The organism is Shouchella oshimensis, from assembly GCF_004375095.1.
Lineage (GTDB): Bacteria > Bacillota > Bacilli > Bacillales > Bacillaceae_D > Shouchella > Shouchella oshimensis.
The window spans coordinates 517,483-629,518 of record NZ_SNUX01000003.1 but is presented as its reverse complement, the minus strand read 5'-3'; the positions used below and the strand labels follow the sequence as shown (position 1 = coordinate 629,518).

Sequence of the window (112,036 nt, the reverse complement as noted above, 5' to 3'; positions counted from 1 at the left end):
TGTTGCGCGTATGCCTTGATCAATCAATTCCTCTGTCCATAGATTTCCCATTCCTACACCGATTGGGTAATAGGTTCCACCTGTGGATGCTGTTGCAATGGAATAATAATGATTGTCTTCGTTTCCGCAAGCTGATAATACGACCGCAGTCGTTGCAAGTGCCAACCCAAAAAGACTTTTTTTGCCCATTATACATCTCCCCTTTTATGAAAGCGCTTTAAAAAAGTTGTAAGGCAAGTATACAACTTATAAAAATACAAAATCAAGCCCTTTTTTTATTACAAAAAAAAACAGTGACCATTTATTGATTATGGTCACTGTCTACTATTTAATAAATAATCATTCTCAATTGAATAAAAATGAAAAACCGCTTATATTGCGGTTAGATATTCCCTGCTAAAGATGGATCTGCTTCTTCTTTAACAGCAGATTGTCCATGACATCGATGGCATATTCCATGAAAAGTAAGACGATGATCTTTTACTTTAAAGTGAAAATCTTTTTCTACAATCTTTTCTACTTCACTTAACAAATCTTCTTGTATTTCATCAACAGCACCACATTCAATACAAACAAGGTGATGGTGTGAGTGGTTAACGCCTTCTTTTCGTAAATCAAACCGTGAAACACCGTCTCCAAAGTTGATTTTATCGACTACTTTTAATTCAGTTAATAATTCTAAGGTACGATAAACAGTAGCTAACCCAATTTCGGGAGCTTTTTCTTTTACAAGTAAATAAACATCCTCAGCACTCAAATGATCCTCTTCATGCTCCAGTAAAACCATCACAGTCGCTTCCCGCTGGGGCGTTAATTTATAGCTTTGAGCATGTAGTTGCTTCTTAATGCGCTCTAATCGATTTTCCATAACAGCCTCCTCCGTCCAAGCGATCTAGTTTCTTTATTATAAAATGGAAGAAAACCGTTGTCAATTGATAATTATTATAAATTGAAAATGAATATTAATTACTATTTTAGAATTGATCTAAAATAGTGATAGTGTCCATTTCAACAATGATGGCGCCACATATGATTCAAAAAGTGCTGCAATAAAGGTTACGGCTAATAAGCACACAATCGTTACGGTGTAACTGAGAAAATGAGGGAAAATAGGTTCATGAATTCCTTTCATAAACGTATGTTTAAACAATCGAATACAAAAACGAACGCTTAAACAACCAACAGCTATGAAAACAGGAATTAAAATGATGTTTTGCGGAAAGACCGTAACAAACGCAATAACAAATCCTTGAGCGCCCATTTGATTAACGAGGAACCCAACGGTAAATCCAATGACAATTCCTTTCATAAACAACAAGATGAAAATAATAGGTAAACCAATCATAGAAATTCCTAATATCCAAAGAAGACCAATGTATTTACTATAATGCACAATGCTATTAACAAACAATTCATTTGCAGTTGCTTCAATGTGTCCGTTATTCATCTCATGAAAGAACTGGCTTAAATGCAAAAATAAATCGTGCCGCTGAGTTAGACTAATGCTATTAACAAGAAATGCTCCAAAGATAATCCCCATTAAAAACAAAATACTAACAAACAAGTAAACCGATTTCCTTTGTTTCATATGATTCATTAATTGTTGAAGCAATTCTATACGTTTCATAGCCTGTCCCTCCTTTTTCCACTATATGTTGAAGGAAGGATGGCTATGTCTATTGTTTAGTTTTCTTTTAACTTTAAATATTGAATAGCATACATCGTTTTCGCATCGTGTATGCGCTGCTCTTTTATTAATTCTTCACACTCAGCTAATGATTTCGTCACCACATGAACATACTCTCCGTCATCAAGCTGCTGTTCGCCTTCCTCTAAGCTCGACGCTTCATAAAGATAGACAATTTCGTCCGCAAACCCTGGCGACGTATAAAATGAAGCAATTTCCGTTAATCTCGTTGTACTATAACCCGTCTCCTCTTTCAGTTCACGATAAGCTGTTTTTATCGGCTCTTCTCCTACTTCAATTTTCCCAGCAGGAATTTCAATAATCGGTTTCTCAAGTGCCTTTCGATACTGTTCGACGAGGACAAGTTTATTCTCGTCTGTAACTGCTATAATCGCTACAGCTCCTGGATGTTTAACGAGCTCTCTTTTCGCTCGTTCCCCATCTTCTCTTTCTATCGTCGCTATCGAAACATCAATAATTTTTCCTTTATAAATTGATTCACTCTTAATTGTTCTTTCAGAAAAAGTTGTCATGAAATGCATTCTCCTAACATGTCCTATGTATAAGCAGATTATTGTTTTCCTAAAATGATATGGAGGTGATTAGTCTTGAAAAAACACATTCAATCTAAGCAAGTTTATCTATCCGGCTCGAAAAACGATGTATTATTAGAACTTAAAAAAGCAGCATTGCATTATACGTTTGTACATGAATGGATTCGACTTGAACATGGATACCGTCACATAAAAAAAGGAGTCAAGCGAATTAAATAACATTAGCTTGCAAACGCAGTAGAAATGCGCTCCATTAATAAATCTTGTGTGATCTCTCCAATTATAACATCTTGAATATGATAATTTGAATCTAAAAGGTAGGTCATCGGTAAACGAGATGGCTCTACTTCTCGTATAAAAGCACCATCTTCATCAAACAGAACTGGTAGTGTCAACCCTATTTCTTCTATAAATTCCACTGGATCCGATGCTCGATACTCTTTCGTGAGCATATTAACCGTTACAACGTCAACTGTATCGTTTGTATCATTAAACGCCATTAATTCTGGCATTTCTCTTACACAAGGCTCACACCATGACGCCCATACATTGAGGACAATGACATCATTTTGAAAATCTGCTAACGAAACAACGTCTCCACCGTCATTTTTCATACTTATATTAGGCATTCGATCACCAGTTTGTAATGGCCCAGATGTTGATTGACGATCAATGAGCACATACGCCGTTGCGGCTATAGCAAGCAATACCACAATAAGCGTTATAATTCGTTTATATTTCATACGGACACCTCTTTTCGAGTTCTAGAAAGTCTGCTAAAATAAGCAAGTGTTGCACAAGCTTACTTTATTTAGAAGGGAATTGTGAAATGACTTTACTAGAGGCAATCATATTAGGTCTAGTACAAGGAATAACGGAATTTTTACCGATTTCAAGTTCTGCTCACCTTATTCTTGTTCAATCCATGTTTAACATGACATTTGAAGGGCTCAGCTTTGAAATTTTACTGCATTTGGCTTCTGTATTAGCTGTTATTCTTTATTACCGTAAAGATATTTATGAGATTATTAGAGGATTCTTTGCATTTTTCACTAACCGGACGCCCCAAAATCGCTCCATGTTTATGTTTGCGGTTTACCTGATCGTCGCGACAGGTATTACTGGTATTGCCGGTATTTTGTTTGAAGACTACATAGGCGAAACCTTTCGAGCACCGATTTTTATTGCCCTTGCGTTAGCGATTACGGGTCTATTTCTTATCATTATAGAGCGTTTTGTCAAACTAGGGAACCGGACAGAGAAAGAAATGACCATTTGGGATTCGATCTTTGTTGGTCTTGGTCAATGTCTTGCCTTAATTCCAGGCTTATCGCGTTCAGGTACAACGCTCATTGTTGGAATGTTTGCCGGGCTTTCAAAAGAAACAGCAGTTCGATTTTCATTCCTTTTATCCATTCCTGTTATTTTAGGTTCGTCAGTTCTAGCCATTCGTGATTTAACATCTGGAGAATTATTGGAACAAACAACTGTTACAGCTTTAGGACTCTCTTTTCTTGTTACATTTGTTGCTTCTTGGATTGGGATCGTCTTTTTCATTAATTTAGTCCGAAAAAGCAAGCTTGTCTATTTCGCTGTTTACTGTTTTGTCGTTGCAATCCTCGTATTTATCTTCCGTGATTCATTAGGCACAACAGACATATAAAAAAGCGGCTTACGCCGCTTTTTTTAATTTGAATTAATGGCACGAATAAACGCTTTTCCACCTTCCTCTATACCGCCTGTATACCGATGAACGCTACCACCTAAATTAACAATAACTTCTTTTCCAAAATCATTCTTAACATTTTCAATTGTATTGAAGTCAATTCCCGCTGACGGAATCGGAAACGTTGCTTTCATTGTTAAGTCTTGTGTTAGTTGTTCTTTTACGTGCTGTGCTTCTTCATGATTAATACCCATGCGTCCATACGGGGAAGGAAATAGGACGGCATCAGCTCCAGCCATACGCATTAATTTGCCCAACAAAAGTCGTGAAGAAATTCCGTGTTGTTTAGAGCGAATCATCATTCCTGCCAAAGAGGAATGAGCGAAGATCGGTACGTCTATTTCTTCATCCTCCCGTAATCCTTGAAGGACATCGATACCATAGGCAAACACATTTAGCAAAATGGCAGGAGCACCAAGTCCAATGGCTTCTTTTACTCTCTCTTTAAGCTCAAACGTCTTACCTGTCACATTTACCACATAAAGAGGTGTTCTCCCTGTTTTTTCTGCTGCTTCAGCAATCGCCGCTAAACCAACCGGCACCCGTTGTTCAAGTGGCGTCCAATCATGTTCAAACAAACGCTCATCATCTTGAATGATATCAATTCCACCGTAACAATGACTAAGTACTTGTTCGTGAAATGAATCAACGGAACGACCAATGGCGCCTTTCGCTACACTCATGGCTAATGGCCGATTATGTACATCAACTAGGTCCCTTATGCCCTCTATTCCAAGTCGAGGTCCTGGGAACAAACGCACAAGATCGTTTGAAAATTGAAGATCTATTAACTTGACATTTGGTTCATATGAAAGCCTTCCGTACGTTGTCGTCAAAATAGAAGGAAAATCGGGAACTTCATACGCGACTGGGAATGATATAGTAACGATAAAACCTGGTCCATACGCCTCATCTTCTTTTATCGATACCACTTTTCCCTTATACGCTAAACTCTGTTCTTTCTCCGATTCGGGCATTTCCTGCCAAGGCTTTGCCGTCAAACCTGTTGCCATTCTTTCAGCTTTTAATTCAATATGCTCTTTCTCTTCCGTAACGTAATAAACTGCCTCTATATGCGCCAATTTCCTTATCCTCCCTCTAACCAAAAGATTAGCCTAATCATCTAGAAAATCAGGCAAACTGTCAAGATTAAACGCCTACATCGCTTAATTAACTGAATTCTCAGCCTTTTGTTTCCGCTTTAAATAACGCTCTCTTCTTCGTTTCATCGCTTTTGTAATATAACCACCTTTAAAATTACGCGGTTCAAATGAAACAATAAACGCAGCAGGCTCATAAGATGACACAACTTCGATAAATTCTTTTTCACGGTCTCTTCTTGCTGTGCAATCAAGTTGACAACGATTTGAATTCATTCCCTCTACATACGAACTCGATACACTGAATCCAAGTTCTCGTAAACGATCAATTAGAGGTTGATTTTTTTCTGGAATATTAACTTCTATACTCACATAGCCAATTGCTAATTTTTCTTCTATTAAAGCACCTAAGAATAGTCCAATACCAAAGCCTAATGCATATGCCGCCATATTCCAATAATTTGATAAATCATTAAAGATAATAGCGATCGCAACGACATATATAGCACCTTCCAAAATGCCCATTCCAGCAGCACGGTGTTTCAATCCTTTTACCATCATAATTGTTCGTAATGTCAAAATCGGAACATAGATCAATTGCGCAAAAAAGATTATTAAAGCCGTTACTAGCAAAGCACTTCACTCCAATACAACAGTATCTATTGGACTCGATATGAACCCAATCTTTCCGTAGTTTAACAGGTTCATTCTCATTACGCTAGAAAAAGTTTAGTGAACAACTTTTTTTGCTTTAACACGATAGAAAAACAATCCGTTGGACAGGTGAAGAATCCACTCCACTTGAAAAAAACTGTAAGAGACGGCAACACCATCTCTTACAGTTTTACTTCTTTGTTAGTTTTAAAAATGGGCTTTCATTTGCCACAACAGTGCCTTCTGCAATTTTTTCAATCGTAAACTGATCATGGTTTGTTACAACAATTGGTGTAATGGTGTTTGAAGCTTTTTCTTTAACAAGTTCAAGATCAAATTCAATTAGCATGTCGCCAGCTTTTACTTTGTCACCTTCTTGAACATGAGCTGTAAAACCCTCTCCATTCATTGCGACTGTTTCAAGACCGATATGGACGAGTAGTTCTGCTCCATTCTCTGTTTCGATTCCAAATGCGTGCTTTGTAGGAAAGACTTGTACCACTTTACCCCCTATTGGCGCGACGACTTTGCCTTCTGTCGGCTGTATCGCTAAACCATCACCAATCATTTTTTCACCAAAAGTTGGATCTGGGACCTCCTCTATCGCAACAGCAGTTCCATTCATTGGTGCTACTAGTGTTTCCGGCTCAACCTGTTTCTTTCCAAAAAGTTTCTTTAACATTCATTCCACTCCCTTTATCAATGGGGCCTTCACCCTCATAAAATCGTATTTTACGTTGATTTAAGCAGTTATGTCAATCTATACTATTCCCGGTTTTTGCTACATTAAACAACCGGTTCAAGAAGGCGACATTGCTTAACGTTTGTAATTCTAGTGGTACGGGAATACACTAAGGTAAACCAATTATATCGTTGGAGGTTGATTTTTATTGTAGATCGTATTCTGTTTCGTTTTTTTATTCTTTGGTATAGTTGTGGTGTTCTTTTAGTTGGATTTAATTTGTTGCCTTCATGGCTAGAATGGGCAAATGCTGTCTTTTTGATTGCAGCTGGCGTTTTGGGTGGTTTTTATTTCTACCATGAGTATAAGATTTTCGGACTTTTGTTTAGCTTTTTTGTATTCTTTTCTACCATTCTAGTTGAATATTTAGGTGTCCAATACGGGCTTTTCTTTGGTCATTATTTTTATAACCCAGATTTCGGTCTATACATAGCAGACATACCATTAACTATAGGCACCGCCTGGCTAATGGTCATTGCAACCACACACGCATTAGTAAAGCCAATGGCTCTTGTAGTGAAGCAGCCTTTTTTCCAATGGATAATCTACGCCATTGTTGGCGCACTCGCCGCGGTGATCATGGACTTAATACTTGATCCTGTTGCCGCGAACGTTAAGCAGTATTGGGTGTGGCACGGAGATGGTTTGTACTACGGTATTCCTTTCTCAAATTTCGTCGGATGGTTTTTTATTGCCCTCACATTACATGCATTGCTATGGCTTGGTGTACGGTATTTAAAACGCACCAAGAGCTATCATCCTTATTGGCACTCTCGGATGGTGCTGCTCTACATCTTAATGATCGCTATGTTTAGCATCATTGCCTTTATCAACAACATCTTTTTTGCACCTCTCCTTACGATCGTGTTAATGAGTGCGTTAGTATGGGTGTATAAACGCACTAGGAGGAGTCAATGATTAGAGCAAAGCGAAACACAGTTGCCCTTACCCTTTTTCGTTTTTATGTACGCGTGTTTTTAGCAAAACGGTCTTTTGCAAACATCTATGTTCGAGTGGATCAGGAGATCTCTCCCAATCAGCCTAGTTTAATTATTGCTAATCACTCTAGTTGGTGGGACGGAATGCTTGCACTTCTTCTTACAAAGAAACAGATCACGCAACCCCTTTTTATGATGATGTCAGAAAAAGGTCTAAAGGCATACTCATTTTTCCGTTACTTTGGAGCTTTTTCAATCAACCCTTCAAAACCTAAAGAAATGATGACTTCACTACACTATGCAAAGGAGCAATTACAGAATTGTCATGCCGTTTGGCTCTTTCCTCAAGGAGAAGAGCAAGCATTAGAAAAACGGCCGCTAGACTTTTTAAATGGCATTGGCTGGCTTGGCGAACATGCACCTTCACAAACAGCCATAATACCTGTCACCCTATCGTATTTTTTTGCAAACAAGCGTAAACCTAATGTGTTCATTCATATCGGCTCTAGTCAGCCAGTAACAAGCTTTCAAGGCTCAAAACAGGAGAAAACGATACAAGTGGAAAAACTACTTACTTCTCAACTCGACAAACAGCGGGAGGCAATTATTCAAAACGATTACTCCCGTTATACAGTACTTCATTAAATTTGTTTAAACAAAGAGGCGACAAATATGATCAATATTCTTAACGTTGGCTTAGGTTTCATCCTTGTTTGGGTGCTTGTTAACTCTTTTTTTATGCCTCGATTACGACAGAGACCTGTGGAGGAGAACGCACAAGAACAAGACCTTGTCTCCATTCTTATCCCGATGCGGAATGAAGAAAAGAATGTGGCACCGCTTATCCATAGCCTATCTCAGCTGACTTACCAACACGTGGAGTTTCTCTTCCTAAATGACCAATCTACGGATGACACACGCTTGCGTTTAGAGGAAAAGATTCATCTCTTACCGAATGCTTCCATAATAGAAGGCAAAGAACTACCTGCTAAGTGGGTTGGAAAAGTACATGCTTGCCACCAATTGAGTTGTCATGCAAACGGGCATTATTTTTTCTTTTTAGATGCAGATATTATGATTCAACCACATACAATTGAAGCTTTACTTCAGCAAGCTCGTCCAAAACAGCTTGGCCTTGTTTCAGGATTCCCTAAATTCCCTGTTAAAGGAACGGCTTGGTTATGTCAGCTTCTTGTACCAATGCAGCATGTCATTATTTATTTGCATCTCCCTCTTTTTTTAGCAAATTATACTCGTATGCCTATGGCGTCGGCTGCACATGGATCTTTCTTGTTTTTTTCACGTGCTTGTTATGAAGCGATAGGTGGACACAAAGAAATTTATCATTCTTTGATAGAAGATATTCAGCTCATGCGCAACTGTAAGGAAGCAGGTTTCCCTACGCGGCTCGTCAACAATACAGGAGTGGCATCATGTGTAATGTATGAAACGAATAGCGAGGTGTGGGAAGGGTTTTCGAAGAATAGCTTCCCTGGTATTGGTCGTTCTTACATCTTGGGTTATTGTTTACTACTATTTTATCTCATTGCTTTTGTCACACCGTTCTTTTTAGCACTATACGGTCTGTTAACCTTGCAATTCCAGTTTATTTTTCCGTACGTGCTTACGGTCTTAATAATGATTTGGATAAACGCTCAAGCCAAACAACGACTCGTCATAAGCTTGCTCGTACCATTCTCTGCTTTAAGTCTTATGAGTCTATTGTTTTATTCAATGATACGTTCAAAACGAGCTGGCTATACATGGAAAGGGAGAGTGTATAAATGAAGTCAATTGCTATTATCGGCTCTGGATTAGGGGGGCTTGCTGCTGCTGTTCTACTTGCCTCCTCTGGTTATAAAGTGGATGTGTTTGAAAAACACTCTTACCCTGGAGGAAAGATGAAACGATATCACGTTGGAGGCGCTCGGTTTGATTTCGGACCAAACACGCTAACAATGCCAGATGTGTTCAAAGAAATCTTTACCGTAAGCGGAGCAAATCCAGACGATTATGTTCAATTTAAGAAATTAGAAAGCCATACGATGAATTATTTTGCTGATGGTTCCACTTTCCTCTCTTCAAGTGATCGCGAAAGTATGGTTGCACAGCTTGCTACATTTGGCATTCGTGCGAACCACTATGATACCTACGTGAAGAGTATCACGAAGTTATATACACATGCTGTGAATGAATTTTTTCCGCGAACGTTCTCTAGCCTGCAGGAGTACGCTTCACTTCGACTGCTTCGCTCAATCTCAGCTGTAAAGCCACTAACAACGATGCACGACTTTCATCAATCCTTTTTTACAGATAAACGGATCGTCCAAATGCTTGATCGCTATGCTACATACATTGGTTCTTCGCCGTATTTAACGCCGGCTACATTCGCGATGATTGGGTATTTGGAATATGTGGACGGTGTGTACTACGTTCCAGGCGGCAATCCGACAATAGCCGAAGCATTTCACAAACGAGCGCAGGAATTAGGCGTAACTTTTCATTTTAACGAAGAAGTAACACAGCTACATGTTAATGAAAAGCAAACGATCACGTCTTTATCGACTAAAAGCTACGAGAAGCTACACTATGATAGCTATTTGTTAAATGGTGATTACTTAACGGTTTATCCTAGGCTTGTCGCCAAAGCTTATCGCCCTTCGTTTACAGAGGACCGACACGTAAAAGAACCTACTAGTTCTGCATTTGTCATTTTAGCTGCTACGAACCGGAAAACCGCCGCAAATCATTACCATCAAGTTTACTTTAGCAATGATTACGAAAAGGAATTCGAAGATCTCTTTTCCAACAAGTCATATCCAAAGGACCCAACCGTATACATAAGTAACTCTTCTACAGTAGATACGACTGCAGTCGCCAATACTGGAGGGGATAATCTATTTATTCTTGTCAACGCCCCGTCGTTAACAAACGAGAACCGATACGTTGATAAAGAAGACTTAAAAAATTGGGTGTATAAGCAGTTAGAGAAAAAAGGTGTTTTTATTAAAGAGTTTGTTATTGACGACCTTGTTATTACACCTCTACAACTTTCCGAAGAATTCCACTCTTATTTTGGTGGACTGTACGGTTACACCTCTCATTCTCTTTCGCAAGCGTTTAACCGTCCTGCTACGAAAGGAAAAGATATAAAAAATTTATACTTTGCTGGTGGTTCTACTCACCCAGGCGGAGGGTCACCAATGGTCGTACAAAGTGGACGAAATGCAGCTAACCTCATGAAAAAAAACCTAAAATAACGATTTAGGCTCATGTAGCCGGCCAACGTATTAAGACAGTTGGCTGGCTCTTTCATTGCGTCGTTACACAACCTTTTCATGTACTACGCCTTATAGAAACATCGATCAAACCGAACCAGGTCTTATTTCAGCACCTGACAGCCACCAAGAATTTCAGGCTTATACATCATACTATCTGCATCCGTTATCGTACGAATCACTTTGCATGGAACACCAGCAGCAAGTGAGTGAGCAGGAATATCCCTCGTCACGACACTACCAGCTCCAATCACAGAACCTTCTCCAATAGTGACGCCACCGCAGACAGTCACATTTGCCCCTAACCAAACATCATTCTCAATCGAAACAGGCTTTGCATAGCACAAAGCTTTTGACTCTCCATTAGCGTGAATCATTTGCCTACGCTCTGAAGCAATTAGTGGATGAATAGGCGTAACAATTGTTACGTTTGGTCCAAAACTGACGTAATCACCAATTGTTACAAGCGCATCATCTTGTATCGTCAAATTATAGTTACCAAAAAAATGCTTCCCAATAGTGGTGTGGATACCATAATGAAAAAATACAGGACCTAAAATGAAGCTATTCTCTCCTATACTCCCTACTAGTTCATTTAAAATCTTATTTCGTTCTTCTCGATTTTCTTCTGGCAATTGAGTATACCTATTACTGAGCTTGTGAGAACGTAATTTAATTGCTTGTAACTCTTCGTTTGCTGGAGAAAATAATTGACCCTTTAATATTCGTTCTTCTTCTTTCATCTACATCCACTTTCCTTCCTCATTATTCAAACTTTTAAAACTTCTTTTCACAAACTGGAACTAACCTTTTACAGAACAAATGTTTCGAAACATAAAGTCCCTCCAAAGTGGTTGCGTGTTGTGTTAACAAAGTGCCCACTTTGAAGGGAGAATACCGCGGTTTGTCTTTCCTCTATAGTCTTACAGAATCACTTACGCTTTTAGCTCATTTAAAATCATTTCTTTTTCACCTTTTGTGACAAATGATTTTTGAGAGAACACATTGTACTGATTTAACCGTACCGCTTTTAAAATTGCACGATACATCATCCCTGCTCCCTGAACAGGAAGTCTTGCGTCAACTGGATAGAGATGCATATCGATAAATGCCTCTTGATAAAAATTTTCTGCCCGCGCAGCAATGTGCTCCCACATGTTAATAAACGCTGTTCCTTGCTCTCCAATCAGTAGATCTTTTTCTGCTACACCGTATGCATCCATTACAGCTTTCGGTAAATATACACGATCCCGGTTTAAATCTTCGCCAATATCTCGAAGTATATTCGTAAGCTGCATCGCTTTCCCTAACGCAATCGCACTATTATGCAATTGCTGATGGTTGCTAGGAGCTAGAACAGGTAAAAGCATCAACCCAACTGTACTCGCAACGTGATACGAATATTGTTCTACTTCCTCTAACGTTTCGTACCGTTTTACATATAAATCCATTCGCTGTCCCTTGATCATATCAAAGAAAGGGGTTGCATCCATGTCAAACCGTTGAAAAACGTCGTCTAATGCAATCCATTTAGGGTCTGTTAAAGGTAGTTCCTTTCGTATAAACCGGTTGAATTGATCTTCGAATTGCTCCAGCTCACTTGAAGGGGATTGCCCTTCATCAACTATATCATCAACTGTCCGACAGAAAGCGTAAATCGCCCACACAGCTTGCCTTTTTTTCTGAGGTAACGTACTAAAGGCTTTAGCAAATGTTTTAGAATGCTGTTTAATAATGGTATGGCATATTTCATAAGCATCCTTTGTATTCATAGCATCTCCTCCATGTTTCATCTACTCGTCATAGCCTTTATTGGCGTTTGAAGAAGTTCATTCGCTAACAATTTTGCGCCTTGCATAACAATGGGTATGCCACCCCCTGGATGGGTAGAAGCACCAACAGCGTAGATGTTTTTTGCTTTAAATGGTTGGTATTGCGGCCTAAATACAGCTGATTGTGTAACAGTTGGTGCAAGTCCAAAGCTTCCTCCTTCAAATAGACCAGCTTTTTTTGCATCATGAGGAGTACGAATATCAAGCCATTCCATTTGGCTTCTCAGCTCTGGAAACGCACGCTGCTCTAGTTCATTTAGCACAATGTCTACCAATTCGTTGCACTGGTCATCTGTCATTTTTGCTGGTACAGGTACTAACGCATAAAGGACGCCTTTTCCTGCTGGAGCTAATGATTCATCGAGAACCGATGGGTGAAAAGCATAAATCGACGGTAGTGTCGACAATTCCCGTGAATAAAAAACATCGTTCATATGCTGATCAAAATCGTCAGACATTAAAAATTGATGCATAGGGTTTTCTTTATATATTTTCTTTAAGCCGACATAGAGAAGCAAACAACCTGAAGAGGGAACATACTTCTTCTTAACCGGTTTTCGTTCAACGAGAGCTTCTGCTATAGGGAAATCCATGTTCATAATAAAACGATCACCTTGATAAACCGTCTCGTCAACTTTAACTCCTTTAACAACACTACCTTCGTAAAGCACTTCATTTACCTCGGCATTTAATACGAATTCAACTCCTCGGTTGTTAAGCTCTTCCACTATTTCCTCTATTAAAGAAGCATAACCACCTCGTAAATACCAAATCCCGTGGGCGTGCTCACTATAAGATACAAGTGAATATAGGGCAGACGAATTAGTAGGGTTCCCACCTATATAAAGAGATTGAAGCTTGTATGCATTTTGTAGCCGTTTATGTGTAAAAAACTGACGAATCATTTTGTCTACAGATTGATAGGCTTTTAACTCATATAGCGTTTTTAAGTTCGTCACCGTGTAGAAATCTTTTTTTCGATTAAAGCTCTTATCTAAGAATGCAGCTTTTCCTTTTGTAAAGTGATGTTCCATCGACTTCATAAACTGAGGAAATTGCCCCTCTTCACCAGGAAATACTTGTTTTATTTCTTCTTCTTGCTTTTTAAGGTCACGGTATTTCCAGAAATCTGTCCCGTCAGGAAAACTCATCTTATAAAGGGGGTCGATGTCAATAAAATCTAGCCCTTGGGTATCCATACCTGCCTCTTCTAAAATAGACGTAATCATCTCCGGTAAAAGAACAATGGTTGGACCTTGATCTACTTTAAATGATCCATGAGTATGAAACGTTAATCGCCCCCCAATATAATCATTCTTCTCAAGAACAATCACGTCATCTCCATCCTGACTTAAATATAAAGCCGATACTAAACCACCTATTCCACTGCCAACAACGATTGATTTCATTGTATAAGAATTCCTTTCTTATCCTTTTTGAAAATACCATCTGCTGTAATGGTTGCTGACGCTAAAATCGTAGGTAGTCCACTTCCTGGGTGAGTGCCACCGCCTGTTAACCAACAATTCTCTATTTCTTCAAATTGATTGTGTGGTCTAAAATACATCATTTGCCCTAAGTTATGAGAAAGGTTAAACGTTGCGCCTTTGTACACATTAAAACGTTGCTCCCAATCATTCGGTGTTAGTATTGAGTAGGACGAAATATGACGTCTTAAATCTTTGAAACCAGATTTTTTCTCAATTTGATCAAACACCAGCTCCGCAAACGTATCCTTTTTCTCTTCCCAATCAAGCTTACTAAAGTTATTTGGAACTGGCGCTAACAAGTAAAGGGGTGATTTCCCTTCCGGTGCAAGTGTTGGATCTGTCACAATCGGGTTATGGATATAAATAGATGGATCAGCTGATAATGTTTTTGACCCCGTTATTTCTTCAACATTTTTCCGATAGTCACTCGCAAACAAAACCGTATGATGATGCTCCTGATACACTTTTTCCACATTGGCATAAATCATAAACGTAGAGCAAGAGTAGTTTTTCTTTTCAAGCTTTTTTCGCGTATATTTTTTTAAATGCTTTTCTTCCACCAGCTCACTCATAGCGTAAGCAAAATCAGCGTTAATCACAAGTTCATCTGTCTGTTCCTTCTCACCATCTTCATAGATTATGCCGTGAATGCGCCCCTCTTTGACGATAATAGTTTTGACTGGGCGATTTAATTCAATTGTCCCACCTAGTTCCGTAAAAGCTCTTGCGAGAGCTTTTGTAATTTGGTTGACTCCACCTATTGGATGGTAAATTCCATACTCATGTTCCATAAACGACAATATACTAAATGCTCCAGGGCATTCCCATGGAGACATCCCTAAATACTTGGACTGAAACGTAAACGATAGCTTTAAGCGTTCATCTGTAAAATACTTACTTAATTCATCGTAAAGCGTTTTTCCTAACGACAAGCTAGGCAAAGCTTTTAATGCTCGTAATCTTGTATAGTCAAAGAGAGAATTGTGCTTATTTTGTAAGAGTGGCATGAGTGCATTCATTTTCTTTCGCGTTTCTTTCATAAAGCGACTATACCCAGCTCCATTTGATGGAAACAACTGTTCAATGTCACGATACGTTTGTTCCTCGTCCCGATGCGGAACAAACGCTACATCATCAAATTGTAACTTGTATAAAGGATCTACTTCTTTGAGCGTTAAATAATCAGATAGTTTTCGACCTACTTGTGCAAACAAGTCTTCTAAAAGGTGCGGCATACTAAAAAATGTTGGCCCACGATCAAACGTAAAGCCATTCTGCTCAAAGCTTGATGTACGTCCCCCAACATATGCTTCTTTTTCGACAACTTTTACTTCATACCCTTTACCTGCTAGTAATAATGCTGTTGCTAAACCACCAGGTCCAGCACCTATGATTGTAATTTTTTTCATTCATCCACCCTAATTCAATTTACGTTTTCTTGTTCTACATACCCAAATTTATAAATTTCAAAACACCTAGTTATTTCCAACTATGTGATACCATCACAACTCTACCGTCTTTATAAAAACGGACTCCTTCTCTTTCTAAAAGCTCTCTTTGGGTAAAAGAGCCTTGAAATAAAATACCTTCGTTTACACTGCCATCTTTTTTCACAACACGGTGTGCCGGTACTCCTTTTGGTGCCTTTTGCATCGCCCAACCAACAACCCGGGCGCTTCGGGGAGCATCAATTAATCGGGCAATTTGACCGTATGAAGCAACTTCTCCAGCGGGAATCTGTTTAACAGTTTCATAGATAGTGTCAAAAATTAAACGCATCTCTATCTCCTTTTATAGCTTATCTTTTGTTACACTAGGAACGAATCAATCTATGAGGTGAAGCATGAAAAAGAAAATCATCGTATCCATCTTCTTAGTGGGATTAGGTACACTTGTTTTTATGTATCAAAATCACTTTCTCAGTGCCATTGAGACGCTAGGTGATCAATCCATTATTTTAACTACATTAATTGCCACTTTACTCTCTTTATTTCCTGTTATTCCGTACCCACTCATTGGTGGACTAATTGGAGCTGCATACGGACCATATCTTGGTAGTCTGGTTACTTGGTTAGGCTCTTCCATTGCCTCTATACTCTTTTTTACCTTTATTCGGTACGGTTATCAAGACATAGGGCTTAAGATGATGCATCGTTACCAACTTACATCGAAAATAACTAGTTTATTTGAGAAAAACGCGTTTATGACTATATTTATTACGAGATTAATTCCCATAATTCCTTCCATTCTTGTTAATACCTATTCTGCTCTAAGCAGAGTTCCACCAATGCATTATATTGTGGCTTCTTCGTTAGGTAAGGTTCCTTCGATGATTTTATTTGCCACAGTTGGGTACACACTATTTAATGATCCTCAACAATTAGTGATTGTCATTTTTTATTACTTAGCCTTTCTTTTATTCGTCTATGGCGGTTATCGACTCTGGCTACGGGCAAATCGATTGAAAAAAGAACTATAACAAGACCAGGGGTTTTTAAACACTCCTGGTCCTCTCTATTACGCATCCTCAATTTTAATTTGGTAGTGTTTAAGCCAGAAATCCATTTGGATGAAATGTGCTAATAACTGTGGACCTGCCATCAATTGACCGAAATATGGCTTTCCTGTATCAAAACCACCCGAATCGGCAATATTTTTTAATTCCTTACGTTCAATAAAATCAAATAAAGGCGAGTCAGATTGAGCTGCAATCGCTTGAATTTCCTTCGTTACAGCATTTGTATAATCTGGATGATGTGTTTTAGGATACGGGCTTTTCTTACGGTAAAGCACGTCATCAGGCAACAATCCTTCTAATGCTTTTCGTAAAATGCCTTTTTCCCTACCTCCATGTATTTTCATCTCCCATGGAATATTCCAGACATATTCAATTAAGCGGTGATCAGAAAAGGGAACTCGCACTTCTAACGATGCCCCCATACTCATACGATCTTTTCGATCGAGTAAGTTTGTCATAAACCAAATCATATTTAAATACGAAATTTCACGTCTTCTTGCTTCTTCCTTTGTATCGTTTGAAAACCTCGGCGTCTCGTTAATCGTCTCTTTATACCGTTCATAGACGTAGTTCTTTAAATCAAGCTTCTTCTTCCAATCATCTTTTAACAACAAATTACGCTCGTCTATGGATCTCATCCACGGGAACCCATCTATATTCATTACCTCTGGTTTATGAAACCATGGATACCCACCAAAAATCTCATCGGCGCATTCACCTGATAAGCCTACCGTTACATCTTTTTTAATTTCTTTACAAAACCATAGCAAAGAAGAATCAACATCTGCCATTCCTGGGGTATCGCGAACGAGTACGGCTTCTTTTAATAACTCAGCAAGCTGGATGTTCTGAATGACACAGTTTCGATGATTCGTTTGGCAGTGACTCGATACTTTCTTAATCCATTCTCCATCTGCGTTAGGCTGAAAGGCACTTGCTTTAAAATATTTATCGTTTTCTTCATAATCAACAGAATAGGAGGCAATCGCCCCTTTTCCTTCCTGTTTATAATGATTTGCAGCAATCGCTGTTAACGCACTCGAATCAATCCCACCTGACAGAAACATCCCAACCGGAACATCAGCAAAAAGCTGTCTAGAAACACTATCTTCCAACAGCTGTCGGATATGTGCGGCGGTTTCTTTGACATTATGGGTATGTTGTTCACTTTTGAGTTGCCAATAACGACGCAAGCGTAGCTCATCTTTTGTATAAACTAAAAAATGAGCTGGTTTTAACTCATGAACATGTTTAAAAATACCATTTCCTGGCGATCGCGATGGCGCTAACCCCATTATATCTGCCAAGCCCGTACGATCTACAATCGGCTTAATGTCTCGATGAGCCAATATACTTTTTAATTCTGAGCCAAACACTAAAAAACCGTCTTTTACCGTATAAAATAGCGGCTTAACACCCACTCGATCTCGTGCCATAAATAAGGTTTGTGTATCATGTTCCCAAATGGCAAAGGCAAAAATACCGTTAAATTTTTGTAAGCATGCTTCTTTCCATTGTATATATGATTTCAATAACACTTCTGTATCTGAATGCCCTAAAAACGTATGATTGTATTGTTGTAACTCTGTTCGGATATCTTCTGTATTGTACAGTTCGCCGTTATAGACAATCGTATACGTTTTCCCTGCAACTGTCCGCGTCATTGGCTGTATGCCACCTGCAGGATCAACAACAATTAAGCGCGCATGACCAAATGCTACTTGTTTTTCCGTCCATGACTCTAATGCATCAGGCCCTCTTCGGTTTAACGTCGCTGCCATTTGCTCTATTTCTTTTTTCTCGCGTCTTAAATCTCGCCGCCAATCAATCCACCCTGTAATCCCGCACATCTGAATACCAGCTCCTTCTGGAATGTAACGGCCCTATACAACCTTACATTTCCTCACTCCTAACCTATGCTATTCATTGAAAAAGCCAAAAGTGCCTCTTTTTGAAGGAACTGGACGTTTTAAAAGATGTTCTCATTTTTCTTACTTAAACAGTAATTTATTATTTTTTATAAAAAAAACGTTTGCCTAATTTTTCTACTATAGCCGGTGCGAGTTGATACACTTTCGCTATTACTGTCATATACTTTGGCAAATCGATTTCCCTTTCTTTTGTATTCAGCGTTTTCACGATTCGTTTTGCTACTTCCTCTGGTTGCAATAAATGAGCGCTCATCTTTTCACCATACGTACCGCTTTTATCAGCACTTTGCAAAAAAGGTGTTTGAATAGGTCCTGGGTTTATAACAGATAGATCAATTCCATACGACTTTAATTCAAGTCTTAGCCCATTGGAGTAGCCAATTAACGCATGTTTTGTCGCTGCATATACACTCGCTTTCGCAGTTGCCACTTTCCCTGCTTGAGAAGCAACTTGAACGATGTGACCGTTCCCATTTGCGATCATTAAAGGAATGACTCGATTCGTAAACTGTATTAGACCAACGATATTGACTTGGAAAACCCGCTGTACGTCTTCTTCGGCAATCTTCCACGATTCAGCAAACTGTCCAATACCAGCATTATTTATGACGGTATCTGGAATGAGATTTGCCTCTTCAAGTTGAGTAACAGCATGATGAATAGACGAAATGTCGCTTAAATCAAGTTTGCATTCAAACACGTTCGGTTCCGTTTCTGTTAAGTTCTGATAACGACTTGCCAATTTAACAACCTGAACATGATTTTTCTTTAATTCATTGACCACTGCTTCACCTAATCCACTTGAAGCACCTGTAATCCATATTGTTTTCATTTGCTACCACAATTCCTTTTCTTCTTTTGTCGCTTTAGCTTACAATGGATTCTTCTTTTCCTTCAACTTTTTTCTTGCTATGATAGTTGAAGGAAATGGAGAGGGGCATTTCGTTTGAGAAAGAGATTACATACCATCGTAAACCATAAAGCATTTCAAGCAACTGTTATTATTTTAATTATTGCAAATGCCATATTAGTTGGAATCGAAACATACGACTCCATCTACGAAAACTATTCATTCTTTTTTTATCTTGCCGATCGTTTTTTATTGTGGCTCTTTACAATTGAAATTGTGCTGCGTTTTTTTTCAACTTCTGTCCGTTCGTTCTTTAAGAATGGATGGAATTGGTTTGACACCATCATTATTTTAGCTGGACATTTGTTTACTGGTGGCCATTTCGTTACCGTTCTTCGAGTCCTTCGAGTGTTACGGGTGTTACGCGCCATCTCCGTCATTCCTTCTCTTCGTCGATTAGTGGATGCTCTTGTTATGACCATTCCGTCACTTGGAAATATCCTGTTTTTAATGGGGATCTTTCTATACATCTTTGCGGTCATCGGAACGATGTTGTTCAGTGGAATTGCACCTGAATACTTCGGAAATTTACAAAGGACCATTCTCACCTTGTTCCAAATCGTCACGTTGGATTCTTGGTCAAGTGGTATTATGCGTCCCTTAATGGCGTACAATCAATGGATTTGGATTTATTTTGTTTCCTTTGTACTTGTAGGTACGTTTATTATTTTCAACCTTTTTATTGGCGTTATCGTTAATAATGTTGAAAAGGCGAATGACTCAGAGGAAGATGAGGGTAAAGAAACGAATCAAGCACCAGCTACAGTAGAAGACATGAAACGATTAGAACAACAACTTGAAATCATTCAGACAGAACTCAAAAAGCTTCATCAACCTTCGAAAGAATAACACAAAAGCGCTCTAAACGAATGTCTCCGTTTAGAGCGCTTTTCTATTAGGCAAGAACGCGTGTGCTAAAAAATTCTTGATACAGCTCTTGAACAGCCGTTTTCGCATCTTCTTGATGAATGCCAAATACTAGACTTGTTTCTGAAGAACCTTGGTTGATCATTTCTATGTTCACATTTCTTCTCGATAATGCGCCTGATGCTCTTGAAATAACACCAATTGAATTGTGCATGCCCTCTCCAACAAGCATCACCATTGCAAAGCCGCGTTCGATATGGACATCATCCACCTGTAATTCTATTTTAATACGGTCAATTATTTGTTTTTCCACATCTTCTGTCAGTTGACTTTCACGAATAATAACACTCGTATCATCAATGCCAGTCGGAATATGTTCAAACGAAATCGAGCTATCCTCTAAAATTTCTAATAATCGTCTTCCAAATCCTACTTCGCGGTTCATTAAATACTTACGCACATAAATGGTCGCAAACCCTTCATCTGCAGCAATACCGATAACAGGGTTATCAAACACTTCTCGTTCTGCCACAATCAATGTGCCTTCACTTTTAGGATTGTTTGTATTCTTAACACAAACAGGAATGCCATTCCTAAACGCTGGAATAAGAGCCTCGTCATGAAAGACACTAAAACCAGCATAAGACAGTTCACGCATTTCTCGGTAGGTCATCTTCTTAATCTCAAACGGATCTTCCACAATCGTTGGATTAGCTGCGTATACAGAATCAACATCTGTAAAATTTTCATAAAGATCAGCATTCACAGCAGCCGCTAAGATAGCACCGGTAATATCGGAACCGCCTCGTGGAAAGGTCACGAGTGTACCATTCTCAGAAAAGCCAAAAAATCCAGGAAAAACAATAATACCTTCTTGCTCTTTTAACTGATGTAAGCGTTCATAGGCAATGGGTAGTACTTGAGCATTCCCTGGCTCATCACTGACAAGTAATCCAGCATCTTTTGGATTTACATAAGACGCATTCATGCCAATGGAATGAAAATAAGCAGCAATTAATTTTGCGTTATTGTCTTCCCCACTTGCTTTTAGTGAGTCTACTAATTGATGAGAATTTTTATATGGTGCTTGGATACGATTGACTAAATCAGTGCGAATCTCAATTGTGGTGGCTTCATCAAGACCTAAATCAGAAACCATCTGCGCATAGCGATCAACAACTTTTTCGAGCCATTGTTCCTGTTTAGCTTCATTTCCATCCATGCAATATTGCGCCAATTCAATCAATAAATCTGTTGTTTTTACATCTTCTTTATTACGTTTTCCTGGTGCAGAAACAACAACAATCTTTCTGTCTTCATCCGCTTGAATAATCGCGGCCACTTTTCGAATTTGTTCAGCGTTGGCAACTGAAGAGCCACCAAATTTTGCTACTTTCACGTTACGTTCCTCACTCTCCACTTTTCTCTCTGTTTTAATTACTCATATTATCATAATCCTTTTTGTTAAGCCACAGCTAACCAAATGAAAAAGCGACCTTCTTCTCCTATTTGAAGAGAAAAGTCGCTTTAACCGTTGTGTTTATGTACTGTTTTGACACACACAATACTAGCTCATAAACCAAGCGAACCATAATGGACCGCGTGACGTTTGGAATGCAACAGCAGTGCATGAAGATTCAGGTAAAAATTCGCCACTTTCTTCAACTTCTCCGTACGTTGCTTCACTTATATCATTTGTAAAACCAGCCTCATTATAACATTCTGGCGCGCTGTATAAATTCAGCGTATAGTCCACGATGACACGTTCAGACTCATCCGCTCCGTATTCAACTTGAATAACAAAACCAAGAATAATAATTAAGATGCTTGCTATGACGCCAATGAACCATCTATGTTTCCTCACCATACTTCCCCCTATATCTGTATATAGTTAAGTCTACACACTTTCCCTGAAATCAGCAATTATTAATTCATCGATGGACTATGTAAGAAAATCTTACAATTTTATTCACACCATTCCCTTAGCTATGATATATTATTACACAACAATCGTGGGTAAACTCAACTGTGAGGTGGAGAGGGTTGTCATACAAAGATAAAAAGGTCATTACCATAGGGATGGTTAGTGAACTAACTGGTTTAACAGAGAGAAAAATTCGTTATTATGAGGAAAGAAAACTGCTTTTCCCGGAACGATCCAAAGGTGGCACACGAAAATATTCTTTTTTAGACGTTGAACGATTAGTTGATATTGCAAACAAAATGGAAGATGGTATGCAAACATTCGAGATCCGACGTATGGAACAAAAAGCAATCCGCAAACAAGAAGTTAGAGAAAAGATGCTACGAGGACAGCTTAACGCTGCCTTTAATATTCGAAAATAACAAAAACAACTACGGGTTTTTAACCCTAGTTGTTTTTTTTGTGAATTTCCTATTACTTCCTAACATGAAAGCACCTGCTTTTGCGCCAAACTATTAGCAAAAAGGAGTAGTGAAATGGTCAAATCTTTTTTTTCAACTTGTTTCATGCTTACTATGGCGTTTCTTATCAGCGCAACTCCTGTATTAGCGTCTGACAAGCAAGTCGCCATCATCATTGATGATTTCGGAGGAGAAGTAAAAGGAGTAGAACATTTTTTAACTGGTGAGATCCCTATTACTGCCGCTATTATGCCTTTTTTAGATCAGGCTCAAAAACAAGATAAAGTAGCATTTGAACATGGGTTAGAAGTTATCATTCATTTACCTCTAGAGCCAAAAGTAGGTAAAAAATCGTGGTTAGGACCAAATGCCATCACGTCTGATTTAAGTGATGACGACATTAACCATCGATTGAAACAAGCATTGGAACGTGTTCCTCATGCAAAGGGAATAAATAATCACATGGGTTCAAAAGGTATGGAAGACAAAAGAATTGTGACACTAATCGTTCAGTTTGCACAACGAAATGGACTTTATTTGCTTGATAGTGGAACAACACCAAAGTCACTGATGCCAGAAATTGCAGCTCAACATCATGTGCCTTGCTTTAAACGCACCCTTTTCATTGATGACTCTATGTCCTCTTACTTTTATGTAAAAAAACAGCTTCTCACCTTTATTAAGACCGCAGATCGTCATGAATACCCCATTGCAATTGGACATGTTGGGGTTAAAGGGAATGAAACATATAGAGCACTAGAGGAGTCTAAGAACCTATTTACAGCAGCAAACATTGCCCTTGTTTATCCATCTCAATGGATAACACCGCAAGTCGAAAAAGAATTTAAGCAACTACACGAAAAGAAGGAGAATCATTATGTTACGACGTTCTGAAAAATGGGCCATTGCGCTAGTAAGTGCGCTTATTATTAGCATGTTAATCATTAAACCAGCACCAAACATGCACCGAGCATCCATCCATCAACAATCCACTGACCGTTCAAATGCTTCTGTTTCACAAGAAGCAATTGACCACCTACAAGCAGAAGATCTTGCCCTTACCACCAATATGATGTTTCACTCGTTTACAACAAGCTTAGAAGAATGGACAACGAGAGAACAGCTTGACAGAAAGTTAGAAGAAGAAGTTGAACAGCATCCTTTTATTGAAGGAATTGCACTTGTTGATGGGACGAGTCAAGTTATTGAAAAAGCAGGCTCTCCTTTACATCTTGACGAGCTACCTGTTTTTACTACCACCTATAATGCCATTCAGTATTCTCTGCCCTATCAAAAAGAAGATCAATCCTACATTATGGTAAAGAAGGCATTAACATCTGGCAACACCGTTATTAGCGAAATCAACCTTGCATTTATTCAATCTTTTTTATCAAAGCATGCTATGATCGCTGATAGTGAAGGAACACTCTTTATGTCTGGTGAAAACGCTCAAGTCGATTTCAATCAACAAACAAGCTTACCAGACGGCCAACAAGCAACAACCGTTCCAGGCTTAAATTGGAATATTTACGTTAATTCACACACCAAGAGTCAAGATAACCCTATTGTCGCTGAAGAAGTCATTGTCAAACTAGCACCTCATACAAATGTTGAACAATGGGCCAGTAAAAACGATCATACTGTTCTAAAAGAAAACCATCCTTACGTTGTATTACAATCAACCATTGAAGAAGATGCCTATATTCAAAAGCTAAGGAACGACGAAGCCGTGATCTTTGCTGAGCACAATTTTTCTTTTGTAAATAAAGCCGTTATTCAAGAAACGAAAGTAGAACCAAATGATGAATTTTTTAAACCCTATCAGTGGAATTTAGAACAAATTGACATTGAAGAGGGTTGGAATTATGCCAATGGTTCTGATACGACAATTGCAATAATCGATTCAGGTGTCGATCCAGAGCACCCAGACCTTCAAGGAAAATTAGTGGAGGGCTACAATGCAATTGATGATACATCCAACGCTATTGATGATAATGGACATGGCACGCATGTTGCTGGTATCGCTGCTGCATTAACAAACAATGTTGAAGGAATTGCCGGTGTCTCTTGGCAGAGTAAAATTATGCCTATTAAAGTATTGAATACGGATGGAGAAGGTTCTTCTTTTTCTGTCGCTAGAGGTATCTATTGGGCGGTCGATCATGGAGCTGATGTGATTAATATGAGTTTAGGTGATTATTATCACTCTGATGTCTTGTATGATGCCATTGAATATGCCTATGATCAAGGCGTTACACTGATTAGCGCTTCCGGTAATGAAAATACAGATGATCAAATGTACCCTGCTGCCTATCCACAGGTCATCACGGTTGCTTCTGTTAATCAAGATAAAAACCGCTCTTTTTTCTCGAATTACGGGGATTATGTAGATGTTTCGGCACCTGGTGAGCATATTCCAAGTACGTATCTTGAAAACCAATATATTTTACTGTCTGGTACTTCTATGGCCGCTCCACATGTTGCTGGTCTAGCGGCACTCGTGCATTCCACTAATCCCTCATTAACAAATGAGGAAATTGGGAACCTTATTTTAGGTCATGCCAATCAGTTAGGAGACGGAGATTTTAATGTTTATTATGGTTATGGAGAAATTGATGTTAACGATACACTCACATCGATTGACTAAAAGTCGCCTCTAAAGGATAAGTAAAAAGCGCTATTCATGAAGCCTCGTACCGTTTCACGGCATCGTAACGTCTTCATTGAATGCGCTTTTTCTTTTCCACTCTATTTACGTTAAACGAATTTCTTTTCATCTTTTCTGAAAAGGAACCACTTTCGCTGATGATCGCTGATAAATTTCGCACAAGTACCCTTGTCTTTTTCTTTTTAGAAATGTTTCCCGCCGAATAGGTCTTGGGGCAGACCATTCAATAGAATGAAGATTACTCCACTTGTCATGGGTAATGTATTCCATTTTAAAATAATAAACCGATCCAGACGTGTATTGCTCACAAATATACTTTACTGTTTGTTTTGAGTGCATATCGCAAGGTCGCGCTCCTTTTTCTTTTTATTGTACCCAAGGATTTTTACACTCATTCAGAGGATACTAATCTTGACGGACTCGAAAAGAGCGTTTACGATTATAAGGAGCACATGAAAATCTAACACAAAGAAGTGATACATGTATGCAAACATTACGAGATCGTTTATTAACAGACAATGAAATTGCTCCATTAATTATATCTGCCGACAAGGTAGCACATGTCCAATTAAACAACCCTTTGCAACACGCATTACTTGTTCTGATCAAATCTGGCTACACAGCGATTCCCGTTTTAGATTCTTCTTTTCACTTAAGAGGCATGATTAGCAAATCATTAATATTGGATTCTTTATTAGGCGAACATGACTTTGAACTTGATCGGTTATCAACGTTAACCGTTGGCGATTGTATGAATCAAGATGTTCCGTGCATCCGTCCTGAAGCAACATTCTCTAAAGCGCTCTCGCTATCGATTAATCATCCTTTTTTATGCGTAGTCGATGATCAAAAAGCATTTACAGGAATATTAACAAGACGTTCCATTTTAAAATTAATTAGCAAATACATGCACCAACATTAAGACTTAAATAAGTTCGTTAGTTGCTTCTCTCGGCTTTTAAACATCCATTTTAGCCCTTTTACCGCTAAACTAGCTGGTACTACCGACGAAAACCAAATGTGATCCATCATAATTGTTCCGTCTTTTCCTTTACTAAATTGATGAGTATGCTCCCAATACGAAAAAGGAAACGGCGGATTTTCCATTTTATCTTTAAACTCATGTGGCGCATCCTCTGAAAGAATAGTCGTTTTAAACTGAATACGTCCTCCTGTGTAAGGAACTCGAACCAGAATGGAACCTCCTTCTTGTGATACATGTACAGGCGGGAAAGTTTGTATACGCGCTAAATTGTCTGGCTCCGAAAAAAACGCCCATGCCTCTTCTAAGGAAACAGGAAGGTAGGTTTTATACGTGAAAAGATAACGCTCCATTTCATCCTCCTCATCGTTATACATAAATTTCGAGCAAGATGCCCTCTAACTTTCCTACCCTTTTTAATAAATCCATACTCGTTTTTTGCTCATCAAATAATTCTTTTGTCAAAAGATCCATTTCTTGATTTACCACGTGTACGAGTTGATGCTGTTTAAACTGACCAAATTGATGACTTGTTCTTACCGACACATGGTAACTATCATTTAATACATGCTTTAAACAGTCTTCTAATGATCGTCGAAAAGATGCCAAAGCTCCATAAGAACGCTGATTAACTAAATCCATTCCTTGTGTCTTTAAATGGTCAATTTTTTCAAATAAGTTACTAAGACTTTGTTGCTTTAATTGTTCTTGGAAGCGTTCCTTCTGACTCACTGATCCGTTGCTTTTTGTTTGTCCATGCCTAGCAGGTAAAGAGCTTGTACTTTTATTAATATGCTTAAGTTCGAACATGAATTTCTCCCCAATCGTTCTCAAATCTATCCTTTTGGGACAATCTATATACTTTTCTTTAAAAGAATGGTAAAATGGAGTATTCATTCGCAAGACCTCCTACCAACTGGAGGTGTCAGAATGCTTTTTTACACACACTTAACATCTAAATACTATTATGAAGAAAACATGAGCAAAATCAATCACTATTTACACGATTATCGGGTAAAGCATGATTGTGCACCTACGATAAACGATTTGTCTCTCGCAACTGGAATACCGGAAGAAGAGATATTAGAGTGCATGGAGTTTGCGAATGAAGCCCATTACTTGATTTAAGCCGTCCACATATGTGAACGGCTTGTTTTCATTAGTGTTTTGCGGTTGTTTTCACAATCTCTATAATAACTTGAGCGATTTTCGCTAGGGAATGAACAGCAATTCGTTCGTTTGTCGTGTGGATTTTTTCGTAACCAACGGATAAATTAATGGTCGGAATTCCGAAACCAGAAATAACATTTGCATCACTTCCGCCTCCACTGGCCCGCATGGACGGTGTTAAGCCAAGGGCTTGAATCGCTTCATGTGCAATACGAACAACTTCAGCATCCTTTGTCTCTTTATACCCTGGGTAGGAATAATTAATGTGAACCTCACATGATGTGCCCATTTCTTTTGCGGCATTTTCAAATGCGTGCTTCATTGCCTCCACTTGCTTTTCAAGTTTGGCTTTCTCTAACGAACGGGCTTCAGCAGTAATTTCAACATAGTCACACACAATATTCGTTTGCGAACCACCTTCAAATCGACCAATGTTTGCAGTTGTTTCATTATCAATTCGACCAAGTGGCATCTGCGCGACAGCTTTTGATGCTACTGAAATGGCTGAAATGCCTTTTTCCGGCTCAACACCTGCGTGGGCCGTCTTTCCAAACACTTTCGTTACAAGTTTCGCTTGAGAAGGCGCTGCCGTTATCATGCCACCCACTTCCCCATCGCTATCTAGTGCATAACCATAAACCGCACGCACCAAATTCTGGTCAAGCGCTTTTGCCCCAACCAAACCTGATTCTTCCCCCACAGTAATAATAAATTGGATGTCACCATGCTCAACTTCATGCTCTTTTAAGACTCGAATGGCTTCTAGCATTGCGGCAATACCAGCCTTATCGTCTGCACCAAGAATGGTTGTTCCATCTGTTCGTATGTATCCGTCTTCAACGATTGGTTGAATGTTCTTCCCCGGAACCACCGTATCCATATGCGATGTGAAATAAATGGTTTTAATCGCTTTCGTGCTTGTCCCAGGTAATGTACAAACTAAATTGTTTGCACCATGACCCGTTTTTTCTTGTGCTTGATCTTCTTCCACCTTCAAACCTAATTCGGAAAATTTCTTTTTTAATAAAACTGCTATTTCTGCTTCATGTTTCGTTTCAGAACTAACCTTAACCAATTCAATAAATTCATTGACGATTCTCTCTGTCATTGTTTTTCTTCACTCCATTTAACTATAATCCCTTTTATCATAACGAATATTGCTGCACTTTTCATGTTTGGTGCTCACATAATTCAATTAACACATCGTTTGTACACGCCGGCTTTATAAAATTAATTCGTTTCCCCTTACTTCCTATCTTCGCCTTTTCATAAATAAATTCATAACCATTCTGTTCTAACACGTCTTGTAGCATTTGTAAATCAGAGCTTAGCAGTGCTAAATGGTGAAAGCACGGAGAAGGATGTCTCGCTACGTATCGTTGCAAGGAATGATTCTCTGGAAATGGTAAAAGCAACTCAATGGAAAAGGATCCGACTTGCACATGATAAACCGTTACTTGCTGTTCTTGTATCCTTTCATGCTTTCCTTCTGTTGCAGCAAAAAGAGAAAAAAAACGCGCGATCTCTTCTTCGGATTTTACAACATATGCAATATGATCTAATTTAATATCAAGCATAAAACACCTCTTGTTGCTTTCTAGGCAATCAGTTACACTAACAGTAGAATAGTGTGAGTGGGGTGAAGACTATGCCACGAAAATTTCAACGATTAATTATTTATATTATGATTGCAACACTCGTATTAGGGGGCGTGTTTACCGCAGCTGCCGGTTTAGGCATGTTTTAATTCTACCTTTAAAGTAGACAAGCCAGGCGGGGTCATATGCGATTTCCGCCTGTAGCCTGTTAATCCATACCTGATTACTTTAACAGCTTATATTGCTTTCCTAACGCCGCAAAGCTTTTGGTTTCTTTCACTACAATTACTTTACTTCCAATTTCTACTCTTTCATATACATACTCTACAGAGGTATTTTCTAAACGAACACAGCCTAAAGAAGCGTGATAACCTATGGAATGAGGTTGATTTGTGCCGTGTAATCCATATGTACGCCCATTCGTTCCATTCGCATCAAATCCAATCCACCTGCTGCCAAGCGGATTTCGTTTATCCCCTCCAGCTATATTCTTCTTGCGGTAGTAAGGTTGCTTTGCTTTCACAAGCACAGTGAATTCACCAAGAGGTGTTTCTTCTCCCTTTTTCCCACTTGCAACTGGAAACACATCGCTTATACGATTCGCTTCAATTATTGCCATTTCATTTGTTTGGACATTTACAATAACCGCTGCTTTCTCCACTGGAAACGGATCAGGAAGTAACGTTGATAGCAGAACGAAAGTAAATAGAAAAAAAGACCATTTCACATTTGTCACCCCTATGAAGTTGAACTCCATTTAGGGTTTGCTCAATGACCTCTTTTTATCCGATTTTTGCACCCAAAGCGCATCTTTCGTTTTTAAATATTGTTCAAATTCAAACACAATTAAAAGAAGGGAAGACCGACTTTCAAACTCTTCTCTCGTTTTGGGAAGCGGCATGTTTCGAAATTCTGTGCGCATTTCTTCAAGCTGTAAAAGAAAATACGCGACTGAATTTGTAGGACTAACTGCGCGTGACAGCTCTTCTAAGAAATTAGCGACTTTTTCTTGCTGAGGTACTGATCCATTAATTCTTGTTAAATGTGGCATTAACCGTTCAATAATTTCAAGTTGCTTCTCACGCATTGAAAAATAATGATAGTAGTGATTTTCTTCTGTCAAGAGATGATTTTGCATCGTAACAAAGGCGACTTTTTTACTTTCCTTTAACACTTTATCTAACTGAGGAAGTTCATTTCCATCCCAACTGCTTTCTCCTGCACGGATATAAATGGAAAGATGCTTCAACGTTGATTTAAGCAACTCCTCTACTTCCATACGCCGCTGTCTTAATAGTTTATCTTTGGAAGGCATATATAAATTCATTACAAGCGCTGTTCCAATTCCAATAAAAATAAGCTGTAGCTCGTTCCAATAAAAGCCAATAGATGTTTCACCAACAACATATAAATGCATAACAATAACGGAACTCGTTACAATTCCATCGCTTGCTTTTACGAGTAAGACAACTGGGATAAAAAGTAAAATAAAGAGCGCAGCGGCAACAGGGGTGTACCCAAGTAATTCAAACAGAACTGAACTCATAATTAATCCGATGATACAAGCAATAAAGCGCGCCCATGACACTAGAAGGGAGTTTCTACGGGTAACCGAAATACAAAGAATGGTAATGATTGCCGCAGAAGAAGCAAAGTTTAATTCAAGTAACTGCGCTATGGAAAGTGAAATCAATACACCGATTGCCGTTTTTAAAGTTCGATAGCCAATTCTAAATTTCATGATACCCCTATTTCTATAAGTAGTACGCTTAGTTTATCACGTTAGAAGATTAAAAATCTATTTTGAATCAATCATTTTTTGCATGAAACGGGCAGGCGCCTGTAATCGGTACGCAATCATCTCCAATAAAAAACTGCTTCCATTCCCGATGTTCAACATCACCATAATGGCTTATATCCGGATGTTTTGGTATTTGATCCCACGCCTCTACCCTTTTCCGAACAGCTTCTCGAGAATTATGCCCTTTAGGCTCAGTCCCTTCTAAACCTTGAAAAATTTCTCGAGGTTGAAAACCGATAACCATACTTTGCCCTAAATCTCGTGTAATACGCTGCTTGTATGCAGGTGTATTGGCAAAAGCAAACATGGATTGACCATTAAAACAAAAGGACCATAAATGATGATTCGGATCACTCGGTGTATGAGTTGGCCATACACTTTCATCTTTATCGTTTAAGTATTGCAAGATATCCCAAAAATAGCGCCGGTAATAATCCAACGTTTGCTCCTGTTCTTCAGGCTCAATAAACACAAAAAGTCCACGCCGAATAAGCGGGCGTTTCGCCATTAATGATTGAAACGCTCGTAATGTACTCGGAAGTGACGTCCAATCAGCATGGGACAAAAAGGAATAGCGTAACTCTCCCTTACGTTCTCCTTTTTGTCCAAAAAAACATGGAAACGTTTGATCCGTCACAACATGACTATATTGTTCGTAACTTTTGTTTACCCAGGTAGGTACAGCATCCGAACGCATTTCTTCAGTCGTCAATAAGCGTGGTGCTTTCATTTAGAACCCCTCCTTTACCATTCCTTTTCATCTTATGAAGCCCTAACAGAATCTAGACATTTTCTTACAAATAAAGCATGTCTAAAAACGTCTATAGTCACATTACTATAAGATAGAGCTTGTCTTTGAGTAAGGAGAGTGTTATTGGATGCCCGCTTTTCTCTCGGCGTTTATTCTAGGATTATCGTTGGCTGTTCCTGTTGGCCCGATCTGTTTAGCTATTCTCAAAAAAGGCGTTTCTCATGGTTTTCTTCCTGCCTTATTTATCGGTATTGGCGCCATTCTTGCTGATCTTCTTTTTATGATCCTGATTTATTTTGGTATGGCGCAGTTTATTTTTATACCTTCTGTACAAGTCATTCTTTATGTATTTGGATCTGGTCTTTTAATGTACCTTGGAATTGAATCAATTAATAAGCGAAAGACTGCTCTTCAACGTTCAAGCAGCCTTTCTTCATCTATTTTGGCTTCCTTTTGGACAGGGTTATCCATTGCTTTATTCAACCCTATTAACTTAATGTTTTGGTTTGGCATTTTTGGTTCCACTCTAGTCGAGTTTATGACTGAGCAATCAGGGTCAGTTGTGGTTTACATCGTTTTTTTATTTACTGGCATACTTGTATGGAACATTAGCCTCTCGTTTCTCGCTTCTTTTTTTGGACAGTTCCTTAGTCAGTCGCTTTTACCAATCTTAAATGTTATTGCTGGCTTATGCTTGTTACTTTTTGGCTTTCACTTCGCTTTAAAGCTTGCAGAGGTTCTATTCTAGTCACTTTTTCTTCAACAACTGGTGAAATTTTGAGAGGAAGATAAATATGAACAATTGTTCCTGCGCCAGCTTTTGTTTTTATTTCCATGCGCCCCCCGTGAAGTTCAGCAATTTTGTGGCAAATCATTAAACCTAAACCAGTCCCTTTTTCTTTCGATGAAAAAAACGGCTGTCCTAATAAATAAAGACGATTTGGTGAAATACCTACGCCTTTATCAATAATTTGAACACAAAGTTGACTTTGCTCCGACGTCACTCGTATTTCAATAGTTGATGTTTTTTCACTAGCATCAACAGCATTTTCAACTAAATTTAAAAACAGTAGATCTAATTCTTCCTTATAGCCGTTAAAGTAAAAATTTTCTGAGCATGAAAAAGCGACTGGGTTATCTTGGGTTAACGCTTTTATCTCGTCTTTTTTCATAAACGCTTGTACATAATCATTGATTTCAATGGTTTCGCTTTGTTTCATTCCTTTTTGCTGTGCAAGAAAAACATAATCATTAATAATCTTCTCCATTTGCTCAAGCTCTTTATTAATAACGGTCAGCTGACTTTCAGGTACTATTTTCATTTCCTTATATAGTTGCATAAATCCTTTGATTGTCGTCAATGGATTTCTAATTTCATGTGCCATACTCGCCGATAAACGAGACGCCACTTTCATTGCTTCTTCTCGTTTCTTTGATAAACGATGTGATTGTTTTAACACTGAAATGTATAGCTTTTTTCCCTCGATATGAACAGGGAGAATCGCACACATTGTATAAAGTAGATTGCCTTTCCCGTTTATCAATTTAACAGGACGAAATAAAATTTCCTCTTGTTGATTACGAATGGATTCCTTAATAAGTTTTAGTTCCCTAGTTTGGATATGATGGCGTAAAGGTCTACCAGTTAGAATATGCTCTTCTCCCTCTACTCCTAAATAAAGGTGAGCTGCTTTGTTTGCATAATGAATGGTCATCTCATCATGCAATAGATAGCATTCATTTGATAGCTCTAGTATATTAATCAGTTCATTGCGCGCAATTAATTGCTCTACACGTTGTTTTGCTTGAATAACATCAAATAAAATATAGCCATAATACGTAATAATTCGAACTTCATATTCTGTATACTGGTAATAAAATGTAATCACTTGCTTTTTCACATGTTTATTCATTAACTCTTGCGGAACAAAACTCCAGATCGAATCTTGTATATCTAAAAATTCACGACCAACAGCGCTTCCATCGATGATTTTCCCATTCTCGTCTGTAAGCCATCTTAATTTCTTCTTATAGTCCGTTGTCACTAAACTTAGTCGGATGTCTTCAGTCTTGTTACCCGCCTCAAATGTATAGAGCATATAATCTTGGTCTAGTACCGCGTGCTTAATCGTTAAATGGATAGGAGAATGAGTTGTTTCTAGAACCCATTGTTCCATTGATTGATAACTTAAAATGGTTGACAACGGGATATTACCATTGTGATTATGAAGTTGAGCTAATGAATTAAAAGCTCCATTTCGCATAATGATTGTATCTTCATAAATAACACATTGCGGAGCGTTCGATTGATTCAGTAATTCTTTAATCATCGCTTTCATAGTACCGTCGATGCGTGTTTTTACCTCATCGACATAAAACCCCCTCTTCCTTCTTGACATATTCCAACAATTGATTCTTTTTTTCTTTTTAAAATCCTCCTAAATAACAAATTTTACAAACAGAACTTGTTGACAAAAAGAGAAAAAGAACGACAAAAGACCGTTCTTTTCGCTACAGTTCTTTATTATTTTTGTTTTCACCTTCTTTTTTGGTCTTATTCTGTGGAAGGTAAAGACTTATTGTTTAAGCCGTTTGTTTATTGAACTAAGAGTAGGTATGGTACACTAACACTATCTAAAGAAATGGGAGTGAGGACATGAGTCAGTTAGAGAAAGCAACGTTTGCTGGCGGCTGTTTTTGGTGTATGGTCAAACCATTTGATCAATATGAAGGTGTGGAGTCTGTTATTTCTGGTTATACTGGCGGTCATACAGAAAATCCCACTTACAAAGAAGTTTGTAGCGAAACGACTGGACATTTTGAAGCTGTTCAAATAACCTTTGATCCTGCTCTAATTTCGTACGAGACCATTCTTTCTTTGTTTTGGCAACAAATTGATCCAACAGATCCAGGTGGACAATTCCACGATCGTGGCGACTCGTATCGAACAGCGATTTTTTATCATAGCGAAGAGCAAAAAATGATGGCTGAACAATCAAAGCAAGACTTAAGTACCAGTGGAAAATTTTCAAAACCCATTGCAACACTCATACTACCAGCCAAACCATTCTACCCTGCTGAAGAGTATCACCAAGATTACTATCAGAAGAATGCATTTCATTACCAACTTTATCGAAAAGGTTCTGGAAGAGCAGACTTTATTGACCGACATTGGAAAGGAGAATCATCATGACAAACCATTCAAACGAAGAGTTAAAAAAGAAGCTAACGCCTATGCAATATCACGTTACACAAGAGAATGGAACAGAGCCACCGTTTAAAAATGACTTTTATGATCACGAAGAAGATGGCATTTATGTTGATATTGTCTCTGGAAAGCCATTATTTTCTTCAAATGATAAATACGACGCAGGATGCGGGTGGCCAAGCTTTACAAAACCAATTGAAGAAGAAGAGATTCTGGAAAAAGAAGACCGAAGCCATTTTATGGTACGGACTGAGGTTCGTAGTAAAGAGGCTGATTCTCACCTTGGTCATGTTTTTCCAGATGGCCCTGGTCCTAATGGGCTTCGTTATTGTATCAATTCAGCGGCACTTCGGTTTATTCCGAAGGATCGACTAGATGATGAAGGCTACAGTCTTTACAAAAAATTATTTTCATAAAACGAGATACTTCTCTTACTACACGTATTGAGAACGTGGACGCGTACATGTCCTGAGATAACATTGGACATGTATGGTTGTTCACGTTTTTTTGGTCGTTCGTTCCTTTTTTTTCAATTAGACTTCCTTCCCCACAGTTTCAAAACAGTGGTATTTTCAATCAGCCCTACCAATCTTTTTAGATGTTTTCGTTAAGTTTCTTGTCGTTTTTTGGTATGATGGATATGGGTTATGAATTTTGGATAAAGGAATGGTGAAAATGAAAACGCGTACAGAAAGAGATACAATTGGAGAAATTCAAGTTCCTGCTGATAAATACTGGGGTGCACAAACACAAAGAAGTTTGGAAAACTTTAAAATTGGTACGGAAAAAATCCCGTTTGAAGTTGTCCGTGCTTTCGCAGAATTAAAAAAAGCAGCGGCAATTGTAAACGGTAAGTTAAAAGGACTACACCCGCAAAAGGTTGAAGCCATTACATATGCTGCTGATCAAATTATCGCTGGTGGGTTAGAGGATCATTTCCCCCTTGTTGTTTGGCAAACAGGAAGCGGTACGCAGTCAAACATGAATATGAATGAAGTCATTGCTTATTTAGCAAACACGTATTTAACTGAGCAAGGCTACAACGATGTGACCGTTCACCCAAATGATGATGTGAACCATTCTCAAAGTTCTAACGATACATTTCCGACTGCGATGCATGTCGCAACAGTTATTTTCGCAGAAACTGAATTAATTCCAGCATTAAAACAATTTAAACAAACCCTTGAAGCAAAAGAAAACGAATTCTCCGATATCGTTAAGATTGGCCGTACCCACTTACAAGATGCGACACCTTTAACGTTTGGTCAAGAAATTAGCGGGTGGAAACATATGCTGACGACTTGCTCAACGATGATTGAACAGTCTCTTGATCATGTTCGCGCACTCACAATCGGTGGAACAGCAGTTGGTACGGGCTTAAACGCACCAATAGGCTTTAGTGAAGAGGTTTCCGCACAGCTAAGCGAACAGATAGGCTACGCTTTTAAAGCGTCTGAAAACCATTTCCACGGACTAACAAGCCATGATGAACTTGTCTATTTCCATGGAGCACTTAAAGCACTCGCAGCTGACGCTTTTAAAATTGCAAATGATATCCGTCTTTTAGCAAGCGGCCCACGTTGCGGTATTGGTGAAGTCATTATTCCTGCAAATGAGCCAGGTAGTTCCATTATGCCAGGTAAAGTCAATCCAACTCAAAGTGAAGCATTAACAATGGTTGCAGCACAAGTACTTGGAAACGATGCCGCTATTGGTTTTGCAGCAAGCCAAGGACATTTTCAATTAAATGTCTTTAAACCCGTTATTATTTACAATGTTCTCCAATCCATGCGACTGTTATCAGACGGCTTAACTAATTTCCATGATAAGTGTCTTATTGGACTAGAAGCAGATAAAGCAAAAATGGATCAACTGCTAAATGAATCCCTTATGCTCGTTACTGCATTAAATCCCCATATTGGTTATGAAAATGCTGCGAAAATCGCGAAGAAAGCTCATGCTGAGAATACGACATTAAAAGAAGCGGCTATAAGTAGCGGCTTATTAACTGAAGAGCAGTTTAACGAATATGTGGTACCAGGAAATATGATTTCTCCTAAATAATGAGTAGACGCTCCCTCTTAATAGGGGGCGTTTTTCCTATTAATGATCCCATACGGCTTTATATCGAGTAGCTTCGAATAAATCGTCTAACGACACATTGAAAAATTGCGCAATTTTTTCCGAGATTAATGCATTGACTTGTCTTTTGCCTGATTCTATTTGCGATAAGTATCCGGCAGAGATTCCTACTTGTTTTGATACTTCTTCTAAGCTAAAGCCTTTTTGAATGCGCAACATTCTTAGTCGACTCTCACCCATTCTCTTTCCCTCGCTTTCTATAGTCACATCACTTCATCGTACGTATAACGCACAATATATTTATTCGTTTTCAAACGCTTCACTTCTACAAGAGGCCCTATTTCATAGCCATTCTCCCAATTGTCTTCTAATTTCGCTTGTATGCACTTTGCTTGAAATTTTGATCGGAATACCTCTCGATAATAAATCCAATGAGGTCTTTTAGATTTCATACGGACTCCTCCATTAACCACTCATGATGGATATTGGTAAAAATAGTTTATCCTTAATCATTCATTTTATCATAGAACTGCCAAAAAAACGGAGACTCCCTCACTTTCACAAAAATATGGTAAACTAATGTATGAGAAGACCTTAGAAAGGAAGTTATTCATGGCGAACATCGAAGGCAGTATAACAGAAGCAACCATTGAAAGTGAACAATTACAATGCACCATTTCATTATCTGTTTATCTACCAGCAAATTATACACCATTAAAATCTTATCGGTTAATGATTTGTCAAGACGGACAAGATTTCTTTCGCTTTGGACGTGTGCATCGACAGGTGGATTCATTAATAGACGAGTTAGACATTGAAGAGCTTATCGTTGTTGGTGTTCCATATCCAAGTGTAGAAACAAGACGTACTTGGTATCACCCGAATAACGAGACCCATGTAGCCTATACACGATTTCTAGCATGCGAACTACTTCCTTATATAGAAAAAAACTACAGTGTTGAACCATTGGCAGAAGCTCGAATGTTAGCGGGTGATTCATTGGCAGCAACGATTTCCTTGCTAACGGCATTGGAATATCCTACATTATTTAAGAAGGTTCTATTATTCTCCCCTTATGTTAATCAAGTGGTTGAGGATAAGGTAAAACAATTCGAGAAACCTGACATCTTATCCATTTATCATATTATTGGCAAAAAAGAAGATGTTGTTAAAACGACAGATGGAAAAAAAGAAGATTTCTTAACGCCTAACAGACAAATGAAAGAAGTATTGACAAACACATCTTTTGATTACACGTACGAGGAGTTTGATGGTGATCATACGTGGACGTATTGGCAAAACTATCTTGCCACTGGATTAAAAACGTTGTTTCCATTATAAAGGAGGTATGAGTATGCTTAATTACGGAATTGTTCTTTTTCCATCAAAACCTTTTCAAGACACGGCTAACGGATTAAGGCGGCGGTATGATGCACATTACGCGAACATCCCACCTCATATTACGTTAAAAGAAAGTTTCTCAATAAGCAATGAGGAATTACCAGAAATGATTCAAGTATTACGAGACATTGCTCGTCAATGTCCACCAATTGATATTCATGTGTACAAGGTAGATACGTTCTTCCCACAATCAACGACTATTTTTTACAAGTTAAAAGAAAACAAACAGCTTTCTTGGTTAAACGAGAAGCTTTACCAAGAACCGTTCCCGACTGATCGCGCGCACTCTGTCTTTATCCCGCACATTACGATTGCACAAAAGCTACAGCAAGCAGAGCATGATGATATTGTAGGTCAACTGAAAATGATTGACGTGTCTCATCAAGAAACCATTGATCGTATTCAACTTCTCTACCAACTTGATAACGAATCGTGGACTGTTTATGAAACATTTCTGTTGCAAGGTCAGTCTACATGATCGAACATCTTGATGTACAGGTTGCCACTAGTGACTTACTACAAGCACAGTGCTTTGAGATTCGAACAAACGTGTTTATTAAGGAGCAAGGGGTGGCCGCGCATTTAGAAAGAGACGAGCATGATCAAACGGCGACCCACCTTTTACTTACAGCAAATCAGCAAGCCATTGGTGCTGCTCGTATTCGAATTGTAGGCAAGGCAGGCAAAATTGAGCGAGTGTGTATTTTAGAACCTTATCGAAATAAAGGATATGGGGCAACATTGATGAAGAAAATAGAAGAAGCAGGTTTTGAAGAAGGCGTCGATGAATTAGTGCTAAATGCTCAAGAACCTGCTCTTGCTTTCTATTTACGGCTAGGCTACGTAAAGACGTCGGAGCGATTTTTTGAAGCGGGTATTCCCCATTTCTCAATGAAGAAAGGAAGATGATTTATTGGTCATCTTCCTTCTTCATCTTTACTGCGACTGACTTGAGTTTACTTTGTAATGTAGATGTCTGGTCACGACGATCATCAATTCGAATATTTGTCGCAACTCGGTCGATTCCCTGTTCAAAAGGAACTTCATGAATTTTTTTAACTACATCTAGTAAAGTAGATACATCCCCTTCAATTAACGTACTCATAGGTGTTAATTGGTACGTAATATCATGAGTTTTCGTCATGTCTTCTAACACTTCTTGAATCGTAGCCACATAGCTACTGACACTAGGAGTTTCCGTTCCAATTGGAATAATGGTGACATCGACTATTCCCCCTCCTCTTCGATTCTTTTCTTATATAGTGATTTAGAAAATGCGACTTTTCCTAGTTGCATATAGCTTTCAATTGCACATTCGAGATGCTGTTGGGTTGGCGTTTTGGTCGTAACTCGTTCTTGTAACCAATAAGAAAGAGGCAGCACAACGGCTACAACCCCTTTAAAGATAGAGTGACGATTAAATCTAAAATAGAATCCTACAAACAATAAAGAAATATAGGAGCTAACCATTAAGCTTGTTGTTACTGAAAAAAAGCCCGCACCAAGCAGAGTACATATAATGACACTAAGAAAGTAAGCAACAACAAGACCAGTTGAACATCCACGGTTAAGGACAGACGCTTGCCCCACTTTTTTCAGCTCTTGATGATTGACTTTTCCTCTTGCGCTGAATACTTTATGCTCTGCCGCATGGTATTGTTTTAAACCCCTTGGAAAAAAGAAATGGGTACCAAATAACAAGTAAAAAAAGCTATAAAAGGGGAATCCTTGCCACGATATCGGCAGTAGCTTAGGTACAACAATGAAAAGAATAACTAGCCCACATATCGCTTTAAACCAGAAAGAACTTGACCGCCACACGAGAAGTGTTGCATAACCAAGTGTCTTTGCATTTAGCGGCTTACTCCATGAACGAAGTACGCCTTCTCGATCATGAAAACTACAAGCAAGTGTTTGATTGGTCATGAAAAATACACCTTTTTCAAACGACATCCCACTAATTCTCAAGTAAGTCCTCCAATAAATACGTCTTTACCCAATGCTGTACATTTTTTGCTTGTCCGAATTGGGGATCTGCAAACGTTGCGTCCTCAAGTACTAAGTCTTCATGGTTTGTCCAAGTATGTAACAACGTCACCTGAACATCTTCAATCTCCACTTCTGATGGTAGTGCTTGGATAAGCTGACCTCTTGTGCCGACACTTTGATGCTCTTGCATTTCTGTTGGGAATGAAAAAATAACCCCATTCTCAACGACGAAACCGTCATAAGTTTGTTCTGGTTCCACTGGAAGGGTGACTTGCCCTGGCTCGACATAGGATTCTGTTTCAAACGATAACCCGATATAATCTGTGCCATAAATGCCTTCTGTTGGTAGTTGTGGCCATATCCATTCGATTGTTGTGATTTGCTGATGGATGGATGCGGTAAATGCTATTTCTTGTTGCAGCTCCTCGTTACTCAGCGTGTCGTCTTGTGATAAATAAATAAAACCACCTACCGTGATAAATACCATTAAAATAGCCGGTAGAATAAATACAATCCAGTGCCTTTTCACTTTTCTTACTCCTTATCTGCTTTGATTGTAAGCGGCGTGATTCGTAGGCCCGTTCCCTTTTCCGATCGGTAAACCATAGCGGATCGCTTCTGTTATAAAAGCTTTTGCTAGCTTTACTGCTTCAAACGGGATCGACCCTTTAGCAAGTTCAGCTGCAATAGCCGAAGCAAATGTACAACCTGTTCCATGGGTATTTGTACGTTGCATTCGCTCCTCAGTTAACAATTCTAATCTTGTCCCATCGTAAAATACATCCACTGCGTCTCCGTTAAAGTGACCGCCTTTTAAAACAACAATAGTAGGACCAAACTGATACAATTGTACCGCGAGTTTCTTAAGATCTGCAACGGTTACTGGTTCATGAGTTTCAGTCAATCGTAGCGCCTCTGGAATATTTGGTGTAAAGATGGTTGTTCGCGGGAGTAACATTTCTTTTAATGCTTTAACACCTGCGTCATTTAATAAGTCCGACCCACTCGTAGAAGCTATGACCGGATCAACAACAACTCTTTTAATGGAATAGGTGTCTATAGCATCACAAACAACTTGAATGTGACCTTCACTAACAAGCATACCTGTTTTCAAGACATCGGTTCCAATATCACTAAGCACTGCTTCAAGCTGCGCCTTTAAAAACTCAGTACTAACAGGAAAAACCTCTTGTACACCCATTGTATTTTGTGCAGTTAGCGCCGTAATGGCTGTGGTAGAAAAGACGCCTAACTCTTGACTTGTCTTAATATCTGCTTGAATACCAGCCCCTCCACCAGAATCAGATCCAGCGACGGACAGTATCTTTGGAATTGTCATGTTTTCCTCCTATGAAAATCGTTCAGGATGAAACGCTTGAAGTGGAAATGAAACCACCTCGCCTAAAAGATCTTCCGCTACTACCTTGGCTGTTATGGCACTTAATAAAATCCCGTTTCGGTAATGTCCACATGCTATATACACAGAGGGATGATTGGTTAAGCGTCCTATAAACGGGAACCCGTCTTGAGTGGCAGGACGCAAGCCTGCCCACTCATGAAAAGGGGTTATTTCTTCAAGGGCTGGCACCATTTTTTTGTTCCAACGCTTTAAGCGATCGATTCCTTTTGCTGTTACTGTTGTTTCAAATCCGGCTATGTCTTCAGAAGCTCCGTTAACAATTGTACCATTTGCTTTTGGCACGAGGTAGCCTTGACTAGTATAAATTATATGACTTACTAACGGTTTCTCTGGTAAATAGGCACAAATTTGGCCTCGAATAGGGTAGACTGGCAATTGCAGACCGAGGGCTTCTCCTTGTTTCATCGCCCACGCTCCTGTTGCAATAACGACTTGATCTGCTTCCCATTCCATCGTATCGGTCTTCAGACGAACAGTCGAACCTTCTACAATCTCTACTTCACCTACTTGCTCATAAATCTCTACGTTTAAATTCCTACACGCTGCAATTAATGCCTTAACAAAGTCAGGTGCATAAATATGTGCTTCGTTCGGGTAATAAATAGCCCCTTTTATGTCTTTTGATAGATGGGGTTCACGTTCTAATACTTGTTCTTGCGATAAAATGCGCATGTCTTCATTGTATTCACTTTGCCAAGATATCCTTGACGATAAAGGTAACAAATCGGCTTCATGATATACACAGTGAAGTGTTCCAGAAGAAGAAAATTCAAACTCTACTCCAGATGTTTCTCGAACAAACGCTTGCCACTCCGGGTACATTCTAAGGCTAGCCAAGCTAAAATCAAAAAACACATCTTGATCTTCACCAATTTCAGAAAAAGGTGCTAGCATACCTGCTGCTGCACCTGAAGCTTGTCCACCACACTTATTTTTTTCTAAAATGGTTACCTGTACATCTCTAGTTGCAAGCCTTAAGGCAATCGATAAGCCGATAATACCTCCGCCAACAATCACGACTTTCTGCATAATAAAACCTCACTCGTTCATCTAATAACTTGTTGGGCTACTTGCACTTGCATATGGTTTTTTTGCCATTCTACCCGCCTCATACGCGAGTTCACCAGCTTCAATCGCTAAGCGCATGGACATTGCCATTTTTACAGGGTCTTTTGCTTTTGCAACTGGTGTATTCATTAAAATTCCATCCACACCAAGTTCCATCGCTCTTGTCACATCGCTAGCTGTGCCAAGACCAGCGTCCACAATAATCGGTACTTTCGCATCTTCTACAATTAAACCGAGATTGTATTCGTTCAATATACCTAAGCCTGTTCCAATTGGTGCTGCACCTGGCATAACCGCATGTGCACCTGCTTCCTCTAGTCGTTTACAGAGAATAGGATCATCCGATGTATACGGTAGAACCGTAAATCCTTCTGATACAAGAACCTCGGTTGCTTTTAACGTTTCAATTGGATCAGGTAACAATGTTTTTTCAGAAGCACTAATCTCAATTTTGATCCAATCGCTTAAACCAGATGCTTTTGCGAGCCGGGCAATTCGAATAGCTTCCTCTGCAGTGGAAGCACCGGACGTATTAGGTAAATAGTGAAAAGCTTCACCGTGTAAATGTTGCAATATGGAATCTTCCATTGGTGCTTCCAAGTTAACACGTCTCAACGCAAAAGTTAGTACCTCAGCCCCTGATGCTTTTATGGCTTCGTTTTGCACAAACGGATTTGGGTAACGACCTGTTCCTAGAAAAAAGCGTGATTGGAGCGTCTTTCCATTAATCGTTAATGCTTCTTTTTTCATTTTCAACCTCCTCCAACAAAATGAACTAATTCAACAGGCTTTTGTTCGTCGAGCTCGGTTTCACTCCATTGCTCTCTTGGAATGATGTCCCCAGCTAATTCCACGACGACAAGCTGTCCATTTACATTTAACTCCGTCATCAAATCAAGCAATGTCTTACTTTCTACAGCACGTTCTTTTCCATTTATTAATAGTTTCATGCTTTCGCCTCATTAATCGCTTCTGTCATCCGCATGGCAGCTGCCTGAACATCGTCAGCTGCCACTACCTCTGTAATCACACAAACCGCATCCGCTCCTGCTTCAATCACTTCGCGAACATTATGAGTTTTAATTCCGCCGATTGCAACAAATGGAATAGAAATAGTAGCTTTAATTTCTTTAATATAAGAGGTTGTAACCGGATCGACAACATCTTCTTTACTATTGGTTTTAAAAATGGGACCGACACCAATATAATCCGCACCACCTTGCTCCGCCTCTAACGCTTCTTCAATCTTATGGGTGGAAACACCAATGATTTTATCGTCGCCAACTAGCTTGCGAACATGAGCGAGAGGCATATCATCTTGTCCGACATGAACACCATCTGCATCAACCGCCATAGCAATATCGATATAATCATTTACAATAAACGGAACTTCATATGACTGACAAAGTTCTTTAAGTTGCTTAGCTTTTTCAAACACTTCTTTTCTGCTGCTTGTTTTATCCCGAAGTTGAATGAAATCAGCACCTCCCTTTATCGCATCCTCCATTACCGTCACAAGCTCTTTGCCCTTATGAAAGGCTTCTCCTGTTATCACGTATAATTGAAAGTCTTTCATCTTTACTACACTCCCTTTCGCAAAAAAACCGTAACCAAAAGGGTTACGGTTTACACGCTACATTGTTTACTCTGTGTATGCCGACTTCCCTCCGCTGGTGTGATCCAGATCAGGTTAAAGAGTAAAAGAAATACGTTCTTATTCTCAGCCCAACTTCATCGGGCACCCCTAGCCTTTGCTATTTAGTTTAGTATGACATAAGTGATTTTATTTTTAAAGTGGTAAGAATCGAGATCCAGCGATACCAGGCTTGGTCATTTCTTTTGGATCAAGGATTTCATTTAATTCCTCTTCAGATAAGATGCCTCGCTCCAAGCAAATCTCTCGAACGGGGCGCTCTGTTTCTAATGCCTCTTTCGCGATTCTTGTAGCCACTTCATACCCAACATGCGGATTTATGGCAGTCACAATCCCTACACTATTTTCCACAAGCTCTTTACACCGTTCAATATTGGCTGTAATGCCAGAAATCGCGTATTCACGGAACACTCGCATCCCATTTTCAAGAATGGTAAGGGATTGTAATAAATTAAATACCAGTACTGGCTCCATCACATTTAACTCTAACTGACCAGCTTCAGACGCAAGACTAATAGTGTGATCGTTTCCGATTACTTGGAAAGACAGCTGATTAATGACTTCGCACATAACCGGATTCACTTTACCTGGCATGATAGAAGAACCAGGCTGTCTTGCTGGTAAATTAATTTCGTTTAACCCTGTACGAGGCCCTGAACTCATTAAGCGTAAATCATTTGCTATTTTAGATAAATTAATCGCTAATATTTTTAAGGAGCTAGATAGCTCTGTATACGCATCTGTATTTTGAGTCGCGTCAACAAGATCTTCTGCCGTTTTGAATGGTAAATTTGTGACGGTAGCTAGATGAGTAGATACTTTTTCAATGTACTCAGGCTTCGCATTTAATCCAGTACCAACAGCAGTAGCACCCATATTCACTTCATGCAAATGATCAGCAGATCGACTAATTCGCTTTAAATCGCGCACCAATACTTTTCGATAGGAACCGAATTCTTGTCCTAATCGAATTGGTACAGCGTCTTGTAAATGGGTGCGCCCCATTTTAAGAACGTCATCAAATTCGTCTGCTTTCCCTTGCATTTCCGCAATCAGATTTCTTAATTCATCTGTTAAGCCTTGAGTCATATGCAGAGCAGCGATGTGAATGGCAGTCGGAAACGCGTCGTTTGTCGATTGAGCCATGTTAACATGTGTATTCGGACTAACTTTTAAATAATCGCCTTTTTCCCCGCCTAGAATCTCAATAGCTCGATTGGCAATAACTTCATTTGCATTCATGTTAAAGGAAGTTCCTGCACCACCTTGGATGGAATCAACAATAAACTGTTCGTTTAATTGCCCATTAATGACATCATCACTCGCTTTAATAATCGCATCAGCAATATGTGGACGCAGAACCCCTACATCACGATTCGCCATTGCTGCTGCTTTCTTTACATACCCGAACGCACGAATAAGTTCCGGGTGCGGCGGATAGCCTGTAATAGGAAAATTGTCTTTTGCTCGCAACGATTGAATGCCATAATACGCATCCCTTGGTACTTGTTTATCTCCTAGTAAGTCTCGCTCAATACGGTAATCCACCATCTGATGTTAACCTCAACTTTCAATTCTTAATTGCTTTTATTTCTTATTTGCTTTAACAGCTTGTATCGCTAACCACACGGCACCATAAATACCTGCATCATTTCCTAAATGAGCCAGCTTTATTTCCGCTTGCTCCACTACTCGTGGCAGAGCATACTGGTCAAATACAACACGGAGAGGAGCTAAAAGATCTTCTCCAGCTTTTGAAACGCCTCCACCAATAACAATCTTGGCAGGATTTAACGTATTTGCTAAATTAGCGATGGCATAGCCTAAGTGATCAATCGCTTCCATAATCACTTCTGCCGCTACTAGATCTCCAGCTTTCGCTGCTTCAAAAATTTCTTTTGTTGTTAAGATTAAAGAATCACTCTGAGATAGAGTTGATGCTCTTCCTGCTTCAAGTTTTTCTTTCGCTAAACGGACCATACCTGTGGCAGAAGACACGGTTTCCAAACACCCTGTTTTTCCACAGTTACAAAGAGATCCTCCTTCTTTAACAGAAGTAATATGACCGATTTCTCCACCCATACCACCTACGCCATGGAGAATTTGGCCTCGCGTAATAATTCCACCACCAACACCTGTTCCTAGCGTAACAAACAATTGTTCATTAGCGCCATCGCCAGCACCTTGCCATTTTTCTCCAAGAGCTGCTAAGTTCGCATCATTATCCACTCTTACAACAACGCCTAAAGCTTTTTCTAATTCGTCTTTTAACGGGTAATCACGCCAGCCAATATTAACAGCATGATAGATAAAGCCAGTTTCCATCTCGATAAAACCAGGTGCTCCTACTCCTGCACCCATTAACGTCTGATGAACCTCTAAATTTTCTTTAACCGTCTCCGAAATGTCGTTAACAATGTTCATTCCATTATTAGTTGTGTCAGTAGGGATTTCCCATTTTTTCAATAAATCGCCTTCATTTGTAATAAACGCAAGCTTAACGGACGTTCCCCCTATGTCAATTCCTGCAAAAAGCTCATTCCCCATTAGAATCCCCCATTTCCCAGTTTTGCTTTCTCTTGTTTTAAAATCAACAGTGCGCTTTGATACATTTGGCTAGAAATCATTCCATATTGATATAAATCTTTTATTTCCTTTTGCATAAGCTGCAAATCCATTCCGCGGTCTCTTGTATAAATAAAAGAACCATATTGCTTTAATAAGTCTCTAATGTCAACGATCGTTTCCATCTATACACCTCACATCCCATTATAACAGCTTTATAACTGTAACTAAAAGGAATGAAGCAAGTGGGATAACGGCAGCGACGTATGCGTTTTTTACCCACATCAACATAGAATTATACAGCAAAATGCCGATAAAAACCGCTAACGTGAAGAAAAAAGTCATTGTAATCGTAAAAAAAGTTCCATATCCGAGCGTTCCCCACTGTAAACCCATAAAGAAAAACAAACTGGCCAAAATCCAGGCAATTGGTTTATAAAAAAGTTGATAGCCAAAAGCAGGATGGTATGAACGTATCATGGCGATAATAAACAAAAAGGAACAAATCACAATCACAACATCAAAAAAACGAAAGCCGAACCAGGAAAAACTAACGAGGGCGACAAACATGCCAATATAGCTAAAGAATAAAAAGTAAAAGCTTAGGACAATGAGTACAACAATGGGCGGAAGTCCACGCATAAACGTTGATAGCCCTCCTAACGTCAGCCCAATTGCTAAAACAAAAAATACAATAACAAACCAAATCCACATCTCATCAACCCCTGTGCTAATTTCTCGTTTCTACCATCCTATGTTTTTATTTGAGATTTCAGGACAGGTTTGCGATGATAGAGGAGATTGATTAGGAAAGAGGTGGCATCAATATGGCAAGAGATGTAAATGAAGTACTAGAGCATGCTATTCGAGGTGGTTTGGAGACAAAGCCTGCAGAAAGACGTATTTTCTTAACAACCATCGCTGAGCGTCTTCATCTCGCTTTAACCATAAATCAAGTTCGTTCTAACGTGATTTATTCAGAAGTAGAGCGTGCCCTAAAAGCAAAGCCAAACATACAAATGTTTATAAACGGACAATTAGCCTATTCTGATTACAACGAGTATGTAAAGCTTGCGATGATAAACAACATCCCCTACACAGTTGTTTCTGCAACAACAGACACTCCGTTTGGCCTTGTGATTGCAAATCAGAATATGCCTGTAGAAACAAATCATCCCTATATAGAAGATGATATACACAAGCAAGATATTGAACGTTATTAAAAAAAAGGTAGACCTGCTACCTATCCGGATCTTGCGGATGGTTGATAGCAGGTCTACGATTTTTTAGAGGCATTGGAATTCGGAAGAAGACATCTCGCAACGCTTTCATGTTAAAAGGAATAAACGGCCACATATATGGAACACGAAGCCCTCGTAGTCGCACTAAAGCGATAAACCATATGGTCGCACTACTAACGAAGCCAACTGGTCCAAACGCTGCAGTTGCAATTAAAAATAACAGTCGCATAAAGCGATTTGCCAACGAAAGTTCATAACTTGGTGTTGCAAATGTTCCTACTGCAGCAATAGCTAAGTATAAAATAACCTCAGGTGAAAACATGCCTACTTGAATCGCAATATCACCAATTAGAAGCGCCGCCACTAACCCTAGTGCTTCGGCTACCGCATTAGGTGTATGAATGGATGCCATTCTTAGCATCTCTATCCCAGCTTCGGCTATCAAAAATTGAATAAAAAGAGGGATACTGCCCTCTTCTTGCGTTCCGATAAAAGAAAACGCTTCTGGAACCAACTCTTGATGAGTTGCTAACATATACCAGATGGGTAATAAGAAGAGCGAGATAAACACTGCAGAAAAGCGCACAATCCGAAGTAACGCTCCTATTACAGGTTTTTGTCGGTATTCCTCTGCATGCTGAAGCAAATTCCAAAATGTTGTTGGCGTAATCATCGCACTTGGAGAGCCATCAACTAGCAAGATGACGTGACCTTCATATAAATGTGTTGCACATACATCGGGTCGCTCACTGTATCGTACAAGTGGGTATGGATTTCCCCCTTCTTTAAATACATACTCTTCAATCGTCTTATCGGCCATAGGCAATCCGTCGGTATCAATTGCTTTAATGGATTCTCGGATCTGATGGACATAATCCGGATCGGCAATATCCGCAATGTAAAGCAAAGCGGTATCCGTTTTAGAACGACGCCCAATTTGCTGATATTCTACACGGAATGTTCGATCTCTTATACGTCTCCGAATCAAAGCTGCGCTCATAACTAATGTTTCTACTAAACCATCTCTTGAGCCACGAACAACCTTTTCCGTATCCGGCTCCTCAGGACCGCGAACAGGATATTCTCTAGTATCAATAATAATACAGTAAGCAAGACCTTCTACAAGAAGGATCGCAGGCCCGGATAAGACTTGATCTATAGCAGTATCAAGATCTTCTTCTTGGTCAATTTCTGCATAGGGAATCCGACTTTTTATGAGAGCGTCGTAGGATTCGTCTACTTCTTCCTCCGTTGTATGTGAAAGTTCACGTTGAATTTGTGTGAGTGCACTATCTTTCCCGAATCCATCCACAAGAAAAAGCGCCATTTTTCGGTTTGCGTGAACCATTTCCAAACAGATAATATCAAAGTTCTTATCAACAGCCAGTTCTTCTTTTATATAAGCGAGCTTATCTCCATAAGATGAATGACTTGTTACTCCTTTATCTTCACTACTCATCTTGAACCCCCTATTCTCTTCAGATAGGTTGCTCGTTCATGTCAAAATCTATGTAAGATGGGAATCGAAAAGAAAGGCAGTCTTGTCATACATCATGCCAGATTGTCATGCCTACGAAGAAGAGGCGAGTTGTTCATTAATCTGTTGTTCAATCTCATAATAATAATCCATATCTGGAATTTGACTGTCTTCTCCATATTGGATTGCTTGCTGGATTGTTTCTTTCGCTTGCTCATAGTTTTCTTGTTCAATATGAATAAGCGTTAAATTAAACCAAGCTTCTGGAAATGCTTGCTGCTCTTGAAGCGCTTTTTCCAAATGTTCTTTTGCCTCCTGAACCCGTTCTTGCTGAATATCAAGATACGCTTGCATAAACAAAAGTTGAGGCTGCCGACCATCTATTTCTAACCCATTCGTAATAAACACTTGCGCCTCTTCATATTGCCCTGCTTCAAGCAAACGTTGACCTTCTAATACCGCTAATTCAGGCGAAGCATTCGCTTGTTGTTGTCCGAAATAAACAAGCGTCAGAGAAGCGATAACATATAGTATGAGGGCACTCATAGAAAGGTAGAAAGGCGTTTTCTTTTTTTCTTTCGGCATCTTCACTAAAGCGGCCATAAGAAAACCTCCTATTAGACCACCTATGTGCGCCCCATTATCAATTCCCGGAACGATAAAGCCTAGCACAAGATTAAATCCGAGAAGCAATAAAATATTTTTTCCTAAAGTGCGAAAAAACAATGTTGGGTGCTTTAAGCCAAAATAGAGAAGTGCCCCAAAACAGCCAAAAAGCGCACCTGATGCACCAGCGGAGACGTAATCATTAAAGGCAAAGCTAACAATGGAGCCAAACAAACCCGCCGCAAAATAAATGATTAAAAACCGGAATGAACCAAAAAGCTGCTCTACTGCTGTCCCAAGAAAAAACAGCGCCATTGCGTTAAAAGCTAAGTGCATTAATCCGATATGTAAGAACATAGAGGTGACCAATCGCCACCACTCTCCTTCTACAATCAATGGATTATATTTAGCACCATAATCAATGAGCACTTGGATATTGGTACTTCCACCATTGGTCTCTAAAAGAAAAAACATCACGACAAAAGAGAGCAGTAGGGCATAAATAAAACGCGGTTTACCAAATTGGAGCATTTTTTCTTCATTTTGGCGGCGTGTGCTGTTGATTTGTTTTACCTGTCCCCGAATTCGTTCAATGGCTTGCATCATGTCTTCCTCTGATGACAATATGCGTAATGGAGGAACACCATCATTTGCTAATTCCTGATCTAGCACCGTTTGGTACTCCTCCACGCTTGAATGCAACGCAAGGTTACGAATTGTTCCTTTGTTCCCTTTGACCTCAAACGGCGTAAGGGCATCCTCCCAAGAGTCAATTGGAGGCTGACTCATTACATAAATATTTTCACCTTGCATCTTCCATATACCAAGCTGCTTATAAATAGATTCAAATTGTTGTTTTGCATGGGATATATCACGCTTTAAACGATTGGACCAATCCACTTCTGAATAGACAAGACGTATAATTCTTCTCGGTTTTACAGAATCGTCTTCCAACCAAGCTTGTGTATCATGAAGAGCAAGCAAACGAAACTGTTTATGTAGCACATAATGTTCGATTAATTGCCAATATAGATAACGGTGGGCTATTTCGTTCACCTTTATCCCCTCCTTCCTGACTGTCATTATAGCAAATTCTTACAGAATAAGAATCTTTCTTGCTTACAAAAAAAGCTCTGATTCAATTGTCAGAGCTTCTCCGTCGTGTGCGGAAAAGAGAATAATGAGCCCATCAACTTTTGACGGACAAATGGGATTCGGAGTGCAAACCGAATGAGCACTCTTCTTAGTCCTGGTTGTCTCATCATTCCATTTACGATTTTATAACGATATTTATAAATGCTTATTCCAATGACAAGAATGGAAAGAATGGAACAGGCTTGTTTCATATCAACACCTCCATATATTTATATAGGATGTGACGGACAAACTTATTTCATCCTTAAAGAGCACTATGAATTAGTTTCCAATGTACTTACTATAAATCGTCTTCGCACGTGTATGATCGTCCACTCCTTGAATGAGAACACGTCCGTCTGGAAATACAACGATCGTTTCCGTTTCATTGATAGCGGCACGTATAAGGAAAGGTGTTACTTTTACTTGTGCAACTGCTTCTAACTGCTTCGCCATGTGATTAAGATCAAAAGGGGCAGATGCAGTAATTTGAATCGATTCACGCCCACAAAGGGTTGTTTGAGAACGAGAACGTTCATTTAAAGCAGGAAACTCTGCTTTTTCGCACGTTGGGCAATTAGGTCGATTTTGAGAATATCTGATCGATTGATGTGTGTTCGCCCAGATATCAAATGACTCTAACGTTGATCGTTGTTTTTCACCTGCTCCTACCAAATATTTCATCGCTTCAATCACTTGTAGTGACGCCACTATATCAATGATTGGCGCAAGAACACCAACAGTATCACAAGTCTCTCCTGCTGTACCACCACTTTCAATAAAACAGCGAAGACATGGCGTTTCATCTGGAATAAAGAATGCACCCATGCCTCTCGTACGAACAGCCCCACCATAGCTAAAAGGAACCTTCCATTTAAAACATGCATCATTTAAAAGAAAGCGCGTCTCAAAATTATCCGTCCCGTCTAACACTACATCAATACCATCCATAAGCCGTTCTATCGATTCCACCGATACATCTTCTACAAATGCTTCAATGTGAATGTCAGAATTCACTTTTTCAAGTGCACGTTTTGCTGCAATTGCCTTAGGTACGAGTTGATGTGCGTCCTCTTCAGTAAAGAGCATTTGTCGCTGCAAATTACTCATTTCAACAAAATCACGGTCTACTAAACGAAGAGAGCCAACCCCTGCTCTTGCTAAATGATTAGCAATAACTGTACCAAGCGCACCAAGACCGACTATGAGTACGCTACTATGTAGTAATTTTGTTTGTCCCTCTTCACCAATACCATTAAATAATACTTGTCGTGAATAGCGTTCCATGACCTACCGTTCTCCTTTAAAAAAAGATAACCGCACCAATGACACCCATTAGTGCACCTGCTCCTGTACAGCATAAGTTAACGACATCGTTCGTGACAACCGATAACCCTTTTATCCGTACCGTTTTTTCACAATGGTACGTTTTTTCTGTCTCTAAACCACAAGACGGGCAACGATATAGGCCTTGTACCGTCGAGCCTAGTACACTGTCTAATACATTTCCTAAAAAACCAATTAGTGTAAAGAAAAACAACCAAAGATAGCTAACGCTTGTCTCATTCCACCAGATGACGATAGCTGTACCTGCTAACAAAAAGCTACCAGCAAACGCAGCTGCCATCCCTAAGCTTGTGATGCCTCCAGATACGCCCTTTTCGACCTTTTTTCCTGAGAATAAATCAAACGGCTTGTCTTGGCTAAGTTTGCCAATCTCTGATGCCCACGTATCAGCCATGGCTGTTGCTAGACACCCTACAAAACCAGCTATAAAAAGAGTAGCCAGCGAAGGAAAAATCACTAAACAGAGTGAACAAATGGCTGCGTAACCTCCATTGGCTATCACTTGAAATGCATCACGCTTGCCATGCTTTTGAACGACTTCATGATCAACATGTGCCCCTTTTAATTTGCCCAATATAATAGAACTTCCAAAGAAAACTGCAAATAAGAGTAAACCAGCAGGGCCTACACCAATAACCGTTACTGTACCGACTACAAAAGCGGCAACCGCCCCAGAAATCGTTAGCTTCTGTAACATAAATAATGACACACATACTAATAAAATAAAGCTAAGCCATCCGATTAACATGTCGATTTCTCACTAAGAACGAGGTCGATCCTCATGTCATGAGCTTCAACAGGAATGGATTCAATGAGTTGCTCTTTAAAACATAACGATATCGTCTCTCCTTTAAAGAAAGGTAGATACCGATCGTAAAAACCGCCACCCATCCCGAGCCGTGATCCGTCTTTTGAAAAAGCAAGCCCTGGTACAATAAGCAAATCTAGCTCTTTTGGGCTTACATAAAAACGTGGGTTTTCTTTTGGCTCATACAAATTGTAGGGGCGGAGCTCAAGCTGGTCTAAGTCTTGAATAACGTAGAAATGCATTTCGCGTGCTTTCATATTAGTACGTGGTAATGCCACTTTCTTTCCTTGTTTGTAGGCATACTCCATTATTGACAATGTCGCCACTTCCGGGAACCGCGCGTACGTTAATCCGATTGTGCCAGCTTGTTTCCATTCTTCTGTTTGATAAAGCTGGTTTGCCAGCCCTTGTGATCGTTCTAAATACTCTGTCTTATTCATTTGTTCGAGCTGTTTTTGCAAACGTTGTCGTAATTGTTGTTTCAACACCTCAGCTCCTCACTAAAAAAGTCAATAAAAAGAAGCAGCGGTAAACCGTCTGCTTACTTTGTTTCACGATGAAGTGTATGGCGCTTTAAACGCGGATTATATTTCTTAAGTTCAATACGCTCTGGGTTTGTGCGCTTGTTTTTTGTTGTAATATAATTACGGTCACCGTTTTCAGTACAAGCTAAAGTAACTTGAACACGCATGTGCTATCCCTCCAAACTCTCTCTTACATACCTACATAGAATAGCAAAAGCTAACCGTAAAATCAAGACTTAATTAACGAACGTTATCAAACAGTCTGTTGCGCTAAATAGTTCGATCGTTTTAAATGAACCATATTTTCACTACTCATTTGTATTAGAGATGCGTTGACCGTTTCGTTAGACTGTAATAAACAAGTGCATACCATAAGACTTTCGGTTTTCGTTGCAGAAAACGGCGCAAAAAACAATTTGCCTAACGGGTCATTCCAAATTTGGTTCACTAAGCCAACACCATACTGAATGGATTGAGCCTTTGGCATTTGTATAGAAAATAAAGAATATTTCTCATCTGAATAATGGATAAGTGCTTTCTCTGCTGGCGAATAAAACGAAAGCCCTTCTTGTGTGTACGTGACTTGCTGGGCTAATAATTTGACATTAGTGTCGGAAGCTCCTTCATTTTTCATCGAAATCATTCGTTTAACACCGAGTTCATCTTCTAATGACTCATCACGGATCGTTAATTTTAGATTTAAGCCTTTATGGTATGCCTGACTTACAATAACTGTGTTTGTACTAGAAAAAGCCGCATTGACAATCCAGCCTTCTTCGCCAATCCACGTTGTTTTCCCATCATACCAGAGGCCAATTTTAGATAAATGCTGAGAATGCAGAGTAGACCGTAAGCGCAAATGGATATCAACCGTAAAAACCGGCTTTGTCCCAATAGCATAAAAAATGTTTGATATATGATTGTTTGTATTCATATTTTCACTCCTTCTAGTAAAATGTTGGTTCTTTTTACTTTCCATCGATTCTCTGTCTATTAAGCATACTGGCTTCTCGCCATTTCCACAATGAGTGCAAATTGTATGTTTTTGTAATCGTTCTTTTTATCGTTACATCAAGTGTTCTCACCTCCTAATCGCTTAAAAACAACTTGGTCGATAGAGATTATGACTAAAGCTGTCAAAAAATGACGCATGAATTGATAAATTTTCATTAAGCTGATGAAACGTACGTAATTTCATGTATAATGGAGATTGCGAAAACAATCCATAGGAGGGAACAACACATGGAATGGATGTTAGCGCTCTTGCTAGGAACAGCTATTGTTCTGCTCATTGTTTCTTTTGTTAAAGAGGACAAAGGTTCAAAAATAGAAGATCAAATCGAACATTTATCAATTTCCTTTATGCAAGAGCTTCATCAAGTGAAGAATCAATTGAGAGATATTGAATTAGATGCGGAGATTGCGGCCAAAGATGCACAGCAGCAAAATCGCTCCAATTCACATCAACAGCTATTAAGAGAGATTCTAGATTTGCACAAGCGTGGCTATTCTGTAGAGGGTATTGCGTTGGAAACGTCCCTTGAACCACATGAAGTCGACCGTCTCTTATCCCCTTACCTCGACGGACAAGTAGAAGAAAGGACAAAAGTTGCCAATGACGCGTAAAACTATTCGTAGCTTTGCTGGTGGATTATTGATTGCTTCTGGTGTCTTGGGGATCACATACTTTATTGGAAACGATCAAGAGGCTGCTTCTAGTTCGGATTTTACAGAAGAAGAAATGGTCGCTCACTTACAGGAAAATGGTTACGCCGTTGAGACACAGGCTGCTTGGGATGAGTTAGAGGCACAACTTGCTGAAGCGCAAAACACTGATGCTGAAGAAGAACCCTCTGATAACAATGAAGGAGAAATTGCGTACAGAACAATTCTTCACGTTGTACCAGGAATGACAAGTATTGACGTAGGTGAAATGTTAGAAGAAGCTGGTATTGTAGATAGTGCCTATGATTTTTATGAAGAAGTTGACAATCGTGGGTTATCCAATGACTTACGTCCGCAAGTTACAGGAGAGTTAACGAGTGAGATGAGCTTAAGCGAAGTTGTAGATGAATTTTTCTAAGCTTACACACTTCTATTCGACAGATAGCATATATATCCTTTAAAAAAATACAAAAATCTACATGTTCTACGAATCATGTATCGGAAGTTCGGCGATAGCCGAGCTTTTTCTATTATAGTTAAAAAAAACAGTGGGCACATTGGCTCACTGTTTTTCTACTTCTATAATTCTATTACTGCTCTTCAAACAAATCGACTTCTTCGACCACAGAATCCACTTGTTTTGGACCGTTTCGTTCATCTTGCAAGTCGTAGTAAGCTTCGGTTAAATCTGTTGCGATCTTTTCAGAGATTTTATTACCAGATGTTCCTGAAGGAGGAACATTCGTATCTGGCGTCATAATCGCAAACGCAATTTCCGGATCATCGTAAGGGGCGTAACCAACAAAGCTTAAATTGTTCGTCGGTCTACCATTTAAGAATGACTGAGCTGTACCGGTTTTTGCAGCGATATTTAAGTTATTTGGTACACCACGTGCTGTACCGTTTGTATTCGTTACAACGGCTCGGAATGAATCTTGCACTGCTGCAATATCGCTTTGGCTCATATCAACGGTATTTAACACTTCTGGGGTATTTGTGCGAACAACAGCACCAGCACCATCACCATTCGGGTTCGCTTCTACAATTTCTGTAACGAGGCGAGGACGCATCCGTACGCCATCGTTGGCAATTGTGCTAACATACTGTGCAAGCTGAAGAGTCGTATACGTGTCGTACTGGCCAATCATAAAATCAAGTAAATTACCTGATTCCTGCACACCTTCCGAAGCAAAGCCTGTAGCTTCATTTGGCAGGTCTATGCCTGTTTCTCCTCCAAGACCAAATTGATGAAAATAATACTTCACTTGATCCAAAACTTCATTTGCCTTAGTGTGACTGAAGATACTTGCGCGAGGACTATAATTAAAATCTGCCATCCGCATGGCAATTTCAAACATATAGACGTTGGACGAGCGAGCCATTGCTTCACGAAGGGCAACATGGCCTATAGTTGTACTTAACGAAGCTTTTCTTGTACCATCGCTAAATTCAAGTCGTCTGTCATGAATAACTGTGCTTGGAGTGATAACACCTTCTTCTAGACCAGCAAGTACAGAGGCACCTTTTACAACTGAACCTGCCATATAGGCATTTTGAAAGACACCTGTTGGGTTGCTAAATCCTTCTTCCCCACGTTCTTTCTGGAAGCCACTCATTGCTAGAATATCACCTGTTTTTGGGTCCATTACAACTGCATAAGAAGACGCATCCTGTACAAAGATTCCTTGGTTTTGAAGAACTTGACGTTCCACAATGTCGTCAAGGATTTGCTGATACTCCATATCAATGCTCAACACAAGGTCATTGCCTCGGCTTCCTGGCGTTTCTTCAATAAGCTGTTCCATTGGGCCACTGCCTTCACGGGTATTCGTTCGAACGACTTCCGCTTTTTGGCCGCGTAGTACATCCTCATACTGTTTTTCCAAAAAACTATTACCTACTAAGTCTGAGCGCATATAGCCTCTTGCTAAATAATCATCAACGGATTCTGTTTGGATTGATCCTACTCTTCCATAGATATTTTTTAGCGTATCACCATACACGTATTCTCGGACAGAATCCCGCTGAATATTAATGTTCGGTAAACGGTCTAAATGCTCAGCAAGCTTAGGCGCTTCTTCATCCGTTAGCCCTTGCTTAATTCGCTGTGGGGAACCGTTTGTTCCTCTTAGCATATGAGAAAAAATAGCAATAACTTGCTCTTCTTCCTCTGAATAATTCGCAATCATCTCATCGGAAATAGCGTCAATCATACGCTGATACTCCGTTGTTTCATCTTCGTCGCTGTATTCAATATCTTCAATGAGAGCTCTACGTTCTTGAGGTTCCAATTTTGTGTAATAATATTCTCTTTTATCACGGTCACGTAAATTTTCGGTGTCTACCGTAATAAATTTAGCCACTTCTTCGGCAATTTCAATCATATCTCCACCGCTTTGATTTCCTGGGTTCGTATATGTAACCGATAGTTCTAAGCTATTTTCTACGACAGGATACCCATAGCGATCTGTAAAGATCCCTCGTGGTGCATCAATAAGAGCTGTTTGGTTTGATACATGCTTTAACTCTTCTTCATATTCCTCACCGTTTACAATTTGCACAAGACCAAGCCGCAAAATTAATGCAGAAAAAAGTAAAAACACAGCAAGAAATAAAATATTTAAGCGCAATGAGACGTGATGCTTCTTATTGCTTTTCGATTCGCCCATTAGACAACCTCCCTGACTCTATTACAGGTAAAAAGACACCCGTACTCCGGATGCCTTTAATTAAAGTAGTCATACCCGCTTGTGCCGTTGCAAGTGAATGCTTTATGAACCTACATCGGTAGGTGGGTGTTCGCAGTTAAAGGTTCGCTGTCTAGTACTTGCTAGCTTAGCGTTGCTTTACTCATTTAAAACTCCCTTTTAACATTCAAGGTTCAAAGCATAAAAAAGCTTACGAACACGGCAGGTAATACACTTATTATTATAAAATAGAACAAGAATCCTGTCAAAGCATGTAGAGATTTTACACAGTTTTATCAGGACTACTCTGCCCTTCTGATTCGTTCACATTTGGCATTACATCCGAATGAGCATCCGGAGGCTGAATGCGTTTAACAAAAAAATAAATCCATAAATGCCCTGACCCTACAATTAACAGTACATATGGAATGGCGTGTTCTTCAGGAAAAATGGAGATGATTGCTATAAAGAAGAGAATCGATGCAATTCGACCAATATTTAAAAACCATTCCCTGACAATAATATATTCCACTCGTAACTCAGCTGCTCTACTCGCTTTGCCAATAACATCGTATGTTAACGATACATAAGGAATGAGTAAAAGCGGATACGCCACCGATATAATAATTCCGTAAAGAATCAATTTAGGAAACGTTAGATGAAACAAAAGTAGAAAAATCGCTCCATATAACAACAATCCACCGACAAGAATGGCTCGCTTTCGATACGCCACTTTAAGTAAACGCGCAGTTAAATAATAAAATATAAATTGGGTACCTGAAGTCACTAGTCCATACGTCCCCAAAGCAAGTTCGTTATTCGTTACAACAAAGACCCAAACAACGATTACAAACACAAACGTCCCCTCACGTAGCCCTTGGGTAACATGCGCCCATGTCACTTTCCGCCAATCTTTATTTTGTTTACGCTCGTTTAACACATGCCTAATATTAAAATTACCCTTGGCGTGGCGTTTTCCTAGCCATATGGTTAAAATCACTGCTAGTAAAAACAAAGTTAGGGATAACGCAAATATAAAGAAGTATCCTTGATAGCCAGTTCGTTTCGTAATAATAAAACCTGCTGTTAAAGGACCTGTCATTCCTGCAAAAGAGGTTAATAACCCTAAGAAGCCATTAAAAAAATCTCTTGTTTCTGGCTCTGTTACCTCAAACGTTAGGACATTAAAGGCAAGCCAGTAGAAACCGGTACCGAGACCAATGAGAGAGCCGAGTAATAGCAAATGTTGAGCCGCATTTTCTCCTACAACTAATACGGCGATATAAAATAAAGACATCAAACTGATTCCAATACGAAGCACATAAACGCGATCAATATGCTTCGATAACTTTCCAGCCATTAAAAACGCAAGCGGTTGAAAAATAACAGACATTAAATTGTAGAGGGCAAGATCTATAAATTGACCTGATTGCTTCCATAAGAAAACATTGACAAACGTATTCGATAAAGCCACGCTCAACGCATAAAGTCCGCCAATGGATAATAATAACTTTAAATCTTTTGATGCAACGACGTGCCCAAAAATACTGTCCATCCACTTTTTTGGCATGACCTCACCACCTTACCAGTAGTGTGTCTGTTTCATTTTGGGCTATGCATAGATTTTTGTAATAAAAAAAGAGGCTGGGACAAAAGTAGGTAGACAGACCAAAATGACGAACATTCCTGAAAATAGGAACGTTCGTCGTTTGTTTTATATGAACATCAGCGGAAGGAGAATCCGAAGACTCCTGGGGGTTCAACACGTGTCTGAAGACTCTGAAGTGGCGGTTTTCCACGAATGAGGCTGAGGCCGTGTACCCGGAAAGCGAAGAATTCTCTTGTAGCGGTGCTACTCAGCATATTTTAGACTATTCGTCTTTTCAAATACTACTTTTCGTTATGTCCCAGCCTCTTAATGGTTTATTCCTCGCGTTTTGCTGTTGTATATTCATCAAGCGTATCACCATGAGCTGAGTGGTTTTTAAATTGACTTAATCTCCCTGTTCGCTTTTCACCGTGATTCTTATTCTCTTTAAACTGGTTGTTTTTCTTTTTATCATGGTTACTCAATACAATCCCCCCATTCTTTTAACTAGTATGCCACCGTAAAGGAAAAAACTATGCAAAAAAGACTACAAGGAAATTCCCTTGTAGTCTTAACCATACTTTCTTATTTTGCTGCTTCGTAGCGCTTAGCCACTTCATCCCAGTTTACAACATTCCAGAATGCTGAAATGTAATCAGGACGGCGATTTTGGTAATTTAAGTAGTATGCATGCTCCCATACATCTAATCCTAAAATAGGTGTTTTCCCTTCAGTAAGAGGAGAATCTTGGTTTGGTGTGCTTGTGATTTCTAAGTTGCCATTGTTTACAACAAGCCATGCCCAACCAGAACCAAAACGACCTTTTGCTGCATCAGCAAATTTTGTTTTGAATTCGTCAAGGCTACCAAATGTAGAATCGATATCATTTGCTAACGCACCTGTTGGAGCACCGCCACCATTTGGGCTTAATAACTGCCAGAATAATGCATGGTTAGCATGTCCACCGCCGTTGTTGCGTACTGCTGTACGGATGTTTTCTGGTACAGAATCTAAGTTTGCAACAAGATCCTCGATGTCTTTGCTTGCAAGATCTTCGTGACCTTCTAGAGCAGCGTTTAAGTTTGTAACATAGGTGTTGTGGTGTTTACCGTGATGAATCGTCATCGTCTGTTCATCAATGTGTGGTTCTAGCGCATTTGCTGCATAAGGTAATTCTGGTAATTTGTAAGCCATGTTAAAGCTCTCCCTTCAATACTAAACTGATTTTACTTCTCAATTAGATTACCACTAAAAAAAACAAACGGCAACGAATATGCTCACATCTGTTTTACTGATTACTATTCCCTTGAGAAAGAGGATTAAACATGAAAAAACCTTGTTGCAATTGATTGCAACAAGGTTACGGAACGGAGGAAGAGGGATTCGAACCCCCGCGGGCTTTAACACCCCTGTCGGTTTTCAAGACCGATCCCTTCAGCCGGACTTGGGTATTCCTCCAAGTGGTGGACCCTGTAGGACTCGAACCTACGACCAATCGGTTATGAGCCGAGTGCTCTAACCAACTGAGCTAAGGGTCCACTTATCTAAAACTATGATGGGGCGACCGATGGGAATCGAACCCACGAATGCCGGAACCACAATCCGGTGCGTTAACCACTTCGCCACGATCGCCAAAATATTATGTAAGAGTTGGTAGCGGCGGAGGGGATCGAACCCCCGACCTCACGGGTATGAACCGTACGCTCTAGCCAGCTGAGCTACACCGCCAAATGGCTCCACAGGCAGGATTCGAACCTGCGACCGATCGGTTAACAGCCGATAGCTCTACCACTGAGCTACTGTGGAATAATCATCATTTGTCCAATCTGTTAAGGACAAGAGTTATAATATCATGTATTTTTGCATAGTGCAATACTTTTTTCAAAAAAGATCGGACAAACGTCCGACCTTTTTTGAATTTATTGCTCATCAATGACTGCTTCGGCAATATTTACAGAATGGTCACCAATTCGCTCAAGGTTAGAAACAATGTCAACGAAAATAATTCCAGCAGCTCCAGAGCATTCCCCATCATTCATTCGTTTAATGTGTTGCTTTCGAAGCTTTCTTTCCATTTTATCAATTAACTCTTCGTGCTTCAAGACATCGTTTGCTTTATCCAAATCATCTCTTTCTAATGATTCCATTGCTTCTTCTAACGTTGAATAGGTCAATTCGAACATCTCATTCAAGTCTTTCAAGGCAATGTCGGATAAGCTTACTTTATTTGCTTTTTGATAGTCTTTTAGCTCGACAATGTTTTCCATATGATCACCAATACGCTCAATATCCCTTACAGCGTTTAATAAGGTGGAGTGCAAGTTTGAATCAGATGCTGACAAAGAGCGTGAAGATACTTTTATAAGGTAATCGGTAATCTCTTTATCCAGGTTATTAATTGCCAGTTCATATTGAAGAGCAAGGTCAGCATCTTTCTTCTCCCCTGTCTCCATATACTTTATAGCCTGTTTTAAAGCTTTTTTCGAGTAGTCAGCCATGTGAATGACTTCTTGTTTAGCTTGTCCAAGCGCAATAGCTGGTGAGCTTCCAATAAAGATCGGATCAAGATGCTTTGGCTTATAATCTAGATCAAGTTCCTGACCTGGCACAAGCTTCGTTACAATATAAGCGAGTACACCAATTAACGGAAATTGAACAATAACATTCGCTACGTTGTACACCCCGTGTGCAGCTGCAATCTGTAGCGTGTTGCTCAGACTAAATTGATTCCCCAAGAAGTCTATAAACATCACAAAGAATGGGAAAACAGACATAATTAATATAGCTCCAATTAAATTAAAGACAACATGAGTTAACGCAGCCCGTCGAGCTGATACCGTTGCGCCAATGGCAACTAAAACAGCCGTTAAGGTCGTTCCAATATTATCTCCAATTAAAACAGGTAGAGCCGCCGCTAAATCCATGGCACCTTGTTCATATAATTGCTGGACGAGCCCGATTGCTGCAGTAGAGCTTTGCAATGCAACCGCAAGAATGACACCAACGACAACCCCTAGTAGCGGATTATCACTCATACGTGCCGTAAAATCAACAAATGGTTCCCATCCTGCCAACGGACGTAAACTTTGTCCCATTAAGTTTAAACCGTAGAACAATCCTCCGAAACCAAAGATAACTTGACCAATAGCGGTGATTCTTTTCTTTTTAAAAAAGAAAAGCAAGAATGCACCAATCGCCATAATTGGTAATGCATATTCTTTAATAGGCAAACCAATAATAAACGCCGTTGTTGTCGTACCAATATTTGCACCCATAATAACACCAATTGCTTGGCGCAACGTCATAAATCCGGCGTTTACAAGCCCGATTGTCAAAACCGTTGTCGCTGTACTGCTCTGAAGCAATATGGTTACAACAATACCTGAAAGTAGACCCATAAAAGGATTGGTTGTGTATTTATCTAATAACCCTCTTAATCCGTCTCCTGCTGTTTTTTGCAACCCATCCCCCATATACTTTACGGAAAATAGGAAGATTCCGATCCCCCCTAGGAACGTAAACAGCAATACTTGAAACTCACTCACTCATCTCATCCCTTCATAAAAAACTCATTTTTAGGTTTTCGACAAACCTCAACAATGATGTTCCGCATCTATTATTAAACGATCATAAAGAATTTGTAAATATGCATTTAAATATCTTTACACTTTTTTTACAAAACAAATAAATTACAGTCCTACTCATCAGTCGTTTCCTCCAAGATAGGATTTAATACCTAGCTATTCCTATCATACAAAAAAACCAGCTTGTTTACACAAGCTGGTTTTAGCTATTTTCCTCTGTCGTCACATCTTCTTGTTGCTCATTTTCTGCACGTCTTATTAAAATCCTTGTACCGTCAACAGAAATAACATCGACTTCCGTCCCTGCTTCAATCCACGTACTTCCACTCGTAGCACTATAAGGTTCACCGTCTATTTCCACGGTACCTGTTGGTCGAAAAGCTGTTAACGCTTTCCCTTTTTTCCCGACTAAGTCTTTATAGCTTTCATTAATGGAATTGTATCCAGCTTCTGATGAGAGAGATTCTTTAAGAGTCATTTTCGACCACATATTTCGGTGCGGGAAAATTTTTAAGAAAAGTAAAGAAGCAACAGCACCAATAACAGTCCCCATACCGACTAAAATACTATAAATCAGATCTGGTGCAGGCGTTGCCAGACCAACAATCATAAATAGAATTCCAATTGCGGCAATGGTTCCATCAGACGTGACATTCCCATCAAAAATAATGAGTGCTAGGCCAATAAGGTAGAAAATAATAACCCAAGTGCTCGCATCACCATTCAAATGGTGCAAGAAGTACACACTAATTAACCCAAGACCAAGCAGACCAAATAATCCCTTTGCCCGGACAAGTAATTCTCCAATTAAAAATAGTGTTCCAAGGGTAACAACTAGGAATCCAACTGTTGCTGAATCTAACCAGTCAATCAAGTCAGTAACCTCCATTCATAGAAATTTACTACTACTCTCCCCTTTTTACGTATCATCGCTCTAAAACGTTTCAAAAAATAAAAAAGAGGGGGCTTCCCCCCTATTATGAACTAAAAAAGCTGCGAATGGAATTGAAAAAGCTTTTTAACCCCTCGATCATTCGATCAAAAAATGAGCGAGCTTCTTCACTTTCTAAAAAACCACTTAAATTATCACGTACTTTATCAAGCTGATTCGAAACGGTATCCCAATCAATGTTTAAATCTTTCATTTTCATAAACAGTGCTGACAGTTCATTTACTTGGGAGTCGGTTAACGTAACATTAATTTCTTCTGCTAGCTGAATGATAGTCGTACGCATCTCTTCTTCAGATTCAATGGACGTTGTTGCAATTTTTTCTTTCACTAATGTGATAAGTTCAGCGGCTTCTTCTTCACCAATCGCATCTCCAAGTTCTGCTGTACGAACCATTTCTTCATTCGCAACATTCTTCTGTTCTTCTGGGATTACTTGATCCGTTGCGGACTCATAGGCTTTAATTAAACCTGTTAAAGCAGCAGTTCCCGAAACATTAAATGGGGCTGTTACGTAAACCTCTGCGTCTTTTATTCCGGCTGTAATAAGCGCGTTTGCATACATTTCATTTGTCACCCATGTAATTCGGTCAGATGTTACATGAATACCAGTATCTGGTTCACTTAATGTTATTTTTGAAGACGAAAAGGCTTTACTCCCAATTGTTTGCGCACTAATATAGTCACCTAAATATTTATGCTCTTCTTCATTTGTAACATAAAGTGTTGGCACATCCGAGTCTACTTCCATTCTCTCCAACATCTCATTTTTTTGAGACTCACTCAAATCTTGTCCTAATGTAACAAAAACATCCCCTGGTACAGCATCTGCCTTAGCCACATTCCCCAGTGGGTGCATAAGCAATGATAGTGTCAGAAAAATACTGAATACTTTTAAAAATGGCTTCAAATAAAACTCCACCTTCCTAACGTTCCTACGTAAAACGTTACCCGTTTCCTCTTTTTTAGAAAAGCGACAAAAGACCTAGTTTGTTGTTTAATCCTGTGTATGATTTCTCTTAACTATGTATAAATTAAGTAAACTTACGTGAATGTTGTGAAGCAGGAATATGCCTTTTTTATCTTGAATACATAAAGTGGAGTCATACCAAATAGAATGCCCATTCTTTAATAAAAGAAGGAGTGTGACTGGTGAAACGCCTTTTGTACATTGCCATTGGGATCATCGTTATTCTTGGTATTCAAAACGATTTAACAGGTTCAACTTTATCAGCACAACTTCCAACCGATGAGAAAGCAAGTATGAACAGTGAACAAGAAAATCCTCCTCCCCTTCCTTTTCAAGAGGTCATTATTGAAAGCGGGCAAACGGTTTTATCTATTGTTGAACATTTACATGACGGACAAGTCAATCACTCAATTGAAGACATATTGGCAGATTTCAGCTTACTAAATGATGGAACGAATCCAAATGCGATCCAAATCGGGAAAACGTATCGGTTTCCCCTTTATCAGAATCCGTAAGTGAATTTCCTTGCCAGAACGCACAAGTGATTGATAAAATAAGCATGAGTCTCCATTGACTGGAGAAAAAGACGGGCAAAGAGCCTCTCAAAGGAGCGATATGGTCTATGACCGAAAGAGTTCATCGAAAACATACTCGTCCCGTTAAAGTGGGAAATTTAACAATTGGCGGTAATGATGAAGTAATCATTCAAAGCATGACAACAACTAAGACACATGATGTCGATGCTACCGTTGCAGAAATTGAACGATTAGAAGAAGCAGGTTGTCAAGTCGTTCGAGTAGCTTGCCCTGATATGCGTGCTGCTGAAGCGATTGCGGAAATTAAAAAACGGATTAACATTCCTTTAGTTGTAGACATTCACTTCAATTATAAATTTGCTTTAAAAGCTATTGAAGGTGGTGCGGATAAAATTCGTATCAACCCAGGCAATATTGGAAAACGAGAGAATGTAGAAGCTGTTGTAAAAGCAGCAAAAGAAAAAGGAATTCCGATTCGAATTGGTGTCAATGCAGGCTCACTTGAAAGACACTTACTAGAAAAGTATGGTTATCCAACTGCGGATGCAATGGTTGAAAGCGCCCTTCACCATATTAAAATTCTAGAAGATCTTGATTTTCACGACATCATCGTTTCCATGAAAGCGTCAGATGTTCATTTAGCTGTTGAAGCCTATGACAAGGCAAGTCAAGCATTTGATTATCCGCTCCACTTAGGTATAACCGAGTCTGGAACACTATTTGCCGGTACGGTTAAGAGTGCAGCGGGAATTGGCGTTCTTCTAAACATGGGTATTGGTAACACACTCCGAATTTCATTGTCAGCAGATCCTGTAGAAGAGGTTAAAGTTGCCCGTGAATTACTCAAATCATTCGGGTTAGCTGCTAATGCTGCTACGTTAATTTCGTGCCCTACCTGTGGACGAATTGAGATCGACCTTATTAGCATTGCCAATGAAGTCGAAGAATACATTTCAAGCATTAAAGCGCCAATTAAAGTAGCAGTACTTGGTTGTGCGGTTAACGGCCCTGGTGAAGCGAGAGAAGCTGACATTGGTATTGCAGGTGCCAGAGGCGAAGGTTTATTGTTTATGAAAGGTGAAATTGTTCGTAAGGTACCTGAAGAGACAATGGTTGAGGAACTAAAGAAAGAAATTGATAAATTAGCTGAAGAACACTATGCAAAACAACGTGAAGCTCAGCCGAATTAATTAAAAAACCGACTCTCAACCAGAGTCGGTTTTATCTTTTATAAGAGCGGAGTAAAGATAAGGGTTGAAAGAACGGATATGGCTCCTATAGCAATCGCCCAAACTCCTAATGTCTTTCGCCCTTTTACAATCGCAATAATGCCTGATATAATCCCTATTGGGCCTAAAAGAAGCGGGACTAAGAATAAAGACGTGATAGCAAATACAATGCCCATTGTCCCAATACCTTTTCCAGAACTATTCTCGAAGTCGTCTTGGCTATCCTCTAGTGAATCAGCTGCAAATTCAGAGGCATACTCTTCATCATAGTTTTGTTTATCTTTTGCATCATAAAGGTATTCAGATCCTTTTTCACCATCATGGCCTTCAACGTGGGTATTTACGAAAGTTAATGAAGGATCATCTTTATCCACTAATGTTAACGGTTGTTTGTTTTCTTTCTTTTGATCACTCATATGACATCCCCTTCCATACGAATAGTATTTCTCGTATTAGAAGCAATCATTCTTATTATTTATATTGAGGTGTATAGTATGCAAAGGCGTTTAGGGTTCGATATTGACGGAACCATCACAGATCCTGCAACTTTTATTCCATATATTAACCAAGACTTCCATAAGAATTTTACATTAGACGATATTTCTGATTATGATCTTTCAAAATTATTAAAGATTGATGAAAGCAAATTTTGGGAATGGATGCTTGTTAATGAACCCACTATTTATCGGGATGCACCGTTAATTAAACAAGTTGACCACATTTTAAAGCGTTGGCACGTAGACCATGAATTAATCTTTATTACAGCACGAAAAAAACAATACGAGGCGATTACGGTTGAATGGTTAAAGCAACATGATATCCCCTATCAACATGTTGAATTAATTGGCCATCACAATAAGCTTGCTGCAGTGAAAGAGCAAGGGGTTGAGCTGTTCTTTGAAGACAAGCATGATAATGCCGTTATGATTGCCGAAGAATGTGGCATTCCCGTCATTTTGTTCGATACCCCTTACAATCGATTACCGATACCTGATGACGTGATTCGTGTTTCAAATTGGCAAGAAGCCGAGAGCTGGGTCGAAAATTGGTTAAAAGAAAAAAGGCTTTAGGTGCTCCCTAAAGCCTTTTTGGTTTTTATTTTGGTTCAAACGTGTGGCAACATGTCTCTTCGCTTTTCCGCACTTTTCCAAGCTGGTCTAAAACAAATTCCTTACTCGCTTCCATTGAAAATGTTGATTCTAGTTTGTCGGTTTGAACTAGGATTTCCTCTGCCCCACAACGATTTTCCTCTTTCCAATGGCGACAATTAGATACATTACACATTACAATTGGTGTCATGCAATTCCCCTCCTTATTAGTAGGGTTCTCTTTTTCCTAGCTATTCATAACGCTTAAATGATGGGAATAAAAAAACAGAGATGACGACGTCACCTCTGTTTTGTCTTATTGTCGACAAGCTTGACACATTCCGTAAATTTCAAATTTATGACCAGTTACTTGAAAATCAGGGAATCGTTTAAACAATTCTTCATCCATAGGGCAATTATGAAAATGCTCTGTTTTTCCACAGTCTAAACAAATTAAGTGATGATGATGCTCAGACGTTCGACAACTGAAGCGGAACCGTTTTTCACCATCAAGCTCTGTAGTTTCCAACAATTCAAGATCAGCAAACAACGATAAGTTTCTGTATATGGTATCAAAACTTAAAGACGGATATTGATCCTGCATGCTTTCAAGCACGTCTTTAGCTGTCATATACCTTGAATCCTCCGCAAATAAGCGAAGCATATCTTCACGTTTTCCTGTATATTTGTATCCTTGTTCTTTTAAGCGATTAAGTGCATGGGATACATCCATTCAATCAACCCTCTTCTTTGACTTCTGCTTACCAGTGTACCGAATTTCAGCTCGATTGGCTAGTGGAATGTGTTCTTTTTTTAAGAGGAAATCGTCCGATTGTTTTACGATTTCGACCAAATAAAATCGACAGCAGCAAAATAAGAACAGCAAGTAATACAATGACACCGCCTGGAGCTAAGTTTAATTGAAACGCGAGCATAAGTCCACCAATAACAGCCACTTCACCAAAGAGTACCGCGTAGAAAAACAATTGCTTAAATCCTTTAGCGAAGCGCATAGCACTTGCAACTGGTAGCGTCATTAAAGCTGAAACAAGCAAAATGCCTACTACCCTCATAGAAGCGGCAATAACAAGAGCCACCATGACCATAAAGATTAAATGAACCAGACGTCGATTAATTCCAGATACCTTTGCTTGCTCCTCATCAAAAGATAAGAAAAACAATTCTTTATAGAACGTCACTAAAATAGCTAATACAATGACTGTAATAACTGTAATTGTAATAAAATCACTTCGATTTACAGCAATAACTGATCCGAATAAATAATTTAACAAATCGGTATTAAACCCATTTGCCATTGAAATAAAAACGACTCCTAAACCAATTCCTGCTGACATAATAATCGGTATCGCAATTTCTTTATAGTGAATATAGACTTGACGGAGCTTTTCCATAAACAAAGATCCACTGACAGAGAAAGCCATACCCATATAAAGCGGGTTAACACCCTGCATAAAAGGAATGTAGCTGCCAAGTAATAAACTAAATGCAATTCCAGATAGCGTAATATGTGAAAGAGCGTCTGCAATGAGAGACATTCGTCTAACAACTAAAAAGACTCCTAGTAAAGGAGCAAGTAACCCAATCATTACGCCAGTGAAAAGAGCATATTGTAAAAAGTCATAAGTTAAAAACGCATTAAGCATGGTGCACTCCTTCATGGCTATGAGTTAGCAAATGAACATCATGTCCATAAAAGTCCAACTTATTTTTTTTCGCAGCAAACTCCTCTGTTTTTCCATGAAAGTGAATCGTACGGTTCAAACATGCCACTTTGTTAACGTGATCGGTCATTGCTCCGATATCATGTGAAATTAACAGAAGCGTTTTGCCTAGATCACGATTTAAGGTGTGTAGTAATTCATAAAAAGAAGCAACGCTTTTTGCGTCAATCCCTACCGTCGGCTCATCTAGAATTAATAAATCAGGTTCACTGACTAGTGCTCGGGCGATAAAGACTCGTTGCTGTTGACCGCCAGATAGTTCACCAATGTTTTCATATAGGTAATCCATCATATCCACTTGCTCAATGGCACGATATACCATTTCTTTATGCTTTTTTTTCATAAAGCGAAACAAACCGATTTTTCCAAATAGCCCCATTGATACAACTTCATACACCGTTGCTGGAAAGCCACTACTAAAGCTGTTGGCTTTTTGAGAGACGTATCCAATCCGATCCCATTGCTGAAACGAATCAATCGGTTCGTCAAATACCCTTACTGCTCCATCGTTTGGTTGTAATAGACCGAGCATCATTTTTATTAATGTTGATTTGCCAGAGCCATTTGGACCAACCAACCCTAAAAAATCACCTTGTTTTATTGTTAACGATACATCGCTTAAAACAGGACGACGTCCATATGCGAATGTAATATGATCTAACGTTACGTAATTTTCGCGAATCATTTCTATCCCCCTCATTCAGAATGATTCCGATTTATCTCCACACTATTATACTCTTTTTTTTTATTTTGTCCAGTCATGAGTTGTTTTTTTAAACAAAAGAAAAACGGCTGCAAAAAGCGCCGTTTTTATAAAGAGTCGTGGGTTCTAGCTTGCTGCTGAATCGTTACTGCATAGTCACTTTTTGCATGTCCATTTTCAGCAAGATACGTCTGTAAGCCGCCCATTCCTCTGTGATAAGCTGTAAGAGCCTTATCCCAATCCTCATATTGATCATATAAAAACTGTAAATATTGTACAGATAGATGGATAGCGTAGTAAGGATTAAATAAATACTCCTGTTCGTACTCAAGCTCCGCCATGTCCGCAATCCATGGAGCGGTGTTTGTCATAAATTGCGCCATTCCATATGCATGTCCATACTTCGTTTCTGGCCCTACAGCTTTTTCATCAAAAGTCGTCCCACTTTCTACTTTTAGCAGCTCATAGACAAGAAATGGGTCTACGTCTTTTTGATCTGCGATTAACCCTAAGTAGAGACCCCAGGATTGCTCAAAGTGACCATCACTATCTTGATACAAAGCATCACTAACTTGCTTTGCTTTTTTCCATGTATCACCGTTGCCTTCCACATTAAAGGATGTGTCTAGCCCGTCGGTTTTAAAGAAAGCCGTTGCTTTCTCGATTTTCTGATATTCGGCTAAATAGGCATCCCGTTCAAGCTTCTCTGCATGAGCGAGCATTTGCCCATTAGTTACCCTGTTTGCATATAGAAATAGGCCTATTAGTAAACCTAGTATACTCAATAAAATAAGCTTTTTTTGATTACGCTTCATACAAACGTCCTCCTCCTTCAGCTCCAAAGTAGGATAGACGATCTTCTTACATTCGTCAACAACTAACATCTTCCAATGCTCAAACTGAAAACAAAAAGCCTTCTAAAAGGCTAAAAAGAAATGAACTCGTTTCGTCACACTACACAAGAAGCGGAAATGTAAGGATGACTTTCGTACCAACGTCTCGTTCGCTTAGTATTTGAAATTTCCCTCCGTGATCTTCAACAATCTTCTTACACAACGGAATACCCACTCCTGTGCCTTTTTCTTTCGTAGTGAAGAATGGTTTTCCTAACTGTTCAAGTACGTCTTTAGGCATTCCTTTTCCATTATCTATAAGTTCAATATGTACATATTCGCCTATTTCTTTACTTGAAACTTTTAAATACTTGTATGACGCTCCTTCATCAAATGCTTCAATTGCATTACGTAACAAATTTAACATAACTTGCTTAAACATTGATTCATTAATATGGCATATTGAAAAAGATTTATCAAAGTCCACTTGTAATTCCACACTATGCAGTAAACATTCCGCTTTCATTAATTCAACTAGAGATTCGATTAAGTTAGAGGGGGATTGCCATTTGCGATTTGTTTTTTTCCTTGAAACAGATAAAAAATCTTCAATAATAATATTCATTCGGTTTAGCTCTGAAATGATCGTATTGTAATATTTTTGGAAATCACAGGTTAAATGCGATAGTTGCAAAAACCCTTTTATAACGGAAAGAGGATTTCTTAGTTCGTGAGCAACGCCAGCGGCAATATGCGAGACAGCTTGCATTTGATGTTGGAACGTTAGTAATTCCTCATATTTAGTTTGTAATGATAAATCTTCAAGCATAATAAAATAATAGACATGATTATCTTCCACTTCTGGGATGAATGTAACATTAAGTACATTTCCACCATTCTCATATACACTCTTCGTAATTTGTACATACTTCGTACTAAGTGCCATTTGATCCTGGAAGAACTCTGCAATGCTATGTGTAATGGCGAGCTCACTAATTGAAGAGTGTTGAAGTTCATCTGCTTTTATATCTGTTAAATAACTAAACATTTCATTCCAAGAAAGTACATTTAAAGCTTGGTCCACTTTTAGATACGGCAAGTTTAACTCCTCAATAAGTGTAAACATCGTTTGGTTATGATACTCATGCTTTCCGTTTATCTCTTTGTGCAACATATCAGTACTCCTATTAGGGGCATTTTTTAATAAAAAATTTTGAATCATCGTACTCACGCCCCCCCTTGTCATTAATCAGAATAACAACTCATCATACTTTTTTCCGAATCTCCGTATAATTAACTCTTATTCGTGAAAAGGCGCACTATTTCCTTTTTTTGTTCTGTTTTTTCTTTTAAATCATATAGTAAAAGTGACTTTCTATTTAAGGAGCGGTGCCAACATGAACTTCATCATGCAACAGCTCATCAATCAGAAGATTAATTCGATTAGTAAAGAGGAATTTCTTCAGCTTGCCGAGAAGCAAGGTTACCCTTTAACAAGCCAACAAGCAGATAGCGTTTTACGCATACTCAGGCAACAAACGATAAACGTTGGCAATAAGAAACAAGTGGAAGCCATTATTAATCAACTGACGAATGAAACCGATTCCTATGTTTCGACTACAGTGTCACAATTGTTCCAAAAATATAGTCATATGTTATAAAAAGTTGATCTTGCCATTATTTTACCATTAGATAATAAAAAGAGCACCCTAGTTTTTAAAAACTAGCGGTGCTCTTTTTATTTATTTTTCTATTGGCTCTGTGTGTTCTCTTCGAAGTAACGCAATTTCATGTTTATATGGAGGTTTACGATCTTTTTTATCTGCTCCAATAAATGGCGTTTCTAAGATTTTTGGCACGTGTTTAAATTGATCGTGATGAACAATGTAATCTAAAGCCTTTAAGCCAATAAATCCATGCCCGATGTTTTCGTGACGATCCTTTTGAGCATGTCTTTCATTTTTTGAATCATTAACATGAACGACTTTTATTCGATCTGCACCAATAATATGGTCAAATGATTCGAGCACCCCATCAAAATCATTCACAATATCGTAGCCAGCGTCATGAGTATGACAGGTATCAAAGCATACAGAGAGCCGTTCATTATGAGTCACACCATCAATAATTTTGGCAAGTTCTTCAAATGAACGACCACATTCAGATCCTTTACCAGCCATCGTTTCTAGCGCAATTTGAACATCTCTCTTTTCCGTAAGTACTTCATTTAATCCTTCAATAATTTTCGCGATACCAGCTTCTGGCCCTGCCCCTACATGAGCTCCAGGGTGAAGAACAATTTGCTTTGCGCCTAAAGCTTCCGTTCGCTCTATTTCAGAACGAAGAAAATCAACGCCTAATTGAAATGTTTCTGGCTTTTGGGTATTGGCAATATTGATGATATAAGGGGCATGAACAACGATATCACGAATCCCGTGTTCCTGCATATGTTGTTTCCCTGCATCAATATTTAAGTCTTCAATCGCTTTACGACGTGTATTTTGTGGTGCACCTGTATAAATCATGAAGGTACTTGCACCATATGCTGCTGCTTCTTCACTTGATTGAAGCAACATCTTTTTTCCACTCATTGATACATGTGATCCAATTAATAAAGACATCGTTCAACCTCTCCTTTACTTACTTTTACGGGAACGTAATTTGTTATCTCTCTTATTGCGCTTCTCTTGCGCAACACGTGCTTTTCTTTTATAAGCAGGCTTTACCTTTTTTGGTTTTGCTTTAGCTTTTCCACCTGTTCGCTCTTGTGGCTTTGTTGCCGTTTTATCTGCTTTTTTCTTTTCCCCAGACTGAGGTTTCTGTTGTGAAAAGCCGCCACTACCAATTGGACCTTTTACTTGTTGCCATTCCCCGTCTTTAAACTCGACAAATGTAAAGGATATGCCTTTACTTGATAGCTTACCACACGCGTATTCATCTGTTTTTTCAAATAGCGATAAGGCTATACCATCTGCACCAGCTCTAGCTGTACGTCCAACACGATGTACATAAAAATCTAAATCCGCTGGAAATTCAAAGTTAATAACATGAGTGACACCCTTGATATCCATCCCTCGAGCAGCTAAATCTGAAGCCACAAGGAACTGAACACTTGCATCATCAACTTTTTTCATTACCTTCCGTCGCTCTCTCGATGCAAGGCCTCCGTGCAAACGCTCAACATTTAACGATTCTTTTGCCAATTCATCCGCCACAAAATCCGCTTGCTCTTTTGTGTTCACAAAAATAATTGCTAAATATGGATTAATGTGCTTCACAACATCTTTAAGAACAGTCATTTTATCTTTATGTCGCACTGGAACAAGCTGATGTTTAACTGCTTTTGCAGCTAATGCTTCAGGCTGTACATGAACGTGACGTGGTTGGGACATATATTTCTTTAAAAATGGCTGAAGTTTTTCCGGTATAGTGGCCGAGAAAACCAACATTTGTAGCTCTTCCGCCATTTTACCAGCTACTTTGTCTACATCCTCAATAAAGCCCATGTCGAGCATTTGATCAGCCTCATCTACAATGAGAGTAGTGGCTGTATGTGCTAATAGCGCATTTTGTTGGATTAAATCATTAATTCTTCCTGGTGTACCAACAACAAGATGTGGTTGTTTTGACTTCAAACGATCCATCTGCTTTTGGCGATCTGTACCCCCAACATATAATTGTGCTTGAATCTCCCCATCAAAGGGCTTTAGTAGCTTTACCACTTCATTATAAAGCTGGTTAGCTAATTCTCTTGTTGGGGCAGTCACAATAGCTTGTACATGTGCTTCCGTAACCGTTATTTGTTCAATAAGCGGTAACAGAAACGCAAACGTTTTTCCTGTACCTGTTTGAGACTGGCCGATAACATCCTTTTTGTTTAAAATTGCTGGGATTAACCGTTCTTGTATTTCCGTTGGTTTAGATATGTTGGCATCAACAAGTGCTTGTTGTAATTTATCCGTTATTCCGAGTCTTGAAAAATTTTCTGCATTCATAATCATTTCCTCTTTTCCAGTTCCTTCGTGCAATAGTTCATTTTATCATAATTTCATACTAAGTCCAAGGCTTAAATATGCACCGATCACCTATCTTTGCATAGGCTATTATTATTAGATTTTATTAGGAGCGAATGTTATGCAGCCTTATTACGGACCACCCGCTAGTTCTATTCCAATGCAACCGTTATCGAGCGGCTCAAGTCGGTTATTAGGAACCGCTTCGAGTTTTATGCAGCCTACTGCTTCTATGGCTTCAGCACCTATTCAGCATCTAGCAGGAGCAACACGAGGAGGAGGTATTTTAGCTCGTTTACTGGGAGGAGGGCGCTTGACTAGTTTAGGAACATCCGCCGCTTCTGGAGGTCTTAATTTCGCCACCATCCTTGAGAATACGCAACGAGTAATGGGTATTACTCAACAAGTTGCGCCTATGGTTCAGCAATACGGTCCTTTTATTAAAAATGTACCGACTCTCTGGAGAATGATGCGTACCATGCGACAAACGCCAATGAATGAAACGCCTAATGAAATAACAGAAGAAAGGGCTTCTACTGTGCAACATGTTCCAGAACCTGCCGCTACCACTCATGTAGCTCAACCTAGTCCATCACCTGTTGCGAGTAAGCCGAGACCTCCACGTCGGCAAAGACCAGAAACACAAGGCGCGTCCCTACCAAAACTTTATATATAAATTGATTTTTAGTTGTTGACAAGCCTCCTATAACGATAGTATAATTTGATATTTGCCTTCAAATGTGTTATACTGATCTTTATAAATCGATTGGAGGAATGTCCATGTTTAAAGTCGGAGACAACGTTGTTTACCCTTATCATGGGGCCGGAAAGATCCAAGATATTGAAGAAAAGAATGTTCTAGGAGAAACACAATCATACTATATTCTGCATTTCCCGCTTGTTGACGTTACCCTCATGCTTCAAGAATCTCGTATCGATCAATCCGGGCTTAGAAAGGTCATCTCCTCCTCTGAAGTTAATCAAGTAGCGGATGCTTTAAAAACGGGCCCTGAGACACCTTTATCTTCCAGTCAATTTTCTAGAGATACAGAGAATTTACTTAAGACTGGAAGTATTATTGATGCCGCTCACCTCGTTTCTTCTTTATCAAAGAAGCAAACCGAACGATCGAATGGTCTTCATATTCAAGATCGACACCACCTCCAAAAAGCGAGACAAATGGTTGCAAGCGAGTTGGCTGTTGTTCAAGAATACTCCGAAGAGCAAGCCTATGAATTTATTGACACAAATTTATTAGAAGAAGCAAATTAATAACGCGTCTTGATTGTCACCTGCGCAGAACTCCTTTACAATAGAAGATGAATTCAAAACACGGCTTTCACTAAACGAAGGCCTGTTTTTAATAGGAGGCCATTAATTTCTATGGACGTATTAAAAATTTCACCAAGAGGCTATTGTTATGGCGTTGTTGACGCGATGGTTATGGCACGTCAAGCTGCACAAAATTTGGACTTGCCGAGACCTCTTTATATACTAGGGCAGATTGTTCACAATCAACATGTTACAGATGCATTTGAAGAGGATGGTATCATCTCTCTTGACGGCCCCAATCGTCTTGAAATCCTCAAGGAAGTCACACACGGGACCGTTATTTTTACTGCACACGGCGTCTCTCCAGAAGTTCGCCGTTTAGCAAAAGAAAAAGGGTTAACCTGTATTGATGCTACTTGCCCTGATGTTACTCGCACTCATGATTTAATTCGTGATAAAGCAGCTGAAGGGCATCAATTTATTTATATAGGAAAGCAAGGTCACCCGGAACCAGAAGGTGCGATTGGTGTTGCTCCTGGCGCTGTACACTTAGTTGAAACAATGGAAGACCTTGAGTCATTAACGTTAGATGACCGTGATATTATTATTACGAACCAAACCACGATGAGTCAGTGGGATGTATCTGATATCATGAAGCGTGCAATGGTTCTTTATCCAAAAGCTGAAGTTCATAATGAGATTTGTTTAGCAACTCAAGTTCGTCAAGAGGCTGTCGCAGAGCAAGCTTCCCAGTGCGATGTTGTGATCGTGGTAGGCGATCCAAAAAGTAACAATTCAAATCGTTTAGCTCAAGTATCACAACAAATTGCTGGCACGCCGGCTTATCGGATTGGTGACCTCTCTCAGCTAGAATTAGACTGGATTAAAGACGCAACTAAAGTTGGCGTCACTTCCGGGGCTTCTACACCAACGCCGATTACAAAGGAAGTTATTACGTTTATTGAAAACTATGATCCAAATAATGAATCGACTTGGGATACAACGAAAAAAGTTCCGATTGAAAAAATCTTACCAAAAGTTCGTGTTAAAAAATAATACTAACAAGAACCCCTCTTACGGCTTGTAAGAGGGGTTTGCTTGTTTACATAAATTGAAAGGGATCCGTGCTATCCGTTGATGGAAAAATGGAAATAGCATACCCCATTGCTTTCATTCGCTTATTCAATTCTTCAGTAACGCCTATTTTCATAATTGATTCAATATGATGACCAGCGTCAATAATCGTTAGGCCGTCCATTTTTGCATCTTGAGCCACATGATAGTAAAGGTCTCCAGTTACAAATACGTCTGCTCCTTTGTGTAGCGCTTGATTCACATACTTGTTCCCATCGCCGCCAAGTACAGCAACTTTTTTTATTTTTTTATCTAAGTTACCAACTACACGAACACCATCCAAACCAAGTGCCTCTTTTACCACCTTCACATAGTCACGCAATAATTGTGGCTGCTCTAAATTACCAATACGTCCAAGTCCACGAACGAGCGAAGGCTCCTCTAATGGAATAAGGTCGTAAGCTGGTTCTTCATATGGATGAGCAGCGAGAAACGCGTTAAGGACTGACTGTAGGCTGTTTTTCGGCACAATCGTTTCAATTCGTTCCTCTTCTACCACTTCCTGTTTATTCAACTCACCAATATAGGGATTTGCATGATCTGTCGGTCGAAACGTTCCTTCCCCTACAACAGAAAACGCACAATGGCTATACTCTCCAATCAAACCTGCCCCTGCTTCACCTAGCGCTTGTCGTATACTCTCTGCGTGATCTCGAGGAACAAATCCAACAAACTTCCACATGTTCTCTTTATATGTTGGCACAAGCACATCAGCAGAATGAATCTTTAATTTTTCGGCTAATAAGTCATTCACTCCACCTTCTGTAACATCCAAATTAGTGTGTGCCGCATATATCGTAATTTCATGCTTGATTGCCTTTGCAACAATTCGCCCCATTGCTGTATCCACATTTATTTGTTTAAGGGGTCTAAACAATAATGGATGATGTGCGATAATAAGATCAACGTTTTTATCAATCGCTTCATCCATTGTCTCCTCTAAAACATCCAACGCAATCATTACAGTATGAATCGGTTTGTTTAGAGTTCCCACCATGAGACCATTACGATCTCCTTCAACTGCGTACGTTCGTGGAGAAAACTGTTCAAATTCTTTAATTACATCCTGAGCCGTAACTGCTTTTGTCATCATAAGGCCTCCTCAACCATTTTAATTTTTTGGTTTAAGTCAGCTTGTTTCTCTTCAAGCTCTACTGATTTATTCCCTAACTGTACTTGTTTTAATACACGTTTCCAGCTTGTTTTTTCGTGCTCCCATTTTTTCTTAAAAACAGACGTCTGGTGCTGCATTAGTATAGGACCAAGCCATAACTCTGTTTCTGTATATGCAACTTTAGCTTCAGAAGGTTCAGCAACAATAACTTCATAGATCTTTTCGTCTTCTTCAAGAATATCTTCTGCTACAATTCGATAGTGATGATCCATGATCCACTGACGCACCGCATGAGAGGCAACATTTGGCTGAAGCACCAATCGCTTCACTCCCATGAGTTTGTCTTTTCCTTCATCTAAAATCGAAGCAATGAGTGGCCCACCCATTCCAGCAATCGTTAGTACATCAATCTCCTCACCTTGATGCAAGACATTTAATCCACTGCCTTTTCGTACATCAATCTGATCCTCCAATTGAGACAACCTTACTTGTTTCAATGCCGATTGATAAGGACCCTCATTAATTTCACCTGCAATCGCCTTTAACGAATCATCTTTTAAACAAAGATAGCAAGGCAAATAAGCATGATCGGAACCAATATCCGCTACTATGTGAAAACCTGCTGCATAAGACGCAACACGTTCTAGCCTATGTGAAAGTTGATTTGTGTTCATTTGTTGTGTCTCCTTCCAAAAGAAAAAAGCAGGGTTATCCCCCCGCTCTCCTACTCTGACATCGACAATAAATACTCAGCTACCGCATCAATTTCTTCAGGCTGTAACTGACCACCGAATGCCGGCATATTTCCTTGACCGTTTGTTACAATGTCAACGATTTCATCATGAGACAATTGTCCCTCTAAATTGTTAATCGCTGGCGCACTAGCAGTACCACCTAAATCATTTGCATGACATGTTATACATGAACTTTCAACAATACCTTGTCCATATTCAACCGGATCCCCAATGTCAACAGGCTCTTCTTCTTCTTCATCCATGCTAGCACGTTGATCAACACCAATTGCAGACATTGCAACGATAAGTACGATTCCTAATAATGCTATAAAAGCAAACGGAATTAACGGACGTCCCTTCATATAGGTGCTCTCCTTTCTCGTTAGAACTAACCATTAGATATGTATAAAAAAGCACGAATCTACTATAGTTTACTTCAAATCGCCCATTATGAAAAGGCTTCAATTTACATTTCCCCAAAATAGCACAAAAAATTCAAATTGATTTATAAGAAAATTCACAACAACAATTTGCATTCCGTTTTAAGAAGAAGTAAAATAGAAACAAGGAAGGCACACGAAATCAGTCTATGCTGAATCCGTGTGCACCTCATTAATCAAGAAAGTCTTTTAATCGTTTGCTTCTGCTTGGATGACGTAATTTGCGCAGTGCTTTTGCTTCAATTTGTCTGATACGCTCGCGCGTAACACCGAAGACTTTACCTACTTCTTCAAGAGTACGGGTTCGACCATCATCAAGTCCAAAACGAAGTCTAAGAACATTTTCTTCTCGATCAGTTAGTGTATCTAACACATCTTCTAGCTGTTCTTTTAATAACTCATAGGCCGCAGCGTCTGAAGGTGCAAGAGCTTCTTGGTCTTCAATAAAGTCACCTAAATGAGAATCGTCTTCTTCACCAATTGGTGTTTCAAGAGAAACGGGCTCTTGAGCAATCTTCAAGATTTCCCGCACTTTATCAGGCGTTAGCTCCATCTCTTTTCCAACCTCTTCAGGGGTTGGCTCACGACCAAAGTCTTGTAAAAGTTGACGTTGAACACGAATGAGTTTATTAATGGTTTCTACCATATGAACAGGGATACGAATGGTTCTCGCTTGGTCAGCAATGGCACGAGTAATTGCCTGACGAATCCACCAAGTTGCATAGGTACTAAACTTAAACCCTTTATCGTAATCAAACTTTTCAACAGCTTTAATTAAGCCCATGTTTCCTTCTTGAATCAAATCAAGGAACAACATTCCTCTACCAACATAGCGCTTAGCAATGGACACAACAAGACGCAAGTTCGCTTCCGCTAAACGTTTTTTCGCTTCTTCATCACCTTGCTCAATACGTTTCGCTAAGTCGATCTCTTCTTCTGCAGATAAAAGCGGTACACGACCAATTTCTTTAAGATACATACGAACTGGATCGTTTATTTTTATTCCTGGAGGGACACTTAAATCGTTTAAATCAAATTCTTCTTCATTCTTTTCAACTTGCTGCATAGATGGGACTTCATCATCGGCTTCATTCACAAGCTCTACTCCTTGCTCACCAAGGTACTCATAGAACTCATCCATTTGATCCGCGTCCTGTTCAAACGAAGCCATTTTCTCTGTAATTTCGGCATACGTTAAGGTCCCACGCTTTTTACCTAATTCAACTAATTGTTCTTTTACTTGATCGATGGATAGATCACCTTCTGTCACTGGACGTAACGGTTTATCAGCCACTCGATCCCCTCCTTCCAAAATTAACGACGAGTTACTTACCTAGCAATTCTCTTTTTTTGCGTATGAGCTCCATTTGTTTCTGCGCAGCAAGAACTGGATCTTGCTCTAAGCGAGCTGCTTGCTGTTGTTCTTTAATTTGTAATAGTTTAGGGTATTGTTCAATTTTCTTAATATAATCGTCTAACTCTGCATCTGTACACTCTACTTTAACATCTTGCATAAGCAGATAAGCGGCTAGTTTTGCAAGCTTTTGATCTTCTAGACTCTCTATAAATTCCTTTATTCCCTTTTCTGGATGTTGCGAAACAAAGGAGATTAAGTAGGCATACAGCGCCTGGTGTTCATCTATATTAAAGCCATCTTGCAAACGCTCTGTTACTCGCCAAATCATCTCTTCGTCTTGTAGCATATACCCAAGAAGCATTCGTTCTGCTTTAATGTGGGCAGCTATTGGACGAGCTGTTTGAAATGTATGATGGGCTTTAACCGTGTCTCCATACCGTTCTGACTGTTGTTGCTGACGGACCGGCGCAGTCTTTCTTTCTTTACGCATCATCTCTTGATGAAGAACTTGGAATGAAAGATTAAATTCCTTAGATAGCTGCTTTAAATAATGTTCTTGCTCAATCGATTCTAATTGTGCAATAGCTTCAAGCATGTCTTCAATATACTTAAGCCGTTCTCCTTCATTTTGAAGGTTTTTTGTTTGTTTCGCATCGTACATTTTAAAAGCCATTACGGATAAAAGCTCTTTTTCCAAATAAGCTTTTAAGGCTTCTTCGCCAAATTCCTTCACATAGTCATCTGGATCATAGCCATCTGGCAATAAGCAGACTTGAATCTGGCAACCAACATTTTCGAGCACAGGAATGGTCTTTCGAATGGCTTCACGGCCCGCTCTGTCACCGTCATAGCAAAGAATAATCTCTTCAGCATTACGCCGAAGTAGCTTTGCATGATCTTGACTTAAAGCTGTACCCAATGTTGCCACAGCATTTTCAATTCCCGATTTCCAGGCAGCCATTACATCCAGTGCACCTTCAAACAAATAGGCTTTATTTTTTTTGCGAATAATTGGCCGTGCTTCAAACATATGAAACAGGGTTTTTGCTTTTTGATAAATCGGTGTCTCTGGACTATTTAAATACTTTGGTTGTCCTTCACCAACAATCCTTCCTCCAAAACCAACAATGTCACCATTATTATCCGATATAGGAAAAATTAAACGATTGCGGAATAAATCATAGTAACCACTTGATTTTCGCTTTGCTACTAGACCAGCTTCCTCCATTATCGTTAAATCAAACTCATTTTGCTCAAGCACCTTCGCTAATGTCTCCCACTCATCCAGGGCATACCCTATTTTGAAATGGTCAATTTGAGCTTCAGTAAAATAACGCTCCTGAGCATAAACGCGCCCTGGAGAACCTTCTTCCGTGAACATAAAAATACTGTGATACGTTGAAGCGGCTAACTGGTGAGCTTTCTTCATTGCCTCAACTTTTGACGTATCTCCATAAACCTGATACTCGTTCGATTCAACGACTTGAGGTAAAGAAATTTTCGCCTTTCCTGCTAAGTGAGCTACGGTCTTTGCAAAAGACCATCCCTCCAAGTCCTGTAGGAAGGTAAAAACGTTCCCACCGGCACCACAGCCAAAACAATGATAAACCTGCTTTTCTTCAGAAACTGAAAAAGAAGGGGTTTTCTCATCATGAAAAGGACATAGACCACCATACTGTCTACCGTTTTTCTTTAATTGTACATAGTCGCCGATAACATCAACTATATCGCTTGCGTTCCTTATCTCGGCTAATTTCTCTTCAGGAATTTTCACAGACATACAGCTCTCACCTATTCCTTCAATTACCAGTGCTAAGAACTTGTTCAAGTGCATGCACAAATTGCTCTCGGTCTGTGGCAGTAAACTTCCGCGGGCCTTTTGTTTTTCTTCCCGCTCTTCTAGCCTTTTGTGCTGCATAGCGAGACTGTAACATGCTCGCCATCTCTTCTTCCATGTATACATGGCCACGAGGCGATAAGACAGTCACACCTTTAATAAGCAATAAAGAAGCAAGTGCGTGATCTTGAGAGATACATACGTCACCACGAGAAACAGCTTGCAGTAAGTACAGGTCTGCTGCTTCTTTATCCACATCAACTTGTACGGTTTTCACATGTTCAGGCAAGACCATATTATGTGCATATGAAAACACAAAGACCAATTCTTTTTCGTATTGACCACAAAGTTTAATGATTTCTTCTTTTACAGGACAAGAATCTGCATCAACGTACACCGTTGAACTCATACAGTATCATTCAACATGTAAGGTTTGATCTCCTTCTTATTTGACGAAAAAAACAAGAAACTGTCGAAACCCATTGCTCTTTCATCTTCTTTACTATCATTACCAAAAAAACGAGAAAAAGTCTTGACTTTTTAAATTTATTTGATCTACACCCTATTTATACATACAATCTGCAAAATTAGAGTCCCAATTGGCAATTATACTTCAAAACATAGCGTTTGAACAGTAAACAGTTTCCAATCAATGTTTTTGGAACATATTAGAGATCAAATTCGCTGTTTCTTCTACTGCTTTATTCGAAACATCAATTACAGGGCAGTTTACTCGTTCCATAACTTCTTGCGCATATGCCAGCTCTTGTTTAATGCGATTAATGTTCGCATAATTTGCTTCTGATTTTAATCCAAGAGCTTTTAAACGTTCTGTACGAATGCTATTAAGCTTTTCTGGACTAATGCGTAAGCCTATGCATTTTTTATTTGAGATTTTAAATAGCTCTTCAGGGGGTTCAACTTCTGGAACTAAGGGAACGTTCGCTACCTTCAAACGCTTATGAGCTAAATATTGAGATAATGGTGTTTTCGATGTTCTTGACACACCAATAAGCACAACATCCGCTAAAATAATTCCTCTAGGATCTCGTCCGTCATCGTATTTAACCGCAAATTCAATGGCTTCGACTTTTCTAAAATAATCTTCATCTAAACGATAAATTAAGCCCGGCTCATAGCGAGGTTGTTCATTCGTCAGTTGATTTATCTTCCCTAATACCGGTCCAATGATGTCAACTGTTTCAACTTTGGCTTCTTTTGCCGCTTCAAGCAAGTAATTTTTAATTTCTGGGACAACGAGTGTGAAGGCAATAAGTGCTTTCGCTTTTTTAGCGATTTGAACCACTTCTTGAATTGTTCCTTTATCCTCTACATAAGGAATACGACGAATGTCAACATTCGATCCGTTGAATTGGCTTACCGCTGCTTTCACAACCAGCTCAGCCGTTTCTCCAACTGAATCCGATACAATGTATACAATTAAGCGTTCTGTTTGCGTCATTAAGAACAGCCCTCCTTATGTTCCTTCATTCTTAGCAAGATCCACTAATAAAGAAGTCATGTTCGTCTTTGTTATACGCCCAACTACTTCATATCCTGAACCTACGTCCACTTTTTTCACAATCGGTAAACCGTCAATCTGTCTTGAAATGAGCTTATGAGCAACTTCAATAATTGAGTCTTCTTTTTCGCACATCGTAATATTAGGCATTCTCGTCATAATAATACTAACTGGCGTTGTTTCAATTGCTTGCCCACCCATACTAGCTCGTAATAAGTCTTTTCGAGATACAACGCCTACGAGGGTCGTCTGTTTATCAACAATAAACAATGTGCCACAGTCTTCTAAAAACATGGTACAGATGGCTTCATATACAGAGGTGGATTGCTCAACAATTACAGGCCTTGATTGATAATGATGAACTTTTATCTTTTGAATCTCATCCGACAAAGCAGGTGAATCCGTCTTACCAGTATAAAAATAACCAACCCTCGGTCTGGCGTCGAGAAAACCAGACATTGTTAATATAGCTAAATCAGGGCGGAGGGTTGCCCTAGTTAAAGACAAGCGCTCCGCTATATGTTCACCCGTAATCGGTCCATTTTCCTTGACAATATCAATAATGTGTTGCTGTCTAATTGAAAGTTCGATTTGAACTCACCTCTCTAACCTGAACACTAGTTACGAAGAAAAGACAATTTGTTGGAAATCAGCAAAGGATTCAATGGAACGTGCTAACCTTTTTAATAACGCTAGTCGATTGGATCGAACGTCTGGGTCTTCAACCATAACCATCGTTTGCTCAAAAAATGAGTGAATCGCATCTTGACACGCCTCTAAGATGTTGTATGCAGAAATAGCATCATGTTGCTTCCATGCTTCTACTAAACTCATCTCCACTTCAACCGTTGCTGCTAATAGCTTTGTCTCCGATTCATTCTCAAACAACGATTCATCAATTGTTGTATCTGTTTCTGCCTTTTGGGCTAAATTGGTTACCCGACTTAACGCTTCAACGGCTTTTTTAAATGCAGGCTCATTAAGCTGTTCGTTAACAGCTTCTGCTTTAGCAAACATGGAATACACATCTACAATTGGAGCCGCTAATACAGCTTCTACAACATCGTATCGATAGCCTGAATCCATCATAAGATGCTTAAAACGACTTAAAAAGAATTGAATGGCTTCTTCTTTAGTAGATTCGACACCAGCCGTCATAAATCCTTTATTATTTAATGTGTTCACCCAATGTTCAATGATTACGTCAAGAGAAAGAGCGGATTTAGTTTCTAATAAAATTTGGACTACACCGTTTGCTTGTCTTCTTAGCGCATAAGGATCTTGAGAACCTGTTGGAATTAATCCAATTGCAAAACAAGATAATACGGTATCTAGCTTTTCTGCTAGAGATAGCATAGACCCCACTGCAGTTTGCGGGAGATGATCATTTGAAAATCGCGGTAAATATTGTTCATAAATCGCTCTCGCCACTTGAACAGGTTCATTCGACTTCAACGCGTAATCCTGCCCCATCTGTCCTTGTAACTCAGGAAATTCACCAACCATATTTGTTACAAGGTCAAATTTTGCAATTGTTGCAGCACGTTCCACTAATGATACTTCTTCAGCAGGTAATCGCTCTTCTCTTGCTAACCATACCGCAAGCTCTTTTGTACGATTCACCTTTTCCGCAATCGTTCCAATCGATTCATGGAACACTACGGTTTCGAGTTTTTTATTCCACTCTTCTATAGAGAGCTTTTGGTCTTCTTCATAAAAGAATGCAGCGTCAGCAAACCGTCCCCGAAGTACCTTTTCATTCCCTTTTGATACATTTTCAATATGCTCTTCATTCCCGTTTCTTACGGTTACAAAGAACGGAAGTAATGTGCCTTCGGTTGATTCAACAGGGAAATAACGCTGATGTTCTCTCATAGTCGTAATTAAGACTTCTTTAGGCAATTGAAGGTATTTCTCTTCAAAACTACCACTTAAAGCAGTCGGATATTCAACCAAATTGTTTACTTCTTCAAGAAGATCTTCATTTACAGGAATAATCCAATCTTTTGTTGCTTCCATATCCTTTAGTTGAGAACGGATCGCTTGCTTCCTTTTATCCGCATCAACAATGACATAGTTCTCCAGTAAGCGCGCTTCATAACTTTCAGGAGTTGCTATTGTGATTTCTTTATCCCCTAAGAAACGATGACCTCTTGTTATTTGACTAGTTTTCACTTGCGCAATGGAAAACGGAATCACATGCTGACCGTACATAGCAATTAACCAACGTATCGGTCGGGCATAGCGTAAGTCAAAGGTATGCCATTTCATACGCTTTGGAAAATTTAAGCTCGTAATGACTTTCTCTAAGCTTGGTAAAATGTCGACTGTTTGCACACCTTCTGAAAAAGAGGTGGCAAAAACATATTCAACACCTTTATGGGCTTCAATAGTAAGAGCGTCTGGTTCCACATTTTGTGATCGTGCAAAACCTAAAGCTGCTTTTGTCCAGTCACCATTGTCATCTATTGCAATTTTCTTTGCTGGTCCTTTTGCTTTACTAGATGCATCTTCTTGTTTTGAAGCAAGGTCATGGATGATAATGGCTAATCTTCTCGGCGTTGAAAAAGCTTGTGTGCGGCTATACGGAAGCTTTTTCTCTTTTAACCACTGCTGCACATGCTGTTCTAGTTGTTTCACTGCATCTGTTACAAATCTGGCTGGAAGTTCTTCTAATCCTATTTCAAGGAGAAATGGTTTACTATCCATTAGTTTGCCTCCTTCTTTTTCAACATGGGGAATCCAAGTTTTTCGCGTTCCTCGTAATAATGCTTAGCTGCCTTTCGAGCGAGAGTACGTACACGACCAATGTAGCCTGTTCGTTCCGTTACGGATATCGCTCCACGAGCATCAAGCAAATTAAATACGTGAGAACACTTTAAAATATAATCATAAGCCGGGAAAACAAGGTTACGATCGAGCACACGGGTTGCTTCTTTTTCGTACGTATTGAATAACTGGAAGAGCATCTCACTATCGGAAACTTCAAATGTATATGTAGAATGTTCAAATTCAGGCTGGAGAAAAATATCACCATACGTGAATCCTTCAACCCACTCTAAGTCAAATACATTTTCTTTTTCCTGAATGTACGTAGCTAGTCGCTCAATCCCGTAAGTGATTTCAGCAGAAACAGGAGATGCTTCCATGCCGCCAACTTGCTGGAAATACGTAAACTGTGTTATTTCCATTCCATCTAACCATACTTCCCATCCAAGACCAGCACAGCCTAATGTTGGGTTTTCCCAGTTGTCTTCAACAAAGCGAATGTCGTGTTCAAGGGGGTTAATACCAAGTGCTTTAAGACTTTCCAGATATAATTCTTGAATATTGTTTGGTGAAGGTTTCATAATCACTTGAAATTGGTGATGTTGATATAAGCGGTTCGGGTTCTCTCCATAACGTCCATCTGCTGGACGCCTTGATGGCTCCACATAAGCTACATTCCATGGCTCTGGGCCAATTGTTCGTAGCAATGTATGCGGACTCATTGTACCCGCACCTTTTTCAGTATCATAGGCATTCATAATTATACAGCCTTGCTTTGCCCAATAGGACTGCAATGTTAAGATCATCGTTTGAATGTTCATGTTTACCCTCCTTAATAAAAACAAAAAACCCTCAATCCTTATGCCTACTATGGCATAGGGACGAGAGTTACCCGCGGTTCCACCCTACTTATTAAACACAAAAAGTGCTTAATCACTTTACAGTTTACATGCTTAAAGAGTGCCTCATACGCTTTTGATTCTTCAGCTCACACCATCCTGAAGTCGCTATTAATCGCAAAATAAGCAGTATTTCTTCTCTCATCATAGCATATCGTCATATTTTTCTATGATACCTTTAATCCTTTTTTTCGTCAAGCTTAAAATGATTGCCATCTACTTTTTTTAGTTGGTCAATAAAGCGTTGCGATTTCAGCGTCACACCAACATACTCTTGATAGTACGATGAAATGATCTGATGAAGTCGTTCTTTTGTTTCTCTCTTAATCGAAATGGAACCTAATTTCGTCAAATCAACATAGAATAAGGTGCGAATGAGCTTAACCATTGATAACGTAACAGGGTATGCTCGCTCATCTCGGCGGACACAACCGCTGCACAAAAAGCCAGCAAAAGGAATAGAAAAAGCAATAGGGTCGCGCTCAACCGATTTACAGCTTGCACAGCCGTCTAAATTAGGCTTCGCCCCAGCGACAGTTAACATTTTTAAATCAACGATTCTTGCGATTATTTCTGGATCTTGACCAGTATCAATTTGCTTTAAAGCGAGTAACAACAAATCAAATAAAAATACATATGGTCGTCGTTCTTCGGTCAATTTATCGATTAATTCTGTTACATAAGCGGCATGAGCAGCCTTAAATAAATCGTAGTGAAGCTGTTTAAAGGATAAGATAATTTCGCCTTGGCTTATCGTTGGTAAGCCACTCCCTTTAAAGTAAACGAATGAGCCATATACGAATGGTTGCATTACAGCTGCATAACGGCTATTAGGCTTCTTTGCTCCTTTTGCCATCACTGATAGTTTACCACTATCTTTCGTTAATACTGTTGCAATTTTATTTGATTCACCATAGTCAATTGTCTTTAAAATAATTCCTTCTTGTTTAATTAACATGTTCATTCCTTACAGCAAGTCACTGCTTTTTAAGAAAGAGTTGAATCGGTCTGGTCGTCGGCAGCCATTACCTCTACCTCTTCACCAACTGTTTCCCTTTCCAATTCCTTATGGAGTAAATAAGTCTCAATGTTTCCTGTCTGTGAAAAAACTTTCCAAGATAGAACAAGCACTGTTTCACAACTCCTCTCAATCGTTCTTATGAAGTATGATGACCTAAATTTACTATACTCATTCGATGGAAATATTGTTAATTAGCAGAGCTTGACTTTTTATTTTTGTTCGTTTTTCATCTTACTTCATCATAGCTTTTTGCATATAAAAAAACAATGGTCCAACGCCTTGTTTGGACCATTGCTTCTCTTTAATAATCGTCTTCGTTAAAGCCGTAATCTTTAAGCTGTGATGGGCGATTTCGCCAGTCTTTTTGTACTTTTACCCATAACTCTAAAAACACACTTGAACCAAGTAATGCTTCTATATCCACTCTTGCTTTTTGACCAATTTCCTTTAGCATAGAACCGTGTTTACCAATAATAATCCCTTTTTGAGAGGATCGCTCCACAATAATGGTGGCTCCAACATATACTTTTCCATTATCCCGTCGTTTCATTTGTTCAATGACAACGGCTAAAGAGTGGGGTATCTCTTCCTTTGTTACATGTAACGCTTTTTCGCGAACAAGCTCGGCAACAATAAATCGTTCTGGGTGATCTGTTATTTGATCGCTTGGATAATATTGCGGTCCTTCGTCTAAGTGTACCTTAATTTGATCCATCATTGTTCCGACATTTTCACCCTCTAAAGCAGATATCGGCACAACTTCTTCAAATTCATAGCGTTCTCGATAGGATGCAATGATTTCTAATAACGCATCTTTACTTACTTTGTCGATTTTATTAACGATTAGAAAAACCGGTGTTTTTGTATCCTTTAAGCGATCAATTATAAATTGTTCTCCAGGACCAAATTTAGCATCTGCGTCAATCACGTACAAAATGAGATCAACTTCACGAAGAGTATTTGTAGCCACTTTCATCATAAAGTCGCCTAAGCGATGTTTCGGCTTGTGAATACCAGGCGTATCAATGAAAACGATTTGTGCGTCATTTGTCGTGTAAACACCTTGAACTTTATTTCTTGTTGTTTGAGGCTTGTCCGACATAATGGCAATTTTTTGCCCAATTATTCTGTTTAACAATGTTGATTTCCCTACATTCGGTCTCCCAATTATGGAGACAAATCCTGACTTAAACGTTTCCTCTTGATTCATTCATATCCTCCGCTTTAAAAAATCCTGGTAGTAACGCTTCTACTGTTGTTTCTTTCCAGTCGCCGTTTATATTACTTAAATAAACCGGCATTCCTGGTTCACATAACTCTGCTAATACTTGTCTACATGCACCACAGGGCGAAACCGGATTTGGTGTATCCGCCGCCACAGCAAGCGCTTTAAATGGTAGGTGATTTGGCTTATACGCTCTAAATAGTGCTGTACGTTCAGCACAGTTTGCCAAGCTATATGCCGCATTTTCAATGTTTGCTCCTTTTACAACCGAGCCATCTGCTAGAAGGAGGGCAGCACCTACTTTAAATGAGGAATAAGGTACGTAAGCCTCTTCCCTTGCTTCGATAGCGAGCTGGATGAATGCTGCTTTTTCCATAGAAATCCTCCTTTTTCGTTATAAAATGTTTATAAAATAAGGCACAAATATAATAGCCCCAATAATGATGGCAATGATACAAAAAATGAACACGCTAGCAGCACCGATATCTTTTGCTCGCTTTGCTAGTGGATGAAAGTCTTCCGTCACTAAATCAACCGTCCGTTCGATTGCCGTATTAAGTGTTTCAGCTGTTAACACGCCTCCCATTACAAGTAGGAGCAACACCCATTCAGTCGCTGAGACAGAAAAAAACCAGGCAAGCCCACAAATAGCCATTGTACTAGCTAAATGAATTTGCATGTTCTGTTCGTGTCTAATTACATAGCCAAGACCTGAAATGGCATAGTTAAATGAACGCAATAAACGTTTTAACCCTCTACGGTTTCGATCTTCCAAGGCCATAGGATTCTAAAATCTCCTCTTGTTTAGTAAACATTTCCCTTTCTTCTTCCTTTGATTGATGATCATAACCTAGCAGGTGAAGAAAGCCATGAACAACAAGAAAAGCAAGTTCACGTTCAAATGAATGATTATACTCTTCAGCCTGTCGATGAATGTGAGCAGTGGATACAATAATATCTCCTAATAGGTTCGGAATTCCTACTACCTCTTCGTAATCCGGCTCTCCATCGTTTAAAGCAAACGATAACACATCTGTGGAGCGATCGATGCCACGATGTTCTAAATTTAACTCATGGATCGCATCCTCATCTACAAATGTAACCGATAGCTCTGTAGCTGTATGAATAGCTTCTTCTTTGCCAGCATAAGATAGGACGTCGTGAACAAGCTTCAGTTGCTCTTCTGTCAATGTCTCTGTCTCATCAATAATGTCTATCTCAATCATTTAATACTCCTTTTTAATCATCATCATCAGGATATTCTATTCGCTGATGAAACGTTCCATTTAACGTTTCACACATCGACAGCTTAATTTGATTTAATTCTTTTAGTGTTAAATCTGACTCATCGAATTGACCGTCTTCAAGCTTATCTTTAATAATTTTATCGACCAACTGCTCGACTTTATCAGGTGTTGGTTTTTGCATTGATCGCACAGCAGCCTCAACACTATCTGCAATGGAAATAATAGATGTTACTTTTGTTTGTGGCTTTGGACCAGGATATCGAAACTGGCTTTCAGGTACATGTTGTTTTTCATCATCTTGCTTTGCCTTATAGTAGAAAAATTTAAGCAGGCTTGTGCCATGATGTTGTTCTGCGATATCAATAATTTCCCGCGGCATTTTATGTTGCCGGAGCAAATCAGCGCCATCGTATGGATGTGAAATAATAATGGTTTTACTTAATTGGGGTGAGATCTTATCGTGAGGATTATCCCCTTTTAATTGATTCTCGATAAAAAATCTCGGACGTCTTGTTTTTCCTAGATCATGATAGTAAGCCCCTACTCTTGCTAGTAACCCATTTTCACCTAACGTTTCACAAGCTGCTTCTGCCAAATTCCCGACAACAACGCTATGATGATATGTTCCAGGTGCTTCTGTTAAAATCTTTCGGAGTAGCGGATGGTTTGGACTTGAAAGTTCAATTAACCTTGCCGTTGACAATATTCCAAAGCCTGTTTCGATAAACGGGAGTAACCCTATTGTCAGAACGGAAGCAACAAAAGCTGCTAAAAACGCTGCTAAGAAATAAAAACTTAGTTCGACCCAATTCAAATAAATACTTTTCATTAATAAAATGGATAGTACCGTTAAGCTGTTCGCACAGAGTACAAAAAAGCCAGCTTTTAAAATTCGTGTTGCTTTGTTTGATTGTTTCAAGAAATAGATGCCTGTAAGAGAACCAACTAAAATATAAAAGCCATACATAAACGCAAAAGTACTAGAGGAATCGTGATTGTAAAAAACGCTCCCAATAATAGCGAAAAGAAAACTGGTTACGATGGCAATCTTAGGGTGTAGCAACAATGTTAGTAACATTGCCCCTGCCGCCGCCGGAACTGCAAAACCAATTCCAGGCAGAGAGATAAGAGACTCTAAGTAACTATATAGCTTCATCAGCACTAAAATAACGACGAACACAATTGAAAACATTAATAAATGTGAGTTGTTTGTTGCGACCGTCGTATGGGAGTCATTTAAAAAATAAACCAGCATTCCGATTAAAATGAAGACAAACAACGCTAGTCCAATATAAGGGAAAACAACGGTAGCTTCATCCAGTAAACCAACCAATCGAAGCTGTTCATACATTTCATATGTGACAAGATCGCCTGCTTTTACAATCAATTCACCTTCACGTATGAGCACAGGGTCAATTGAATCAGCCGCTTCTTGCCTTAACCGCTGTGTTGTTTCAGCATCATAGGTTACATTAAACACAATTGCTAAATCAACTACATTGCTTATGGCTTCACGAACATCTGGCGAGAGACTTGTTACTTCCGCTATTTGATTTTCAGCGTTTTGCTTTGCTTCCTGTAAATCGCCTACCTTTATTGGTTCACTCATTGTTTCATGGACGGTATTGACAGCTGCCTCTTGAGCAGCTTGAAATTGGTAGTCAGACGTCGTCAACAACACTTCAAGAGCTTCATCACTCAAATCGGCATTTGTTGAAGAAGACAAGTCTGAGCGAACATTTTCAATTTGATCTGAAATGGAAGGAGCTTCTTCCTCTTCATCAGCTTCCTGCTCTCGTTCAAGACGAATAACCGTAAAGATATCGTTTACTTGCTGAACTCGATCTTCTTCATATTGACGGTTGTGCTTCATTTGGCTTTCGACAGCCCCTACCGCTTCCGTTCGCCTTTGCTCCGTTGCCACTCGATTTTCAACCGTCATTGGTGCGCGAATGTCTTGTTCAGCTGGTTCAGACAAATTCACTTCTAATTGCTCCGGTATAATATTGTCAAGCATCATACCGTACATAATTAAGCCAAGTATTGTATAAATAACTGTACGTATGTACGGTTGTTGCTTTATTTTCCGCCACCATTTCTTTGGAGCAGATACTTTAGGCTTATCTTCTTCCACATACAGTCACCTCACTCGGCTTTGCACATTATTGATCGTTCAACCGCTCGTCATGTTCATATGCTTGAAGTATACGTTGGACGAGCACATGTCTTACTACATCAGATGCTTGAAGATAGACCATGCCAATCCCTTTTACGGATCTTAACTTGTGAAGCGCAACTTGCAATCCCGACTTCTTACCCTTTGGCAAATCGATTTGGGTAATATCTCCATTTATAACCATCTTTGATCCAAACCCTAGTCTAGTTATAAACATTTTAATTTGTTCTTCTGTCGTATTCTGCGCTTCATCTAAAATGACAAATGAATCATCTAACGTTCGACCTCGCATATAGGCTAATGGTGCAACTTCAATTGTGCCTCGCTCCATTAATCTCGTTGTATGCTCGACACCTAAAACATCATGCAGCGCATCGTAAATTGGACGTAAATAAGGGTCCACTTTTTCTTTTAAGTCACCTGGAAGAAATCCTAAGCTTTCACCGGCTTCAACAGCTGGACGGGTTAACACAATCCGGTTGACTTTCCCTTCTTTCAAAGCAGATACAGCTGAAACAACTGCTAAGTATGTTTTTCCCGTGCCAGCAGGGCCTACTCCAAATACCATATCATGTTTGCGAATCATGGAAATGTAGTGTCGCTGACCTAATGTTTTAGCTCGAATGATTTTCCCTTTGACCGTAGTCGCTATATTTTCATCGTATAATTCGTTTAATTCAGCTAGCTTTCCTTCTTTTTCTAGCTGAATCGCATAAAAGACGTCGCGTTCGGATAACTGAGCATATTGCTCGACGACGCCAATTAACGTCTCAATTATTTTTGCTGCGCGTTCAATTTGAAGCTTATCGCCAGTGATGAGGATATCTTCGCCTCTCGTCACTAATTCAATGGATAATTCTTCTTCAATTCGTTTTAAATGCAAATCATTCGGCCCATATAGTGCTTGTGCTATTTGAGCATCTCTTAAGTTAAGTTGAATCAATGATGTTTCTGACAATCGCCTCAGTCTCCTTGAATAATTGGTTTTTCTTGCGTAATCTCTTCAAGAACTTGGTAATGAATCTTTAATGAAACTGTATCATTTTCAACCGCTTCATGCAAAACTTGTTCACCTATTATGTCTGCACCTTCTGGCAAATCTTGTTCCAAGTCCAAACGTGCTTGCTCTTTCAACACGTCAAATGCTTCTTCTTTTTCATACGTTCGCTCAAAGTGTTGGGTTTCACGATGCTCATCAACGATAAGTTGGACCGGTAAACGATAGCCGAAAATCGTATACTGACTTTCTTTTCTATACGTTTCCATTGACTCGTAATCCGGCGCGGTAATATTCCAAAATGGGATAGACACATCGCCAACTTTTAACTGATATTTGTTTTTCTGCTCCCCCGTTAACGACGAGTATATTTGGGTGATTGGCATGCTTACAGTTGAAGTATACCATATTTCACCGACGACAGAGGCCTTAGCTGGAATTGTTTGCTCAGCCCCTTCTACACCAATAAAACCTGATACTAGCAAGTCCCCTTTTTCAACAACATCATTCGTTCGTTTTACCGCTGTCCCATCTTCAACAAACATTGATCGAATGACCGCTTTTTTTGATGCTACTAAGTGTCTAGGGCTTATTATTTCAGGATCTGATTGTCGCACTTGTTCAACAACCTCGAATTGATAGTTCGTCCCTTTTTTTCGCACACCAACCCAGGTTGCTTCATCTATTCGATCTGTCACATACGCTTGAATTTCATTTGGCTTTGGTAAAGTGAAACTAAATTCACCTCGTTTAACACCTAATTCTGCAATGGCTTCTTCTAATTTTTTTTCAACTTGAGGAGAAGCACCATCTATCGAATACCCCCACACCATATTCGAGAGAAGAAAAAATGCAATAAAAAACGCAGCAATCCCCGTAACAAATCCCGCCCTTACTTTCATTTGTTTTATAAAAAAAGGAAGACCTTGTCGCTCTTTAAAACGTAACGTTAAATCTGTTTTCCTTAAAAAGTGTCTTAATTGATGAATATTGCTTAACTGGACTTTAAACTGAATCTTCTCTGTTTCCATTACAGAAACGTCCCAAATGTGCATACCCTGTTTAAGACAGCGGTTCAATAGTTGCTCTGGATAAGGGCCGCTAATTTCTACCGTTACCACGCCACCTATCAAATTTACAAATCCATTTCGCATCGTGCTTCGCTCCTTATAAACAGTATTTACTTTTCTTCTTCATTAATAAACATCACTTTGTCTATTCTTCCTTCAAGTAGTAATTCTTCCGGCAAAATCGTCTTTAATACAAATTGATCACCTGTCACAAGGAGCTGTCCCTCTTTTAACAATAAGCGAAGTTCTTTATTCGAAAATTGTAAAACCCCTCGATGGTTCTCAATATATATATGTAGCTGTCCTATCATTGTAATTCTCGGTAAATCCATTGTGACGTCAGCCGGAAGCTGCATTTGTTCGGTTACCCATTTTTTTATACGGTTTGTCATACGACTCATTAAGCAGCCCCCCTCCTAAAGATTGTATGAATGGCTCTGCTTACTTAGCACAAAAATGACTGGGGCCCTACATTTTTGCTGACCTTTTCAACATTGACGCAACAAAAAAAACGTAGCAATCACTAAAGTGATTGCTACGTTTTACTATAGGGTTTCAAGGTTAAAACGATCGACCTCTTGAACCACGCTGTCTACTTTTCGGTGGTCCAAGCACCTCAGACCATACAACAGCTTCCATCATTTTTTTTCCGGAAACATTCTTGAAATCCATATCTAATTTTCCCTCTGAGTTCGTCTGCTCACTTTCAGCCATTACCGCAACAACAGGGGCCGATTGGTTTTTTAACTCTTTGACCTTACGGCGTGCTTCACGATGACGCTCATAGAGTTCATTCTGCCGCTTCGCTGTGTCACGCTGTTGAGCTTCGCTTTGTCTTGATGGCTCGTTGATTGGCTCATAAGCTTGTTCAGGAGGTGCTGATTCACTCGGGAAATAATCCTCCCAACGGACTTCCTCTTGCCTTTGTTCAGCCGGTTGCTGCCTACGCTGCGGTTCAGCTGATTGTCGTTGGGGAGTTTGACGCTCCTCTTGTTGTTGGGTTGACTGCCCTAGTTTTGATAGAGAGCTGACTAAAACACCAACAATGATAATTAAGATAAGAGGATTCGCCAAGATAAATTGCACTAAATCTGACATCCATTATCCCCTCCTTCTTAATGGGTACACCATATTGCCTTATGAGGGTTTTTCTTAATTATTTTTGTTTCTTGGATCGTTTTCAGGGAACATGTCACTGTCACCTTTTGACGATTTACTAATTGAATCTCTCATATCTGTGTCGGCCAATACGTTCTGGTAGTTCATATAATCCATTACACCCATGTGTCCGTTGCGCAACGCTTCAGAAAGCGCCATTGGAACTTCTGCTTCTGCTTCCACAACTTTCGCACGCATTTCTTCAACACGAGCTCTCATTTCTTGTTCTTGTGCTACAGCCATTGCACGACGCTCTTCAGCTTTCGCTTGAGCAATCTTTTTGTCTGCTTCGGCTTGATCGGTTTGTAGCTCTGCACCAATATTTTTACCAATATCGATGTCGGCAATGTCAATCGAAAGGATTTCAAAAGCAGTACCTGAATCCAATCCTTTTGTTAATACCGTTTGAGAAATCATATCTGGATTTTCAAGAACTTTCTTGTGATCTTGTTGAGAACCGATTGTTGAAACAATCCCCTCACCAACACGAGCGATAATTGTATCTTCACCCGCACCACCAACAAGTCGATCAATGTTCGCACGTACTGTAATTCTAGCTTTTGCTTTCACTTCAATCCCATCCATTGCTACACCGGCAATAAACGGTGTTTCAATGACTTTAGGATTTACACTCATTTGAACTGCTTCTAAAACGTCACGACCAGCAAGGTCAATTGCTGCCGCTCTTTCAAATGAGAGCTCGATATTCGCTCGCTGTGCTGCAATTAATGCATTAACTACTCGGTCAACGTTACCACCTGCTAAGTAATGCCCCTCTAACCTTGAAGAATCAAGGTCAATTCCTGCTTTAACCGCTTTAATTAGTGGGTTTACAACGCGAGCTGGCACAACTCGTCTAAGCCTCATTCCTACTAACTCAAAAATGCCAATTTTTACGCCAGCTGCAATAGCCGAGATCCATAAAGCTACTGGTACAAACGTAAATAAAATCGCCAGTAGAATAACAGCTGCTGCAACAATTATGAGCGTAATGATAATTCCATCATCCATTTCTCATTTCCTCCCTTATTCTAGTTTAATCGTTTTGCTCAATTTCTCTAACTACTACTCGTGAACCAGATGTATAGACAACCTTGAGCATACTCCCTCGTCCAATATAGCTTCCTTCAGACACAACGTCAAGGCGTCTGTCGTTAATTAACGCAATTCCTGCTGGTCTTAAGTCGCTTAATGCTTTACCTGTTTGACCCATTAGGCCTTGATCAGTTTCAGTTGAGAGATACCCTTCTTCGCTTGTTGTTTGAGCCTGAAGTACAAGCTTTTTCCATGGTCCCCGATTGCCAAAAAACACAAATAGAATAATGGCTGCTGCAATCGTCACAACAAGGGTTATGGCTACTGAAATGACCATTACTGTAGTCGAAAAAGAAGCCATAAAGAGTCCACCAATTATCAATCCGATTCCCAGTATGCCAAAAATACCGAAACCAGGTGCCACCATCTCAACACCTAGTAAGACAATGCCTACAACAACTAATATTAACGACTCCCAACCAGCAAAACCTGCTACCATATGACCAAAGAAAAATAAAAGCAGTGCAGAAATACCCATAAATCCAGGAACGCCAAATCCCGGTGAGTATAGCTCCATAATTAAACCAAGACTTCCTATTGATAAAAGAATAGGAATAACAATAGGATTTGTGACAAACCGAGCAATTTGCTCCGCGATGCTCACTTCTGAATGAACAATGTTGACTTCATCAGACTGATACCCTAAGAAGTTAATCACACCGTCTACATTTCTTTCAATCGCGTCTGCATATCCGACTTCTAATGCCTGTTCTGCGTTTAATGTTAAATACCCAGAGGGAAATCCTTCAACATCAAAATCAGCATTTGACATCGCTTCCGCATAGGCAGGGTCTCTTCCCCCATCCGGTCCATTTTCTTCGGCAGCCGTTTTCATTCTGCTAATCCATAAGGACTGAACCTTTTCTTCAGCAGCATTCCCACTGCCATCAATAACACCTGCAGATCCCATTTGACCATTTGGTACCATGACAATTTGATCTGCATTTAACGCAATGTAGGCACCTGCAGAAATCGCTTCACTATTAATAAATGCGGTTACAGGAATAGTCGTATTGTTCATGATATTAGCGATGTTTCCAGCTGCATCCACTGCGCCACCTGGTGTATGAATATCGAGTATGATGTGATCGGCATTTTCTTCAGCAGCCTCTTTAAACGACCGCTCTAAAAATGCTTCGAGCCCCCGCTCAACGGTTTGTTCAACAGGAATGACATAAACCCTGGCATCATTTGTATCATCCGCTTTAACAATCATTTGCAACGGTAGTAATAGAAAAACGAGCAAATACGAAACAAATGCAACCTTCAACCATTTGTTCACGTTTTTTTCATCCCCCCTATCTCTCTTATTCTCTTTACGAACGAAGAGAACGAAAAGTTTCGTCCTTCCTTAAAGTTTATCAGATGTGCTTTTCAAAACCAAACAGAACGCTAAAAAACCTCTGTTAGAAACAGAGGTTTATCAAGAATGTTTAAGTTAACCGCTTTGCAACAAGACGATTGACTGAACCACCATCGGCCTTCCCCTTTATCTTAGGCATCAATGCGCTCATCACTTTACCCATATCGGCTTTTGATGTTGCGCCTACTTCAGATATCGTTTCTTGAACGATGGCTTCCAATTCTTCTTCTGATAATTGTTTAGGCATATATCGTTGGAGCAAAGCAAGTTCTTCTTCTTGCTTCAACGCTAAATCTTCACGATTCGCTTGTTTAAATTCATGGAGGGATTCTTTACGCTGCTTTACTTCACGATTAAGCACAGTAAGGCTTTCATCTTCAGTAAGCTCACGCCCGAGCTTAATTTGCTCATTTTGTAACGAGGACTTCACCATACGAATAACGGAAAGCGTCTCTCTTTCCTTCTTTTTCATCGCAGTCTTCAGGTCCAGGTTTAACCTCTCAAGAAGAGTCAAGTGAAATCATCCTCTCCTAATCAGAACTAGAATTTACGTTTTCTAGCTGCTTCTGATTTCTTTTTACGCTTCACACTTGGCTTTTCGAAGTGTTTACGTTTTTTTACCTCAGCTAACGTTCCTTCTTTAGAGAGCGATCTCTTAAAGCGACGAAGTGCAGCATCAATCGATTCGTTTTTGCGAACACGAGTTTCTGCCATTCTATTTCCCTCCCTCCGAAAACAACCAAACTCAATACGTGCTTATGACACGTCTGCAGTAATTATAATACAGTCAAGGATTATGGTCAACTATAAGATCTCAATATCCATATCTACCTAAAGAAAAAAGACATGCTTCTTCTTTTTTGACCATATAGTGGGAAGGACGAGGTGATGATCAGCATGGTTAAGGAGTTTCTTTCCTTATTAATTGTCTTTATTGCTTTATTTTTATTTGGCATTTATATTTTAAGATCTGGTCTTTTGCAAGTAGGAACTTCAACTGTAAAAGCGATCTTAATAAAAACAACCAACTCTCCATTAAAAGGACTCATCGTTGGTATTCTTATAACGATGCTTTTTCAAAGTAGTTCAGTTGTCACTGTTTTATTAGTTGGACTTGTTGCGGCTGGCTTCATTCAATTTAGGCATTCCATTGGTGTTATACTTGGTGCTAACATTGGTTCGTGTTTTACATTAGAGTTAATCGCCTTCAATGTAACCGATTTGGCTGTTCCACTTCTCGTTATTGGTTTTCTCTGTCTGCTTTTGTCATATTCCTCTTTTTATGTTATTGGTTGCGTGTTATTTGGAATCGGTTGTATCTTCTTATCTATGAATGGACTAGAGGGTCTTGCAGAACCTTTACGCACACTTCCACTTACAGAACACTTCTTTATGTGGACAAACGATCATTATGTAGCAGGGATTTCCGTTGGCGCTATCATGACAACGATTATCCAATCAAGTACAGCGACAATTGGCATTGCGATGAGTTTTATTGAAGGGATGAGCTTGACGAGTGAATCTGGTGTAGCCATTATGCTTGGCGCAAATATTGGCACGTGCTTCACAGCTTACATCGCTAGTATTGGAGCAGGAAAGACAGCTCGACTCGTTGCCCATGCCCACATTTGGCTTAATTTGTTAGGCGCCATCCTCTTTTATCCATTTATTGATTTTTTGGCTCATTTTTCTTCGTTATTAAGTGATAGTTTAAGTGTACAACTGGCTCATGCAAGTACAATCTATAATATCATTTGTTCCTTACTGGTTCTCCCATTTGCAAATCGGTTTGCACGTTTTGTTCAATTTTTTGCACGATCGAAAAAAGACCTTTAAAATAAAACCGTACCCAACTAAAGATTTCAGGAGGAGATAAAAGTGCGTAAAAAAGAATTAGGACATTCAGGGATCCATGTGTTTCCAATCGGATTAGGCGCTAATGCAGTTGGTGGGCATAATTTATATCCTAATCTTGATGAAGAGAAAGGTAAAGCGTTAGTACGTGATGGAATTAAAAATGGCGTTGATTTTATTGATACTGCCTTTATCTACGGTGAGGGTCGTTCGGAAGAGCTAATTGGAGAAGTCCTGCAAGAGTTCAAGCGAGAAGATGTTATTCTTGCCACCAAAGCGGCGCATCGAAAAGATGGAGATCAATATGTCTTTGATAACTCTCCAGCCTTTCTTAAAGCGTCAGTCGATGATGCGTTGAAACGACTAAACGTGAACTACATTGACCTATTTTACATTCACTTTCCAGATAAAGAGACGCCTAAAAGAGATGCCGTTGCCGCACTCCAAGAAATGAAAGAAGCTGGGAAAATTCGTTCTATCGGTGTGTCTAATTTTTCAATTGAACAATTGAAAGACGCGAATCAAGATGGGTACGTTGATGTTTATCAAGGTGAATACAATTTGTTAAATCGTGAAGCAGAAAAAGAGCTCTTCCCATATATGCTCGAGCATACCATCTCTTTTATCCCATACTTTCCTCTCGTATCTGGACTTCTAGCTGGAAAATACACAGAAGACACCGTCTTTCCTGAGGGTGATTTACGAAATCAACAAGGTCACTTCCAAGGAACCACGTTCAAACGAAACATCGAAAAAGTAAATCAACTAAAACCAATTGCTCAAAAGCATCATGTTGACGTTGCACACATCGTACTCGCTTGGTATTTAGCTAGACCAGAGATAGATATTATCATTCCAGGTGCTAAGCGCGCGGAACAACTGTTAGACAATGCTAAAAGCGTCGAAGTTACGTTGACTGAAGAGGATAAACGCTTTATTGACACATTGTTTTAAAAGAAAAAGAGCTGGGACATAACGAAAAGTAGTATTTGAAAAGACGAATAGTCTAAACTATGCTGAGTAGCACCGCTACAGGAGAATCCTTCGCTTTCCGGGGACACGGCCTCAGCCTCATCCGTGGAAAACCGCCACTCCAGAGTCTTCAGACACGTGCTAATCCCTCAGGAGTCTTCGGATTCTCCTTCCGCTAGTTTTCATATAAAATAAACGACGAACGTTCCTATTTTCAGGAATGTTCGTCATTTTGGTCTGTCTATCTACTTTTGTCCCAGCCTCATTAATTAATAATTTGATTCGCTTTCTAATCCTTTTGCAATGGCAACTCCAGAACTTGCTCCAATTCGAGTAGCTCCTGCTTCAACCATCGCTTGTACATCTTCAAAACTTCTAACTCCACCAGACGCTTTTACGCCTACTTGTGAACCTACTGTGGAACGCATTAAACGAATATCCTCAACTGTAGCACCACCAGTAGAGAAACCAGTAGATGTTTTCACGAAATCAGCACCCGCTTGAACAGCTAAACGACAAGCTCTCTCTTTTTCTTCATTTGTAAGGAGACTCGTTTCAATGATAACTTTCGTCAACGCTTTATTTTTCGCTGCGTCTACTACTGCCTTTATATCCGCTTGAACCGTTTCGTCATCTTGATCCTTTAATGCGGCAATATTGATCACCATATCAACTTCTGTGGCACCATTCTCAATGGCATCTTTCGTTTCTTCCGCTTTGATGACAGTTGTATTTTGCCCTAGAGGGAAGCCAATAACTGTACACACTTTCACTTCTGGCTCTTCAGCTAAAACTTGGGCTGCTGTCTTAACCCAATAAGGCTGGATACAGACAGAAGCAAACTTATATTGCTTTGCCTCTTCGCATAAATGTAAGATTTGTTGTTTTGTTGCATCTGCTTTTAAAAGCGTGTGGTCAATGAGGTGGGCGACTGATTCAGCCATTTCACTCATCCTTTCATCTGTTGTAATCTCTTGTTCATCATAACACGAAAAAGAGCGCAACACGAGTGGCAGACTGATTCCCGCTGTGGGTTATGCTTTTATCGCTTCAAGCAAAATGGACTGACCCATAAAGGAGTGCACACCTGTATGATCTTCTTTTATAAATAGGGCAGCTTTAACGCTAGCAGGTAACTGACTCATCCATTGAGAGAGTTCTTGCTTTTGAGTAGTTGTAAATTGAACTCGATCTGTCCAATCTTGAAAAAGGAATGGTTTCTCAAACGTATGCATGCGTTTAACCGTGAAGCCTGCCTCTTCAACCATTTGCAGCCATTCGGATTTTTTATAGGCGCGTATATGACTGGCATCACGTTTCTTTTCAAGTTGATTATAAGCACTATCGACACCATCATCTTCTAATGCTACGTTATCCAGAAGGAAAAAACGCCCCTCTTTCGAGAGAATGCGATAGGTTTCATCTAAAAATTTGGGTACATTCATAAAGTGATGAGCCGCTATGCGGTTAACTGCTAAATCAAAACGTTCATCTTCAAAAGGTAAATTTTCCGCAGCGGCCTCTACGTACTGAACATGATCAATCCCTGCATCACTTAAATGCTTTTTGGCAACTGACAACATTTCTGGAGTTAGATCAACAGCGACGATATCTTTTGTATACGCTGCTAATTTTTTGGCAACATGCCCACCACCAGTTGCAATATCAATTATAGATTGGGCATCACCCTCTTTTACTAAATGTTCTAATACAGCCAGATCTTTTCCTTTTGCATGAAGGTTGCTTGTAACATACGCTTCTGCATATGCACCAAATTGTTCTTTTGAACTCTTTTCCATCCCAATCAGTCCTCCTTTTGATTACATTTAGTATAAGTGAATGGCTTTATTATGGATAAGACTGTTTTCTTATCATCATCTATAAGGAGAGCAAATGGATTGGTACGAGAGAATACTTTTTGTAATTCGAAAAGGATGAACCCATTTGTCTTCTTTAGGGTTCATCCTTTTAGTGAAACATTGCTATAACTTTTTAAACAAGCTCTTTATGATCATCCATCACACGGACAAATTCACCTTTGTTGAATGGATAGCCTGCTTCTGTAAGCTTTACTCGTACAATTTTACCAATCATTGACTCATCGCAAACAAGCTTTACTTTTAGGTAATTATCTGTATAACCGACAAATAGACCACTTTCAGGATTTTCTTTATCCCGTTCCTCTGGTATAACTTCTAAGACTTCATTTTCAAATGAAGATGCATATTCTTTTGCTAATTGGTTTGATAGCTCAATTAAACGATGAACTCTTTCGTTTTTCACTTCTTCGTCTACTTGGTCAGTCATTCGCGCAGCTGGCGTCCCCGTTCGCATTGAATAAGGAAATACATGAAGCTCACTGAATTTATGCTCCGCAATAAAATCATAGGTTTCTTGAAATTCTTCATTCGTTTCTCCAGGAAAACCAACAATCACATCAGACGTAATCGCTAAGCGTGGCAAAACGGCTTTTAGCTTTGTAATTCTTTCCGCAAATGCAGCCATTGTATATTTACGGCGCATTCTCTTTAAAACAGTATCAGAGCCAGATTGAAGTGGGATATGCATGTGGCGAACAACTTTTGTTGATTTGCCGATGACAGCAATGACTTCATCAGTTAATTGACTCGCTTCAATGGAAGATATTCGAATTCGTTTTAAGCCGCTAACCGTTTCTAAATCTTCTAGCAAACGGGCAAGACTATAGTCTTTTAAATCTTCGCCGTATCCACCTGTATGGATCCCTGTTAAAACAATTTCTTTGTAGCCTGCTTCCACAAGCTGTGTCGCTTGACGTACAACTTCTTCAGGATCACGAGAACGCATTAGCCCTCGTGCCCACGGAATAATGCAGAATGTGCAGAAATTATTACAGCCTTCTTGAATCTTTAACGATGCTCTTGTACGATCTGTAAATGAAGGAACGTCTAGTTCTTCATAGACTCTTGTTTTCATAATGTTGCCGACGCCGTTAATAGGCTGACGTTCTTTTTTGAACTGTTCAATATAGGTAAGCATCTTTGGTCGATCTTGGGTACCTACAACAACGTCAACACCTGGAATCGCCATAATCTCAGCTGGAGATGTTTGCGCGTAACAGCCTGTTACACAAATAACAGCATCGGGATTTTTACGAATGGCTCGGCGAATGACTTGTCTACTCTTTTTATCCCCTGTATTGGTTACAGTACATGTATTGATAACATATACATCTGCTGTTTCTTCGTAATCTACTTTTTCATATCCTTCTTGCTTAAACAGCTGCCAGATAGCCTCTGTTTCGTAATGATTCACTTTACAACCTAGTGTATGAAACGCAACGGTTGACATTTAGTTCACCTCATAATTCTACTTGATAAGAGAGTGCGGCTAGCATATATAAACTTGCCGTTTCCGTTCTAAGAATTCTTGGACCTAAGCTACAAGGAATGGCTCCAGCTTGTGTTAATTGATCCACTTCTTGTCTTGCCATTCCCCCTTCTGGGCCGACAATGATTAATACACGCATTCCAGATGCTACTTTCTCTAGTTGCTCCTTTAATACGCTTTTTCCACCTTTTTTTGCCTCATCTTCATCACAAACTAAACAGAGATCGTAGGTATGTAAATTAGTTACTAACGATTGTCTGTTTAAAGGGCTTAATATGGTAGGAACAGAAGAACGATGGGACTGCTCTGCCGCCTCTTTAGCGATTTTTTCAAATCGGACAAGTTTTTTTTGCATTTTTTTCTCATCCCATTTTACAATAGACCGTTCTGCAATAAAAGGAATGATTGCGTGTACGCCTAATTCTGTGGCTTTTTGAATAATGTATTCAAACTTGTCCCCTTTTGGCAATCCTTGAGCAAGCGTAACGTATACAGGTAAATCGGTTTGTTTCGTTTCTTCGGAAAGAATGTCTCCACTCACTCTATCTTCAGAAAGCGCTGTTATCGTCGCTACAACAGCTCGACCAGTCTCATTTACACATATGATGGCATCTCCTACCGCCATTCGCATTACTTTCCGAATATGAGCGGCATCTTCACCTGTTACCGTAACCTGTGTTTCGCTCATTTGTTTATTTGCGATAAAATAACGCTGCATACGTCACCTCACTCATTGACTTTCTTAGCTATAATGGCAACCCAGCCTTCTTGACGTTGAACGGCGGTAATCGTAAAGCCCGACGCTTCAATTTTATCTTTAACTAGCTGTTCTTTACGTTCAATAATACCTGAAGTAATAAAAGTTCCACCTGGCTTCACAACTCGATAAGCGTCATCTGTGAAGGTGACAATCACCTCTGCTAAAATGTTTGCGACAACAACATGAGCGCTATTCGCTTCGATTCCATTTAATAAATTATTTTGCGCGATTTGAATCTTATTCTCTGCATCATTAAGCTTGAAATTTTCCCGTGCGCTCGTTACTGCAACATCATCTAAATCATAGGCATGTATCCTTTCTGCCCCTAATTTCCAGGCAGCGAGAGCGAGGACGCCTGATCCTGTTCCAACATCTATGACCGCATCACCTTTCTTTACAGACTCTTCTAATGCTTGTAAAGAAAGTACTGTCGTTGGATGAGTCCCTGTTCCAAACGCCATGCCAGGGTCAAGTTCAATAATAAGCTCATGGTCTTTTTTATGATAGTCTTCCCAAGTAGGAACGATGACAATCTGATCCGTTACTTTAACCGGGTGGTAATATTTCTTCCATGCGTTTGCCCAATCATCATCATTTACTTCTACATAGCCTGTTGTTCCAGGCGCAATCGGAATATCAAATGCTACTAACCCTTTTATTCGGTCCTCCACTTCCGCAATTGTCCGTTCAAATGCATCATTCATTGGGAAATAAGCTTTCACCATCACGCCTTCTGTTGGATAATCGTCTGGAGAAAGCTCATAAACTTCACCAAACTTGACGCTCCATTCCGTAACCAAATCTTTCGGATCTTCTATCGCTACCCCAGCTGCTCCCTCTTCGTGAAGAATGTTTGAAACGGGTTCTACCGCTTCTTGCGTCGTATGAACACGAAATTCTGCCCATTTCATCTATTTATCCACCTTTTCAATTTCACTCGTAAAAGAAGTGAAGAAAAGGATTCCTTCTCTTCACTACCTTTTTTACTCGCCTTTAAATGCACGGCGTAATTTATCAAAAAACCCATCATTTTGCTCTTCCGGGCGACCGCCACTCATACCTGCGAATTCTCTCATCAATTCTTTCTCATTTTCGTTTAACGTTTTTGGTGTTACCACTCGTACTTGTACGTGCTGATCCCCTTGGCCGCGACCGTGAACATTCGGTACACCTTTACCTTTTAGTCTAAAATTCGTTCCTGTTTGCGTGCCAGCTGGAATTTTTAGCTTTATTTTCCCCGTTAACGTTGGTACTTCAATTTCGTCCCCTAATGCAACTTGTGGAAACGTTAGTGGAACTTCACAATAAATATCTTCACCATCACGCTCAAAGAATTCGTGTTCTTTCACTTGGAATACTACATACAAGTCCCCTGCAGGACCTCCATTTGTTCCAGCTTCTCCTTGACCAGAAACACGAAGCTGCTGTCCGTTATCAATTCCAGCAGGTACTTTGACGCTAATTTTCTTACGTTTTCGTACCTTTCCTTTACCATGGCACGTATTACATTTATCTTTAATCATCTTTCCAGTACCTTCACAATGGTTACAAACACGGCGATTTACCACACGGCCAAACGGTGTATTTTGCTCCACATTTAGCTGACCAGAACCTTTACAGTGCGAGCATGTTTCCGGCTTTGTTCCCGGCTTTGCACCGGAGCCATCACACGTTTCACAGTTCTCTTCTCGAGGAATTTCGATTTCTGTTTCTTTCCCAAAAACAGCTTCTTTAAATTCGAGTGTCATTGTGTATTGAAGATCATTCCCTTGTCTAGGGGCATTCGGATTTCTTCTTCCGCCACCTTGACCTCCGAAAAACATGTCAAAAATATCGCTAAAGCCACCAAAATCACCAGCTCCAGCCCCACCAAAACCTTGGTTTGGATCTGTATGACCGAACTGATCGTAGTGCGCTTTCTTTTGCGGATCACTTAATGTATCATACGCTTCTTTAACTTCTTTAAATTTCGCTTCTGCACCCTCTTCTTTATTCACATCAGGGTGGTATTGGCGAGCTAATTTTCGGTATGCTTTTTTCACTTCGTCTTCAGAAGCATTTTGGCTAACACCTAACACTTCATAAAAATCTCGTTTACTCACGGTTTTCCTCCCGACTACAAAGCATTCTCGCTGCTTTACCTATTCTCACATAACGTTCATCTTATCATCAGTCAAGTCTTTCGCGCAACTGGCATAAAAGACTTCTTAAAAAAAAAGTCAAAGCCCTTGAAACTGACTTTGACTTTTCTCATTACACTTATTTCTTTTCGTCGTCATTTACTTCTTCATATTCAGCATCGACAACATTATCATCCTGCTGGCTAGCGTTTTCGCCTTCAGCGCCTTGTTGTGCCTGTGCCGCTTGTGCTGCTTGCTCATACATTTTCGTAGTTAAAGCTGTGACGATTTCTTGAAGCTCGTCTTTAGCGGTTTTGATTTCTTCTTCATTATCACTTTCAAGTGCTGCTTTTAACTTATCTTTAGCAGCTTCCGCTTTTTCTTTTTCCCCTTGATCCACATTATCGCCAAGGTCCGTTAATGTTTTTTCAGTTGAGAATACAAGCTGGTCTGCTTCATTGCGAAGTTCGACTTGCTCACGACGCTTCTTATCCGCTTCTGCATTTTCTTCTGCATCTTGAACCATTTTTTCGATGTCTTCATCTGAAAGACCTGATGAAGATGTAATGGTAATAGATTGCTCTTTATTTGTACCAAGATCTTTCGCTTTTACGTTTACGATACCGTTCGCATCAATATCAAAGCTCACTTCGATTTGTGGAACACCACGTGGTGCCGGTGGGATATCGTTTAACTGGAAACGACCAAGGGTTTTATTATCTGCAGCCATTTCACGTTCACCTTGAAGCACATGGATATCTACAGAAGGCTGGTTATCAGCAGCTGTTGAAAATGTTTGTGATTTAGATGTAGGGATGGTTGTATTACGCTCGATTAATTTCGTAAACACACCGCCCATTGTTTCAATACCTAGAGATAATGGTGTAACGTCAAGTAGAACGACGTCTTTTACATCACCTGTTAAAACACCTGCTTGAATTGCAGCACCAAGTGCAACCACTTCATCAGGATTTACTCCTTTGTGAGAGTCTTTACCTGTTAAACGTTTAATTGCTTCTTGTACAGCAGGAATACGAGTAGAACCACCAACAAGAACGACTTTGTCAATTTCAGAAGCTGAAAGACCAGCATCAGAAAGGGCACGGCGAGTCGGTGCTAGCGTACGTTCTACAAGATCACTTGAGATCTCATCAAACTTCGCACGGGTTAAGTTCATCTCTAAATGCTTTGGACCAGTAGAGTCTGCTGTAATAAACGGTAACGAAATTTGAGTTTGGGTTACGCCAGAAAGATCTTTTTTCGCTTTTTCTGCCGCATCTTTTAAACGTTGCATAGCCATTTTATCTTGTGATAAGTCAATGCCGTTTTCTTTTTTGAATTCTGCTACAAGATGATCCATGATCACATCATCAAAGTCATCTCCACCTAACTTGTTATCACCAGACGTTGCTTTAACTTCAAAGAAACCATCGCCTAGTTCAAGAATAGATACGTCAAATGTACCACCACCAAGGTCGTAAACAAGAATCGTTTGATCCTCTTCTTTTTCTAAACCGTATGCAAGTGCTGCAGCAGTCGGCTCATTGACAATACGATCTACTTCTAAACCTGCAATTTTACCAGCATCTTTTGTCGCTTGACGCTGAGAATCGTTGAAGTAAGCTGGAACCGTAATAACGGCTTTCGTTACTTTCTCACCTAAATAGGCTTCAGCATCTGATTTAAGCTTCTGTAAAATGATCGCAGAAAGTTCTTGTGGAGAGTAGCTCTTACCCTCTACTTCTACTTTGTAATCAGTACCCATATGACGCTTAATGGAGATTACTGTGTTCGGATTTGTAATCGCTTGGCGTTTCGCAACTTCTCCTACTAGACGCTCTCCATCTTTAAAAGCCACAACAGATGGTGTCGTGCGGTTACCTTCTGGATTCGGGATAACCGTTGCTTCGCCACCCTCCATTACTGCTACACATGAGTTCGTTGTACCTAAGTCAATTCCAATAATTTTACTCATATTTTTTCCTCCTAAGCCTATGAATTCACTTTAACCATTGAATGGCGAATGACACGATCTTTTAATTGATATCCTTTTTGTAGTTCAGCAACAATTTGATTACGTTCGTAACCCTCTTCTTCTACTTGCATCACTGCTTGGTGCAAATGAGGATCAAATGTTTCTCCCTCTGTCGGAATGACCGTTACACCTTCATTTTGAAGCGCGTCTTCAATTTGTCGGTATACCATTTCCATTCCTTGAAGAAGTTGTTTTGCTTCATCACTTTGCGGCTCTACAGCAAGGGCACGCTCAAAGTTATCGAGAGCTGGTAATAACTTCTCAATTAACGTTTGAGATTTATATTTAAGTTGAGCTTCACGCTCTTCTTTTGTTCTTCTTCTGAAGTTATCATAATCAGCTTTCGTTCGAGCGAGTCGATCATTTGCTTCTTTTAATTCTACTTCAAGAGGATGAACAACTTCAGCTTCTTGTTCTTCTTGAACATTCTCACTCTGTTCATCCATATGTTCTTCAGAATGATTGTCTTCTACTACTTCTTCAGTGCCATGTTCTTGTTTTTCTTCAGCTTCATTTTTGTTTTGCTCTGGCATCTTGTTCACCTCCTGCTAAAATCAATACTCATGTACATCTCTTGCTACCCTTCGTCAGGATATCAAAAAATGTTCACAAGACGCAATCATTGTTGCTCTTGCGTTTTTATGTATGTTAAGTAGCAGCTTATACCACTACTTAGACATGACGTTTAATGATCCGTTAGTAGCTTTGACATATTCTTTGATAATGAATCGACTACTTTTAACATGCGGCGATATTCCATGCGTGTCGGACCAATGACACCTAATGTGCCGACGTGCTGCCCA

The 112,036-nt window shown here is 39.5% G+C and carries 131 protein-coding genes, 5 tRNA genes, 1 other RNA gene and 1 riboswitch (2 of these 138 running past the window's edge); of the genes, 33 read left to right on the top strand and 104 right to left on the bottom strand.

All coding sequences use genetic code 11. From position 1 onward, the window contains the following. The 4 genes from E2L03_RS14155 to E2L03_RS14140 form a co-directional block, all read right to left on the bottom strand. Positions 1 to 189, bottom strand: the 5' end (the start) of a protein-coding gene (locus tag E2L03_RS14155) for a TAXI family TRAP transporter solute-binding subunit (RefSeq protein ID WP_038479187.1). The gene continues 825 nt to the left of window position 1, outside the view; the window shows 189 of its 1,014 coding nt (coding positions 1-189); its start codon is at positions 187 to 189; its stop codon lies beyond the left edge, outside the window. A 193-nt stretch (positions 190 to 382) separates the two neighbouring features. Further along, positions 383 to 868 carry a ferric iron uptake transcriptional regulator gene (gene fur / locus E2L03_RS14150; protein WP_038479184.1) on the bottom strand — a complete coding sequence of 162 codons (486 nt, stop codon included), beginning with the start codon at positions 866 to 868 and terminating at the stop codon, positions 383 to 385. A gap of 117 nt (positions 869 to 985) precedes the next feature. Next, the gene (gene spoIIM, locus E2L03_RS14145) at positions 986 to 1,627 is read right to left on the bottom strand and encodes a stage II sporulation protein M (RefSeq protein WP_038479181.1); all 642 of its coding nucleotides are present in this window, start codon (positions 1,625 to 1,627) and stop codon (positions 986 to 988) included. Between the two features lie 56 nt (positions 1,628 to 1,683). Next, on the bottom strand, positions 1,684 to 2,220 hold the full coding sequence (locus E2L03_RS14140; RefSeq protein ID WP_038479178.1) for an NUDIX hydrolase: 537 nt from the start codon (positions 2,218 to 2,220) through the stop codon (positions 1,684 to 1,686). Between the two features lie 75 nt (positions 2,221 to 2,295). On the opposite strand from E2L03_RS14140, the gene E2L03_RS20505 reads away from it, so the two are divergent. Continuing rightward, a complete protein-coding gene (locus E2L03_RS20505; protein ID WP_158318516.1) occupies positions 2,296 to 2,460 on the top strand; it encodes a hypothetical protein in 165 nt (54 codons plus the stop codon). Positions 2,461 to 2,462: 2 nt separating this feature from the next. On the opposite strand, the gene E2L03_RS14135 is transcribed toward E2L03_RS20505, so the two are convergent. After that, positions 2,463 to 2,984, bottom strand: a complete 522-nt coding sequence (locus E2L03_RS14135) for a TlpA family protein disulfide reductase (RefSeq protein WP_055735970.1) — start codon at positions 2,982 to 2,984, stop codon at positions 2,463 to 2,465. Between the two features lie 86 nt (positions 2,985 to 3,070). On the opposite strand from E2L03_RS14135, the gene E2L03_RS14130 reads away from it, so the two are divergent. Beyond that, positions 3,071 to 3,904 carry an undecaprenyl-diphosphate phosphatase gene (locus E2L03_RS14130; protein ID WP_038479175.1) on the top strand — a complete coding sequence of 278 codons (834 nt, stop codon included), beginning with the start codon at positions 3,071 to 3,073 and terminating at the stop codon, positions 3,902 to 3,904. Between the two features lie 23 nt (positions 3,905 to 3,927). Here the strand turns inward: E2L03_RS14130 and E2L03_RS14125 are convergent, their stop codons facing one another. The 3 genes from E2L03_RS14125 to E2L03_RS14115 form a co-directional block, all read right to left on the bottom strand. Next, positions 3,928 to 5,049, bottom strand: coding sequence for a 2,3-diketo-5-methylthiopentyl-1-phosphate enolase (locus E2L03_RS14125; RefSeq protein WP_134259439.1), 1,122 nt, complete (start codon positions 5,047 to 5,049; stop codon positions 3,928 to 3,930). An 84-nt stretch (positions 5,050 to 5,133) separates the two neighbouring features. Beyond that, the gene (locus E2L03_RS14120; RefSeq protein ID WP_035394095.1) at positions 5,134 to 5,700 is read right to left on the bottom strand and encodes a DUF2179 domain-containing protein; all 567 of its coding nucleotides are present in this window, start codon (positions 5,698 to 5,700) and stop codon (positions 5,134 to 5,136) included. A gap of 211 nt (positions 5,701 to 5,911) precedes the next feature. Next, entirely contained in the window at positions 5,912 to 6,403 is a 492-nt protein-coding gene (locus E2L03_RS14115) for a PTS sugar transporter subunit IIA (protein WP_038479168.1), read from the bottom strand. Positions 6,404 to 6,601: 198 nt separating this feature from the next. Here E2L03_RS14115 and E2L03_RS14110 point away from each other — a divergent pair, with 198 nt between their 5' ends. From E2L03_RS14110 to E2L03_RS14095, 4 genes are read left to right on the top strand one after another with little or no spacing between them, the layout of a single operon-like run. Beyond that, positions 6,602 to 7,381: a carotenoid biosynthesis protein gene (locus E2L03_RS14110; protein ID WP_166740316.1), complete on the top strand. Its 780-nt coding sequence runs from the start codon at positions 6,602 to 6,604 to the stop codon at positions 7,379 to 7,381. Then, positions 7,378 to 8,046 (top strand): lysophospholipid acyltransferase family protein, encoded by a 669-nt coding sequence (locus E2L03_RS14105; RefSeq protein WP_038479166.1) that lies wholly within the window; start codon positions 7,378 to 7,380, stop codon positions 8,044 to 8,046. The genes E2L03_RS14110 and E2L03_RS14105 overlap by 4 nt, the downstream gene beginning before the upstream one ends. A 27-nt stretch (positions 8,047 to 8,073) precedes the next feature. Further along, the gene (locus E2L03_RS14100; protein WP_134259435.1) at positions 8,074 to 9,189 is read left to right on the top strand and encodes a glycosyltransferase family 2 protein; all 1,116 of its coding nucleotides are present in this window, start codon (positions 8,074 to 8,076) and stop codon (positions 9,187 to 9,189) included. Next, on the top strand, positions 9,186 to 10,661 hold the full coding sequence (locus E2L03_RS14095; protein WP_134259434.1) for a phytoene desaturase family protein: 1,476 nt from the start codon (positions 9,186 to 9,188) through the stop codon (positions 10,659 to 10,661). Before E2L03_RS14100 ends, E2L03_RS14095 begins: the two co-directional genes overlap by 4 nt. A gap of 122 nt (positions 10,662 to 10,783) precedes the next feature. Here the strand turns inward: E2L03_RS14095 and E2L03_RS14090 are convergent, their stop codons facing one another. From E2L03_RS14090 to E2L03_RS14070, 5 genes are all read right to left on the bottom strand, one after another. Next, positions 10,784 to 11,422 (bottom strand): sugar O-acetyltransferase, encoded by a 639-nt coding sequence (locus E2L03_RS14090; RefSeq protein WP_038479159.1) that lies wholly within the window; start codon positions 11,420 to 11,422, stop codon positions 10,784 to 10,786. A gap of 192 nt (positions 11,423 to 11,614) precedes the next feature. Further along, entirely contained in the window at positions 11,615 to 12,451 is an 837-nt protein-coding gene (locus E2L03_RS14085) for a phytoene/squalene synthase family protein (RefSeq protein WP_038479156.1), read from the bottom strand. 17 nt (positions 12,452 to 12,468) lie between these two features. After that, positions 12,469 to 13,920 (bottom strand): phytoene desaturase family protein, encoded by a 1,452-nt coding sequence (locus tag E2L03_RS14080; RefSeq protein ID WP_038479153.1) that lies wholly within the window; start codon positions 13,918 to 13,920, stop codon positions 12,469 to 12,471. Then, on the bottom strand, positions 13,917 to 15,410 hold the full coding sequence (locus E2L03_RS14075; RefSeq protein ID WP_134259432.1) for a phytoene desaturase family protein: 1,494 nt from the start codon (positions 15,408 to 15,410) through the stop codon (positions 13,917 to 13,919). Before E2L03_RS14075 ends, E2L03_RS14080 begins: the two co-directional genes overlap by 4 nt. A 70-nt stretch (positions 15,411 to 15,480) precedes the next feature. Continuing rightward, on the bottom strand, positions 15,481 to 15,780 hold the full coding sequence (locus E2L03_RS14070; RefSeq protein ID WP_038479147.1) for an MGMT family protein: 300 nt from the start codon (positions 15,778 to 15,780) through the stop codon (positions 15,481 to 15,483). A 64-nt stretch (positions 15,781 to 15,844) separates the two neighbouring features. On the opposite strand from E2L03_RS14070, the gene E2L03_RS14065 reads away from it, so the two are divergent. Next, positions 15,845 to 16,480, top strand: a complete 636-nt coding sequence (locus E2L03_RS14065; protein ID WP_038479144.1) for a TVP38/TMEM64 family protein — start codon at positions 15,845 to 15,847, stop codon at positions 16,478 to 16,480. A gap of 38 nt (positions 16,481 to 16,518) precedes the next feature. Here the strand turns inward: E2L03_RS14065 and asnB are convergent, their stop codons facing one another. Continuing rightward, complete coding sequence (gene asnB, locus E2L03_RS14060) at positions 16,519 to 18,369, bottom strand: asparagine synthase (glutamine-hydrolyzing) (RefSeq protein WP_038479141.1); 1,851 nt, start codon at positions 18,367 to 18,369, stop codon at positions 16,519 to 16,521. Between the two features lie 160 nt (positions 18,370 to 18,529). Next, complete coding sequence (locus tag E2L03_RS14055; RefSeq protein WP_134259430.1) at positions 18,530 to 19,282, bottom strand: SDR family NAD(P)-dependent oxidoreductase; 753 nt, start codon at positions 19,280 to 19,282, stop codon at positions 18,530 to 18,532. Between the two features lie 114 nt (positions 19,283 to 19,396). On the opposite strand from E2L03_RS14055, the gene E2L03_RS14050 reads away from it, so the two are divergent. Then, the gene (locus E2L03_RS14050) at positions 19,397 to 20,209 is read left to right on the top strand and encodes an ion transporter (RefSeq protein WP_038479137.1); all 813 of its coding nucleotides are present in this window, start codon (positions 19,397 to 19,399) and stop codon (positions 20,207 to 20,209) included. 46 nt (positions 20,210 to 20,255) lie between these two features. Here E2L03_RS14050 and E2L03_RS14045 read toward each other — a convergent pair whose 3' ends face one another. Continuing rightward, entirely contained in the window at positions 20,256 to 21,626 is a 1,371-nt protein-coding gene (locus tag E2L03_RS14045; protein ID WP_038479134.1) for an aspartate kinase, read from the bottom strand. Between the two features lie 168 nt (positions 21,627 to 21,794). Next, positions 21,795 to 22,091 carry a hypothetical protein gene (locus tag E2L03_RS14040; RefSeq protein WP_051667476.1) on the bottom strand — a complete coding sequence of 99 codons (297 nt, stop codon included), beginning with the start codon at positions 22,089 to 22,091 and terminating at the stop codon, positions 21,795 to 21,797. Positions 22,092 to 22,270: 179 nt separating this feature from the next. Between E2L03_RS14040 and E2L03_RS14035 the strand changes: the two genes are divergently transcribed. From E2L03_RS14035 to E2L03_RS14025, 3 genes are all read left to right on the top strand, one after another. Then, positions 22,271 to 22,573, top strand: coding sequence for a MerR family transcriptional regulator (locus E2L03_RS14035; protein WP_035394121.1), 303 nt, complete (start codon positions 22,271 to 22,273; stop codon positions 22,571 to 22,573). Positions 22,574 to 22,687: 114 nt separating this feature from the next. After that, positions 22,688 to 23,506: a divergent polysaccharide deacetylase family protein gene (locus tag E2L03_RS14030; protein WP_038479128.1), complete on the top strand. Its 819-nt coding sequence runs from the start codon at positions 22,688 to 22,690 to the stop codon at positions 23,504 to 23,506. Beyond that, positions 23,490 to 25,259: a S8 family peptidase gene (locus E2L03_RS14025; protein ID WP_134259428.1), complete on the top strand. Its 1,770-nt coding sequence runs from the start codon at positions 23,490 to 23,492 to the stop codon at positions 25,257 to 25,259. The genes E2L03_RS14030 and E2L03_RS14025 overlap by 17 nt, the downstream gene beginning before the upstream one ends. A 126-nt stretch (positions 25,260 to 25,385) precedes the next feature. On the opposite strand, the gene E2L03_RS14020 is transcribed toward E2L03_RS14025, so the two are convergent. Next, positions 25,386 to 25,619 (bottom strand): hypothetical protein, encoded by a 234-nt coding sequence (locus E2L03_RS14020; RefSeq protein WP_134259426.1) that lies wholly within the window; start codon positions 25,617 to 25,619, stop codon positions 25,386 to 25,388. Positions 25,620 to 25,764: 145 nt separating this feature from the next. Between E2L03_RS14020 and cbpB the strand changes: the two genes are divergently transcribed. Further along, positions 25,765 to 26,202, top strand: a complete 438-nt coding sequence (cbpB, locus tag E2L03_RS14015; RefSeq protein ID WP_035394123.1) for a cyclic-di-AMP-binding protein CbpB — start codon at positions 25,765 to 25,767, stop codon at positions 26,200 to 26,202. Here the strand turns inward: cbpB and E2L03_RS14010 are convergent. Then, the gene (locus E2L03_RS14010) at positions 26,199 to 26,615 is read right to left on the bottom strand and encodes an SRPBCC family protein (protein WP_038479122.1); all 417 of its coding nucleotides are present in this window, start codon (positions 26,613 to 26,615) and stop codon (positions 26,199 to 26,201) included. The two genes, cbpB and E2L03_RS14010, sit on opposite strands and share 4 nt — an antisense overlap. Before the next feature lie 16 nt (positions 26,616 to 26,631). After that, positions 26,632 to 27,072, bottom strand: coding sequence for a DUF327 family protein (locus E2L03_RS14005; protein ID WP_166740315.1), 441 nt, complete (start codon positions 27,070 to 27,072; stop codon positions 26,632 to 26,634). A 120-nt stretch (positions 27,073 to 27,192) separates the two neighbouring features. Between E2L03_RS14005 and E2L03_RS14000 the strand changes: the two genes are divergently transcribed. Further along, a complete protein-coding gene (locus tag E2L03_RS14000; protein ID WP_038479116.1) occupies positions 27,193 to 27,390 on the top strand; it encodes a hypothetical protein in 198 nt (65 codons plus the stop codon). A 31-nt stretch (positions 27,391 to 27,421) separates the two neighbouring features. On the opposite strand, the gene E2L03_RS13995 is transcribed toward E2L03_RS14000, so the two are convergent. Together E2L03_RS13995 and E2L03_RS13990 are read right to left on the bottom strand one after the other, a co-directional pair. Then, positions 27,422 to 28,540: a M20/M25/M40 family metallo-hydrolase gene (locus tag E2L03_RS13995; RefSeq protein ID WP_038479113.1), complete on the bottom strand. Its 1,119-nt coding sequence runs from the start codon at positions 28,538 to 28,540 to the stop codon at positions 27,422 to 27,424. Positions 28,541 to 28,601: 61 nt separating this feature from the next. Further along, on the bottom strand, positions 28,602 to 29,009 hold the full coding sequence (locus E2L03_RS13990) for a VOC family protein (RefSeq protein ID WP_038479110.1): 408 nt from the start codon (positions 29,007 to 29,009) through the stop codon (positions 28,602 to 28,604). 71 nt (positions 29,010 to 29,080) lie between these two features. Here E2L03_RS13990 and prli42 point away from each other — a divergent pair, with 71 nt between their 5' ends. Further along, positions 29,081 to 29,179, top strand: coding sequence for a stressosome-associated protein Prli42 (gene prli42, locus E2L03_RS20500; protein ID WP_152980813.1), 99 nt, complete (start codon positions 29,081 to 29,083; stop codon positions 29,177 to 29,179). Positions 29,180 to 29,253: 74 nt separating this feature from the next. Here prli42 and E2L03_RS13985 read toward each other — a convergent pair whose 3' ends face one another. The 3 genes from E2L03_RS13985 to E2L03_RS13975 all read right to left on the bottom strand — a co-directional run bounded on the left by E2L03_RS13985 (position 29,254) and on the right by E2L03_RS13975 (position 31,561). Then, positions 29,254 to 29,787 (bottom strand): L,D-transpeptidase, encoded by a 534-nt coding sequence (locus E2L03_RS13985; RefSeq protein WP_051667474.1) that lies wholly within the window; start codon positions 29,785 to 29,787, stop codon positions 29,254 to 29,256. After that, positions 29,788 to 30,771 (bottom strand): aromatic acid exporter family protein, encoded by a 984-nt coding sequence (locus tag E2L03_RS13980; protein ID WP_038479107.1) that lies wholly within the window; start codon positions 30,769 to 30,771, stop codon positions 29,788 to 29,790. It lies immediately after the preceding gene. 67 nt (positions 30,772 to 30,838) lie between these two features. Further along, entirely contained in the window at positions 30,839 to 31,561 is a 723-nt protein-coding gene (locus E2L03_RS13975) for a YqcI/YcgG family protein (protein ID WP_134259424.1), read from the bottom strand. Positions 31,562 to 31,709: 148 nt separating this feature from the next. Between E2L03_RS13975 and E2L03_RS13970 the strand changes: the two genes are divergently transcribed. Continuing rightward, a complete protein-coding gene (locus tag E2L03_RS13970; RefSeq protein WP_134259423.1) occupies positions 31,710 to 32,330 on the top strand; it encodes a LysE family translocator in 621 nt (206 codons plus the stop codon). Here the strand turns inward: E2L03_RS13970 and E2L03_RS13965 are convergent. Next, positions 32,260 to 33,921 (bottom strand): ATP-binding protein, encoded by a 1,662-nt coding sequence (locus E2L03_RS13965; RefSeq protein WP_166740314.1) that lies wholly within the window; start codon positions 33,919 to 33,921, stop codon positions 32,260 to 32,262. The two genes, E2L03_RS13970 and E2L03_RS13965, sit on opposite strands and share 71 nt — an antisense overlap. Before the next feature lie 317 nt (positions 33,922 to 34,238). Here E2L03_RS13965 and msrA point away from each other — a divergent pair, with 317 nt between their 5' ends. The 3 genes from msrA (at position 34,239) to fumC (ending at position 36,854) form a co-directional block, all read left to right on the top strand. Further along, complete coding sequence (msrA, locus tag E2L03_RS13960; RefSeq protein ID WP_038479095.1) at positions 34,239 to 34,775, top strand: peptide-methionine (S)-S-oxide reductase MsrA; 537 nt, start codon at positions 34,239 to 34,241, stop codon at positions 34,773 to 34,775. Beyond that, on the top strand, positions 34,772 to 35,206 hold the full coding sequence (gene msrB / locus E2L03_RS13955; protein WP_055735990.1) for a peptide-methionine (R)-S-oxide reductase MsrB: 435 nt from the start codon (positions 34,772 to 34,774) through the stop codon (positions 35,204 to 35,206). Before msrA ends, msrB begins: the two co-directional genes overlap by 4 nt. Positions 35,207 to 35,465: 259 nt before the next feature. Then, positions 35,466 to 36,854 carry a class II fumarate hydratase gene (gene fumC / locus E2L03_RS13950; RefSeq protein WP_038479090.1) on the top strand — a complete coding sequence of 463 codons (1,389 nt, stop codon included), beginning with the start codon at positions 35,466 to 35,468 and terminating at the stop codon, positions 36,852 to 36,854. A 39-nt stretch (positions 36,855 to 36,893) separates the two neighbouring features. On the opposite strand, the gene E2L03_RS13945 is transcribed toward fumC, so the two are convergent. Then, positions 36,894 to 37,091: a helix-turn-helix domain-containing protein gene (locus E2L03_RS13945; RefSeq protein ID WP_243839532.1), complete on the bottom strand. Its 198-nt coding sequence runs from the start codon at positions 37,089 to 37,091 to the stop codon at positions 36,894 to 36,896. Between the two features lie 44 nt (positions 37,092 to 37,135). Continuing rightward, positions 37,136 to 37,324, bottom strand: coding sequence for a hypothetical protein (locus E2L03_RS13940; RefSeq protein ID WP_035394150.1), 189 nt, complete (start codon positions 37,322 to 37,324; stop codon positions 37,136 to 37,138). A 160-nt stretch (positions 37,325 to 37,484) separates the two neighbouring features. Between E2L03_RS13940 and E2L03_RS13935 the strand changes: the two genes are divergently transcribed. From E2L03_RS13935 to E2L03_RS13925, 3 genes are read left to right on the top strand one after another with little or no spacing between them, the layout of a single operon-like run. Beyond that, positions 37,485 to 38,213, top strand: a complete 729-nt coding sequence (locus tag E2L03_RS13935; protein ID WP_055735991.1) for an alpha/beta hydrolase — start codon at positions 37,485 to 37,487, stop codon at positions 38,211 to 38,213. 13 nt (positions 38,214 to 38,226) lie between these two features. Then, on the top strand, positions 38,227 to 38,751 hold the full coding sequence (locus E2L03_RS13930; protein WP_134259421.1) for a YjcG family protein: 525 nt from the start codon (positions 38,227 to 38,229) through the stop codon (positions 38,749 to 38,751). Continuing rightward, positions 38,748 to 39,182: a GNAT family N-acetyltransferase gene (locus tag E2L03_RS13925; RefSeq protein WP_134259420.1), complete on the top strand. Its 435-nt coding sequence runs from the start codon at positions 38,748 to 38,750 to the stop codon at positions 39,180 to 39,182. Before E2L03_RS13930 ends, E2L03_RS13925 begins: the two co-directional genes overlap by 4 nt. A gap of 1 nt (position 39,183) precedes the next feature. Here the strand turns inward: E2L03_RS13925 and E2L03_RS13920 are convergent, their stop codons facing one another. The 12 genes from E2L03_RS13920 to E2L03_RS13865 all read right to left on the bottom strand — a co-directional run bounded on the left by E2L03_RS13920 (position 39,184) and on the right by E2L03_RS13865 (position 47,683). Next, positions 39,184 to 39,504 carry an MTH1187 family thiamine-binding protein gene (locus E2L03_RS13920; protein ID WP_134259419.1) on the bottom strand — a complete coding sequence of 107 codons (321 nt, stop codon included), beginning with the start codon at positions 39,502 to 39,504 and terminating at the stop codon, positions 39,184 to 39,186. After that, positions 39,501 to 40,199, bottom strand: a complete 699-nt coding sequence (locus E2L03_RS13915; protein ID WP_158318514.1) for a DUF1385 domain-containing protein — start codon at positions 40,197 to 40,199, stop codon at positions 39,501 to 39,503. Before E2L03_RS13915 ends, E2L03_RS13920 begins: the two co-directional genes overlap by 4 nt. Positions 40,200 to 40,230: 31 nt before the next feature. Then, complete coding sequence (locus E2L03_RS13910) at positions 40,231 to 40,791, bottom strand: hypothetical protein (protein WP_134259418.1); 561 nt, start codon at positions 40,789 to 40,791, stop codon at positions 40,231 to 40,233. A gap of 12 nt (positions 40,792 to 40,803) precedes the next feature. Beyond that, on the bottom strand, positions 40,804 to 41,601 hold the full coding sequence (thiD, locus tag E2L03_RS13905) for a bifunctional hydroxymethylpyrimidine kinase/phosphomethylpyrimidine kinase (RefSeq protein WP_134259417.1): 798 nt from the start codon (positions 41,599 to 41,601) through the stop codon (positions 40,804 to 40,806). A gap of 9 nt (positions 41,602 to 41,610) precedes the next feature. After that, entirely contained in the window at positions 41,611 to 42,711 is a 1,101-nt protein-coding gene (thiO, locus tag E2L03_RS13900) for a glycine oxidase ThiO (protein ID WP_124741911.1), read from the bottom strand. A 21-nt stretch (positions 42,712 to 42,732) separates the two neighbouring features. Continuing rightward, positions 42,733 to 43,500 (bottom strand): thiazole synthase, encoded by a 768-nt coding sequence (locus E2L03_RS13895; protein ID WP_038479064.1) that lies wholly within the window; start codon positions 43,498 to 43,500, stop codon positions 42,733 to 42,735. Positions 43,501 to 43,502: 2 nt separating this feature from the next. Then, positions 43,503 to 43,700 (bottom strand): sulfur carrier protein ThiS, encoded by a 198-nt coding sequence (gene thiS, locus E2L03_RS13890; protein ID WP_038479061.1) that lies wholly within the window; start codon positions 43,698 to 43,700, stop codon positions 43,503 to 43,505. Then, the gene (gene thiE / locus E2L03_RS13885) at positions 43,697 to 44,326 is read right to left on the bottom strand and encodes a thiamine phosphate synthase (protein ID WP_055735998.1); all 630 of its coding nucleotides are present in this window, start codon (positions 44,324 to 44,326) and stop codon (positions 43,697 to 43,699) included. The genes thiS and thiE overlap by 4 nt, the downstream gene beginning before the upstream one ends. 69 nt (positions 44,327 to 44,395) lie before the next feature. Continuing rightward, a riboswitch (TPP riboswitch) is annotated at positions 44,396 to 44,506 on the bottom strand. Between the two features lie 33 nt (positions 44,507 to 44,539). Beyond that, positions 44,540 to 45,955 (bottom strand): aspartate ammonia-lyase, encoded by a 1,416-nt coding sequence (gene aspA, locus E2L03_RS13880; RefSeq protein ID WP_038479052.1) that lies wholly within the window; start codon positions 45,953 to 45,955, stop codon positions 44,540 to 44,542. 36 nt (positions 45,956 to 45,991) lie between these two features. Beyond that, positions 45,992 to 46,951 (bottom strand): ROK family glucokinase, encoded by a 960-nt coding sequence (locus tag E2L03_RS13875; RefSeq protein ID WP_134259416.1) that lies wholly within the window; start codon positions 46,949 to 46,951, stop codon positions 45,992 to 45,994. Then, the gene (locus E2L03_RS13870) at positions 46,951 to 47,154 is read right to left on the bottom strand and encodes a YqgQ family protein (protein WP_038479046.1); all 204 of its coding nucleotides are present in this window, start codon (positions 47,152 to 47,154) and stop codon (positions 46,951 to 46,953) included. The genes E2L03_RS13875 and E2L03_RS13870 overlap by 1 nt, the downstream gene beginning before the upstream one ends. Before the next feature lie 19 nt (positions 47,155 to 47,173). Then, positions 47,174 to 47,683 (bottom strand): hypothetical protein, encoded by a 510-nt coding sequence (locus E2L03_RS13865; RefSeq protein ID WP_134259415.1) that lies wholly within the window; start codon positions 47,681 to 47,683, stop codon positions 47,174 to 47,176. A 113-nt stretch (positions 47,684 to 47,796) separates the two neighbouring features. On the opposite strand from E2L03_RS13865, the gene E2L03_RS13860 reads away from it, so the two are divergent. Next, entirely contained in the window at positions 47,797 to 48,192 is a 396-nt protein-coding gene (locus tag E2L03_RS13860) for a YueI family protein (RefSeq protein ID WP_038479039.1), read from the top strand. 16 nt (positions 48,193 to 48,208) lie between these two features. Here the strand turns inward: E2L03_RS13860 and E2L03_RS13855 are convergent, their stop codons facing one another. The 8 genes from E2L03_RS13855 to E2L03_RS13820 all read right to left on the bottom strand — a co-directional run bounded on the left by E2L03_RS13855 (position 48,209) and on the right by E2L03_RS13820 (position 55,040). After that, positions 48,209 to 49,669, bottom strand: coding sequence for a spore germination protein (locus E2L03_RS13855; protein WP_134259414.1), 1,461 nt, complete (start codon positions 49,667 to 49,669; stop codon positions 48,209 to 48,211). Positions 49,670 to 49,780: 111 nt separating this feature from the next. Next, positions 49,781 to 51,349: a rhomboid family protein gene (locus tag E2L03_RS13850; RefSeq protein ID WP_166740313.1), complete on the bottom strand. Its 1,569-nt coding sequence runs from the start codon at positions 51,347 to 51,349 to the stop codon at positions 49,781 to 49,783. Positions 51,350 to 51,438: 89 nt separating this feature from the next. Then, positions 51,439 to 51,639, bottom strand: coding sequence for a protein YqgO (yqgO, locus tag E2L03_RS13845; RefSeq protein WP_038479034.1), 201 nt, complete (start codon positions 51,637 to 51,639; stop codon positions 51,439 to 51,441). Between the two features lie 70 nt (positions 51,640 to 51,709). Continuing rightward, positions 51,710 to 52,714: a ThiF family adenylyltransferase gene (locus E2L03_RS13840; RefSeq protein WP_134259412.1), complete on the bottom strand. Its 1,005-nt coding sequence runs from the start codon at positions 52,712 to 52,714 to the stop codon at positions 51,710 to 51,712. Between the two features lie 16 nt (positions 52,715 to 52,730). Next, entirely contained in the window at positions 52,731 to 53,522 is a 792-nt protein-coding gene (locus E2L03_RS13835) for a DUF92 domain-containing protein (RefSeq protein ID WP_134259411.1), read from the bottom strand. Beyond that, entirely contained in the window at positions 53,516 to 54,067 is a 552-nt protein-coding gene (locus tag E2L03_RS13830) for a 5-formyltetrahydrofolate cyclo-ligase (RefSeq protein WP_134259410.1), read from the bottom strand. Before E2L03_RS13830 ends, E2L03_RS13835 begins: the two co-directional genes overlap by 7 nt. 56 nt (positions 54,068 to 54,123) lie before the next feature. Continuing rightward, on the bottom strand, positions 54,124 to 54,273 hold the full coding sequence (gene rpmG, locus E2L03_RS13825; RefSeq protein WP_035398113.1) for a 50S ribosomal protein L33: 150 nt from the start codon (positions 54,271 to 54,273) through the stop codon (positions 54,124 to 54,126). An 86-nt stretch (positions 54,274 to 54,359) separates the two neighbouring features. Continuing rightward, positions 54,360 to 55,040, bottom strand: a complete 681-nt coding sequence (locus E2L03_RS13820) for a hypothetical protein (RefSeq protein WP_134259409.1) — start codon at positions 55,038 to 55,040, stop codon at positions 54,360 to 54,362. 308 nt (positions 55,041 to 55,348) lie between these two features. On the opposite strand from E2L03_RS13820, the gene E2L03_RS13815 reads away from it, so the two are divergent. Both E2L03_RS13815 and E2L03_RS13810 read left to right on the top strand, forming a co-directional pair. After that, complete coding sequence (locus E2L03_RS13815; RefSeq protein WP_035398116.1) at positions 55,349 to 55,732, top strand: hypothetical protein; 384 nt, start codon at positions 55,349 to 55,351, stop codon at positions 55,730 to 55,732. Then, positions 55,722 to 56,189, top strand: a complete 468-nt coding sequence (locus E2L03_RS13810; RefSeq protein ID WP_055736008.1) for an MltG/YceG/YrrL family protein — start codon at positions 55,722 to 55,724, stop codon at positions 56,187 to 56,189. Before E2L03_RS13815 ends, E2L03_RS13810 begins: the two co-directional genes overlap by 11 nt. Positions 56,190 to 56,361: 172 nt before the next feature. Here the strand turns inward: E2L03_RS13810 and E2L03_RS13805 are convergent, their stop codons facing one another. From E2L03_RS13805 to E2L03_RS13750, 13 genes are all read right to left on the bottom strand, one after another. Beyond that, a complete protein-coding gene (locus E2L03_RS13805; RefSeq protein WP_134259408.1) occupies positions 56,362 to 58,440 on the bottom strand; it encodes a peptidoglycan D,D-transpeptidase FtsI family protein in 2,079 nt (692 codons plus the stop codon). A gap of 68 nt (positions 58,441 to 58,508) precedes the next feature. Then, positions 58,509 to 58,690: non-coding RNA, 6S RNA (gene ssrS / locus E2L03_RS13800), on the bottom strand. A 51-nt stretch (positions 58,691 to 58,741) separates the two neighbouring features. Continuing rightward, entirely contained in the window at positions 58,742 to 60,028 is a 1,287-nt protein-coding gene (locus E2L03_RS13795; protein ID WP_134259407.1) for an MFS transporter, read from the bottom strand. Between the two features lie 353 nt (positions 60,029 to 60,381). After that, positions 60,382 to 60,531 (bottom strand): hypothetical protein, encoded by a 150-nt coding sequence (locus E2L03_RS20495; RefSeq protein ID WP_166740312.1) that lies wholly within the window; start codon positions 60,529 to 60,531, stop codon positions 60,382 to 60,384. 100 nt (positions 60,532 to 60,631) lie between these two features. Beyond that, the gene (sodA, locus tag E2L03_RS13790; protein ID WP_038479012.1) at positions 60,632 to 61,240 is read right to left on the bottom strand and encodes a superoxide dismutase SodA; all 609 of its coding nucleotides are present in this window, start codon (positions 61,238 to 61,240) and stop codon (positions 60,632 to 60,634) included. 174 nt (positions 61,241 to 61,414) lie between these two features. Next, positions 61,415 to 61,504 (bottom strand) — tRNA-Ser (locus tag E2L03_RS13785). A 3-nt stretch (positions 61,505 to 61,507) separates the two neighbouring features. Beyond that, positions 61,508 to 61,584, bottom strand: a tRNA-Ile gene (locus E2L03_RS13780). 18 nt (positions 61,585 to 61,602) lie between these two features. Next, positions 61,603 to 61,678, bottom strand: a tRNA-His gene (locus E2L03_RS13775). A 19-nt stretch (positions 61,679 to 61,697) separates the two neighbouring features. Then, positions 61,698 to 61,774, bottom strand: a tRNA-Met gene (locus tag E2L03_RS13770). A 3-nt stretch (positions 61,775 to 61,777) separates the two neighbouring features. After that, positions 61,778 to 61,852, bottom strand: a tRNA-Asn gene (locus tag E2L03_RS13765). Between the two features lie 113 nt (positions 61,853 to 61,965). After that, entirely contained in the window at positions 61,966 to 63,591 is a 1,626-nt protein-coding gene (locus E2L03_RS13760; protein WP_124741900.1) for a Na/Pi cotransporter family protein, read from the bottom strand. Between the two features lie 241 nt (positions 63,592 to 63,832). Next, entirely contained in the window at positions 63,833 to 64,504 is a 672-nt protein-coding gene (locus E2L03_RS13755) for an NfeD family protein (RefSeq protein ID WP_241742171.1), read from the bottom strand. 103 nt (positions 64,505 to 64,607) lie between these two features. Next, entirely contained in the window at positions 64,608 to 65,489 is an 882-nt protein-coding gene (locus tag E2L03_RS13750) for a DUF1002 domain-containing protein (protein WP_038479006.1), read from the bottom strand. A gap of 242 nt (positions 65,490 to 65,731) precedes the next feature. Here E2L03_RS13750 and yqfZ point away from each other — a divergent pair, with 242 nt between their 5' ends. Together yqfZ and ispG are read left to right on the top strand one after the other, a co-directional pair. Then, positions 65,732 to 66,064, top strand: coding sequence for a protein YqfZ (gene yqfZ, locus E2L03_RS13745; protein WP_038479003.1), 333 nt, complete (start codon positions 65,732 to 65,734; stop codon positions 66,062 to 66,064). Positions 66,065 to 66,171: 107 nt separating this feature from the next. Further along, positions 66,172 to 67,275 carry a flavodoxin-dependent (E)-4-hydroxy-3-methylbut-2-enyl-diphosphate synthase gene (ispG, locus tag E2L03_RS13740; RefSeq protein WP_038479000.1) on the top strand — a complete coding sequence of 368 codons (1,104 nt, stop codon included), beginning with the start codon at positions 66,172 to 66,174 and terminating at the stop codon, positions 67,273 to 67,275. A gap of 38 nt (positions 67,276 to 67,313) precedes the next feature. Here the strand turns inward: ispG and E2L03_RS13735 are convergent, their stop codons facing one another. Then, positions 67,314 to 67,730: a hypothetical protein gene (locus E2L03_RS13735; protein WP_051667467.1), complete on the bottom strand. Its 417-nt coding sequence runs from the start codon at positions 67,728 to 67,730 to the stop codon at positions 67,314 to 67,316. Between the two features lie 78 nt (positions 67,731 to 67,808). Here E2L03_RS13735 and E2L03_RS13730 point away from each other — a divergent pair, with 78 nt between their 5' ends. Continuing rightward, positions 67,809 to 68,384 (top strand): 5' nucleotidase, NT5C type, encoded by a 576-nt coding sequence (locus tag E2L03_RS13730; RefSeq protein ID WP_095150092.1) that lies wholly within the window; start codon positions 67,809 to 67,811, stop codon positions 68,382 to 68,384. 25 nt (positions 68,385 to 68,409) lie between these two features. On the opposite strand, the gene E2L03_RS13725 is transcribed toward E2L03_RS13730, so the two are convergent. From E2L03_RS13725 to E2L03_RS13700, 6 genes are all read right to left on the bottom strand, one after another. Beyond that, entirely contained in the window at positions 68,410 to 68,613 is a 204-nt protein-coding gene (locus tag E2L03_RS13725) for a DUF1540 domain-containing protein (protein WP_038478994.1), read from the bottom strand. Positions 68,614 to 68,718: 105 nt separating this feature from the next. After that, positions 68,719 to 69,135: a Fur family transcriptional regulator gene (locus E2L03_RS13720; RefSeq protein ID WP_038478991.1), complete on the bottom strand. Its 417-nt coding sequence runs from the start codon at positions 69,133 to 69,135 to the stop codon at positions 68,719 to 68,721. 46 nt (positions 69,136 to 69,181) lie between these two features. Then, positions 69,182 to 70,066 (bottom strand): metal ABC transporter permease, encoded by an 885-nt coding sequence (locus E2L03_RS13715; RefSeq protein WP_055736016.1) that lies wholly within the window; start codon positions 70,064 to 70,066, stop codon positions 69,182 to 69,184. Beyond that, positions 70,059 to 70,829, bottom strand: coding sequence for a metal ABC transporter ATP-binding protein (locus tag E2L03_RS13710; protein ID WP_038478985.1), 771 nt, complete (start codon positions 70,827 to 70,829; stop codon positions 70,059 to 70,061). Before E2L03_RS13710 ends, E2L03_RS13715 begins: the two co-directional genes overlap by 8 nt. A 125-nt stretch (positions 70,830 to 70,954) precedes the next feature. Then, positions 70,955 to 71,662 (bottom strand): lytic transglycosylase domain-containing protein, encoded by a 708-nt coding sequence (locus E2L03_RS13705; protein ID WP_038478982.1) that lies wholly within the window; start codon positions 71,660 to 71,662, stop codon positions 70,955 to 70,957. A gap of 139 nt (positions 71,663 to 71,801) precedes the next feature. Then, complete coding sequence (locus E2L03_RS13700) at positions 71,802 to 72,854, bottom strand: two-component system sensor histidine kinase NtrB (protein ID WP_236702377.1); 1,053 nt, start codon at positions 72,852 to 72,854, stop codon at positions 71,802 to 71,804. Positions 72,855 to 73,077: 223 nt separating this feature from the next. Here E2L03_RS13700 and E2L03_RS13695 point away from each other — a divergent pair, with 223 nt between their 5' ends. After that, positions 73,078 to 73,341 carry a DUF2624 family protein gene (locus tag E2L03_RS13695; protein WP_038478976.1) on the top strand — a complete coding sequence of 88 codons (264 nt, stop codon included), beginning with the start codon at positions 73,078 to 73,080 and terminating at the stop codon, positions 73,339 to 73,341. 81 nt (positions 73,342 to 73,422) lie between these two features. Here the strand turns inward: E2L03_RS13695 and E2L03_RS13690 are convergent, their stop codons facing one another. Together E2L03_RS13690 and E2L03_RS13685 are read right to left on the bottom strand one after the other, a co-directional pair. Then, positions 73,423 to 74,301, bottom strand: a complete 879-nt coding sequence (locus tag E2L03_RS13690) for a deoxyribonuclease IV (RefSeq protein WP_038478974.1) — start codon at positions 74,299 to 74,301, stop codon at positions 73,423 to 73,425. A 15-nt stretch (positions 74,302 to 74,316) separates the two neighbouring features. After that, complete coding sequence (locus tag E2L03_RS13685; protein WP_134259406.1) at positions 74,317 to 75,675, bottom strand: DEAD/DEAH box helicase; 1,359 nt, start codon at positions 75,673 to 75,675, stop codon at positions 74,317 to 74,319. A gap of 139 nt (positions 75,676 to 75,814) precedes the next feature. On the opposite strand from E2L03_RS13685, the gene vrrA reads away from it, so the two are divergent. The 3 genes from vrrA to E2L03_RS13670 all read left to right on the top strand — a co-directional run bounded on the left by vrrA (position 75,815) and on the right by E2L03_RS13670 (position 78,021). Beyond that, positions 75,815 to 76,369: a VrrA/YqfQ family protein gene (vrrA, locus tag E2L03_RS13680; protein WP_124741894.1), complete on the top strand. Its 555-nt coding sequence runs from the start codon at positions 75,815 to 75,817 to the stop codon at positions 76,367 to 76,369. 104 nt (positions 76,370 to 76,473) lie between these two features. Continuing rightward, complete coding sequence (locus tag E2L03_RS13675) at positions 76,474 to 76,965, top strand: CarD family transcriptional regulator (RefSeq protein WP_038478968.1); 492 nt, start codon at positions 76,474 to 76,476, stop codon at positions 76,963 to 76,965. Between the two features lie 111 nt (positions 76,966 to 77,076). Next, a complete protein-coding gene (locus E2L03_RS13670) occupies positions 77,077 to 78,021 on the top strand; it encodes a 4-hydroxy-3-methylbut-2-enyl diphosphate reductase (RefSeq protein ID WP_038478966.1) in 945 nt (314 codons plus the stop codon). A 46-nt stretch (positions 78,022 to 78,067) separates the two neighbouring features. Here E2L03_RS13670 and E2L03_RS13665 read toward each other — a convergent pair whose 3' ends face one another. The 25 genes from E2L03_RS13665 to rpsU all read right to left on the bottom strand — a co-directional run bounded on the left by E2L03_RS13665 (position 78,068) and on the right by rpsU (position 100,837). After that, positions 78,068 to 79,189: a Nif3-like dinuclear metal center hexameric protein gene (locus tag E2L03_RS13665; RefSeq protein ID WP_134259405.1), complete on the bottom strand. Its 1,122-nt coding sequence runs from the start codon at positions 79,187 to 79,189 to the stop codon at positions 78,068 to 78,070. Then, positions 79,189 to 79,887 (bottom strand): tRNA (adenine(22)-N(1))-methyltransferase, encoded by a 699-nt coding sequence (locus tag E2L03_RS13660; RefSeq protein WP_134259404.1) that lies wholly within the window; start codon positions 79,885 to 79,887, stop codon positions 79,189 to 79,191. Before E2L03_RS13660 ends, E2L03_RS13665 begins: the two co-directional genes overlap by 1 nt. Before the next feature lie 50 nt (positions 79,888 to 79,937). Further along, positions 79,938 to 80,309: a c-type cytochrome gene (locus E2L03_RS13655; protein ID WP_035399030.1), complete on the bottom strand. Its 372-nt coding sequence runs from the start codon at positions 80,307 to 80,309 to the stop codon at positions 79,938 to 79,940. A gap of 250 nt (positions 80,310 to 80,559) precedes the next feature. Continuing rightward, the gene (rpoD, locus tag E2L03_RS13650) at positions 80,560 to 81,681 is read right to left on the bottom strand and encodes an RNA polymerase sigma factor RpoD (RefSeq protein ID WP_038478955.1); all 1,122 of its coding nucleotides are present in this window, start codon (positions 81,679 to 81,681) and stop codon (positions 80,560 to 80,562) included. Positions 81,682 to 81,712: 31 nt separating this feature from the next. Continuing rightward, on the bottom strand, positions 81,713 to 83,524 hold the full coding sequence (gene dnaG, locus E2L03_RS13645) for a DNA primase (RefSeq protein WP_134259403.1): 1,812 nt from the start codon (positions 83,522 to 83,524) through the stop codon (positions 81,713 to 81,715). A 19-nt stretch (positions 83,525 to 83,543) separates the two neighbouring features. After that, a complete protein-coding gene (locus E2L03_RS13640) occupies positions 83,544 to 83,990 on the bottom strand; it encodes a YaiI/YqxD family protein (RefSeq protein WP_055736024.1) in 447 nt (148 codons plus the stop codon). A 240-nt stretch (positions 83,991 to 84,230) separates the two neighbouring features. Further along, positions 84,231 to 85,043 carry a pyruvate, water dikinase regulatory protein gene (locus tag E2L03_RS13635; protein WP_038478946.1) on the bottom strand — a complete coding sequence of 271 codons (813 nt, stop codon included), beginning with the start codon at positions 85,041 to 85,043 and terminating at the stop codon, positions 84,231 to 84,233. Between the two features lie 15 nt (positions 85,044 to 85,058). Then, positions 85,059 to 85,694, bottom strand: coding sequence for a transcriptional regulator CcpN (gene ccpN / locus E2L03_RS13630; RefSeq protein ID WP_084167413.1), 636 nt, complete (start codon positions 85,692 to 85,694; stop codon positions 85,059 to 85,061). A gap of 30 nt (positions 85,695 to 85,724) precedes the next feature. Then, positions 85,725 to 87,812 carry a glycine--tRNA ligase subunit beta gene (gene glyS, locus E2L03_RS13625; RefSeq protein WP_134259402.1) on the bottom strand — a complete coding sequence of 696 codons (2,088 nt, stop codon included), beginning with the start codon at positions 87,810 to 87,812 and terminating at the stop codon, positions 85,725 to 85,727. Next, on the bottom strand, positions 87,812 to 88,693 hold the full coding sequence (gene glyQ, locus E2L03_RS13620) for a glycine--tRNA ligase subunit alpha (protein ID WP_038478935.1): 882 nt from the start codon (positions 88,691 to 88,693) through the stop codon (positions 87,812 to 87,814). Before glyQ ends, glyS begins: the two co-directional genes overlap by 1 nt. A gap of 256 nt (positions 88,694 to 88,949) precedes the next feature. Beyond that, positions 88,950 to 89,729, bottom strand: a complete 780-nt coding sequence (gene recO / locus E2L03_RS13615; protein WP_134259401.1) for a DNA repair protein RecO — start codon at positions 89,727 to 89,729, stop codon at positions 88,950 to 88,952. A gap of 29 nt (positions 89,730 to 89,758) precedes the next feature. Further along, on the bottom strand, positions 89,759 to 89,902 hold the full coding sequence (locus tag E2L03_RS13610) for a YqzL family protein (protein ID WP_078440176.1): 144 nt from the start codon (positions 89,900 to 89,902) through the stop codon (positions 89,759 to 89,761). Between the two features lie 191 nt (positions 89,903 to 90,093). Further along, complete coding sequence (era, locus tag E2L03_RS13605; protein ID WP_124741889.1) at positions 90,094 to 91,002, bottom strand: GTPase Era; 909 nt, start codon at positions 91,000 to 91,002, stop codon at positions 90,094 to 90,096. Further along, the gene (locus E2L03_RS13600; protein ID WP_038478926.1) at positions 90,980 to 91,393 is read right to left on the bottom strand and encodes a cytidine deaminase; all 414 of its coding nucleotides are present in this window, start codon (positions 91,391 to 91,393) and stop codon (positions 90,980 to 90,982) included. The genes era and E2L03_RS13600 overlap by 23 nt, the downstream gene beginning before the upstream one ends. An 18-nt stretch (positions 91,394 to 91,411) precedes the next feature. Continuing rightward, positions 91,412 to 91,798, bottom strand: coding sequence for a diacylglycerol kinase family protein (locus E2L03_RS13595; protein ID WP_055736028.1), 387 nt, complete (start codon positions 91,796 to 91,798; stop codon positions 91,412 to 91,414). Next, positions 91,773 to 92,243: an rRNA maturation RNase YbeY gene (gene ybeY, locus E2L03_RS13590; protein ID WP_134259400.1), complete on the bottom strand. Its 471-nt coding sequence runs from the start codon at positions 92,241 to 92,243 to the stop codon at positions 91,773 to 91,775. Before ybeY ends, E2L03_RS13595 begins: the two co-directional genes overlap by 26 nt. 13 nt (positions 92,244 to 92,256) lie before the next feature. Continuing rightward, complete coding sequence (locus tag E2L03_RS13585) at positions 92,257 to 94,398, bottom strand: HD family phosphohydrolase (RefSeq protein ID WP_038478918.1); 2,142 nt, start codon at positions 94,396 to 94,398, stop codon at positions 92,257 to 92,259. Between the two features lie 28 nt (positions 94,399 to 94,426). Continuing rightward, positions 94,427 to 95,398, bottom strand: a complete 972-nt coding sequence (locus E2L03_RS13580) for a PhoH family protein (protein WP_055736030.1) — start codon at positions 95,396 to 95,398, stop codon at positions 94,427 to 94,429. A gap of 5 nt (positions 95,399 to 95,403) precedes the next feature. Then, a complete protein-coding gene (gene yqfD, locus E2L03_RS13575) occupies positions 95,404 to 96,591 on the bottom strand; it encodes a sporulation protein YqfD (RefSeq protein WP_134259399.1) in 1,188 nt (395 codons plus the stop codon). A gap of 26 nt (positions 96,592 to 96,617) precedes the next feature. Continuing rightward, the gene (gene yqfC, locus E2L03_RS13570) at positions 96,618 to 96,908 is read right to left on the bottom strand and encodes a sporulation protein YqfC (protein ID WP_038478909.1); all 291 of its coding nucleotides are present in this window, start codon (positions 96,906 to 96,908) and stop codon (positions 96,618 to 96,620) included. Positions 96,909 to 97,068: 160 nt separating this feature from the next. Next, entirely contained in the window at positions 97,069 to 97,605 is a 537-nt protein-coding gene (locus tag E2L03_RS13565; RefSeq protein WP_038478906.1) for a YqfB family membrane protein, read from the bottom strand. Positions 97,606 to 97,659: 54 nt separating this feature from the next. Then, on the bottom strand, positions 97,660 to 98,676 hold the full coding sequence (gene floA, locus E2L03_RS13560; RefSeq protein WP_038478904.1) for a flotillin-like protein FloA: 1,017 nt from the start codon (positions 98,674 to 98,676) through the stop codon (positions 97,660 to 97,662). Between the two features lie 25 nt (positions 98,677 to 98,701). Beyond that, entirely contained in the window at positions 98,702 to 100,042 is a 1,341-nt protein-coding gene (locus E2L03_RS13555) for an NfeD family protein (protein ID WP_243839531.1), read from the bottom strand. A gap of 151 nt (positions 100,043 to 100,193) precedes the next feature. Continuing rightward, a complete protein-coding gene (locus E2L03_RS13550; RefSeq protein WP_038478899.1) occupies positions 100,194 to 100,637 on the bottom strand; it encodes a GatB/YqeY domain-containing protein in 444 nt (147 codons plus the stop codon). Between the two features lie 26 nt (positions 100,638 to 100,663). Next, positions 100,664 to 100,837: a 30S ribosomal protein S21 gene (gene rpsU, locus E2L03_RS13545; protein WP_035396344.1), complete on the bottom strand. Its 174-nt coding sequence runs from the start codon at positions 100,835 to 100,837 to the stop codon at positions 100,664 to 100,666. A 183-nt stretch (positions 100,838 to 101,020) separates the two neighbouring features. Between rpsU and E2L03_RS13540 the strand changes: the two genes are divergently transcribed. After that, positions 101,021 to 101,959 carry a Na/Pi symporter gene (locus E2L03_RS13540; RefSeq protein ID WP_134259398.1) on the top strand — a complete coding sequence of 313 codons (939 nt, stop codon included), beginning with the start codon at positions 101,021 to 101,023 and terminating at the stop codon, positions 101,957 to 101,959. Between the two features lie 42 nt (positions 101,960 to 102,001). Further along, positions 102,002 to 102,931 carry an aldo/keto reductase gene (locus E2L03_RS13535; protein ID WP_038478893.1) on the top strand — a complete coding sequence of 310 codons (930 nt, stop codon included), beginning with the start codon at positions 102,002 to 102,004 and terminating at the stop codon, positions 102,929 to 102,931. Between the two features lie 287 nt (positions 102,932 to 103,218). Here E2L03_RS13535 and deoC read toward each other — a convergent pair whose 3' ends face one another. The 9 genes from deoC to hrcA all read right to left on the bottom strand — a co-directional run. Then, a complete protein-coding gene (gene deoC / locus E2L03_RS13530) occupies positions 103,219 to 103,893 on the bottom strand; it encodes a deoxyribose-phosphate aldolase (RefSeq protein WP_134259397.1) in 675 nt (224 codons plus the stop codon). 90 nt (positions 103,894 to 103,983) lie between these two features. Beyond that, entirely contained in the window at positions 103,984 to 104,748 is a 765-nt protein-coding gene (locus E2L03_RS13525) for a class I SAM-dependent methyltransferase (RefSeq protein ID WP_134259396.1), read from the bottom strand. Positions 104,749 to 104,941: 193 nt separating this feature from the next. Continuing rightward, on the bottom strand, positions 104,942 to 106,279 hold the full coding sequence (gene mtaB / locus E2L03_RS13520) for a tRNA (N(6)-L-threonylcarbamoyladenosine(37)-C(2))-methylthiotransferase MtaB (RefSeq protein ID WP_038478883.1): 1,338 nt from the start codon (positions 106,277 to 106,279) through the stop codon (positions 104,942 to 104,944). 10 nt (positions 106,280 to 106,289) lie between these two features. Next, positions 106,290 to 107,036: a 16S rRNA (uracil(1498)-N(3))-methyltransferase gene (locus E2L03_RS13515; RefSeq protein WP_038478880.1), complete on the bottom strand. Its 747-nt coding sequence runs from the start codon at positions 107,034 to 107,036 to the stop codon at positions 106,290 to 106,292. Positions 107,037 to 107,044: 8 nt separating this feature from the next. Next, positions 107,045 to 107,989 (bottom strand): 50S ribosomal protein L11 methyltransferase, encoded by a 945-nt coding sequence (gene prmA, locus E2L03_RS13510; protein ID WP_055736039.1) that lies wholly within the window; start codon positions 107,987 to 107,989, stop codon positions 107,045 to 107,047. Between the two features lie 72 nt (positions 107,990 to 108,061). Next, positions 108,062 to 109,180 (bottom strand): molecular chaperone DnaJ, encoded by a 1,119-nt coding sequence (gene dnaJ / locus E2L03_RS13505; protein ID WP_038478874.1) that lies wholly within the window; start codon positions 109,178 to 109,180, stop codon positions 108,062 to 108,064. Between the two features lie 157 nt (positions 109,181 to 109,337). Beyond that, positions 109,338 to 111,173, bottom strand: a complete 1,836-nt coding sequence (gene dnaK / locus E2L03_RS13500; protein ID WP_038478871.1) for a molecular chaperone DnaK — start codon at positions 111,171 to 111,173, stop codon at positions 109,338 to 109,340. Positions 111,174 to 111,190: 17 nt separating this feature from the next. Further along, entirely contained in the window at positions 111,191 to 111,766 is a 576-nt protein-coding gene (gene grpE / locus E2L03_RS13495) for a nucleotide exchange factor GrpE (RefSeq protein ID WP_038478868.1), read from the bottom strand. Between the two features lie 152 nt (positions 111,767 to 111,918). Beyond that, positions 111,919 to 112,036, bottom strand: the 3' portion of a protein-coding gene (gene hrcA, locus E2L03_RS13490; RefSeq protein ID WP_055736040.1) for a heat-inducible transcriptional repressor HrcA. It continues 905 nt past the right edge of the window; only the last 118 of its 1,023 coding nucleotides appear in the window; its start codon lies off the right edge, out of view; the stop codon is at positions 111,919 to 111,921.

What these genes read in the sequence shown, in the direction of transcription:
- fur (WP_038479184.1), bottom strand. Translation starts at nt 868, where the DNA reads ATGGAAAATCGATTAGAGCGCATTAAGAAGCAACTACATGCTCAAAGC.
- spoIIM (WP_038479181.1), bottom strand. Translation starts at nt 1,627, where the DNA reads ATGAAACGTATAGAATTGCTTCAACAATTAATGAATCATATGAAACAA.
- E2L03_RS14140 (WP_038479178.1), bottom strand. Translation starts at nt 2,220, where the DNA reads ATGACAACTTTTTCTGAAAGAACAATTAAGAGTGAATCAATTTATAAA.
- E2L03_RS14135 (WP_055735970.1), bottom strand. Translation starts at nt 2,984, where the DNA reads ATGAAATATAAACGAATTATAACGCTTATTGTGGTATTGCTTGCTATA.
- E2L03_RS14130 (WP_038479175.1), top strand. Translation starts at nt 3,071, where the DNA reads ATGACTTTACTAGAGGCAATCATATTAGGTCTAGTACAAGGAATAACG.
- E2L03_RS14115 (WP_038479168.1), bottom strand. Translation starts at nt 6,403, where the DNA reads ATGTTAAAGAAACTTTTTGGAAAGAAACAGGTTGAGCCGGAAACACTA.
- E2L03_RS14105 (WP_038479166.1), top strand. Translation starts at nt 7,378, where the DNA reads ATGATTAGAGCAAAGCGAAACACAGTTGCCCTTACCCTTTTTCGTTTT.
- E2L03_RS14100 (WP_134259435.1), top strand. Translation starts at nt 8,074, where the DNA reads ATGATCAATATTCTTAACGTTGGCTTAGGTTTCATCCTTGTTTGGGTG.
- E2L03_RS14095 (WP_134259434.1), top strand. Translation starts at nt 9,186, where the DNA reads ATGAAGTCAATTGCTATTATCGGCTCTGGATTAGGGGGGCTTGCTGCT.
- E2L03_RS14090 (WP_038479159.1), bottom strand. Translation starts at nt 11,422, where the DNA reads ATGAAAGAAGAAGAACGAATATTAAAGGGTCAATTATTTTCTCCAGCA.
- E2L03_RS14085 (WP_038479156.1), bottom strand. Translation starts at nt 12,451, where the DNA reads ATGAATACAAAGGATGCTTATGAAATATGCCATACCATTATTAAACAG.
- E2L03_RS14080 (WP_038479153.1), bottom strand. Translation starts at nt 13,920, where the DNA reads ATGAAATCAATCGTTGTTGGCAGTGGAATAGGTGGTTTAGTATCGGCT.
- E2L03_RS14075 (WP_134259432.1), bottom strand. Translation starts at nt 15,410, where the DNA reads ATGAAAAAAATTACAATCATAGGTGCTGGACCTGGTGGTTTAGCAACA.
- E2L03_RS14070 (WP_038479147.1), bottom strand. Translation starts at nt 15,780, where the DNA reads ATGCGTTTAATTTTTGACACTATCTATGAAACTGTTAAACAGATTCCC.
- E2L03_RS14065 (WP_038479144.1), top strand. Translation starts at nt 15,845, where the DNA reads ATGAAAAAGAAAATCATCGTATCCATCTTCTTAGTGGGATTAGGTACA.
- asnB (WP_038479141.1), bottom strand. Translation starts at nt 18,369, where the DNA reads ATGTGCGGGATTACAGGGTGGATTGATTGGCGGCGAGATTTAAGACGC.
- E2L03_RS14055 (WP_134259430.1), bottom strand. Translation starts at nt 19,282, where the DNA reads ATGAAAACAATATGGATTACAGGTGCTTCAAGTGGATTAGGTGAAGCA.
- E2L03_RS14030 (WP_038479128.1), top strand. Translation starts at nt 22,688, where the DNA reads ATGGTCAAATCTTTTTTTTCAACTTGTTTCATGCTTACTATGGCGTTT.
- E2L03_RS14025 (WP_134259428.1), top strand. Translation starts at nt 23,490, where the DNA reads ATGTTACGACGTTCTGAAAAATGGGCCATTGCGCTAGTAAGTGCGCTT.
- E2L03_RS14020 (WP_134259426.1), bottom strand. Translation starts at nt 25,619, where the DNA reads ATGCACTCAAAACAAACAGTAAAGTATATTTGTGAGCAATACACGTCT.
- cbpB (WP_035394123.1), top strand. Translation starts at nt 25,765, where the DNA reads ATGCAAACATTACGAGATCGTTTATTAACAGACAATGAAATTGCTCCA.
- E2L03_RS14010 (WP_038479122.1), bottom strand. Translation starts at nt 26,615, where the DNA reads ATGGAGCGTTATCTTTTCACGTATAAAACCTACCTTCCTGTTTCCTTA.
- E2L03_RS14005 (WP_166740315.1), bottom strand. Translation starts at nt 27,072, where the DNA reads ATGTTCGAACTTAAGCATATTAATAAAAGTACAAGCTCTTTACCTGCT.
- E2L03_RS14000 (WP_038479116.1), top strand. Translation starts at nt 27,193, where the DNA reads ATGCTTTTTTACACACACTTAACATCTAAATACTATTATGAAGAAAAC.
- E2L03_RS13995 (WP_038479113.1), bottom strand. Translation starts at nt 28,540, where the DNA reads ATGACAGAGAGAATCGTCAATGAATTTATTGAATTGGTTAAGGTTAGT.
- E2L03_RS13990 (WP_038479110.1), bottom strand. Translation starts at nt 29,009, where the DNA reads ATGCTTGATATTAAATTAGATCATATTGCATATGTTGTAAAATCCGAA.
- prli42 (WP_152980813.1), top strand. Translation starts at nt 29,081, where the DNA reads ATGCCACGAAAATTTCAACGATTAATTATTTATATTATGATTGCAACA.
- E2L03_RS13985 (WP_051667474.1), bottom strand. Translation starts at nt 29,787, where the DNA reads ATGGAGTTCAACTTCATAGGGGTGACAAATGTGAAATGGTCTTTTTTT.
- E2L03_RS13980 (WP_038479107.1), bottom strand. Translation starts at nt 30,771, where the DNA reads ATGAAATTTAGAATTGGCTATCGAACTTTAAAAACGGCAATCGGTGTA.
- E2L03_RS13975 (WP_134259424.1), bottom strand. Translation starts at nt 31,561, where the DNA reads ATGAAAGCACCACGCTTATTGACGACTGAAGAAATGCGTTCGGATGCT.
- E2L03_RS13970 (WP_134259423.1), top strand. Translation starts at nt 31,710, where the DNA reads ATGCCCGCTTTTCTCTCGGCGTTTATTCTAGGATTATCGTTGGCTGTT.
- E2L03_RS13965 (WP_166740314.1), bottom strand. Translation starts at nt 33,921, where the DNA reads ATGAAAGCGATGATTAAAGAATTACTGAATCAATCGAACGCTCCGCAA.
- msrA (WP_038479095.1), top strand. Translation starts at nt 34,239, where the DNA reads ATGAGTCAGTTAGAGAAAGCAACGTTTGCTGGCGGCTGTTTTTGGTGT.
- msrB (WP_055735990.1), top strand. Translation starts at nt 34,772, where the DNA reads ATGACAAACCATTCAAACGAAGAGTTAAAAAAGAAGCTAACGCCTATG.
- fumC (WP_038479090.1), top strand. Translation starts at nt 35,466, where the DNA reads ATGAAAACGCGTACAGAAAGAGATACAATTGGAGAAATTCAAGTTCCT.
- E2L03_RS13945 (WP_243839532.1), bottom strand. Translation starts at nt 37,091, where the DNA reads ATGTTGCGCATTCAAAAAGGCTTTAGCTTAGAAGAAGTATCAAAACAA.
- E2L03_RS13940 (WP_035394150.1), bottom strand. Translation starts at nt 37,324, where the DNA reads ATGAAATCTAAAAGACCTCATTGGATTTATTATCGAGAGGTATTCCGA.
- E2L03_RS13935 (WP_055735991.1), top strand. Translation starts at nt 37,485, where the DNA reads ATGGCGAACATCGAAGGCAGTATAACAGAAGCAACCATTGAAAGTGAA.
- E2L03_RS13930 (WP_134259421.1), top strand. Translation starts at nt 38,227, where the DNA reads ATGCTTAATTACGGAATTGTTCTTTTTCCATCAAAACCTTTTCAAGAC.
- E2L03_RS13925 (WP_134259420.1), top strand. Translation starts at nt 38,748, where the DNA reads ATGATCGAACATCTTGATGTACAGGTTGCCACTAGTGACTTACTACAA.
- E2L03_RS13915 (WP_158318514.1), bottom strand. Translation starts at nt 40,199, where the DNA reads ATGACCAATCAAACACTTGCTTGTAGTTTTCATGATCGAGAAGGCGTA.
- thiD (WP_134259417.1), bottom strand. Translation starts at nt 41,601, where the DNA reads ATGACAATTCCAAAGATACTGTCCGTCGCTGGATCTGATTCTGGTGGA.
- thiO (WP_124741911.1), bottom strand. Translation starts at nt 42,711, where the DNA reads ATGCAGAAAGTCGTGATTGTTGGCGGAGGTATTATCGGCTTATCGATT.
- E2L03_RS13895 (WP_038479064.1), bottom strand. Translation starts at nt 43,500, where the DNA reads ATGAAAAAAGAAGCATTAACGATTAATGGAAAGACGCTCCAATCACGC.
- thiS (WP_038479061.1), bottom strand. Translation starts at nt 43,700, where the DNA reads ATGAAACTATTAATAAATGGAAAAGAACGTGCTGTAGAAAGTAAGACA.
- thiE (WP_055735998.1), bottom strand. Translation starts at nt 44,326, where the DNA reads ATGAAAGACTTTCAATTATACGTGATAACAGGAGAAGCCTTTCATAAG.
- aspA (WP_038479052.1), bottom strand. Translation starts at nt 45,955, where the DNA reads ATGGTGGATTACCGTATTGAGCGAGACTTACTAGGAGATAAACAAGTA.
- E2L03_RS13875 (WP_134259416.1), bottom strand. Translation starts at nt 46,951, where the DNA reads ATGGGGAATGAGCTTTTTGCAGGAATTGACATAGGGGGAACGTCCGTT.
- E2L03_RS13870 (WP_038479046.1), bottom strand. Translation starts at nt 47,154, where the DNA reads ATGGAAACGATCGTTGACATTAGAGACTTATTAAAGCAATATGGTTCT.
- E2L03_RS13865 (WP_134259415.1), bottom strand. Translation starts at nt 47,683, where the DNA reads ATGTGGATTTGGTTTGTTATTGTATTTTTTGTTTTAGCAATTGGGCTG.
- E2L03_RS13860 (WP_038479039.1), top strand. Translation starts at nt 47,797, where the DNA reads ATGGCAAGAGATGTAAATGAAGTACTAGAGCATGCTATTCGAGGTGGT.
- E2L03_RS13855 (WP_134259414.1), bottom strand. Translation starts at nt 49,669, where the DNA reads ATGAGTAGTGAAGATAAAGGAGTAACAAGTCATTCATCTTATGGAGAT.
- yqgO (WP_038479034.1), bottom strand. Translation starts at nt 51,639, where the DNA reads ATGAAACAAGCCTGTTCCATTCTTTCCATTCTTGTCATTGGAATAAGC.
- E2L03_RS13840 (WP_134259412.1), bottom strand. Translation starts at nt 52,714, where the DNA reads ATGGAACGCTATTCACGACAAGTATTATTTAATGGTATTGGTGAAGAG.
- E2L03_RS13835 (WP_134259411.1), bottom strand. Translation starts at nt 53,522, where the DNA reads ATGTTAATCGGATGGCTTAGCTTTATTTTATTAGTATGTGTGTCATTA.
- rpmG (WP_035398113.1), bottom strand. Translation starts at nt 54,273, where the DNA reads ATGCGTGTTCAAGTTACTTTAGCTTGTACTGAAAACGGTGACCGTAAT.
- E2L03_RS13820 (WP_134259409.1), bottom strand. Translation starts at nt 55,040, where the DNA reads ATGAATACAAACAATCATATATCAAACATTTTTTATGCTATTGGGACA.
- E2L03_RS13815 (WP_035398116.1), top strand. Translation starts at nt 55,349, where the DNA reads ATGGAATGGATGTTAGCGCTCTTGCTAGGAACAGCTATTGTTCTGCTC.
- E2L03_RS13810 (WP_055736008.1), top strand. Translation starts at nt 55,722, where the DNA reads ATGACGCGTAAAACTATTCGTAGCTTTGCTGGTGGATTATTGATTGCT.
- E2L03_RS13805 (WP_134259408.1), bottom strand. Translation starts at nt 58,440, where the DNA reads ATGGGCGAATCGAAAAGCAATAAGAAGCATCACGTCTCATTGCGCTTA.
- E2L03_RS13795 (WP_134259407.1), bottom strand. Translation starts at nt 60,028, where the DNA reads ATGCCAAAAAAGTGGATGGACAGTATTTTTGGGCACGTCGTTGCATCA.
- sodA (WP_038479012.1), bottom strand. Translation starts at nt 61,240, where the DNA reads ATGGCTTACAAATTACCAGAATTACCTTATGCAGCAAATGCGCTAGAA.
- ispG (WP_038479000.1), top strand. Translation starts at nt 66,172, where the DNA reads ATGACCGAAAGAGTTCATCGAAAACATACTCGTCCCGTTAAAGTGGGA.
- E2L03_RS13735 (WP_051667467.1), bottom strand. Translation starts at nt 67,730, where the DNA reads ATGAGTGATCAAAAGAAAGAAAACAAACAACCGTTAACATTAGTGGAT.
- E2L03_RS13730 (WP_095150092.1), top strand. Translation starts at nt 67,809, where the DNA reads ATGCAAAGGCGTTTAGGGTTCGATATTGACGGAACCATCACAGATCCT.
- E2L03_RS13725 (WP_038478994.1), bottom strand. Translation starts at nt 68,613, where the DNA reads ATGACACCAATTGTAATGTGTAATGTATCTAATTGTCGCCATTGGAAA.
- E2L03_RS13720 (WP_038478991.1), bottom strand. Translation starts at nt 69,135, where the DNA reads ATGGATGTATCCCATGCACTTAATCGCTTAAAAGAACAAGGATACAAA.
- E2L03_RS13715 (WP_055736016.1), bottom strand. Translation starts at nt 70,066, where the DNA reads ATGCTTAATGCGTTTTTAACTTATGACTTTTTACAATATGCTCTTTTC.
- E2L03_RS13710 (WP_038478985.1), bottom strand. Translation starts at nt 70,829, where the DNA reads ATGATTCGCGAAAATTACGTAACGTTAGATCATATTACATTCGCATAT.
- E2L03_RS13705 (WP_038478982.1), bottom strand. Translation starts at nt 71,662, where the DNA reads ATGAAGCGTAATCAAAAAAAGCTTATTTTATTGAGTATACTAGGTTTA.
- E2L03_RS13700 (WP_236702377.1), bottom strand. Translation starts at nt 72,854, where the DNA reads ATGTTGCACAAAGAGATAAACGGAAAGCATGAGTATCATAACCAAACG.
- E2L03_RS13695 (WP_038478976.1), top strand. Translation starts at nt 73,078, where the DNA reads ATGAACTTCATCATGCAACAGCTCATCAATCAGAAGATTAATTCGATT.
- E2L03_RS13690 (WP_038478974.1), bottom strand. Translation starts at nt 74,301, where the DNA reads ATGTCTTTATTAATTGGATCACATGTATCAATGAGTGGAAAAAAGATG.
- E2L03_RS13685 (WP_134259406.1), bottom strand. Translation starts at nt 75,675, where the DNA reads ATGAATGCAGAAAATTTTTCAAGACTCGGAATAACGGATAAATTACAA.
- vrrA (WP_124741894.1), top strand. Translation starts at nt 75,815, where the DNA reads ATGCAGCCTTATTACGGACCACCCGCTAGTTCTATTCCAATGCAACCG.
- E2L03_RS13675 (WP_038478968.1), top strand. Translation starts at nt 76,474, where the DNA reads ATGTTTAAAGTCGGAGACAACGTTGTTTACCCTTATCATGGGGCCGGA.
- E2L03_RS13670 (WP_038478966.1), top strand. Translation starts at nt 77,077, where the DNA reads ATGGACGTATTAAAAATTTCACCAAGAGGCTATTGTTATGGCGTTGTT.
- E2L03_RS13665 (WP_134259405.1), bottom strand. Translation starts at nt 79,189, where the DNA reads ATGACAAAAGCAGTTACGGCTCAGGATGTAATTAAAGAATTTGAACAG.
- E2L03_RS13660 (WP_134259404.1), bottom strand. Translation starts at nt 79,887, where the DNA reads ATGAACACAAATCAACTTTCACATAGGCTAGAACGTGTTGCGTCTTAT.
- E2L03_RS13655 (WP_035399030.1), bottom strand. Translation starts at nt 80,309, where the DNA reads ATGAAGGGACGTCCGTTAATTCCGTTTGCTTTTATAGCATTATTAGGA.
- dnaG (WP_134259403.1), bottom strand. Translation starts at nt 83,524, where the DNA reads ATGTCTGTGAAAATTCCTGAAGAGAAATTAGCCGAGATAAGGAACGCA.
- E2L03_RS13640 (WP_055736024.1), bottom strand. Translation starts at nt 83,990, where the DNA reads ATGAGTTCAACGGTGTACGTTGATGCAGATTCTTGTCCTGTAAAAGAA.
- E2L03_RS13635 (WP_038478946.1), bottom strand. Translation starts at nt 85,043, where the DNA reads ATGACGCAAACAGAACGCTTAATTGTATACATTGTATCGGATTCAGTT.
- glyS (WP_134259402.1), bottom strand. Translation starts at nt 87,812, where the DNA reads ATGGATAGTAAACCATTTCTCCTTGAAATAGGATTAGAAGAACTTCCA.
- glyQ (WP_038478935.1), bottom strand. Translation starts at nt 88,693, where the DNA reads ATGAACATTCAAACGATGATCTTAACATTGCAGTCCTATTGGGCAAAG.
- recO (WP_134259401.1), bottom strand. Translation starts at nt 89,729, where the DNA reads ATGTTAATTAAACAAGAAGGAATTATTTTAAAGACAATTGACTATGGT.
- era (WP_124741889.1), bottom strand. Translation starts at nt 91,002, where the DNA reads ATGAATCAAGAGGAAACGTTTAAGTCAGGATTTGTCTCCATAATTGGG.
- E2L03_RS13600 (WP_038478926.1), bottom strand. Translation starts at nt 91,393, where the DNA reads ATGGAAAAAGCAGCATTCATCCAGCTCGCTATCGAAGCAAGGGAAGAG.
- E2L03_RS13595 (WP_055736028.1), bottom strand. Translation starts at nt 91,798, where the DNA reads ATGGCCTTGGAAGATCGAAACCGTAGAGGGTTAAAACGTTTATTGCGT.
- ybeY (WP_134259400.1), bottom strand. Translation starts at nt 92,243, where the DNA reads ATGATTGAGATAGACATTATTGATGAGACAGAGACATTGACAGAAGAG.
- yqfD (WP_134259399.1), bottom strand. Translation starts at nt 96,591, where the DNA reads ATGCGAAATGGATTTGTAAATTTGATAGGTGGCGTGGTAACGGTAGAA.
- yqfC (WP_038478909.1), bottom strand. Translation starts at nt 96,908, where the DNA reads ATGAGTCGTATGACAAACCGTATAAAAAAATGGGTAACCGAACAAATG.
- E2L03_RS13565 (WP_038478906.1), bottom strand. Translation starts at nt 97,605, where the DNA reads ATGTCAGATTTAGTGCAATTTATCTTGGCGAATCCTCTTATCTTAATT.
- floA (WP_038478904.1), bottom strand. Translation starts at nt 98,676, where the DNA reads ATGGATGATGGAATTATCATTACGCTCATAATTGTTGCAGCAGCTGTT.
- rpsU (WP_035396344.1), bottom strand. Translation starts at nt 100,837, where the DNA reads ATGGCAGAAACTCGTGTTCGCAAAAACGAATCGATTGATGCTGCACTT.
- E2L03_RS13540 (WP_134259398.1), top strand. Translation starts at nt 101,021, where the DNA reads ATGGTTAAGGAGTTTCTTTCCTTATTAATTGTCTTTATTGCTTTATTT.
- deoC (WP_134259397.1), bottom strand. Translation starts at nt 103,893, where the DNA reads ATGGCTGAATCAGTCGCCCACCTCATTGACCACACGCTTTTAAAAGCA.
- E2L03_RS13525 (WP_134259396.1), bottom strand. Translation starts at nt 104,748, where the DNA reads ATGGAAAAGAGTTCAAAAGAACAATTTGGTGCATATGCAGAAGCGTAT.
- mtaB (WP_038478883.1), bottom strand. Translation starts at nt 106,279, where the DNA reads ATGTCAACCGTTGCGTTTCATACACTAGGTTGTAAAGTGAATCATTAC.
- E2L03_RS13515 (WP_038478880.1), bottom strand. Translation starts at nt 107,036, where the DNA reads ATGCAGCGTTATTTTATCGCAAATAAACAAATGAGCGAAACACAGGTT.
- prmA (WP_055736039.1), bottom strand. Translation starts at nt 107,989, where the DNA reads ATGAAATGGGCAGAATTTCGTGTTCATACGACGCAAGAAGCGGTAGAA.
- dnaK (WP_038478871.1), bottom strand. Translation starts at nt 111,173, where the DNA reads ATGAGTAAAATTATTGGAATTGACTTAGGTACAACGAACTCATGTGTA.
- grpE (WP_038478868.1), bottom strand. Translation starts at nt 111,766, where the DNA reads ATGCCAGAGCAAAACAAAAATGAAGCTGAAGAAAAACAAGAACATGGC.